87 protein-coding genes are annotated in these 93,572 nt (G+C 60.5%); 48 read left to right on the top strand and 39 right to left on the bottom strand.

Annotated features, from left to right (window positions below; all coding sequences use genetic code 11):
* Positions 1-1,170, top strand: a 1,170-nt coding sequence (locus F8N21_RS11865; RefSeq protein WP_150642318.1) for a malic enzyme-like NAD(P)-binding protein, incomplete at its 5' end; no start/stop codon positions are given.
* 261 nt (positions 1,171-1,431) lie between these two features.
* On the opposite strand, the gene F8N21_RS11870 is transcribed toward F8N21_RS11865, so the two are convergent.
* On the bottom strand, positions 1,432-3,876 hold the full coding sequence (locus F8N21_RS11870) for a penicillin-binding protein 1A (protein ID WP_412071636.1): 2,445 nt from the start codon (positions 3,874-3,876) through the stop codon (positions 1,432-1,434).
* Between the two features lie 221 nt (positions 3,877-4,097).
* Between F8N21_RS11870 and F8N21_RS11875 the strand changes: the two genes are divergently transcribed.
* From F8N21_RS11875 to F8N21_RS12000, 24 genes are all read left to right on the top strand, one after another.
* Positions 4,098-5,162 (top strand): pilus assembly protein PilM, encoded by a 1,065-nt coding sequence (locus tag F8N21_RS11875; RefSeq protein ID WP_150642320.1) that lies wholly within the window; start codon positions 4,098-4,100, stop codon positions 5,160-5,162.
* Positions 5,162-5,731, top strand: a complete 570-nt coding sequence (locus tag F8N21_RS11880; RefSeq protein WP_150642321.1) for a PilN domain-containing protein — start codon at positions 5,162-5,164, stop codon at positions 5,729-5,731. Before F8N21_RS11875 ends, F8N21_RS11880 begins: the two co-directional genes overlap by 1 nt.
* Positions 5,728-6,351, top strand: a complete 624-nt coding sequence (gene pilO, locus F8N21_RS11885) for a type 4a pilus biogenesis protein PilO (protein WP_150642322.1) — start codon at positions 5,728-5,730, stop codon at positions 6,349-6,351. The genes F8N21_RS11880 and pilO overlap by 4 nt, the downstream gene beginning before the upstream one ends.
* Positions 6,348-6,875 carry a pilus assembly protein PilP gene (locus F8N21_RS11890; protein WP_150642323.1) on the top strand — a complete coding sequence of 176 codons (528 nt, stop codon included), beginning with the start codon at positions 6,348-6,350 and terminating at the stop codon, positions 6,873-6,875. Before pilO ends, F8N21_RS11890 begins: the two co-directional genes overlap by 4 nt.
* Before the next feature lie 13 nt (positions 6,876-6,888).
* Positions 6,889-8,967, top strand: coding sequence for a type IV pilus secretin PilQ (gene pilQ, locus F8N21_RS11895; protein ID WP_150642324.1), 2,079 nt, complete (start codon positions 6,889-6,891; stop codon positions 8,965-8,967).
* A gap of 4 nt (positions 8,968-8,971) precedes the next feature.
* A complete protein-coding gene (gene aroK / locus F8N21_RS11900; RefSeq protein WP_150642325.1) occupies positions 8,972-9,490 on the top strand; it encodes a shikimate kinase AroK in 519 nt (172 codons plus the stop codon).
* Between the two features lie 149 nt (positions 9,491-9,639).
* Positions 9,640-10,740, top strand: coding sequence for a 3-dehydroquinate synthase (aroB, locus tag F8N21_RS11905; protein WP_150642326.1), 1,101 nt, complete (start codon positions 9,640-9,642; stop codon positions 10,738-10,740).
* A 10-nt stretch (positions 10,741-10,750) separates the two neighbouring features.
* Positions 10,751-12,337 carry an SPOR domain-containing protein gene (locus F8N21_RS11910; protein WP_150642327.1) on the top strand — a complete coding sequence of 529 codons (1,587 nt, stop codon included), beginning with the start codon at positions 10,751-10,753 and terminating at the stop codon, positions 12,335-12,337.
* A 350-nt stretch (positions 12,338-12,687) separates the two neighbouring features.
* Entirely contained in the window at positions 12,688-17,136 is a 4,449-nt protein-coding gene (gltB, locus tag F8N21_RS11920) for a glutamate synthase large subunit (protein ID WP_150642328.1), read from the top strand.
* 32 nt (positions 17,137-17,168) lie between these two features.
* The gene (locus tag F8N21_RS11925) at positions 17,169-18,587 is read left to right on the top strand and encodes an FAD-dependent oxidoreductase (RefSeq protein WP_150642329.1); all 1,419 of its coding nucleotides are present in this window, start codon (positions 17,169-17,171) and stop codon (positions 18,585-18,587) included.
* 278 nt (positions 18,588-18,865) lie between these two features.
* Entirely contained in the window at positions 18,866-19,933 is a 1,068-nt protein-coding gene (gene hemE, locus F8N21_RS11935) for a uroporphyrinogen decarboxylase (RefSeq protein ID WP_150642330.1), read from the top strand.
* 500 nt (positions 19,934-20,433) lie between these two features.
* Positions 20,434-21,894, top strand: coding sequence for an N-acetylglucosamine-binding protein GbpA (gene gbpA / locus F8N21_RS11940; protein WP_412071635.1), 1,461 nt, complete (start codon positions 20,434-20,436; stop codon positions 21,892-21,894).
* Positions 21,895-22,139: 245 nt separating this feature from the next.
* Entirely contained in the window at positions 22,140-22,631 is a 492-nt protein-coding gene (locus tag F8N21_RS11945; protein WP_224788206.1) for a type II secretion system protein N, read from the top strand.
* Positions 22,632-22,635: 4 nt separating this feature from the next.
* Positions 22,636-24,564, top strand: a complete 1,929-nt coding sequence (gene gspD / locus F8N21_RS11950) for a type II secretion system secretin GspD (RefSeq protein WP_150642331.1) — start codon at positions 22,636-22,638, stop codon at positions 24,562-24,564.
* Positions 24,561-26,042 carry a type II secretion system ATPase GspE gene (gene gspE / locus F8N21_RS11955; protein WP_150642332.1) on the top strand — a complete coding sequence of 494 codons (1,482 nt, stop codon included), beginning with the start codon at positions 24,561-24,563 and terminating at the stop codon, positions 26,040-26,042. Before gspD ends, gspE begins: the two co-directional genes overlap by 4 nt.
* Positions 26,043-26,045: 3 nt before the next feature.
* Positions 26,046-27,257, top strand: a complete 1,212-nt coding sequence (gspF, locus tag F8N21_RS11960) for a type II secretion system inner membrane protein GspF (RefSeq protein WP_150642333.1) — start codon at positions 26,046-26,048, stop codon at positions 27,255-27,257.
* Between the two features lie 3 nt (positions 27,258-27,260).
* Positions 27,261-27,716, top strand: coding sequence for a type II secretion system major pseudopilin GspG (gene gspG / locus F8N21_RS11965; RefSeq protein WP_150642334.1), 456 nt, complete (start codon positions 27,261-27,263; stop codon positions 27,714-27,716).
* A gap of 3 nt (positions 27,717-27,719) precedes the next feature.
* Positions 27,720-28,187, top strand: a complete 468-nt coding sequence (gspH, locus tag F8N21_RS11970) for a type II secretion system minor pseudopilin GspH (RefSeq protein ID WP_150642335.1) — start codon at positions 27,720-27,722, stop codon at positions 28,185-28,187.
* Entirely contained in the window at positions 28,180-28,587 is a 408-nt protein-coding gene (gspI, locus tag F8N21_RS11975; protein WP_150642336.1) for a type II secretion system minor pseudopilin GspI, read from the top strand. Before gspH ends, gspI begins: the two co-directional genes overlap by 8 nt.
* Positions 28,580-29,128, top strand: a complete 549-nt coding sequence (locus F8N21_RS11980; protein WP_150642337.1) for a type II secretion system protein GspJ — start codon at positions 28,580-28,582, stop codon at positions 29,126-29,128. Before gspI ends, F8N21_RS11980 begins: the two co-directional genes overlap by 8 nt.
* The gene (gene gspK, locus F8N21_RS11985) at positions 29,125-29,994 is read left to right on the top strand and encodes a type II secretion system minor pseudopilin GspK (protein WP_150642338.1); all 870 of its coding nucleotides are present in this window, start codon (positions 29,125-29,127) and stop codon (positions 29,992-29,994) included. Before F8N21_RS11980 ends, gspK begins: the two co-directional genes overlap by 4 nt.
* Positions 29,991-31,082, top strand: coding sequence for a type II secretion system protein GspL (gene gspL, locus F8N21_RS11990; RefSeq protein WP_150642339.1), 1,092 nt, complete (start codon positions 29,991-29,993; stop codon positions 31,080-31,082). The genes gspK and gspL overlap by 4 nt, the downstream gene beginning before the upstream one ends.
* The gene (gspM, locus tag F8N21_RS11995; protein WP_224788207.1) at positions 31,079-31,546 is read left to right on the top strand and encodes a type II secretion system protein GspM; all 468 of its coding nucleotides are present in this window, start codon (positions 31,079-31,081) and stop codon (positions 31,544-31,546) included. The genes gspL and gspM overlap by 4 nt, the downstream gene beginning before the upstream one ends.
* 94 nt (positions 31,547-31,640) lie before the next feature.
* Positions 31,641-31,988, top strand: coding sequence for a YgiW/YdeI family stress tolerance OB fold protein (locus F8N21_RS12000; protein ID WP_150642340.1), 348 nt, complete (start codon positions 31,641-31,643; stop codon positions 31,986-31,988).
* A gap of 24 nt (positions 31,989-32,012) precedes the next feature.
* Here F8N21_RS12000 and F8N21_RS12005 read toward each other — a convergent pair whose 3' ends face one another.
* Entirely contained in the window at positions 32,013-33,245 is a 1,233-nt protein-coding gene (locus F8N21_RS12005) for an MFS transporter (protein WP_224788208.1), read from the bottom strand.
* A gap of 152 nt (positions 33,246-33,397) precedes the next feature.
* Here F8N21_RS12005 and F8N21_RS12010 point away from each other — a divergent pair, with 152 nt between their 5' ends.
* Positions 33,398-34,297 (top strand): LysR family transcriptional regulator, encoded by a 900-nt coding sequence (locus F8N21_RS12010; RefSeq protein ID WP_150642342.1) that lies wholly within the window; start codon positions 33,398-33,400, stop codon positions 34,295-34,297.
* 445 nt (positions 34,298-34,742) lie between these two features.
* Here F8N21_RS12010 and F8N21_RS12015 read toward each other — a convergent pair whose 3' ends face one another.
* The 19 genes from F8N21_RS12015 to F8N21_RS12105 form a co-directional block, all read right to left on the bottom strand.
* Positions 34,743-35,969 carry a beta-ketoacyl-ACP synthase gene (locus F8N21_RS12015; RefSeq protein ID WP_150642343.1) on the bottom strand — a complete coding sequence of 409 codons (1,227 nt, stop codon included), beginning with the start codon at positions 35,967-35,969 and terminating at the stop codon, positions 34,743-34,745.
* On the bottom strand, positions 35,969-36,697 hold the full coding sequence (gene fabG, locus F8N21_RS12020) for a 3-oxoacyl-ACP reductase FabG (RefSeq protein ID WP_150642344.1): 729 nt from the start codon (positions 36,695-36,697) through the stop codon (positions 35,969-35,971). The genes F8N21_RS12015 and fabG overlap by 1 nt, the downstream gene beginning before the upstream one ends.
* Positions 36,690-37,154, bottom strand: coding sequence for a hotdog family protein (locus tag F8N21_RS12025; RefSeq protein ID WP_150642345.1), 465 nt, complete (start codon positions 37,152-37,154; stop codon positions 36,690-36,692). Before F8N21_RS12025 ends, fabG begins: the two co-directional genes overlap by 8 nt.
* Entirely contained in the window at positions 37,151-38,347 is a 1,197-nt protein-coding gene (locus tag F8N21_RS12030) for a beta-ketoacyl-[acyl-carrier-protein] synthase family protein (protein ID WP_150642346.1), read from the bottom strand. The genes F8N21_RS12025 and F8N21_RS12030 overlap by 4 nt, the downstream gene beginning before the upstream one ends.
* Complete coding sequence (locus F8N21_RS12035; RefSeq protein WP_150642347.1) at positions 38,344-38,829, bottom strand: DUF3261 domain-containing protein; 486 nt, start codon at positions 38,827-38,829, stop codon at positions 38,344-38,346. The genes F8N21_RS12030 and F8N21_RS12035 overlap by 4 nt, the downstream gene beginning before the upstream one ends.
* Positions 38,830-38,911: 82 nt before the next feature.
* Positions 38,912-40,159 (bottom strand): NAD(P)/FAD-dependent oxidoreductase, encoded by a 1,248-nt coding sequence (locus tag F8N21_RS12040; protein WP_150642348.1) that lies wholly within the window; start codon positions 40,157-40,159, stop codon positions 38,912-38,914.
* Positions 40,146-41,306, bottom strand: a complete 1,161-nt coding sequence (locus F8N21_RS12045; RefSeq protein WP_150642349.1) for a sodium:proton antiporter — start codon at positions 41,304-41,306, stop codon at positions 40,146-40,148. The genes F8N21_RS12040 and F8N21_RS12045 overlap by 14 nt, the downstream gene beginning before the upstream one ends.
* Positions 41,303-43,642, bottom strand: a complete 2,340-nt coding sequence (locus tag F8N21_RS12050; RefSeq protein ID WP_150642350.1) for an MMPL family transporter — start codon at positions 43,640-43,642, stop codon at positions 41,303-41,305. Before F8N21_RS12050 ends, F8N21_RS12045 begins: the two co-directional genes overlap by 4 nt.
* Complete coding sequence (locus F8N21_RS12055; protein WP_150642351.1) at positions 43,626-44,270, bottom strand: outer membrane lipoprotein carrier protein LolA; 645 nt, start codon at positions 44,268-44,270, stop codon at positions 43,626-43,628. Before F8N21_RS12055 ends, F8N21_RS12050 begins: the two co-directional genes overlap by 17 nt.
* A 101-nt stretch (positions 44,271-44,371) precedes the next feature.
* Positions 44,372-44,797 carry an acyl-CoA thioesterase gene (locus F8N21_RS12060; RefSeq protein ID WP_150642352.1) on the bottom strand — a complete coding sequence of 142 codons (426 nt, stop codon included), beginning with the start codon at positions 44,795-44,797 and terminating at the stop codon, positions 44,372-44,374.
* Positions 44,790-46,334, bottom strand: a complete 1,545-nt coding sequence (locus tag F8N21_RS12065; protein ID WP_150642353.1) for an HAL/PAL/TAL family ammonia-lyase — start codon at positions 46,332-46,334, stop codon at positions 44,790-44,792. The genes F8N21_RS12060 and F8N21_RS12065 overlap by 8 nt, the downstream gene beginning before the upstream one ends.
* Complete coding sequence (locus tag F8N21_RS12070; protein ID WP_150642354.1) at positions 46,315-47,259, bottom strand: glycosyl transferase; 945 nt, start codon at positions 47,257-47,259, stop codon at positions 46,315-46,317. Before F8N21_RS12070 ends, F8N21_RS12065 begins: the two co-directional genes overlap by 20 nt.
* On the bottom strand, positions 47,256-47,990 hold the full coding sequence (locus tag F8N21_RS12075; RefSeq protein ID WP_150642355.1) for a glycosyltransferase family 2 protein: 735 nt from the start codon (positions 47,988-47,990) through the stop codon (positions 47,256-47,258). Before F8N21_RS12075 ends, F8N21_RS12070 begins: the two co-directional genes overlap by 4 nt.
* A gap of 158 nt (positions 47,991-48,148) precedes the next feature.
* A complete protein-coding gene (locus F8N21_RS12080) occupies positions 48,149-49,828 on the bottom strand; it encodes an AMP-binding protein (protein WP_150642356.1) in 1,680 nt (559 codons plus the stop codon).
* Positions 49,825-50,370, bottom strand: coding sequence for a hypothetical protein (locus tag F8N21_RS12085; RefSeq protein ID WP_150642357.1), 546 nt, complete (start codon positions 50,368-50,370; stop codon positions 49,825-49,827). Before F8N21_RS12085 ends, F8N21_RS12080 begins: the two co-directional genes overlap by 4 nt.
* A complete protein-coding gene (locus F8N21_RS12090) occupies positions 50,367-50,621 on the bottom strand; it encodes an acyl carrier protein (protein WP_150642358.1) in 255 nt (84 codons plus the stop codon). The genes F8N21_RS12085 and F8N21_RS12090 overlap by 4 nt, the downstream gene beginning before the upstream one ends.
* Positions 50,622-50,630: 9 nt before the next feature.
* Positions 50,631-50,906: a phosphopantetheine-binding protein gene (locus F8N21_RS12095; protein ID WP_150642359.1), complete on the bottom strand. Its 276-nt coding sequence runs from the start codon at positions 50,904-50,906 to the stop codon at positions 50,631-50,633.
* On the bottom strand, positions 50,875-51,696 hold the full coding sequence (locus tag F8N21_RS12100) for a lysophospholipid acyltransferase family protein (protein ID WP_150642360.1): 822 nt from the start codon (positions 51,694-51,696) through the stop codon (positions 50,875-50,877). The genes F8N21_RS12095 and F8N21_RS12100 overlap by 32 nt, the downstream gene beginning before the upstream one ends.
* Complete coding sequence (locus tag F8N21_RS12105) at positions 51,672-52,400, bottom strand: beta-ketoacyl synthase chain length factor (RefSeq protein ID WP_150642361.1); 729 nt, start codon at positions 52,398-52,400, stop codon at positions 51,672-51,674. The genes F8N21_RS12100 and F8N21_RS12105 overlap by 25 nt, the downstream gene beginning before the upstream one ends.
* Before the next feature lie 329 nt (positions 52,401-52,729).
* On the opposite strand from F8N21_RS12105, the gene F8N21_RS12110 reads away from it, so the two are divergent.
* Entirely contained in the window at positions 52,730-53,500 is a 771-nt protein-coding gene (locus F8N21_RS12110; protein WP_150642362.1) for a ParA family protein, read from the top strand.
* A gap of 140 nt (positions 53,501-53,640) precedes the next feature.
* On the opposite strand, the gene trxC is transcribed toward F8N21_RS12110, so the two are convergent.
* Complete coding sequence (trxC, locus tag F8N21_RS12115) at positions 53,641-54,075, bottom strand: thioredoxin TrxC (protein WP_150642363.1); 435 nt, start codon at positions 54,073-54,075, stop codon at positions 53,641-53,643.
* Between the two features lie 305 nt (positions 54,076-54,380).
* On the opposite strand from trxC, the gene F8N21_RS12120 reads away from it, so the two are divergent.
* Together F8N21_RS12120 and F8N21_RS12125 are read left to right on the top strand one after the other, a co-directional pair.
* Positions 54,381-54,677 carry a type II toxin-antitoxin system HigB family toxin gene (locus F8N21_RS12120; protein ID WP_150642364.1) on the top strand — a complete coding sequence of 99 codons (297 nt, stop codon included), beginning with the start codon at positions 54,381-54,383 and terminating at the stop codon, positions 54,675-54,677.
* A complete protein-coding gene (locus F8N21_RS12125; RefSeq protein WP_150642365.1) occupies positions 54,674-55,075 on the top strand; it encodes a helix-turn-helix domain-containing protein in 402 nt (133 codons plus the stop codon). The genes F8N21_RS12120 and F8N21_RS12125 overlap by 4 nt, the downstream gene beginning before the upstream one ends.
* Positions 55,076-55,081: 6 nt before the next feature.
* On the opposite strand, the gene selO is transcribed toward F8N21_RS12125, so the two are convergent.
* Genes selO through F8N21_RS12140 form a run of 3 tightly spaced genes read right to left on the bottom strand, consistent with a single transcriptional unit; the run spans position 55,082 to position 61,721 of the window.
* Positions 55,082-56,545: a protein adenylyltransferase SelO gene (gene selO / locus F8N21_RS12130; protein ID WP_150642366.1), complete on the bottom strand. Its 1,464-nt coding sequence runs from the start codon at positions 56,543-56,545 to the stop codon at positions 55,082-55,084.
* Between the two features lie 48 nt (positions 56,546-56,593).
* The gene (mscK, locus tag F8N21_RS12135) at positions 56,594-59,944 is read right to left on the bottom strand and encodes a mechanosensitive channel MscK (protein ID WP_150642367.1); all 3,351 of its coding nucleotides are present in this window, start codon (positions 59,942-59,944) and stop codon (positions 56,594-56,596) included.
* Positions 59,945-59,978: 34 nt separating this feature from the next.
* A complete protein-coding gene (locus F8N21_RS12140) occupies positions 59,979-61,721 on the bottom strand; it encodes a potassium/proton antiporter (RefSeq protein WP_150642368.1) in 1,743 nt (580 codons plus the stop codon).
* Between the two features lie 398 nt (positions 61,722-62,119).
* On the opposite strand from F8N21_RS12140, the gene F8N21_RS12145 reads away from it, so the two are divergent.
* Together F8N21_RS12145 and F8N21_RS12150 are read left to right on the top strand one after the other, a co-directional pair.
* Positions 62,120-62,350, top strand: a complete 231-nt coding sequence (locus F8N21_RS12145; RefSeq protein WP_150642369.1) for a hypothetical protein — start codon at positions 62,120-62,122, stop codon at positions 62,348-62,350.
* A complete protein-coding gene (locus F8N21_RS12150; RefSeq protein WP_150642370.1) occupies positions 62,347-62,652 on the top strand; it encodes a cell division protein ZapA in 306 nt (101 codons plus the stop codon). The genes F8N21_RS12145 and F8N21_RS12150 overlap by 4 nt, the downstream gene beginning before the upstream one ends.
* 114 nt (positions 62,653-62,766) lie before the next feature.
* Here F8N21_RS12150 and F8N21_RS12155 read toward each other — a convergent pair whose 3' ends face one another.
* The 5 genes from F8N21_RS12155 to F8N21_RS12175 all read right to left on the bottom strand — a co-directional run bounded on the left by F8N21_RS12155 (position 62,767) and on the right by F8N21_RS12175 (position 65,958).
* Complete coding sequence (locus F8N21_RS12155; RefSeq protein WP_150642371.1) at positions 62,767-63,177, bottom strand: hypothetical protein; 411 nt, start codon at positions 63,175-63,177, stop codon at positions 62,767-62,769.
* Between the two features lie 322 nt (positions 63,178-63,499).
* Entirely contained in the window at positions 63,500-63,796 is a 297-nt protein-coding gene (locus tag F8N21_RS12160) for a DUF167 domain-containing protein (protein ID WP_150642372.1), read from the bottom strand.
* The gene (locus F8N21_RS12165; protein ID WP_150642373.1) at positions 63,796-64,383 is read right to left on the bottom strand and encodes a YggT family protein; all 588 of its coding nucleotides are present in this window, start codon (positions 64,381-64,383) and stop codon (positions 63,796-63,798) included. The genes F8N21_RS12160 and F8N21_RS12165 overlap by 1 nt, the downstream gene beginning before the upstream one ends.
* A gap of 24 nt (positions 64,384-64,407) precedes the next feature.
* On the bottom strand, positions 64,408-65,226 hold the full coding sequence (gene proC / locus F8N21_RS12170; protein WP_150642374.1) for a pyrroline-5-carboxylate reductase: 819 nt from the start codon (positions 65,224-65,226) through the stop codon (positions 64,408-64,410).
* A 33-nt stretch (positions 65,227-65,259) separates the two neighbouring features.
* Positions 65,260-65,958: a YggS family pyridoxal phosphate-dependent enzyme gene (locus F8N21_RS12175; RefSeq protein ID WP_150642375.1), complete on the bottom strand. Its 699-nt coding sequence runs from the start codon at positions 65,956-65,958 to the stop codon at positions 65,260-65,262.
* A gap of 210 nt (positions 65,959-66,168) precedes the next feature.
* Here F8N21_RS12175 and F8N21_RS12180 point away from each other — a divergent pair, with 210 nt between their 5' ends.
* Positions 66,169-67,203: a type IV pilus twitching motility protein PilT gene (locus F8N21_RS12180; protein WP_150642376.1), complete on the top strand. Its 1,035-nt coding sequence runs from the start codon at positions 66,169-66,171 to the stop codon at positions 67,201-67,203.
* Positions 67,204-67,379: 176 nt separating this feature from the next.
* Here the strand turns inward: F8N21_RS12180 and F8N21_RS12185 are convergent, their stop codons facing one another.
* Positions 67,380-67,994 carry a C40 family peptidase gene (locus F8N21_RS12185; RefSeq protein ID WP_150642377.1) on the bottom strand — a complete coding sequence of 205 codons (615 nt, stop codon included), beginning with the start codon at positions 67,992-67,994 and terminating at the stop codon, positions 67,380-67,382.
* A 250-nt stretch (positions 67,995-68,244) separates the two neighbouring features.
* Here F8N21_RS12185 and F8N21_RS12190 point away from each other — a divergent pair, with 250 nt between their 5' ends.
* A complete protein-coding gene (locus tag F8N21_RS12190) occupies positions 68,245-68,664 on the top strand; it encodes an NINE protein (RefSeq protein ID WP_150642378.1) in 420 nt (139 codons plus the stop codon).
* Positions 68,665-68,816: 152 nt separating this feature from the next.
* Here the strand turns inward: F8N21_RS12190 and F8N21_RS12195 are convergent, their stop codons facing one another.
* The 7 genes from F8N21_RS12195 to gshB all read right to left on the bottom strand — a co-directional run bounded on the left by F8N21_RS12195 (position 68,817) and on the right by gshB (position 74,842).
* Positions 68,817-70,088 carry a dihydroorotase gene (locus F8N21_RS12195; RefSeq protein ID WP_150642379.1) on the bottom strand — a complete coding sequence of 424 codons (1,272 nt, stop codon included), beginning with the start codon at positions 70,086-70,088 and terminating at the stop codon, positions 68,817-68,819.
* A complete protein-coding gene (locus F8N21_RS12200) occupies positions 70,085-71,089 on the bottom strand; it encodes an aspartate carbamoyltransferase catalytic subunit (protein ID WP_150642380.1) in 1,005 nt (334 codons plus the stop codon). The genes F8N21_RS12195 and F8N21_RS12200 overlap by 4 nt, the downstream gene beginning before the upstream one ends.
* 12 nt (positions 71,090-71,101) lie before the next feature.
* Positions 71,102-71,605, bottom strand: coding sequence for a bifunctional pyr operon transcriptional regulator/uracil phosphoribosyltransferase PyrR (gene pyrR, locus F8N21_RS12205; RefSeq protein ID WP_150642381.1), 504 nt, complete (start codon positions 71,603-71,605; stop codon positions 71,102-71,104).
* A 121-nt stretch (positions 71,606-71,726) separates the two neighbouring features.
* A complete protein-coding gene (ruvX, locus tag F8N21_RS12210) occupies positions 71,727-72,164 on the bottom strand; it encodes a Holliday junction resolvase RuvX (RefSeq protein ID WP_150642382.1) in 438 nt (145 codons plus the stop codon).
* The gene (locus F8N21_RS12215; protein ID WP_150642383.1) at positions 72,164-72,733 is read right to left on the bottom strand and encodes a YqgE/AlgH family protein; all 570 of its coding nucleotides are present in this window, start codon (positions 72,731-72,733) and stop codon (positions 72,164-72,166) included. Before F8N21_RS12215 ends, ruvX begins: the two co-directional genes overlap by 1 nt.
* Positions 72,734-72,911: 178 nt before the next feature.
* The gene (locus tag F8N21_RS12220; protein ID WP_150642384.1) at positions 72,912-73,811 is read right to left on the bottom strand and encodes an energy transducer TonB; all 900 of its coding nucleotides are present in this window, start codon (positions 73,809-73,811) and stop codon (positions 72,912-72,914) included.
* Between the two features lie 77 nt (positions 73,812-73,888).
* On the bottom strand, positions 73,889-74,842 hold the full coding sequence (gshB, locus tag F8N21_RS12225; protein WP_150642385.1) for a glutathione synthase: 954 nt from the start codon (positions 74,840-74,842) through the stop codon (positions 73,889-73,891).
* 226 nt (positions 74,843-75,068) lie between these two features.
* On the opposite strand from gshB, the gene pilG reads away from it, so the two are divergent.
* The 15 genes from pilG to madM all read left to right on the top strand — a co-directional run bounded on the left by pilG (position 75,069) and on the right by madM (position 92,643).
* Positions 75,069-75,476 (top strand): twitching motility response regulator PilG, encoded by a 408-nt coding sequence (pilG, locus tag F8N21_RS12230; protein ID WP_150642386.1) that lies wholly within the window; start codon positions 75,069-75,071, stop codon positions 75,474-75,476.
* Between the two features lie 43 nt (positions 75,477-75,519).
* Positions 75,520-75,885 (top strand): twitching motility response regulator PilH, encoded by a 366-nt coding sequence (gene pilH, locus F8N21_RS12235; RefSeq protein ID WP_150642387.1) that lies wholly within the window; start codon positions 75,520-75,522, stop codon positions 75,883-75,885.
* Positions 75,886-75,895: 10 nt separating this feature from the next.
* Positions 75,896-76,435 (top strand): chemotaxis protein CheW, encoded by a 540-nt coding sequence (locus F8N21_RS12240; protein WP_150642388.1) that lies wholly within the window; start codon positions 75,896-75,898, stop codon positions 76,433-76,435.
* Positions 76,436-76,591: 156 nt separating this feature from the next.
* A complete protein-coding gene (locus F8N21_RS12245; RefSeq protein WP_150642389.1) occupies positions 76,592-78,652 on the top strand; it encodes a methyl-accepting chemotaxis protein in 2,061 nt (686 codons plus the stop codon).
* Between the two features lie 38 nt (positions 78,653-78,690).
* On the top strand, positions 78,691-84,630 hold the full coding sequence (locus tag F8N21_RS12250) for an Hpt domain-containing protein (RefSeq protein ID WP_150642390.1): 5,940 nt from the start codon (positions 78,691-78,693) through the stop codon (positions 84,628-84,630).
* Complete coding sequence (locus F8N21_RS12255) at positions 84,623-85,084, top strand: chemotaxis protein CheW (protein ID WP_150642391.1); 462 nt, start codon at positions 84,623-84,625, stop codon at positions 85,082-85,084. The genes F8N21_RS12250 and F8N21_RS12255 overlap by 8 nt, the downstream gene beginning before the upstream one ends.
* A gap of 262 nt (positions 85,085-85,346) precedes the next feature.
* Positions 85,347-87,017 (top strand): malonate decarboxylase subunit alpha, encoded by a 1,671-nt coding sequence (mdcA, locus tag F8N21_RS12260; protein ID WP_150642392.1) that lies wholly within the window; start codon positions 85,347-85,349, stop codon positions 87,015-87,017.
* Complete coding sequence (locus F8N21_RS12265) at positions 87,017-87,892, top strand: triphosphoribosyl-dephospho-CoA synthase (RefSeq protein ID WP_150642393.1); 876 nt, start codon at positions 87,017-87,019, stop codon at positions 87,890-87,892. Before mdcA ends, F8N21_RS12265 begins: the two co-directional genes overlap by 1 nt.
* Positions 87,892-88,191 (top strand): malonate decarboxylase subunit delta, encoded by a 300-nt coding sequence (locus F8N21_RS12270; RefSeq protein WP_150642394.1) that lies wholly within the window; start codon positions 87,892-87,894, stop codon positions 88,189-88,191. The genes F8N21_RS12265 and F8N21_RS12270 overlap by 1 nt, the downstream gene beginning before the upstream one ends.
* Positions 88,184-89,047 (top strand): biotin-independent malonate decarboxylase subunit beta, encoded by an 864-nt coding sequence (locus F8N21_RS12275; RefSeq protein ID WP_150642395.1) that lies wholly within the window; start codon positions 88,184-88,186, stop codon positions 89,045-89,047. The genes F8N21_RS12270 and F8N21_RS12275 overlap by 8 nt, the downstream gene beginning before the upstream one ends.
* Positions 89,044-89,847, top strand: a complete 804-nt coding sequence (mdcE, locus tag F8N21_RS12280; RefSeq protein WP_150642396.1) for a biotin-independent malonate decarboxylase subunit gamma — start codon at positions 89,044-89,046, stop codon at positions 89,845-89,847. Before F8N21_RS12275 ends, mdcE begins: the two co-directional genes overlap by 4 nt.
* 5 nt (positions 89,848-89,852) lie before the next feature.
* On the top strand, positions 89,853-90,470 hold the full coding sequence (locus F8N21_RS12285; protein ID WP_150642397.1) for a malonate decarboxylase holo-ACP synthase: 618 nt from the start codon (positions 89,853-89,855) through the stop codon (positions 90,468-90,470).
* Positions 90,467-91,402 carry a malonate decarboxylase subunit epsilon gene (gene mdcH / locus F8N21_RS12290; RefSeq protein ID WP_150642398.1) on the top strand — a complete coding sequence of 312 codons (936 nt, stop codon included), beginning with the start codon at positions 90,467-90,469 and terminating at the stop codon, positions 91,400-91,402. The genes F8N21_RS12285 and mdcH overlap by 4 nt, the downstream gene beginning before the upstream one ends.
* Positions 91,403-91,460: 58 nt before the next feature.
* The gene (gene madL / locus F8N21_RS12295; RefSeq protein ID WP_150642399.1) at positions 91,461-91,877 is read left to right on the top strand and encodes a malonate transporter subunit MadL; all 417 of its coding nucleotides are present in this window, start codon (positions 91,461-91,463) and stop codon (positions 91,875-91,877) included.
* Position 91,878: 1 nt separating this feature from the next.
* Positions 91,879-92,643, top strand: coding sequence for a malonate transporter subunit MadM (madM, locus tag F8N21_RS12300; protein WP_150642400.1), 765 nt, complete (start codon positions 91,879-91,881; stop codon positions 92,641-92,643).
* A 141-nt stretch (positions 92,644-92,784) separates the two neighbouring features.
* Here madM and F8N21_RS12305 read toward each other — a convergent pair.
* A partial coding sequence (locus F8N21_RS12305; protein WP_150642401.1) for a LysR substrate-binding domain-containing protein occupies positions 92,785-93,572 on the bottom strand: 788 nt, incomplete at its 5' end.

The raw sequence follows: 93,572 nt of genomic DNA on the forward strand, positions 1-93,572 counted from the left end.
CTGTCGCTGGCCTACAGCCCCGGTGTAGCCGAACCAGTCCGCGAAATTGCCCGCGACCCTGAACTCGCCTACAAGTACACCGGCAAGGGCAATCTGGTTGCAGTGATTTCCGATGGCACCGCGATTCTCGGCCTGGGTAACCTCGGTCCATTGGCTTCCAAGCCGGTCATGGAAGGTAAGGGCGTGCTGTTCAAGCGCTTCGCCGGTATCGACGTGTTCGACATCGAAGTCGACTCCGAAAGCCCGCAAGCCTTCATCGATACCGTCAAGCGCATCTCGATCACCTTCGGTGGCATCAACCTGGAAGACATCAAGGCGCCAGAGTGCTTTGAAATCGAACGCGCTCTGATCGAGCAGTGCGATATTCCGGTGTTCCACGATGACCAGCATGGCACCGCGATCGTGACCGCTGCCGGCATGATCAATGCCCTGGAAATCGCTGGCAAAACCCTGCCAGAAGCCAAGATCGTCTGCCTGGGTGCTGGTGCTGCCGCTATCTCCTGCATGAAGTTGCTGGTGAGCATGGGCGCGAAGATCGAAAACATCTTCATGGTTGACCGTACCGGGGTGATCCACTCCGGCCGTGACGACCTGAACCAGTACAAGGCTGTCTTCGCTCACGCCACCGACAAGCGCACCTTGTCCGATGCGCTGCAAGGCGCTGACGTGTTCGTCGGCCTGTCCGGCCCGAACCTGCTGAGCGCAGAAAACCTGTTGCTGATGGCAGCCAACCCGATCGTCTTCGCTTGCTCGAACCCGGATCCGGAAATCGCCCCGGAACTGGCTCACGCTACCCGCAACGACGTGATCATGGCCACCGGCCGTTCGGACTACCCGAACCAGGTCAACAACGTACTGGGCTTCCCGTTCATCTTCCGTGGTGCCCTGGACGTTCGCGCCAAGCGCATCAACGAAGAAATGAAAGTGGCTGCCGCCAACGCCCTGCGCGAACTGGCCAAGCTGCCTGTGCCTCAGGAAGTCTGTGACGCCTACGGTGGTATCCAGCTGGAATTCGGTCGTGAGTACATCATTCCGAAGCCAATGGATGCACGCCTGATCACCGTGATCTCCGACGCCGTGGCCAAGGCCGCGATCGAGAGCGGCGTGGCAACCCTGCCGTATCCGAAGAATTACCCGCTGAAAAGCGTGGATGATGTGTTCAACGGCTAAGCCGTTGTAGCGTCAAACAAAAAGCCCCGGCTCGTGAGAGTCGGGGCTTTTTGCGTTATGGCGGTTGTGGAATGCACCTTGTGGCGAGGGAGCTTGCTGTGGCGAGGGGGCTTGTCGGAACGCCGCATCGCCCCGTTCGGCTGCGCAGCAGTCGTAAGTCGGTTGACGCATTCAGCCAGACACGGCGAGGCTAGATATTTTAGGACTGCTGCGCAGTCCAGCGGGGGCAAGCCCCCTCGCCACAATTGCCCGCAGTGGCAGCTAGAACAAATCGATCGGCGCCGCTTCATCCGCTGGCAGCGGGCTGCCTGGTGCGTTGCCGTTGCCCAGTTCGTTGGCTGAGGGCGGGGTGTCTTCGTTCTTGAACAGCTCGAAGTAAGCGTTAGGCGTGCCTGGGGTGGCTGCGCGGCCGCTGATCGGATCGACCCGCAGGCTCAGAATGCCTTCCGGTTCGTTCTGAGTGTGAGCCGGTTTGTCCTTGAGGGCGGCGGCCATGTAAGTCATCCAGATCGGCAGCGCGACGGTGCCGCCGTATTCGCGGCGACCGAGGCTTTCCGGTTGGTCGAAACCGGCCCAGACGGTAGTCACGTAATCGGCATTGTAGCCAGAGAACCAGGCGTCCTTGGACTCGTTGGTAGTCCCGGTCTTGCCCGCCAGGTCGGTGCGGCCCAGAGCCATGGCGCGGCGCCCGGTGCCGAGCTTGATTACGTCCTGCAGCATGCTGTTGAGGATGAAGGTGGTCCGGCCATCGATGATGCGTTCAGCCACTGCTGGCGTTTGTGCGGCTGGCGCTGGCGCCGGTGCTTCGCCTGGCGTCGAGCTGACGGTGAAGGCGTTGGCGTTGGCGACTGGCGCGGCAATTGCGTCGCTGACGCTGTCGGCGGTCGGCACGCTGGGCGGGTTGGCGGTGAACAGGTTGTCACCGTTGCGGCTTTCGATTTTGTCGATGATGTACGGGGTGACCTTGTAGCCGCCATTGGCAAAGGTGCTCCAGCCAGTAGCGATTTCCATTGGCGTCAGGGTGGCCGTGCCCAGTGCCAGCGACAGGTTGCGCGGCAGGTCCTGCTTGTTGAAGCCGAACTTGCTGATGTAGTCGATCGTGCGGTCGACGCCCATGCTTTGCAGCAGGCGGATCGACACCAGGTTGCGCGATTTGTAGAGCGCTTCGCGCATGCGGATCGGACCGAGGAAGGTATTGGTGTCGTTCTTCGGACGCCAGACCTTGTCCAGGTACTCATCGACGAACACGATTGGTGCGTCGTTCACCAGGCTGGAGGCAGTGTATCCGCTGTCCAGCGCTGCGCTGTAGACGAACGGCTTGAAGCTGGAACCGGGTTGGCGCTTGGCCTGTAGCGCCCGATTGTAGTTGCTTTGCTCGAACGCGAAGCCGCCGACCAGTGAGCGGATTGCGCCGTTCTGCGGGTCCAGCGAGACCAGCGCGCCCTGGGCGACCGGGATCTGGCTGAACTTCAGCGAGTTGTCCGCCTGGCGTTGCACGCGGATCAGGTCGCCGACCTGGGCAACGTCTGCAGGCTGCTTGGGATTGGGTCCCATGCTGTTGGTGTTGAGGAATGGCCGGGCCCATTTCATGCTGTCCCAGCCGAGATGTTCTTCGCCGGTGCGGGTCAGTACCTGTACGCCGTTCTTGTCGACCTGAGTGACGATGGCCGGTTCAAGCCCGCTGATCGTGCGCTGCTTGGTCAGTTCCTGGGCCCAGGCTTCGCGGGTCTTGCCCGGCAGGCGTGATTCCGGGCCCCGGTAGCCGTGGCGCTGATCGTAGGTCATCAGGCCTTCATGGACGGCGGTGTTCGCCATCTCCTGCAGATTGCTCGGCACAGTCGTGGTGACGCGGAAGCCTTCGGTGTAGGCGTCGCTGCCATAGCGGCCGACCATTTCGGCGCGGGCCATTTCGGCAATGTACGGGGCATTCACTTCGGGTGTCGGCACGTGGTAGCTGGCGTTGAGCGGCTCGGTCACAGCCGCCTGATAGGCCGCTTCGTCGATTTTTCCGAGCTTGTACATGCGCCCCAGGATCCAGTCGCGACGCTCCTTGCTGCGTGTCGGGTTGGCCAGTGGATTAAAGCGCGAAGGCGCCTTCGGCAGCCCGGCGATCATGGCCATCTGTGCCAGGGTGATGTCACGAATCGACTTGCCGTAATAAACTTGTGCCGCCGCCTCGATCCCGTAAGCCCGGTTGCCGAGGTAGATCTTGTTGACGTAGAGCTCCAGGATCTCGTCCTTGGTCAGCTGACGTTCTATCTGCAGGGCCAGGAGAATTTCCGTAGTCTTGCGCGAGAAGCTGCGTTCGCTGGTGAGGAAGAAGTTCTTGGCCACCTGCATGGTGATGGTGCTGCCGCCGGACTGAATGTGTCCGCTTTTTACCAGTTGAGTGGCGGCACGCATCAGACTGCCGGGGTCCACGCCATAGTGATGGGCGAAGTTGTCGTCTTCGGCAGAAAGCAGTGCGTTGATGAAATTGGGCGGAATGTCGGCGAAACGGATCGGAGTTCGACGCATTTCGCCAAACTCTGCAATCAATTTATTATCGCTGCTGTATACCCGCAAAGGAATCTGCAACTGAATGCTTCTCAGTGCCTCTACGGAGGGCAGCCCGGGGCTAAGATAGAGAAATGCGCCACTCAGACCGAGGAGCAGTCCGCAGAAAACAGCGACGATAGACCACCCGAAAAACTTCAGCAGACGAATCAAGGCTTTTGGATTTCCAGAGAAAAGAATGAATTAGGCGTCAGGCGATTCAGGGTATACAAGATCAGCCCACGCTTGAGTTAAATGCGGAAAAAAAGCGCTGGGCATTATAAGCACTTTTCTGCAGAGCGCGTCATTTGCGCTTCTGTCAAGACGAAGGGTATTGAACGCATCGAATAATCGAGAGTCCGTAACTCACGGAAAGTCATAGGGAATGGGTAGTGCTAGGACTCTTCAACAAGAAAGCCAACACGCTGTTGGGCATCGACATCAGTTCCACCTCGGTCAAGCTTCTCGAGCTCAGTCGCACCGGCAACCGCTTTAGAGTGGAGGCCTACGCGGTTGAGCCGCTGCCGGTCAACGCCGTGGTCGAGAAGAATATTGCCGAGCTGGAAGGGGTAGGGCAAGCCTTGTCCAGATTATTGCTCAAGGCCGGAACCGGGGTCAGAAACGTCGCCGTGGCGGTTGCCGGATCAGCGGTCATCACCAAAACCATCGAGATGGATGCCGGGCTTTCCGACGAGGAGATGGAAAACCAGCTGAAGATCGAAGCCGATCAGTACATCCCCTATCCGATCGAAGAAGTTGCCATCGATTTTGAAGTCCAGGGCTATTCGGCGCGCAATCCTGAACGTGTCGAAGTGCTGCTGGCGGCTTGCCGCAAGGAAAACGTCGAGGTCCGTGAAGCGGCTCTGGCTATGGCCGGCCTGACTGCCCGGGTGGTCGATATCGAGGCTTATGCCCTGGAGCGTTCGTTCGGTCTGCTCCAGGCGCAACTGGGGAGCCCCCAGGAGCCTTCGACGGTGGCGGTGGTCGACATCGGTGCAACCATGACTACCCTGAGCGTGCTGCATAACGGGCGGATCATCTATACCCGCGAGCAGTTGTTCGGTGGGCGCCAACTGACCGAAGAAATCCAGCGCCGCTACGGGTTGTCGAAGGAAGAGGCGGGGCTGGCAAAAAAACACGGCGGTTTGCCGGATGACTACCTCAACGAGGTTCTGCAACCGTTCAAGGATGCACTGGTGCAGCAGGTCTCGCGCTCCTTGCAGTTTTTCTTCGCCTCCGGGCAGCACAACCGCGTCGACTACATCCTCCTCGCGGGCGGCACCGCCTCGCTCGGTGGCCTGGACCGACTGATCGAACAGCGCCTCGGTACATCGACCCGAGTGGCCAATCCTTTCGCCGATATGACCCTCGGCAGCAAGGTCAACGCCGGTGCCTTGGCCAGTGATGCACCGGCCATGATGATTGCCTGTGGTCTGGCTCTGCGGAGTTTTGCCTGATGGCGCGGATCAACCTTCTGCCCTGGCGCGAAGAGCTGCGCGAAATGCGCCGCAAACGATTTTTGCTGGCCCTGGCGGGCGTTCTATTGGCAGCGGTAGGTGCAGTCCTCATGGTCGACCAATACATTGCTGGCGAGATTGATCGGCAAGAGGCCCGCAATCACCATCTCAGCCAGCAAATTGCACTGCTCGACGATCGGATCAAGCAGATCAGTGAATTGAAAACCCGTCGGCAGCAGCTCGTGGAGCGGATGAGGATCATTCAGGACTTGCAGGGTAACCGTCCGGTTAGTGGACGAATCTTTGATCAATTGGCCCGCACTCTTCCGGACGGGGTGTATTTCACCGAAGTGAAAATGACCGACAACATGCTTTCCATTCGCGGTGCGGCGGATTCGAACAACCGAGTTTCTGATTTGATGCGCAACCTGGATGGGTCCGACTGGTTCGACGCACCGAGCCTGACCGAGGTCAAGACCAATACCGCCGGTGCGCAGGACCAGGCCAACGTCTTCCAGCTGACGGTTCGCCAGGCTCGACCGACAACAGCTCCGGGGGCCGCGAAATGAATCTGTCCGAGTGGTTCCAGGGGCTGCGCAAGATCGATCTGAACGATCTGGACATGAGCAACATGGGTGCTTGGCCTGCGGCCGTCAAAGCCATGGTCGGCGCCTTGTTGATGGTCCTGGTGCTGGCGCTGGGATACAAGGTTTTCCTCGAGGATCTTCAGGGTCGGCTCGACCAGCAACGTGCCGATGAAGTCGACTTGAAGCTCAATTTCGCGAACAAGGCCCATCTGGCGGCGAATCTGGAGCGGTATGCCGAGCAGATGAAGGACATGGAAAACTCTTTCGGCGTCCTGCTGCGCCAGCTTCCCGGTGATACCGAGGTTCCCGGCCTGCTGGAAGATATCACTCGTACGGGGTTGGGCAGTGGCCTGGAGTTCGAGGAGATAAAGCTGTTGCCAGAGGAGGCTCAGCAGTTCTACATCGAGCTGCCGATCCAGATCACCGTCACCGGTGCCTACCATGACCTGGCGACCTTTGTCAGCGGCGTGGCCGGCTTGCCGCGAATCGTCACCCTGCATGATTTCGAGATCAAACCGGTCACACCGGATATTGGCTCGAAACTGCGCATGAGCATCCAGGCCAAGACCTATCGCTACAACGATAAGGGGTTGCAGAAATGAAGGCGACCCACTGGATACTGATGGTTGTGGTGCTGATGGGGTTGTCCGGCTGCGGCAGCGATAACGATTTCAGCGATCTGGACGCCTTTATGAACGAGGTGCGCCTGCGCCCTCCCGGCAAAATTGAACCTACACCGACCTTCAACTCCTACCAGGCATTTACCTATAACGCCGCATCCTTGCGCAGCCCGTTTCTACCGCCGGTCAGGGTTGATCTGGCGGGGCGTCAGCACGGATCGCGCAACGTGAAGCCCGACCCGAATCGGCTGAAGCAGTATCTCGAAGGTTTCAATATCGAGCAGTTCGAGATGGTTGGCACTATCTCCAATGCCTCTGGCTCCTTCGCCCTGCTACGTGGCGCCAGTGGTGTGCACAGGTTGAAAGTCGGGGATTACCTGGGGCGTAATGATGGCCGGGTCGTGGCCGTCAGTGACTCGCAAGTCGATGTGGTTGAAATCGTTTCCGATGGCGAGGGTGCCTGGCTGGAGCGACCGCGGACCATTCCAATGAAAGCCCGCCAATAGTGGAACTTGAATAATGAGCAGGACTATTTCATCCCTCGGTATTGCGCTATGGATAGCGCTGCTGTCGCCGATGGTACTGGCGGCCAACCTCAAAACGCTGGAGGTCGCCGCGTTGCCGGGGGACCGTGTCGAGTTGCAGCTGACATTCGACGGCCCGCCTCCCGCGCCCGCTGGCTATACCACCGATCAGCCCGCGCGAATTGCTCTCGACTTGCCGGGGGTCACCGTTGGGCTGGCGAACAAGAATCGAGATCTGGGTGGTGGCAATGCGCGCAGCGTGACGGTGGTCGAGGCCAAGGGCCGCACGCGGCTGATTGTCAGTCTGACGACCCTGGCGCCCTATACCACGCGCGTCCAGGGCAACAAGCTGTTCGTAGTGATCGGTCAGGGCGGGGCGGTTGCACAGAAGCCCGCGTCGAGCGCGCCGCGAGCGGCCGCCCCAGTACCCTTAAGGGCATCTGCGCCAGCGGGTAAAGCCATCCGCGGCGTGGATTTCCAGCGCGGAGAACTGGGCGAGGGCAACGTGGTCATCGAGTTGTCGGACCCAAGCATCAGTCCGGATATCCAGGAAAACAATGGCAAGATCATCCTGAACTTCGCTAAAACCCAATTGCCCGAACCGCTGCGAGTCCGCCTGGACGTCAAGGATTTCGCCACGCCCGTGCAGTTCGTCAGCGCCAGTGCTGCCGCCGATAAGACCAGCATCATCATCGAGCCCAGTGGTGCCTTCGACTATTCGACTTATCAGACCGACAACAAGCTGACGGTCAGTGTCCGGCCCATGACCGTCGACGACCTGCAAAAGCGCAACGCCGATCGCGTCGCCTACAGCGGTGAAAAGCTGTCGCTGAATTTTCAGGACATCGATGTGCGCTCGGTGCTGCAACTGATCGCCGACTTCACCAATCTCAATCTGGTTGCCAGTGACACGGTGCAGGGTGGCATCACCTTGCGTTTGCAGAATGTGCCATGGGATCAGGCCCTGGACCTGGTGCTGAAAACCAAGGGCCTCGACAAGCGCAAGATCGGTAACGTCCTGCTGGTCGCCCCAGCCGATGAAATTGCCGCCCGCGAGCGTCAGGAGCTGGAATCGCAAAAGCAGATCGCCGAACTGGCACCTCTGCGACGTGAGCTGTTGCAGGTCAACTACGCCAAGGCGAAGGACATCGCCGAGCTGTTCAAGTCAGTGACCAACAAGCAGTCGGAAACGGACGAGCGGGGCTCGATTACCGTGGATGAGCGGACTAACAACATCATTGCCTACCAGACCCAGGACCGCCTCGACGAATTAAGGCGCATCGTCGCCCAGCTGGATATCCCGGTGCGCCAGGTGATGATCGAAGCGCGGATCGTCGAAGCCAATGTCGATTATGACAAAAGCCTTGGCGTGCGCTGGGGTGGCTCGCTGCAGAACAAGGGCAACTGGAACACCTCGGGCGTCAGCAACAGCAACGATACGTCGGGCACTATCGGCACGCCGGGCGGCACCAATACCAACTCGCCATTCGTCGATATGGGCACGGTCGGTAACACCTCGGGTCTGGGCATCGCCTTTATCACCGATAACGTGCTGCTGGACCTGGAACTGACGGCTATGGAGAAGACCGGGAACGGGGAAATTGTCTCCCAGCCGAAAGTGGTCACCTCGGACAAGGAAACCGCGAAAATCCTCAAAGGCACTGAAATTCCCTACCAGGAAGCCAGTTCCAGCGGCGCAACCTCGGTGTCTTTCAAGGAGGCCTCGCTGTCGCTGGAGGTGACGCCGCAGATCACCCCGGACAACCGCATTATCATGGAGGTCAAGGTCACCAAGGATGAGCCGGATTACCTGAACAAGCTCAACGATGTCCCGCCTATCAAGAAAAATGAAGTCAACGCCAAGGTACTGGTCAATGATGGAGAAACCATCGTTATCGGTGGGGTTTTCTCAAATACTCAAAGCAAGGTGGTAGATAAGGTGCCATTTCTTGGTGATGTGCCGTATCTTGGCCGCCTTTTCCGAAGGGATGTTGTTTCGGAGAAAAAATCCGAGCTGCTGGTATTCCTGACTCCGCGTATCATGAATAACCAGGCGATTGCTGTGAGTCATTGATTCTGTGCGAAATTTGATTCTTGTTGGGCCAATGGGTGCTGGTAAAAGCACCATTGGCCGCTTGCTGGCCAAAGAGCTGCGCCTGCCATTCAAAGATTCCGATAAGGAAATTGAATTGCGCACGGGTGCCAATATCCCGTGGATCTTCGATAAAGAAGGCGAACCGGGTTTTCGTGATCGCGAGCAGGCAATGATTGCCGAGCTCTGCGCAGCCGACGGCGTGGTGCTGGCAACCGGCGGTGGCGCGGTCATGCGCGATGCCAATCGCAAGGCGCTGCATGCCGGTGGCCGTGTGGTGTACCTGCATGCTTCGGTGGAGCAGCAGGTCGGTCGCACCGCCCGTGATCGCAATCGGCCGCTGTTGCGTACCGCTGATCCGGCAAAAACCCTCAGGGATTTGCTGGCGATCCGCGATCCGCTTTATCGGGAAATCGCCGATCTGGTGGTGGAAACCGATGAGCGGCCGCCACGAATGGTCGTTCTGGATATTCTGGATCGCTTGCAGCACCTTCCTCCCCGTTAATGCGCAAGGCGAAATGCGCTATCCTCAGCCTCCAGTCTTGAGCGCTTCAACTCATGGCCCGGGACTATCGGGTGACGTCAAAAAAAACTGGCGTTGCCGGCCGCTGATGCGTTGCCGGCCGCCAGCTTCATTTTTCACTGTGGGGACACATGCAGACACTTAAGGTCGATTTAGGCGAGCGTAGCTACCCGATTCATATTGGCGAAGGTTTGCTGGGGCAACCCGAACTCCTGGCGCCGCATATCGCCGGGCGGCAAGTGGCAATCATCTCCAACGAGACCGTTGCACCGCTTTATCTCGAGCGTCTGACCCGCAGCCTCGCGCAGTTTTCGGTCATTTCCGTGGTGCTGCCAGATGGCGAGGTCTTCAAGACCTGGGAAACTCTGCAGACTATTTTCGACGGTTTGCTCACCGCCCGGCATGACCGCCGCACCACTGTCATCGCTCTCGGTGGCGGCGTTATCGGTGACATGGCCGGTTTTGCCGCTGCCTGCTACCAGCGCGGCGTCGATTTCATCCAGGTGCCGACCACGCTGCTGTCGCAAGTCGACTCGTCGGTGGGCGGCAAAACCGGGATCAACCATCCGCTGGGCAAGAACATGGTCGGCGCCTTCTATCAGCCCAAGGTGGTGCTGATCGATACCTCGACCCTCAATACCCTGCCTCCCCGCGAATTGTCCGCAGGCCTGGCGGAAGTCATCAAGTATGGCCTGATCTGCGACGAACCCTTCCTCACCTGGCTCGAAGAAAACGTCGATCGGCTGCGGGCACTGGACCAGACGGCGCTGACCGTCGCCATCGAACGCTCCTGCGCGGCCAAGGCTGCAGTGGTGGGTGCTGACGAGCGAGAGTCCGGAGTACGCGCTACGCTCAATCTGGGGCATACCTTCGGCCACGCCATCGAAACCCATATGGGCTATGGTGTCTGGCTGCATGGTGAGGCGGTCGCCGCCGGAACCGTGATGGCCCTGGAAATGTCCACGCGCCTGGGCTGGATCACCGAGCAAGAGCGTGATCGCGGGATTCGCCTGTTCCAGAGGGCCGGGTTGCCGGTCATCCCGCCCGAGGAGATGACCGAGGCCGATTTTCTCGAACACATGGCAATCGACAAGAAAGTAATCGACGGTCGTTTGCGTCTGGTGCTGTTGCGCCGCATGGGCGAAGCCGTAGTGACCGACGATTATCCGAAAGAGGTTTTACAGGCCACGCTGGGAGCGGATTACCGCGCTCTGGCTCAGCTTAAAGGTTGATTAGATCCCGATGACTAGTTTGCATGCCGACGAGGCTTTCCTCGGCCATTACCAGTTGAGTCACGACCCTTTCGCTCCACGGGTGCCTGGCTTCAAATTCTTCCCCGCCCAGCGCAAGCCGGTATTGGGGCAATTGCACCATCTGGCCCGTTACAGCCAGCTGCTGCTGGTCGTGACCGGGCCGCACGGCAGCGGCAAGACCCTGTTGCGTCAGGCGCTGGTTGCCAGTACCAACCGGCAGTCCGTGCAAAGCGTGGTGGTTTCCGCCCGTGACGCCGGCGATGCGACAGGTGTATTGCGTCAGGTGGCTCAGGCGCTGAACGTGGCCCAGGCCGAAATCGGCGCGATTCTGTCCCAGGTGGTGCAGCTGGCACTGACTGGCCAGGAAGTCTATTTGCTGGTCGATGATGCCGAGCAACTCGACGAGTCCGCGCTCGAGGTGCTGCTGGCGCTGGCCGCGGGTGCTCCGGAAGGTCGCCCGCACGTGTTCCTGTTCGGTGAGTCGTCGCTGATCGCCGGTCTCGAGCAGTTGAGCACCGAGGAAGAGCGCTTCCACGTCATCGAGTTGCAGCCCTACACCGAAGAAGAAACCCGCGATTACCTGGCTCAACGTCTCGAAGGTGCTGGGCGGGGAATCGAACTTTTCACCGCGGATCAGATCTCTGATATTCATGAAAACTCCGATGGCTGGCCGGGCACGATCAATCAGGTCGCTCGCGATGCAATGATCGAAGCCATGATTGCCAGCCGCTCAGCGGTCAAGCGTCCAAGTATGGGGTTCAATATGCCGAAGAAACACGTATTGGCGATATCTGCCGTCGTCGTGGTGGCGGTGGCAGCAGCCTGGATGATGCCGGGTCGTAGCAAGGCACCGACCACCGGCACTCCAGCCACTGAACAGGCGCAATTGCCCTCGGGGCAAGAGACGCCACAACCGAACACCGGCGGCAATCCGGCTGTCGAGTTCGCCGGGTCTTCGCAGCCGATGCCACTGCCGCTGGTCGGGCAGTCGCAACCGGTCATGCGCGGTCCCTTGGCTGAAGCCGCTGGCGGCATCACCGAAGGCGACGACGGCGTGCCAGTCGAGGGTTCCAGCGCTACGCCGCCGACCGTGACCACTACCGCGCCGCCAGCAGGTCTTGCGGCCGGTCCGGCAGCCACCCCGGCGGCACGCCCGACACCGGCTCCAACCCAGGTTGCCAGCGCCAAGCCAGCACCTGTGACCAAGCCTGTTGCGGCTCCCGTGGCCAAGCCAGCACCGGTCGCCAAGCCTGTCGAGAAACCGCTCAATATTGCCAAGGCCGCTACTGGCGGTAGCTGGTACGCCGGGCAAGCGCCGGGCAACTATGTGGTGCAGATCCTCGGCACCAGCTCCGAAGCCTCTGCGCAAAACTTTGTCAAAGAGCAGGGTGGCGAGTACCGTTATTTCAAGAAAGTGCTGCAAGGCAAGCCACTGTATGTGATCACTTACGGAAACTTTGCCAGCCGCGACGCCGCTGTCACCGCTATCAAGGCCTTGCCAGCGAAGGTTCAGGCTGGTAAACCTTGGCCTCGCACTGTCGCCAGCGTCCAACAGGAACTGGCAACAGCTCGCTGACGATTCGGCGGCCTTACCCAGGCCGCCTCTCCCGGCACCTCAAAATTTCCGCAGGCGCATGCCGCTCCCAGAGCCGCGTGCCTTGTGGTGTCTGCGTCCTCGTAGCTTTTGAGTCGTAGCGGTCAAAATTAAAAAAAGTTTTGACTAGCACAGCAGATCGTTTTAAACCTTTCATAAATGCGACATAGATTTGCGACATTTCGTCGCCAAATTTGTGAGCGTCTGTGTCGGTGTGTACAATGACCTCCCTTTTGCCCCCGCAAAGCTGGCGTACGTTCGGCGTGGATGGTAAGTGGTTGAATTGAAAAGAAATTTGTCTCGATAAGAGGCAGCCTGGTGAGAAAGCGTCTATGAAAGCAGGTCTGTACCAACCAGATGAATTCAAGGATAACTGCGGTTTCGGCCTGATTGCGCATATGCAGGGCGAGCCCAGTCATACCCTGTTGCAAACGGCCATCGAGGCCCTGACCTGCATGACCCACCGCGGTGGGATCAACGCCGACGGCAAGACCGGTGACGGTTGCGGTCTGCTGATGCAAAAGCCGGATGTGTTCCTGCGCGCCATCGCCCAGGAAACCTTCGGCATCGATCTGCCTAAACAATATGCAGTGGGCATGGTGTTCTTCAATCAGGACCCGGTCCGCGCGCAAGCGGCTCGCGAGAACATGAACCGCGAGATCCTGGCCGCCGGTCTGCAGCTCGTCGGCTGGCGCAAGGTGCCAATCGATACCAGCGTACTCGGCCGTCTGGCCCTGGAGCGCTTGCCGCTGATCGAACAAGTCTTCGTCGGTGGTGAAGGCCTGAGCGATCAGGACATGGCCATCAAGCTGTTCAGTTCCCGTCGTCGTTCGTCCGTGGCCAACGCCGCAGACACCGATCACTACATCTGCAGCTTTTCCCACAAGACCATCATTTACAAAGGCCTGATGATGCCGGCGGATTTGACCGCCTTCTATCCAGACCTCAGTGACCAGCGCCTGCAAACCGCGATCTGCGTGTTCCACCAGCGCTTCTCCACCAACACCCTGCCGAAATGGCCGCTGGCTCAGCCGTTCCGCTTCCTCGCGCACAACGGCGAGATCAACACCATCACCGGCAACCGCAACTGGGCTGTGGCCCGGCGCACCAAGTTCGCCAACGATTTGATGCCCGATCTGGAAGAGCTCGGCCCGCTGGTCAACCGTGTCGGTTCCGACTCCTCGAGCATGGACAACATGCTCGAGCTGATGGTCACCGGCGGCATCGACCTGTTCCGTGGTGTGCGGATGATCATTCCGCCAGCGTGGCAGAACGTCGAAACCATGGACGCCGATCTGCGCGCGTTCTACGAATACAACTCCATGCACATGGAGCCGTGGGACGGCCCGGCTGGCGTAGTAATGACCGACGGTCGCTACGCGGTCTGCCTGCTCGACCGTAACGGCTTGCGCCCGGCGCGCTGGGTCACTACGAAGAACGGTTTCATCACCCTGGCTTCGGAAATCGGCGTCTGGAACTACCAGCCTGAAGACGTGATTGCCAAGGGCCGTGTGGGGCCTGGGCAAATTTTCGCGGTAGACACCGAGACCGGTCAGATCCTCGACACCGACTCCATCGACAACCGTCTGAAGTCGCGCCATCCGTACAAGCAATGGTTGCGCAAGAATGCCCTGCGCATTCAGGCGACCATGGAAGACAACGACCACGGTTCGGCTTTCTACGACGTCGACCAGCTCAAGCAGTACATGAAAATGTACCAGGTCACCTTCGAAGAGCGCGACCAAGTGCTGCGCCCATTGGGTGAGCAAGGCTACGAAGCAGTCGGTTCCATGGGCGATGACACGCCGATGGCCGTGCTGTCCCAGCGTGTCCGCACGCCGTACGATTATTTCCGTCAGCAGTTCGCGCAGGTCACCAACCCGCCGATCGACCCGCTGCGCGAAGCCATCGTCATGTCGCTGGAGATCTGCCTCGGTGCTGAGCGCAACATCTTCCAGGAGTCGCCGGAACACGCTTCGCGCGTGATCCTCAGCTCGCCGGTCATCTCTCCGGCCAAATGGCGTTCGCTGATGAACCTGGATCTGCCGGGCTTCGAGCGTCAGATCATCGACCTGAACTACGACGAGAGCATCGGCCTGGAAGCTGCGGTGCGCAATATCGCCGACCAGGCTGAAGAAGCCGTGCGTGCCGGTCGCACCCAGATCGTGCTGACCGATCGTCATATCGCTCCAGGCAAACTGCCGGTGCACGCCTCGCTGGCAACCGGCGCGGTACACCACCGCCTGACCGAAAAAGGCCTGCGTTGCGACAGCAACATCTTGGTCGAGACCGCCACCGCGCGCGATCCGCATCATTTCGCGGTGCTGATTGGCTTCGGTGCTTCGGCGGTCTATCCGTTCCTGGCCTATGAAGTGCTGGGCGACCTGATCCGTACCGGTGAAGTGCTGGGCGACCTCTATGAGGTGTTCAAGAACTACCGCAAAGGCATCACCAAAGGCCTGCTCAAGATCCTCTCGAAAATGGGCATCTCGACCATCGCTTCGTACCGCGGTGCGCAGCTGTTCGAAGCCATCGGCCTGTCCGAAGAGATTTGCGAGCTGAGCTTCCGTGGCGTACCGAGCCGCATCAAGGGTGCGCGCTTCGTCGACCTCGAAGCCGAGCAGAAAGCCCTGGCTGCCGAAGCCTGGAGTCCGCGCAAGCCGATCCAGCAGGGTGGTTTGCTGAAGTTCGTCCACGGTGGCGAATACCACGCCTACAACCCGGACGTAGTCAGCACCTTGCAGGCCGCTGTGCAACAAGGCGACTACAGCAAGTTCAAGGAATACACCGCGCTGGTGGATAACCGTCCGATCTCGATGATTCGCGACATGTTCAAGGTCAAAACCCTTGAGCAGCCGCTGGATATCAGCGAAATCGAACCGCTGGAATCGGTTCTCAAACGTTTCGACTCCGCCGGGATCTCCCTCGGCGCCCTGTCGCCGGAAGCCCACGAAGCCCTGGCCGAAGCCATGAACCGCCTGGGTGCGCGTTCCAACTCTGGTGAAGGCGGCGAAGACCCGGCGCGTTACGGCACCAATAAAAGCTCGAAAATCAAACAAGTGGCCACTGGCCGTTTCGGCGTGACCCCGGAATACCTGGTCAACGCCGAAGTGCTGCAGATCAAGGTAGCCCAAGGCGCCAAGCCCGGCGAAGGTGGTCAGCTGCCGGGTGGCAAGGTCAACGGTTTGATCGCCAAACTGCGTTATGCCGTACCTGGCGTGACCCTGATTTCGCCGCCGCCGCACCACGACATCTATTCCATCGAAGACTTGTCGCAGCTGATCTTTGATCTCAAGCAGGTCAATCCGAAGGCGCTGGTCTCGGTGAAGCTGGTAGCGGAAGCGGGCGTTGGCACCATCGCCGCCGGCGTGGCCAAGGCCTATGCGGACTTGATCACCATCTCCGGCTACGACGGCGGCACCGGTGCTTCGCCGCTGACCTCGATCAAATACGCCGGTGCGCCATGGGAACTCGGCCTGGCCGAAACCCACCAGACCCTGCGCGGCAACGACCTGCGCGGCAAGGTCCGGGTGCAGACCGATGGTGGCTTGAAAACCGGCCTCGACGTGATCAAGGCGGCAATCCTCGGCGCCGAGAGCTTCGGCTTCGGCACCGCGCCAATGATCGCACTGGGCTGCAAATACCTGCGTATCTGCCACCTGAACAACTGCGCCACCGGCGTAGCGACTCAGAACGACAAGCTGCGCAAGGATCACTACATCGGTACCGTCGACATGGTGGTGAACTTCTTCACCTACGTCGCCGAAGAAACCCGTGAGTGGCTGGCGAAGCTGGGCGTGCGCACCCTCGAAGAGCTGATCGGGCGTACCGACCTGCTGGAAATCCTCGAAGGTCAGACCCCCAAGCAGAACTATCTGGACCTGACCCCGTTGCTGGGCAGCGATCACATCCCGGCGGACAAACCACAGTTCTGCCAGGTGGAACGCAACCCGCCGTTCGATAAAGGCTTGCTGGCCGAGAAAATGGTCCAGATGGCCACTTCGGCGATCAACGATATGAGCGGCGCTGACTTCTCGCTGGATATCTGCAACTGCGACCGTTCCATCGGCGCGCGGATTTCCGGTGAAATTGCCCGTGCTCATGGCAACCAGGGCATGGCCAAGGCGCCGATCACGTTCCGCTTCAAAGGCACTGCCGGGCAGAGCTTCGGGGTGTGGAACGCCGGCGGTCTGAACATGTACCTGGAAGGCGACGCCAACGACTACGTCGGCAAAGGCATGACCGGCGGCAAACTGGTCATCGTTCCGCCGATCGGCAGCGCCTACAAAAGCCAGGACAGTGCGATTATCGGCAACACCTACCTGTACGGCGCCACTGGCGGCAAGCTGTTTGCTGCCGGCACCGCGGGCGAGCGTTTCGCCGTGCGTAACTCCGGCGCGCACACCGTGGTCGAAGGCACTGGCGATCACTGCTGCGAGTACATGACCGGCGGTTTCGTCTGCGTACTGGGCAAGACCGGCTACAACTTCGGCTCGGGCATGACCGGTGGTTTCGCCTACGTGCTGGACCAGGACAACAGCTTCGTTGACCGGGTCAACCACGAATTGGTGGAAATCCAGCGGATCAGCGGCGAAGCGATGGAAGCCTACCGCAGCCACCTGCAACGCGTGCTGAACGAATACGTCGAGGAAACCAACAGCGAGTGGGGTCGTAACCTCGCCGAAAACCTCGATGACTATCTGCGTCGGTTCTGGTTGGTCAAGCCCAAGGCTGCCAGCTTGAAATCGTTGCTTTCCAGCACCCGTGCCAACCCGCAGTGATATGCGCCTGAAGAGTTTGATGAGGTTTTAACATGGCTGAACGTCTGAATAATGACTTCCAGTTCATCGAGGTCGGGCGCAAGGATCCGAAGAAGAAACTGTTGCGTCAACGCAAGAAAGAGTTCGTGGAAATCTACGAACCCTTCAAACCCCAGCAGTCGGCCGATCAGGCCCACCGCTGCCTGGGTTGCGGTAACCCGTACTGCGAATGGAAGTGCCCGGTGCACAACTTCATTCCCAACTGGCTGAAACTGGTGGCCGAGGGCAACATCCTCGCCGCCGCCGAGCTGTCGCACCAGACCAACACCCTGCCGGAAGTCTGCGGCCGGGTGTGCCCGCAGGATCGTCTGTGCGAGGGTGCCTGCACCCTCAACGACGGCTTCGGCGCGGTGACCATCGGTTCGGTGGAGAAGTACATCACCGACACCGCCTTCGCCATGGGCTGGCGTCCGGACATGTCCAAGGTCGTACCGAATGGCAAACGTGTCGCGGTGATCGGTGCGGGCCCGGCGGGCCTGGGCTGTGCCGATGTGCTGGTACGCGGCGGCGTGACCCCGGTGGTGTTTGACAAGAACCCGGAAATCGGTGGTCTGCTGACCTTCGGTATCCCCGAGTTCAAGCTGGAAAAGACCGTGCTGAGCAATCGTCGCGAAGTCTTCACCGGCATGGGCATCGAGTTCCGCCTCAACACTGAAATCGGCAAGGACGTGTCCATCGAGCAACTGCTCGAAGAGTACGATGCTGTGTTCATGGGCATGGGCACCTACACCTACATGAAGGGCGGCTTTGCCGGTGAGGATCTGCCGGGCGTTTACGACGCCCTGGACTTCCTGATCGCCAACGTCAACCGCAACCTGGGCTTTGAAAAGTCGCCGGAAGACTTCATCGACTTGAAAGGCAAGAAGGTCGTGGTCCTCGGTGGCGGCGACACAGCGATGGATTGCAACCGCACCTCGATCCGCCAGGGTTCCAAGTCGGTGACCTGCGCTTATCGGCGTGACGAAGCGAACATGCCGGGCTCGCGCAAAGAGGTGAAGAACGCCAAGGAAGAAGGCGTGAAGTTCCTCTACAACCGCCAGCCGATCGCCATCGTCGGTGAAGACCGGGTCGAAGGCGTGAAGGTGGTCGAGACCCGTCTCGGCGAACCGGATGCCCGTGGCCGCCGCAGCCCTGAGCCAATTCCGGGTTCCGAAGAGATCATCCCGGCCGATGCCGTGGTCATTGCTTTCGGCTTCCGTCCAAGCCCGGCGTCGTGGTTCGAGCAGTTCGATATCCAGACCGACAGCCAGGGCCGCGTCGTGGCCCCGGAGCAAGCCCAGTACAAGCACCAGACCAGCAACCCGAAAATCTTCGCCGGTGGCGACATGGTGCGCGGTTCTGACTTGGTGGTGACGGCCATCTTCGAAGGCCGTAATGCCGCTGAAGGGATCCTGGATTACCTGGGCGTCTGACCGGCCGCCGACCTGAATTGAGGACTGCTGAGTTCTTGATTTGAAATGGAATCAACTGTGGGAGCGAGCTTGCTCGCGATAGCGGTGGATCAGTCGACAGAGATGTTGATTGTGAAGCCGCCATCGCGAGCAAGCTCGCTCCCACATTGGTTTCTGGTTGTCCGGAAGACTGCATTCCCCCGCGACAAATTGACCCGATAGACAAAAGGCACACCTCTTACCGTGCCTTTTGCGTCCCGCTCTGAGAAAATGCCCGCACTTTTTTTCCGGATGCCGACATGACTGCCCTGAAGAACGACCGTTTCCTTCGTGCCCTGCTCAAGCAACCCGTAGACGTCACCCCCGTGTGGATGATGCGTCAGGCCGGTCGCTACCTGCCTGAGTACCGCGCCAGCCGCGCCAAGGCCGGTGATTTCATGAGCCTGTGCATGAATCCGGAGTTCGCCTGCGAAGTCACTATGCAGCCGCTAGACCGTTATCCACAGCTGGATGCGGCGATCCTCTTCTCCGACATCCTGACCATCCCCGATGCCATGGGCCTGGGCCTGTACTTTGAAACCGGCGAAGGCCCGCGCTTCAAGAAAGTCATCAGCACCCTGGCCGACATCGAAGCCTTGCCGATCCCTGATCCGCACAAGGACCTCGGCTACGTCATGGACGCAGTCAGCACCATCCGCCGCGAGCTGAACGGCCGCGTGCCGCTGATCGGCTTCTCGGGCAGCCCGTGGACCCTGGCTACCTACATGGTCGAAGGCGGCTCGTCGAAAGACTTCCGCAAGACCAAGGCCATGCTCTACGACAACCCGCAGGCCATGCACCTGCTGCTGGACAAGCTGGCACAGTCGGTGACCTCCTACCTCAACGGCCAGATCATGGCCGGCGCCCAGGCTGTGCAGATCTTCGACACCTGGGGCGGCAACCTCTCGGCGGCGGCGTACCAGGAATTCTCCCTGGCCTACATGCGCAAAATCGTCAGCGGCCTGATCCGCGAACACGAAGGCCGCAAAGTGCCGGTGATCCTCTTCACCAAAAACGGCGGCCTGTGGCTGGAAAGCATCGCCGACGCCGGCGCCGATGCCCTCGGCCTGGACTGGACCTGCGACATCGGCGAAGCCCGTCGGCGGGTCGGCAGCAAAGTTGCGCTGCAAGGCAACATGGACCCGACCGTGCTCTACGCCAAACCAGAAGCCATCCGCGCCGAAGTCGGGCGAATCCTCGCCAGCTACGGTAAAGGCAGCGGTCACGTGTTCAACCTCGGCCACGGCATCACCCCGGAAGTCGACCCTGAGCACGCTGGCGCCTTCATGCGTGCGGTGCATGAGCTTTCTGCGCAGTATCACGAGTAACAGCGCTGCAATGATAAAAAAACGCCTGGCATAAGCCGGGCGTTTTAATATTGCAAAAATCAAAAGATCGCAGCCTGCGGCAGCTCCTACAGGGGTCTTGCATATATACGCGAATTCACGGGTGTATGTGATTGGCGTAGGAGCTGCCGCAGGCTGCGATCTTTGCTGTTCGTGCATAAGTATTTTTGTAAGAGACATTGCCTTTCCTGTCCGATTTTTCGGCTGCTGATAATTCCTTCGTTAGTGCAGGAGAAGTCCTACATAAAAGAAAAATTATCTCTGTACTATATCGCTATATCCAACTTCAAGATTAATGCCTCGCGTACATGTCAGTAAGTCCGACGGCTTTATTGTTGTTTGCTGTCTGGCTTTTGGGTGTCTTTAGTTGTATGGAATTTTATCAAGTAGTGATCTCGCTTCCTGTTTTTTATGCGAGGTAATACGAATGGAAGAGCGGCTTGAATCGCTGTCGAAACAATAATCGGCCTGGGACTAACAAAGTGAAAGAAATTATTTCTAAAATGCGCGCACTAACGGGATGTGCTTCTTCGCTGACCCTGTTGGCGGCAGTATTGGCATCACAGAATGTTGCCGCACATGGTTATTTGAATGACCCACCGTCCCGCGCATTTCTCTGCCAGAAAGGTCTCAATAAAGACTGTGGCGGCGCGCAGTACGAGCCGCAAAGTGTGGGTGAAACCTTCAAAGGGTTTCCTGCTGGTGTGGGTGGCGCTCCTCTTCAGGGGCCGATTGATGGCCAGATCGCCAGTGGTAGCGCGCGTTTCTCGGCACTGGATGCTCAGTCTTCCACTCGTTGGCATTTGACTGAGATCATGGATCGAGCTATCGATTTCAGCTGGAGCTACCCAGCCCCCCACAAAACGACCAAGCATGAATACTTCATCACCCAATCCGGTTGGAATCCCAACCAGCCGCTCACGCGGGCTTCTTTTGACAGCACTCCGTTTTGCGTCGTAGACGGCGGAGGAGTTTTGCCGGTGAACGGTGCGAAGCAAGCCTGCATCATTCCTGACGATAAAAACGGTCACCACGTGATTTTGGGGTTGTGGACCGTTGCTGACACAGATGCGGCGTTTCATAACGTGGTCGATGTGAATATTCTGGCCGAAGCTCCCGTGCCGGGTGGGTGGAATCCCGTCGGTAGCATTACCCCGGTGACAAATCTGCTGGTTGGCGACAAAGCCAAGGCACGAGCCTTTACCGCCGAGGGTGAAAGCCCGTCGCACAGCGTCGAAATTTCCATTGATAACGCAGAAGAAGGCAAGCCGGAAAACTGGTCGTTCAAACTGGCCGAGCAAATCAACAAGACTCAGAAACTGGTTCGCGCCGGCATTCGCGGCGAGAACGACGCCATTGAACCGGTGAAAGGCACGAACAAGCTGTACGCTCAGAAAGAGAGTGGTGTCATCCGTTACGAAGTGACACTGGATATGCCGGGAGATACCGACGCCAGGATGGTGATTTCGGCCTTGGCTGAAGAGTTCAAACTCGAAAACGGCAGCGGCAAAGTGTCCTTCCCGATCCTCACCAACCGCAAACTGAACGTTGAAGCGACGATCTATAACGACAAGCACAAAGCGGTCGGGACCACCACCCAAGTGATCGACACCAACAGTGCATGGCTGAATGTCGACGTGCGAACTTTGCCGGGCACTCATCAGGTGAAGCTGATAGGCACCACTGCGGATGGCCGGACCACGCTTCAGGATCTGAAAACGACTGAAATGACCGGTGAGGGGGGCGTGGAGTTCGACTTCCAGTTCCCGGATGGTATTGAGCAATACACCGCAGGTACTAAAGTGTTGCAGCCAAAAGACGGATTGGTCTATGAGTGCAAGCCATTTTCGGAGTCTGGCTACTGCAAGCAATACAGTCCATCGGCTAATGGGTTTGAACCCGGTGTTGGTGGTCACTGGCATATGGCCTGGGATCAAAAATAACGGGGTCTGGTAACGCTCCAGGCAGTCATTAATACGTGACTGCCTGGCGTCTCTGCTGACGCAAGAGAGGCTGGCATTTGTACATGTGTCGCTCACCCCCCCTGCATGTGCCGGTTTTTATGAAGTCTTGAACGTATGACTTTGTGGGTCTCGACTGGCCAGAAAAACTTGATTGATGCGAGCCGAGATTGAAACTTTCTGCAATAGCAGTATCCGGTCATTGGCCTGCCTTGCTCAGGATCGTATTGCTGGTTGTACCGCTGGGTTACGCAGCGTTCTTGAGCTGGAGTGAGTGGGGTTTGCGCGAGGCCATGACGGTGCAGCGTGAACGCCCGGCCTTGCCTGCAGCGGTGGTTGATTCGCGGGCTCCGCTCAACTCCACCGCCATTGCGACAGTACTGGGGCTGGCCACGGAAAATGCGCTGCTGCGCAGTGCCGAACCGCTGACGCTGCGTGCGAGCTTTGTGTCCACTACCGGCGAGTCCCGGGCATTGCTGGCGGGCTCCGACGGAGAGCGTATTTACCGGGTCGGTGAAAGCTTGCCGGGCGGCAGTGTCCTGCGTCGTGTCGAAATTTCGCAGGTGGTGCTCTGGCGCAAGGGCCGTGAAGAGTTGCTGCCACTGCAGTTGACGGGTGGGCACGCTCTGCTGGTGGCCAAAGGGAAAGAGCGCAGCCCCGTTTCCCAGCCATCTGCGCTTTTTCTTCGACCTGCTACCGACCTGCGTCAGAGTGATTGATTGAATGAACAGTTTCATCAGGTGCGGCGTAGTGCGCCCAACGTTGCGCGTTATGGCATTGGCGATATTACTGTTTCAAGGCTCGGTGCTGGCCGAGGAGCAGCAATGGCAACTGGCCATGAATCAGGCCGAACTGCGGGACATCGTGGAGGAAATGTCGTCGATTCTCGGCACGACAGTCATCCTTGATCCGCGGGTCCAGGGACGTATTACCGTGATGTCGAAACAGGCGCTGGACCGCGAAGGGGTTCGCCGACTGTTCTATTCGGTGCTCGATGCCCACAACTTCACGGTGATCGATCAAGGCGATCGGATATTGATCACACCGGTGACGGAGGCCAAGACGCGAGCCGGTAACGGTGATGTCCAGACCTCGCCAGCGGCGCAGTTCGTCACCGAGGTCATCGAGCTCAATTCCAGCGGTGCTGCTGACCTTGCGGGTCTGGTGCGACCGCTGGTATCGACCAACGGCTATGTCGGGCCGTCGGTTTCGGCCAATGCCTTGGTGGTCACTGACACCGCGAGCAATGTCAGGCGGATCGGGCAGGTCGTCCGAAAACTGGACGCCGGAGGGAAAAACGTTCATGTCGTCGTGGAGTTGCGCCATGGCCTGGCCACCGATATTGCCAAGGTCATGGAGTTGTCTCTCGGCAAATCAGGGACGGAGACGGGAAGCCAGGTGATTGCCGATTCACGTGCTAACCGCCTGGTGATTATCGGTACGCAAGCCGTGCGTCAACGCCTGACCAGACTGGCCCGCTCCCTGGATATCCCGGCGACTGCCAAGCTCGATAATGCCCGGGTAATCCGCCTGCGGCACAGTGATGCCAAGCAGTTGGCCGAGGTGCTGGACGCCATGGGGCAGGGGCTTAAGGAGGAGGCCCGACTCGGCGGTTCAAAAGATTCCACTGCGAGCACGCAGGTCATGGTCAAGGCCGATGAGAGTCAGAATGCTCTGGTGTTGATTGCAGAGCCGGCCCAGGTCCGGACACTCGAGAACATCATCCGACAGTTGGATCAGCCTCGTGCCCAAGTCTTGATCCACGCCGCTATTGTGGAAATTTCCGGCGATATCGTCGAGGCGCTGGGGGTTCAATGGGGCGTCAGCACTGGAGATGCCAAAGGTCTGATCAACTTTCCCGGAACGGGCATTCCGATTCCCGGAGGGTTGAAGTTTGATGAAAAAAATCCCGCTCCCGAAGGCGCGCTGCTCGGCTTGGGTGGCGACCGTTTCGGCGCCTTGATTTCCGCCTTGGCCAGCAACAGTCGCAGTAATTTGCTGTCCACCCCGAGCCTGCTGACCCTGGACAACCAGGAAGCGGAAATCATCGTGGGGCAGAACGTACCGTTCAAGACCGGTTCCTATGCCACCAATAGCAATGGTGCGGATAACCCGTTCACCACGGTAGAACGCAAGGATGTCGGGATCAGCCTGAAAATCAAGCCGCACATCAATGATGGCAACACCCTGCGCCTTGAGGTCGAACAGGAGGTTTCGGACATCGCACCCTCGGTGTCGGGGGTGGACTCCTCGGATTTGATTACCAACAAACGTGCGTTGAAAAGCACGATTCTTGCCAGCGATGGCGAAATCATCGTCATCGGCGGCCTGATCAAGGACAGCGTTCGCACCCAGGAAAGTGGCGTCCCGTTTCTACGCAGTATTCCTTATCTCGGCGCACTGTTCCGCTGGACCAAGGACACCCAGATCAAAAGCAACCTGATGGTCTTTCTGCGTCCGACGATTGTGCGCAGCAAAGAGGATCTCGCCGAGGTCAGCCAGGATCGGTACAACGCCTTACGTGATCTCAGTCAGCCAACGGCCCGCCAGAACAATTCGCTGCTACTGCCCCGCGACCCACACCAACTGTTCGATGGACCCACTGACACGCCATCCATCGACCTGCGCAAGCCGCAATCGGCTGCGCCATGACTTGGCAGGGGACGTTTTGCGAGCAGCTGCCATTTGGCTTCGCCCGGCGTTTCGGGGTGTTGCTGGAAGGGGCGGGCGACACATTGAGTCTGTCGGTTCGTGGCGATACGTCTTTAAGCGCCCTGGCGGAAGCCCGGCGTCTGAGCGGACGTGACTTGCCCGTTCAGGTACTGGATCCGGCAGTGTTCGCGACGCGGCTGGCGAGTTGCTACAGCGAAGGCCAGAGTGCGGCCGAACAAGTCGCCCAAGGGCTGGATGATGAGCTCGATCTGCTCAGTCTGGCTGACCAGGTTCCGCAGACTGCGGACCTGCTTGAGCAGGAAGGCGATGCGCCGATTATCCGGCTGATCAACGCACTGCTCAGCGAGGCCGTGCGAGAGAAGGCCTCGGATGTTCACCTGGAAACCTTCGAACAGTATCTATCGGTACGCATGCGGGTCGACGGCCAGTTGCGTGAAGTACTCAGGCCCAGACGCGAGTTGGCCAACTTGCTGGTGTCGCGGATCAAGGTCATGGCGCGCCTGGATATCGCCGAGAAACGGGTTCCGCAGGATGGGCGGATCGCCTTGCGGCTGGCAGGGCATGAGGTCGATGTACGGGTCTCGACCTTGCCTTCGGCTCACGGTGAACGGGTGGTTCTGCGACTGCTCGACAAACAGGCCGGGCGCCTCGATTTGCAACGCTTGGGCATGCCTGCCGATACCCTGGCGCGCTTCCAGCAGATTCTCGGCAAGCCCCACGGGATCCTGCTGGTGACGGGGCCGACCGGTTCAGGCAAAACCACCAGCCTGTATGCGGCGCTGACCAGCCTCAACGATCAGACCCGGAACATCCTCACCGTCGAAGATCCCATCGAATATCACTTGCCGGGCATCGGCCAGACACCGGTCAACCCGAAGGTCGAGATGACCTTCGCCAGAGGTCTGCGGGCCATTCTGCGGCAGGACCCGGACGTGGTGATGGTGGGCGAAATTCGCGACCGGGAAACCGCGGAAATCGCGGTACAGGCTTCGTTGACCGGGCATTTGGTGTTGTCGACCCTGCATACCAATAGCGCGGTCGGCGCGGTTACCCGGCTGGTGGACATGGGCGTTGATACTTATCTTTTGGCCTCATCTCTGGTCGGGGTGCTGGCTCAGCGTCTGCTGCGTACCCTTTGCCCGGGATGCAAGATTCCCTATGCCGCCGACGCTGCTGCCTGCCAGCGACTGGGGCTCGACAGCGCAGCAACTGCGCGCTTGTTCAAGGCCCAGGGATGTGACCAATGCCAGCAAGGCTATCGCGGGCGGATCGGGATTTACGAGTTGGTCAACGTCACGCCAGCCTTGTCCACGCTGATTCACCAGGGTGTCAGTGAGCAGGAACTCGCCCGAGAGGCTCGGGTGGTATCACGCAGTCTGTTTCAGGATGGTCAGCGGCTGGTGCTGGCAGGCCTGACCAGCCTCGACGAGTTGCTGCGAGTCACCCAGGAGGACTAGGACATGCCGGCATTCGAATATCAGGCCCAGGACCGCAATGGTGGTCGTTGTCGGGGAGTGCAGGAAGCTGACAGCCCACGGCATGCTCGCCAGTTATTGCGTGAGCGGGGATTGTTGCCGACCGAATTGCGGGCGGCGAAAAACCAGAGGCTTCAGGGGGCGGCTTTCGCAAACATGACAAGGCTGAGTGCCAGCGAACTGGCTTTGCTGACCTTGCAATTGTCCACCTTGATTCAGGCCGGGCTGCCGCTCGAGGAAGCCTTGCGGGCGGTTGCGGCGCAAAGCGAGAAGCGCAGGGTCAGCAGCCTGCTGTCGGCGGTCAGGGCACGGGTGATGGAGGGCCATGCGCTGGCGGCGGCGCTGGCTGGTTTTCCTCGGGCCTTTCCTGAATTGTTTTGCGCCACCATTGCAGCGGGCGAGCGTTCCGGCCACCTGGGCTATGTACTCGAGCAGTTGGCGGCTTACACCGAGGCTCGTCAGTTGTCTCGCCAGCGGATCCAGCTGGCGTTGGTGTATCCGATGATTCTGCTATTCGCGTCGTTGGCAATCGTCGGTTTCCTGCTCGGTTATGTGGTGCCGGACGTGGTGAAGATCTTCGTCGACAGCGGTCAGCCGTTACCGCTGCTGACCCAGGCAATGATCGCCCTGAGCAACGGACTGCGTAGCCACGGTCTGGTGTTGCTGGCGCTGCTATCGGGTATTGCCGTGACGGTGCGTTGGGCGCTGCAGCAACCATCGTTGCGATTGCGTTGGCATGCATGGGTGTTGAAAACGCCGCTGTTGGGTGGAGTGTTTCGGGCCATGGAGGCGGCGCGGTTTGCCAGCACCCTGGCGATCCTCGGCAAGAGCGCGGTGCCGCTGGTCGACGCCCTGGAAATCGCCGCTGCGGTGGTCGGCAACCTGACTATCCGCGCGCGCATGCACGTCGTCGCGCGCTCGGTGCGTGAGGGCGGGACCCTGACCCGGGGGCTCGAACTGAGCGGCGATATCCCCCCAATGATGCTGCACATGATCGCCAGCGGTGAGCGCGCGGGCGAGCTCGACAGCATGCTCGCGCGGGCTGCCGAGCAGCAGGAGAAGTCCCTCGCGGCGCGCATTGCACTGGTCGTGAGTTTGTTCGAACCGATGATGCTGGTGCTGATGGGCGGCGTTGTGCTGTTGATCGTCATGGCCATCTTGTTGCCGATTCTTAGCCTTAACCAACTGGTGAGTTAAACCATGAACCCTGTCCAGAACAAAACAGCCAAGACCCAGCGCGGCTTTACCCTGATCGAAATCATGGTCGTCGTGGTCATCATCGGGGTGCTCGGCGCCATTGTCGTCCCGCAGTTCATGAGCCGTCCCGATCAGGCCAAGGTTACGGCGGCAAAGGCCGATATCCAGGCGATTTCCACCAGCCTGGAAATATATCGCCTCGACAACTTTCACTACCCCTCGACCCAGCAAGGGCTCGAGGCGCTGATCAAGCGTCCGCTGGGCACGCCGGTACCGAAGAACTGGAACGCCCAGGGTTATCTGAAAAGCCTGCCGATTGATCCATGGGGTATGCCATATCAGTACCTCAATCCCGGTGTGAACTCCATGGATGGCGGCTACGACCTGTTCTCTTTTGGTTCCGATGGTGTGCCCGGGGGGGAGGGCCATGCGGCCGATATCGGCAACTGGCAGGGCTGATTCGTGCGTAAGCGTGCGCAAGGTTTCACTCTGTTGGAGCTGATGGTGGTCATCCTGTTGATAGGCATTCTGCTCGGCATGGTGAGCTTCGCGACCGGCAACAATCCGGCGCGCCAGGCACGGCAGGAAGCCAGCGGCTTGATTCAACTTTTGCACAAGCTCCGAGAGCAGGCCGTGCTTGAAGGGCGCGAGTATGGCGTGCGGTTTGAGACTGATGGCTACCAGGTGTTCAAGCTCGATGGCCGGCCGTGGCGCGCGGCCGGACCGGTCTATCGCTTGTCTGTCGGGTTGCAACTGCGACTGGAGCAGGAAGGGCAAGCGCTGAAGCTCGGGGATCGCCCCGGACAGCCCCATGTGTTGCTGCTCAGCAACGATGAAACCAGTGCCTTCACGCTGCACCTCGAATCGGATGAGCAGCGTTGGTCAAGCATCTCCAGTGACGGACTAGGCGAGCCAACGATTGATGAATAGCAAACCCAAGACATGCCGAAGGCCGCGTAAATCCAGGGCGATTCACCGAGGCTTCACCCTGCTGGAAATCATGATCGCTCTGGTTATTTTCGCGACACTGGCGGCTGCCGTGATGGCCGCCAGCCAATATGCCTTGAAGCAGAATGCCCGTCTGGAGGAGCAGCTCTACGGCGCCTGGTTGGCCGACAATCAGCTGAGTGAGTTACAACTGCAGACAGCGCCCTCCCATGGTCGCCAGCAACTGACCCGACACTTCGATCGACGTGACTGGATCCTGAACCAGACCATCGGGCCGGCGGCAGACCCGCGTTTGCTCAAGGTCGAACTCAGCGTCACTCGTTCAGGCAGTAATCGGGTCGTGCATCGCACCACCGGTTGGCTACAGGCTCGCAATGAATAGGCAGGAAGGCTTTACCTTGCTCGAGTTGGTAATCGCCATGGCGATCTTCGCGCTGCTGGGGCTCGCCTGCTGGAGGCTGTTCGACGGCGTGGTTCGCGCCGAACGCAGTACCGCGGTCCATGAGCGAGAACTGAGAAGTCTGCAGCGCGCGCTCGCCGTGATCGAACGTGACGTCTTGCAGGTGAGCACGCAACCCATCGCGCTCAAGCAGACGCTGTTGCAGTTGCAGCGCGGTAACTGGCGTAACCCGCTGGACCAGCCGCGCAGCGAATTGCAGAACGTCAGCTATCGGCTCGACCAGGGCATACTCTGGCGCGAAAGCAGCAGTGCCGAGCAGCCGTTGCGCCAACGACAAAAACTCCTTACCGACGTCAGTGCCTTGAGTTGGCGGTTGTTCGATAGCCAGACGGGATGGCGCAACGATTGGCCGGTCAGCCGGGCCAAACCTGCACCTGCGCCCAAAGCACTGGAGGTGACGCTGTCGACGAGGCGCTCCGAGCAGATTCGCCGCGTGCTGCTGTTACCGGGCAGTGCCTCATGATTATTCGCCAACGAGGCGTGGCGCTGATCAGCGTGCTGTTGATCATGAGCCTGGCGCTGCTGGTCACCGCCGGGATGCTGCGCAGCCATCGTCTGGTCCTGCAGATCAGTGCTCAACAACTCCATCAGATGCACGTGCGGCAGTTGGGATTTTCCGCAGAAGCCTGGGCCTTGCAGCTATTGCGCAACCCCGAGCTGGACGAACAGAAAACCGTCAATCTGGCGCAGGAATGGGCCAGGTCCAAGCCGCCGTTCGAGGCGCAAAACGGCGACATTCAGGTCAGCATCGAAGACCTGGCCGGACGCTTCAATCTCAATACCTTGTTCAACAACGGGCAGATCGATCAGGTCACTCTGGAACGTTGGTCGCGGTTGCTGGCACAGCTGAAAATCCCTCCACTGGATCTGCAGGCCATGCAAACCTCGAGCCCTGCGGGCGGTTTGAGCGAACTTAGCCAACTGCGTTTGCTGCCGGGAGTCGATGGCGAGGTACTCCGGCGGCTGCAACCATGGATCGCGCTGCTGCCCAGGGACGCCAGTCTGAATATCAACACCGCGCCGGCTTTGTTGCTGATGACGCTGGAGGGCATGACGCCGTCCATCGCCGAAGTCTTTGTCAGCCAGCGACCCGCCCAAGGTTATCGCTCTGCTCAAGCGTTTACCCAAGACCCGTTGCTCTCCGGGCTGGGTCTGAGCAGTCATGGCCTGGGCGTCAGCAGCCGCTGGTTTCGCATCACGGTGCAAGTCGCCCTGGGACAAAGTCACTTGCGGCTGGTCACCGATGTTGAACGTGATCTCAAAAGCCGTCAGTTGACCATCGTGCAACGACGCCTCCTGGCCCCGCTTGAAAGTGATATTTCCCGATGAAAACCTGGCTTTACCTGACCGCTGAAGGTCTGGCCGATCCGTCGCCGGACTGGCCGAGTTGTATAGTGCGAGCGTCTGGCGAGCGGCAATACATTACCCTGGCCCAAGCCGCGGAGGAGCTGGGCGCAGAGGTGATTCGACTGCTGCTACCGGTGGAAATGTGTAGCTGGTTTCGTACCGAAAAGTGGCCTTCGAGGCGCCGGCCGAGTGTTCAGGCAATCGCCTTTGCCATCGAAGATCAACTGGGGGAAGAGCTCGAAATGCTCCACCTGAGTGCCGGGGAGCGCGATCAGGAGGGGCGTTATCCGGTTCTGGTTACCCACAAGACTCGCTTCAAGGCCCTGTTGGACCTGCTCGCCGAACTGGGCATTGAGATCTCAGCCATCCACGTCGACGCGGATCTGTTGCCCGACGATCAGGCTTATGCCGCGTGGTGGTTCGGACGATGGGTTCTCGGAGGTGCGCTGGGTGCTCGTCTGGCTGTACCGGCAGAGGCCGTGGTAACCCTCGAGGCGCTTCTCCCCGAGAATCTTTGTTGGCTGGAGGACGGCCATGACCACCTGTTGCCGGGGAACACAGGTCAGGCCATCAATCTGTTGCAGGGTGAGTTCCGTCAGGTTCGAGGCCGCTGGCCATGGCCGACAGCCATGCTGGCTGGCGCGGTGCTATTTGCCTTGTCATCAGGCTTCACCGAGGTCCGCAGCCAGCATTTCGAACGCGAGGCTCAGCGCCTGTATACCCAGAGTGTGCAACGCTTCAAAACCTTGTATCCGGACCAGACCCGCATTGTTGACCTGGCTGCGCAACTCAAGTCCTTGCAAAGCCAAGGCAGGGTCAATCAGAGCACACAGATCGCCCGCCTGGTGAACCTGACCGAACAGGTCATCGGTGGCAGCAGTGTCGAGGTGCAGCGCATCGAGTTTCGGGCCGGTGAGGGCTGGAAAATACAACTGACCGCCAGCAGCTTCACGGAGCTGGAACAACTGCGCGAGCGTGGGCAAAAGAGCGGCATGCCGATCAAACTGGGCAGCGCCAGCAAGGAGCAAAACCGGGTACAGGCACTGCTGATTTTCGAGGAGCAATCATGATGGGCAAATCCCTGAAGTTACCGACGGCGGTGATTGAAACCTGGAGTCGCCTGTCGCGGCGTGATCGCCAGTGGTTGAGCGGGCTTGGGGTGTTTCTGCTGGCAGTGCTGGCTTTCAGCGCCGTCTGGCAACCGGCTCGGCAGCGGTTGCTGGTGGCCGAGCGGCAGTACCAACAACAGCGTGCCCTGGCTATGGAAATCCAACGCGTGCAGCCGTCCGATGGGCGAGCCGCCACGACTCAGCCTCTGTCTACTCAAGTCAGTGAGAGTGCCGTCGCGGCCGGGCTTGAACTGCAACAGTTCGACGTGGAGGGCGACAGGCTGCGGCTGACGGTCAGCGGCGACGCGCTGGTCTTGTTGGCCTGGCTGGACACGACCGAGCAAGGAGGTGCGGCACTGCAATCGCTGACCCTGGAAAAACGCGGCAAGCTATTGGAGGCGCGGATGGTGTTGTTCCAGATATAACAACATCCGGCTTACGCCGGGCGCTTTATATTAAGTTTTAATTCAGCCTGGCGGCTTATGCTGAGCCCATCAAAAGCGAAAATGGATCACTGTCATGAAAACCCGTTACTTCGTTCTGCTGCTGGCCCCGCTGTTCAGTACCGCTGCCTTGGCGACCGCCGGTTATACCGGTCCCGGCGCCCAATCGGTGGTCACCGTCGCTGCCGCGCAAGCCGCCCCCGACGATACCCCGGTGGTGCTGCAAGGCCATGTGATCCAGAAGTTGAAGGGCGAGAAGTACGAATTCAAGGACGCCACCGGCACCATCACGGTCGAGATCGACGATGAGGATCTGCCGCCGGTGGGCTTCAATGAGAATACCCAGGTCAAGCTGACCGGCGAGGTCGACAAGGGTTTGATGAGCCGCGAAGTCGATGTCGACCTGGTGGAAGTCATCAACTGATCGCAGTCGTTACAACAGGGCCACCTAGCGACCCTGTTCGCTTTTTACCGGCAACTTGCTCAGGTGCAGCGCTACCAATAGCGCCGCCACCAGCAGACTGCCGATAAACAGCCCGATACCATTCCAGCCCGCCAGGTGCCAGAACACGCCGCCGACGGTCCCCGCAATGCTCGACCCCGCGTAGTAGCTGAACAGGTAAAGCGACGACGCCTGGCCCCTGGCCTTGGTCGCGCGGCGGCCGATCCAGCTGCTGGCCACCGAGTGCGCGCCGAAGAAGCCGAAGGTGAACAGCAGCATGCCGATGAGTACCAGCGATAACGGCGTGAACAGGGTCAAGGCAATCCCCGCCAGCATCAGCACTATGGTGCCCCAGAGCATTTTGCGGCGACCGAAGGTGTCAGCCAGCGCGCCGACTTTTGCCGAGCTGTAGATCCCTGACAGGTACACCACCGAGAGCAGGCCGACGAATGCCTGGTCCATGTGGTACGGCTCGGCCAGCAGGCGATAGCCGATGTAGTTGAACAGGGTCACGAAGGCGCCCATCAGCAGGAAGGCTTCGAGGAATAGCCATGGCAGACCGGCGTCGCGAAAGTGCATGGTGAAGCCGTCAAGCAGGCTGCGTGGGTGCAACGAGCGTGAACGGAAGTTGCGTGACTGTGGCAGGATCCTCCAGAACACCGCCGCCGCTATCAGCGCCAGACCGCCGATCACCAGCAGCGCGGTGTGCCAGCTGACAAAGTCGATCAACACACCGGTGATCAAGCGTCCGCACATACCTCCAATCGCGTTGCCACCGATGTACAAACCCATCGCCAGGCCGATGTGCTGTGGGTGGATCTCTTCACTCAGGTAAGTCATGGCCACCGCCGCCAGCCCGCTCAGGGACAGCCCGGTCAGCGCGCGCATCACCAGCACTCCTTGCCAGCTCGGCATCATTGCACTGGCGATGGTGCACAGCGCCGCGGCGAACAGGGCCGCGACCATTACCGGTTTACGGCCGATGCGATCGGAAATCGGGCCGGTGATCAGCAGGCCGATGGCGAGCATCCCGGTGGCAACCGAAAGGATCAAGCTGCTCTGCGCGGCGTTGATGGAAAACTCCTGGGACAGCAGCGGCATCATCGGCTGCACGCAATAGAGCAGGGCGAAGGTCGCGAAGCCACCGCAGAACAGCGCCAGCACCGTGCGCATGAATGACGGCGTGCCTTTTTCGATGTAAGTGTCATTCAGTTCGGCGACCGGTGCAGCAGGCGGCATTTCGTGGGCTAGTGGGGCGACAGCAGTTTTCACGGGGGACCTCGGTGGGGCGCAGGCGGTCAGGCAATGAAAAAAGCATATAGCTAGCTAATGATTCTATCCAATATATTGTTCGACCTGTTTGATAGGTTTTACGACCTAATGGAGTTTTCATGGAATTGCGTCACCTGCGCTACTTCATCGCGGTCGCCGAAGAACTGCACTTTGGCCGCGCTGCCCAGGTGCTGGGCATCTCCCAGCCACCCTTGAGTCAGCAGATTCAAGCCCTGGAGCAGGAGGTCGGTGCACGATTGTTCGAGCGGACCAATCGTCGGGTCGAGCTGAGTGAAGCCGGTCGACTGTTTCTTGAGGAGGCGCGGCTGGTGCTGGCGCAGGTCGACAAAGCCGCCGACGTGGCCAGGCGCGCGCAACTCGGCGAGCTGGGAGAACTGAAGATCGGCTTCACCTCGTCAGCGCCGTTCAACTCGAACATCCCACAAGCGATTTTCGCCTTTCGTCAGAGCTTCCCGGCGGTGCACCTGAACCTGCGGGAAATGAGCAGCACCCAGGTGGCCGATGCGCTGGTGGATCAGTCGATCCAGGTCGGCCTCATGCGCCCCTTGCCACTGCCGGATTCGTTGAGCGTGGTCGAGTTGATGCGCGAGCCCCTGGTGGCGGTGCTCAGCTCCAAGCATCCACTGGTGGTCGGCAGTGAGGAAGGTCTGTACCTGTCGGCGCTGGCCCCTGAGTCTTTTGTGTTTTTCCCGCGCAGCTATGGCAGCGGCTTGTATACCCAGCTGCTCAGCCTGGCGCGGGAGGCCGGGTTCAGCCCGCACTTCGCTCAAGAGGCCGGCGAGGCAATGACCATTATCGGACTGGTGGCCGCGGGATTGGGAGTGTCGGTACTGCCAGCCTCTTACCGGCAAATGCGCATCGAGGGCGTGGTCTATCGACCCCTGCTCGACCCGCTAGCGATCTCCGCGGTATGGCTGGTGCAGAGAAAGGACCAAAGCTCACCGATGGCCAAGGCGTTTGTCGAGTTGTTGACCCGCAAGGCCGAGTCCATCGGTTGAAGCGTTCGGTTATGGCCCGGTGCGTGGCCACAGGTGTTCGATGGACTGGTCGATCATGGCTTTGGCGATTTGCTGGCCATAAAAGATCGCAGCCTTCGGCAGCTCCTACAGGGGGTTTGCATACACCAGTGATGCCGCAGGTGAATACGGTCGGCGTAGGAGCTGCCGAAGGCTGCGATCTTTTGATCTTTAACAAGATGAGTGGAGATATCGGGTCACGGATCGGGATCGGGATTAGTGATTTTGAAGAGATCGGCAAGGATGGGCAGCGAGAGTTTCTCCAGGTGCCCATCACCCTTTACGACTCAAGATCCTTCGCGAGCAAGCTCGCTCCTACACTGCGTCGGATACAGATCCCATGCACACCGAAGATCCAATGTGGGAGCGACGGTGCGGCGATCCGACTTGCTCGCGATTGCACCAGCTCAGGCGCCACAAATGCCAGTTACTGCCAACGCCGAAAGACCAGCGAGGTGTTGACCCCACCAAAGGCAAAGTTGTTGTTCATCACATACTGGTTGCTCATTTGCCGGAACTCGCCACGCAGGTAGTCCAGTTCGCCGCAACGTGGGTCGATGTCATCGAGATTGAAGGTGTGCGCGTATAGGTCGCGGTTCATCATTTCGATGCTGAACCATGACTCCAGCGCCCCACAGGCACCGAGGGTATGGCCGAGGAAACTCTTCTGCGAACTGATCGGCATGCGGCTGCCGAACAGGCTGCTGGTGGCCTGGGTTTCGGCGATGTCGCCCTGCTCTGTGGCGGTGCCGTGCCCGTTGACGTAGCCGATGTCGGCAGGCGTGATTCCGGCGTCTTCCAGGGCCAGCTCCATGGCCCGGCGCATGGTGGTTTGCTCCGGTCGGGTAGCGTGCTGGCCGTCGGCATTGCTGCCGAAACCAACGATTTCCGCATGAATATGCGCACCGCGGGCGAGGGCGTGTTCGAGCTCTTCAAGCACCAGCATGCCGCCGCCTTCACCGATCACCAAACCATCGCGGCCGATGTCGTAAGGGCGCGGGCTGGTCTGTGGTGCGTCGTTTTTCAGGCTGGTGGCATAGAGCGCATCGAAGACCATGGCTTCGGTCGGGCACAGTTCTTCGGCGCCGCCGGCGAGCATCAGCGGCAGGCGGCCGAACTTGATCGCTTCATAGGCATAGCCGATGCCCTGGCTGCCGCTGGTACAGGCGCTGGACGTCGGGATCAACCGCCCGGTGAGACCGAAGAAGATGCTGATATTCGCCGCTGTGGTGTGCGGCATCATGCGCACGTAAGAGTTGGCATTCAGACCTTCGGCAACCGAGTTCAGCAGCATCTGGCCGAAGGCTTTGATTTCGTCAGTGCTGCCGGTGGACGAGCCACAGGACACGCCCATGCGCCCATCCTTGATCGATTCATCACCCAGCAACCCGGCGTCAGCCAAGGCTCGTTCAGCCGCGGCGACCGCCAGCCGTGAAACCCGGCCCATGCTGCGCAGTTGTTTGCGAGTCCAGTGGGCGGGCACCTTGAAGTCATCGATCGGCCCGGCCAGCCGGGTGTTCAATTCAGTGAAGCGGTCCCACTCATCCATGCGCCGGATGCCGCTGCGGTTGGCGCGGAAGTTGGCGGCGATGGTTTCCCAGTCGCTGCCCAGTGAGGTGATGCCGGCCATGCCGGTGACGACGACGCGCTTCATCAACACAGGCCTCCGTTGACGGCCAGAACCTGCCGGGTGATATAGGACGCTTCGGCAGACATCAGGAAGTTCACCGCACTGGCGACTTCTTCCGGGGTGCCCATGCGTTGTGCGGGGATCATTTTCATCAGCTCTTCGACCGGCACGTTTTCGTCGAGCATCGCCGTGTCGATCAAGCCCGGTGCGACACAGTTGACGGTGATTTTGCGTTTGCCCAGTTCGATGGCCAGCGCCTTGGCAGCACCGATCAGTCCAGCCTTGGAGGCGCTGTAGTTGACCTGCCCGCGATTGCCGATCAGCCCCGACACCGAGGTGATGCAGACAATTCGTCCGGCGGCGCGGCGCCGGATCATGGGCATCATCACCGGGTGCAGCACGTTGTAGAAACCGTCCAGGTTGGTGCGCATCACCACGTCCCAGTCGTCCTCGCTGAGCGCCGGGAAGGCACCGTCGCGGGTCAGCCCGGCATTCAGGACCACGCCGTAATAGGCACCATGGGTGTCGACGTCGGCTTCGAGAATGGCTTTGCAGCTGGCCCGCTCCGACACGTCGAATTGCAGAATACGCGCGCTACGGCCCAGGGCCTGGACTTCGGCCTGCACGGCTTCGGCGTCGCTACGACCATTGCGGCAGTGCAGCACCAGGTCGAAACCTGCCTGGGCCAAACGCAAGGCAATGGCGCGGCCGATGCCACGGCTGGAGCCGGTGACCAGTACGGATTCAGTCATGACTGGACTCCTGGGGTTCGTCAAGGTAGAGAGTTGGCTGCGGCGGGCAGAACACGTTCAGGCGTGCAGTGGCATGGATGCCAGGGCCGTAGATATGACATTCGAAGATGCCCATTCCGCTGGCGTCTTCCAGGGAGCGCAGGGCATGCAGGGTCAGCTCGGTGCCAGCAGGGAAGTATTCCACGTTGCATTCAAATTTACGCGTACCGAGCAGAAATCCCAACTCCACCGGATTGCCCAGCAGGCGCGCGCGACAACCGGCATAGGCGGCGACGCTCTGGGCCATCAGCTCGACGCCAATCCAGGCTGGCAGGCTGCCGTCGGGACGGCTGAACACGCCGCCGGGCTTGACCGTGAGGCGGGTGTGGATTTGTTCTTCGTCGAACGACAGCACCTGGTCGATGAGGATCATGTCGCCAGCGTGGGGAATCAGCTCGGCGAGCGGCCAATCAATCATGGGGCGTCTCCGATAATCAGGCTGACGTTGTTGCCACCGAAGGCAAAGGAGTTGCTCATCAGACAGCGCGGTGCGCTTTGGTCGAGGCGATCGGCTGAAGTAACCCATTTTAACTCGGGCAACTGAGGATCGGCCTGGCCATCCCAGATGTGCGGCGGCAACGCGTGTTCGCTGTTGTCGGCAGCCAGGCTCAGCCAGCAGAAGGCCGCCTCCAGTGCTCCGGCTGCACCGAGGGTGTGGCCGGTCATGGGCTTGGTCGATGAGCAGGCCACGCCGCCGGGGAACAGCGTCGCGACCGCCAGGCTTTCCATGGCGTCGTTATGCTGCGTCGCGGTGCCGTGAAGGTTCAGGTAGCCAATCTGCTCAGGCTGCAAGTGCGCGCGGCTCAAAGCTTTATTCATGGCCTGCAGCGCGCCGCGGCCACTCGGCTCGGGCGCGGAGATATGGTGGGCATCGGAACTGGCGCCGCCGCCCAGCAAGGCAATCGGCTGCTTGCCGTTGGCGCTTTTGCTCATCAAAAACAGCACTGCCGCTTCGCCGATATTGATGCCGTTGCGATTGACCGAAAACGGATTGCAGCGTTGCTCGGAAACCGCTTCCAGCGCCGAGAAACCATTGAGCGTCAACTTGCACAGGCTGTCGACGCCGCCACACAGCACCGCGTCGCACAGGCCCAGGTTCAGCAGCCTTTGCGCACTCATCAACGCCCGGGCGCTGGAGGTGCAGGCGGTGGAGATTACATAGGCCGGGCCGGTCAGTTGCAACCAGTCGGCGAGAAAGTTCGCCGGGGCGCCGAGTTCCTGTTGCTGATAGTCGTAACCGGCGGGGAACTGGCCGTCGCGCAGGTAGCTGGCAATCCCTTGGCTGGCCTCATCGATGCCCGAGGTACTGGTGCCGAGGACGATACCGATACGACCGCGGCCATAGCGCTGAATCGCCTGGTCGATGTCATCCCGAATCTGCAGTGCAGCTTCCAGCAATAGCTGGTTATTGCGGCTGCGTTGCTCGGCGAGTTCGGCGGGAATCGCCGCGAGGTCGCCTTTTACGGCGGCCACGGGTAACACGCGATCAGGCACCCAGCCGCTCTCGAGACGCATGCCGGAGCAGTCTCCGGCAAACAGCTTGCGCGCAACTTCCTGCTTGCCGCGGCCTAAACCGCAGATCAGCCCCAGGGCATTCAAATAAGCCGTCATGACGCGGTCTCGGCAGTCAGTGGAGTGATGTGATAGCGCAAGCCTTGAGGCAGGTTCAACTCAAAGATCCGTGGGTGTTGATAGCGAATCTGCCAGCGGGGGCCAAGGGAGCGCTGCGAGCCCTGTTGCTGCGCCGTTGGATAGTTGCCGAGCAGTTCGCCTTCAGGCGTCAAGGCAAACAACAGCGCGGCAAACAGCTCGCGAGCTTCCGGATTAGGCGGTAACAAGCCGTCGGCCTGCCACTGGCCTTCGACCAGACGCTGACGGGCCAGCGGGATTCCCAGCGGGTCCATCAGCGACCAGCGAATGCTTTGCCCTTCACTTTGGATCACCAGCAACCAATCCTGACGTTGCCCTGCCTGCTGACGTTCGATGTGCAATTGCAGCGGCAGCGCCAGGCTCGGGTTTCTCTCTGGCAGCGGTGCCTGGCTGGCGCAGGCGCTCAGCAGTAGGGCACAGCTCAAGAGCAGCGCGCGGATCATCAGATTTTACCTTCCAGAGGGCTGCGCGGGACCACCTTGACTAAGGTTTTTACGCCGCAGCTGTCACTCGGATACTGACGGGTCATGGCGTATCACTCGCGCAAATTTCCGAGAGCATCCGCAGGCGACGCCTGGATTCGCTGACAAACGGGTTGCGCTCATCCCAGGCGTAACCGGCGAGGATCGCACTGATCATGCCGCGAATCTCCGGTGCACCGCCCGAATGGTAAATCACATCCTGGAAAGTCCCGGCGTACCAGCCTTCGACGTAGCAGCGGAAGGTATCCACGCCACGTTTCAAGGGCGCGGCGAACTCGCTCTGCCAGTCGACACTTTCACCTTGCAGTTGGCGATGCAGCACGCCGGCGGCCATGCTCGCCGAACGCATGGCGATGGTCACGCCGGAGGAAAACACCGGGTCGAGGAATTCCGCGGCATTGCCGAGCAAGGCGAAGCCCGGCCCATGCAGGGTTTTGACGTTGGCCGAGTAACCGCCGATGGCTCGCGCCGGGGTGTCCCATACGGCGTTATTCAGCACGCCTGAAAGGCTTGGGGTTTCATCGATAAAGCTGCGCAGGCACTCATCCAGATCGCCAGGGCGACCTTCAAAGTGTTCCTTTGCGGCGACCACGCCCACCGAGCAGCGGCCGTTGCTGAACGGGATGGTCCAGAACCAGATATCGCGATGGATCGGGTGAGTGGTAATGAGGATTTTCTCCCGCTCGAAACGCGGGCTGTCGATATGGTCTTCAACATGGGTGAACACCGCCTGGCGCACCGGGAAATTCGACGGTGCTTCAAGGTCCAGCAAGCGGGGCAGCACGCGGCCATAACCACTGGCGTCGAGCACGAAGTCGGCTTCGATGCGGTACTCGCTGCCGTCTTCGCGACGGGCGCTCAACTGCGGTTTCGGCAGGTCGAAGTCGACGCTGATGATTTCTTCGCCATAGCGGATATCCACTCCCTGCAACTCGGCCTGATCGGCCAGCAGTTTGTCGAAATCGGCACGCAGCACCTGGAAGGTAGTCGGCTTGCCGTTGCTGAAGGTGTCACCGAAATCGAAGGCGCTGTAGCGTTCGCCCCAGGCGAAGGCCGCACCGTTTTTCAGCTGGAAACCGGCGGCATTGACGGCGTCGAGCATGCCGGCCTCTTCGACGAAATCCAGGCAGTGGGACAGCAGGCTTTCACCAATGGAGAAGCGGGGGAAATGCTGGCGCTCGATGATCAGCACATCGTGGCCTTTGCGCTTGAGCAGCGCCGCGGCGATGGCACCGGAAGGGCCGGCGCCGATGATCACAACCTGACGACGTTCCATTTCAATTGTGGGCACTGGAGTTCCTTGCCGGGACGGCGATCTGGGAGGGGGTACGGTGGATACCGGCAACGGCCGGCAACAAGGTCGCGATCAAGCCCATCAACATCAGCGCAAAATACAGCGCCGGGCTGATCAGCTGTTGTTGCAGCAGCAGATTGAGGAAGACGATCTCGCTCAAGCCACGAATGTTCAGCAGCAGGCTTTCCCGCCAGCGGCTGGCGCCGGCAAAGGACGCGCCGGCCCAGCCGAGGCCGAGCCAGTTACCCAGCAGTTTGCTGAGGATCGGCAGGACCAACAGAGCGCCGAGCTGGAACCAGCTGAGGCTGTCCATGGCGCTGTGTACATTGATCTGCACGATGCCGAAGGTCAGGATCAGCGGGATCGCGATATAGGTCTGTAAAGGGTTCATCCAGCTGGCCTTGAACGGAAGTACCAGTGGCAGCTTGAGGACGGCCATCCACAGCAGATAACCGATACCCAGAATCAGTGCATTGAGCTTGTAGTGTTCGGCGGCCACCAGCAGTCCGAAAAAAACCAGGCTGTAGAGCAGCGGTTGACGCAGGCCGAGCACCCGTAGCAGCAATGGCAGGCAGGTGCCGGCCAGCGGCAGCAGCAGGCTGCTCAGGTGCAGGCTGCCCTGGGCGATGGCGAACAGGCTCCAGCAGGTCAGGTCGATGACGATCGCGGTCTGCACCAGCCGGCGGGTGGCCGCCAGCGGATAGCCGATGTGCAGCAGGTATAGGTAGAGCACCGGAATCGCGGTGATCGCGAACAGCAGACCCACCGCCAGCGAACTCAGCCACGGCTGGCTTGGCAGCAACCAGAGGGCCGTGGCCAGCCCGCAGGCGAACGGAATGCAGAAACTCGGCAGGGCAATTTTCAGGCTCTGACGATCCAGCCGCAGTTCGATCACGTCACTCAGGATGTGCCCCAGCAATAGGGCAAAACCCAGGCTGTAGAGGTTTTTCAGCCAGCCTGGAGACACCAGCTCGGCACCGCTCAGCTGCCAGTGCGGTTCGATCCACAACAGCATCAACAGCGGCAGGCCAAAGGTCGCCAGCATCAACTGGCTGACAATCGGGATCAAACCGAAACGCCGCCCGACCCAGGTCGCCACCGCGAACAGCACCAGGGCCAGCAGCCAGAACAGTGCGATCATCATATCGTCGACCCCACTGCCGGCACGGCGTGGGCCCGAGGTCTGGCCCAGGGTGCGAAGATAAAGCTGTAGGCCAGTCCCAGGCTCACCGATAAACCGAAATTGCTCACCGCCGGGGTGCTGGAAATCGCCAACAGACCAAACGACAGCCAGGTGGTCACGGCCGCCAGCAGGGTGCCGAGCAGGCTCACCGCCGCGCCGCCGATTTGCTCACGCATGAGGATCGCATAGTCGACGCTGATGGCGGTCACTAGCAGCAGTCCGAACAGGCTGAACAGGGTCAGCGGTTGTCCCAGCCAGCCAAGGCTGGCCAGACTGCACAACGCCGCCAGCAACGGCAGGGCGACAATTCGCAACGCGCCACCGAAGCCAAACGGCAGGATCAGCAGCAGCACGATCAGCACGCAGGACAACAGTTTCAATTCAGCGGCGCTGACCTGGGTCGCGGCAAAGATAGTGTTCAGATCCCCCAGCCGATCAACCAACTGCACGCCGGGCAAGTCCAGCGCCTGAACCCGCAGCAACGCCGGGTTGTTCAGACCTTGCAGGCTGACCATGCCGGCCACCCCATCGCTGGTGGAGCCCAGCCACAATGGGCGCCACGGCTCGGCGAGCGGCCCGATCAAGGCCGCGTCGATATCCTGGATGGGCAGCGCCCGCAACTGCGTCAGCTCGGTTTGCAGTGCGCTGGGCGGTACGCCGAGGTCGAGCAACGGCTGCCAGAATTGCGGCAATTTATTCAGTGCCTCGCGAACTCGTTGTTGTTCGCTGGGCGGGCTGACTAATTGATTCAGGGCCAGGTAGCCCTGGAGTTTATCCAGGTTGACCAATTGATCCAGACGTTGGCTCAGGGCGGTCGAACGTTCAAGCAGTTGCTGCTGATCGGCAGCGCGCACCAGGAAGAACTGACTGGTGGGCTGATAGCCGGTGATTCGCGCAATCGTCTGGGCTTCGTTCATCAGCTGGGGTGGTGCGCTGATCCATTGGCGGATGTCGTTCCTGGTGGTGAGTTGCCACAAGCCGCCGGCGCAGAACACCACTAGCAACGCCAGCAGACCCGGGCTGGGGATCCGACGCAGCAGCGCTGCACGCAGGTCCAGCAACCATTGGGCAACACTGAGCGGCCACTGCGCCGGGCGCAGATCGATGCCCTTGAGCAGTGCCGGCAACAGGCACACAGCGGCCAGGTAAGCACCCAGCAAACCGGCGGCGGAAAACACGGCAATCTGGGTCAATGCCGGGAACGGCGTCCAGGCCAGTGCCAGGTAGCCGATGCAGCTGGTGGCCAGGCTCAAGGTCAGCCCCGGCAAGGTCAGGCGCAGCGCCGGCCAGCTGTGCCAGGGTTTCAGGCTCCAACTCTTGGACAGGTAATGCAGTGGGTAGTCGACCGCTACGCCGATCAGGCTCGAACCCAGCACCAGTGTCATCACGTGCATATGACTGAACAGCGCCACGCAAGCCACTGCGCCAAACAGCATGCCCACCAGTACCGGAACAAAGGCCAGCAACACCCGAAAGCGGCGGAAGGCCAACAGCAGCAACAACAGAATGCCGACGGTGGCACCACCACCGACCCAGGTGATCTCGCGACTCGCCTGCTGCTGACCGTTGGCGGCGTACAGCAGGCCGCTGGCAGCGAGCAATTGCACGTCGGCCTGCGCCGCGTGTTCGCGACTCTGTTTCAGCAGCTCGGCCACTTGCAGCGGCAGGTGCAGGTCGAAGGCGTTGCCCTGAGTCCGGGCCCGCAGCAGTACCCAGCTCTTGCCGTCGGCATCGGCGATCAACGCACCGCTGCCGATGTCCAGCTGCACCGAGCCGCGTTGCGGCTGGCTATTCTGGATGCGTCCGGTCAGGCCGAGCCAATCGTCCTGGCTCGGCACCAGACTGAACCCGCCGAAGGGATCGAACAGTGCTTGCACGCGCCGCTGGATAAACGCCTGGGGCTGCTCGATCAGTTGCTGGCGATCCTCTTGCGCGAGCATTGCCAGCCGCCCTTGCAGCAACTGGGTGCGCAACGCCGGCAGGTCCGCTTGCAGGTTCCACTGGACCTTCTCGAACAAACCGCTGGCCTTCCATTGATCGCCAAGTTGCTCGGCCATGGCAATGGCCTGCTGGCGATCGGCATGGCCGACCAATACCAGCACTTCGCTGTTCAGCGGCTCTTGTATGCGCTGTTCGGCGCGCAGTTCCAGTGCATCCGGCGCGCTGCCGGGTACCAGTTCCATCAGGTTGGCGGACAGCGGCGCAGCGCCACGCCACTGCCAGCCGGCCAGTGCCAATACGGCCACCAGCAGGATCAGGAACAGGCGCGGCAACCAGCGTTCACTCGGCAAAGTCATGTTGCTCCGCATCGCTCAAAGGTTGGCTGCCGGTGGTGTCCTGCATGCGCAGCAGGGTGCTGTCGCCCTGGGTTTCCAGCAACTCGATGCGTTGCACCAGCTCGCCGCCGTCGATGTTGATTTGGGTGAAGACTTGCTTGAGCAGCATGGAGCGCGGCGTCAGGGTCAGCTTCCACTGTTGGGCATCGCCCTCCAGATGCAGATCGAAGTCCCGTTGCAGACCGCTGCTATCACCTTGCAGTACAGCGAGGAACAAACGGTTCTGCTCGGCGCCGGCGCTCTTGTTCGGGAGCATTTGCCAGCCGTTGCCCTCACGTCGGGCAATGCCCTCGGCGCTGATGCGGTAGTCCTGTGGCAGCGGGGTTTTCAGCAGCCAGAGCAGCCCGTGGTTTTTCGCCAGGACGAAGGTACCTTTGCTGGTCAGCGGCTGTGGCAGGGCGCGCAGGTGTTTTTCCTGGATGAAACTGCCATGGATCACCTCTGGTTTGGCGAGTTGATCACTGAGCTGTTGCAGGTCGAAGGCGTTGGCCAGCGATGACAGACCGAGCAGCAGAATCAAACTCAGAGTTTTTCCGTAGCAGCTGGCGAAGCCTGCGTTCGGCCGCGAAGCGGTCGCAATTCGGCGCATCGGATTTTCCTGAAAGACCGCGGACTCGGATTTTACGACCGCTTCGCGGCCGGACGCAGCCTGGCGGCAGCTGCTACGAGGGGGGGTGTGCCAGAAAAATCTCATGGCAACACCTTCTCGACGGCGTCGATAAACACCTTGGGCGATGCCAGTTGCATTTCGCGGCTGGCCAGATCCACCGCGACCTGCACGGAGCTGGCGCGGGTCAGGCGTTCGGCGCTTTCCAGGTCACTGATCAGATAGCTGATCTTCAAGCGGTTTTCCCACTCCACCAGGCTTGCGCGGACGTTGAGCTTCTGGCCAAAGGTAGCCCCGCGAACGTAGCGCAGTTGCAGGTCAATCACTGGCCAGGCGTAACCGGAATCTTTCATCTGCGTGTAGTTGTGGCCGATCTTGTCCAGCAAGGCGCAGCGAGCGACTTCCAGGTATTTGACGTAATGGCCGTGCCAGACCACGTCCATCGTGTCGATGTCGAAGAACGGCACGAGGATTTCCGTATCGGCGTGAATCACTCCCTTGCTACGCATGCAGCCTCCAGTGTTGCTCGGCGATACGCTGCAGGCACAGGCGCAGCTCGGCTTCCAGCGCACGGTCTTCGATAACCGGCGGGAAGTCCTTGGCCAACTCGGCGTGCATCTCGGCCAGGGCCGGCGGCAATGGCCGCGCGTCTTCGGCCTGGCTGCGCAGCCAGACGCCTTGGTTGGCCGCCAGCAAGGTGGCGGCGGCGACCTGCTCGGTCAGCTCCAGTACGCGGATCGCATCCCGGGCGGCGATGGTGCCCATGCTGACCTTGTCCTGGTTATGGCATTCGGTGGAGCGCGAGAAGACGCTGGCCGGCATGGTGTTTTTCAGGGCTTCGGCGGTCCAGGCGCTGGCGCCGATCTGCACTGCTTTGAAGCCGTGGTTGAGCATCGCCCGCTCGGCGCTGGCGCCGGACAGGTTGCTCGGCAGGCCATGGTTGTAGCGCACGTCCACCAGCAGCGCGAGCTGCCGATCGAGCAGGTCGGCGACGTTGGCTACCAGGGTTTTCAGGCTGTCCATGGCGAACGCGATATGCCCACCGTAGAAATGCCCACCGTGCAGCACACGTTCGGCTTCGGCGTCGATGATCGGGTTGTCATTGGCGCTGTTGAGCTCGATTTCAATGAACGAACGCAACCAGTTCAGACTGTCGGCCAGCACACCGAGCACGTGGGGCGCGCAGCGTAGCGAGTAGCGGTCCTGCAGGCGATGCAGTGGCGCGGTCGGCGCGTCGATCGCCAGATCCTTGCGCAGCCATGCGGCGACCTGCATTTGACCCGGATGCGGCTTGGTGGCGAACAGACGCTCGTCGAAGTGCTCGGGGTTGCCTTGCAGCGCAACCACGTTCAGCGCGGTGATGCGCGTGGCCAGTTGCAGCAGGTAATCGGCGCGGGCGAAGGCCAGGCAGGCAATACCGGTCATGACGGCGGTGCCGTTCATCAGCGCCAGGGCTTCTTTGGGGCGTAGTATCAGCGGGGTCCAGCCGAGTTCCTGGTGCACATCGGCGGCTTGTCGACGTTCACCGCGGAACATCACTTCACGCTCGCCGGACAAGGTCGCGGCCACGTAAGACAGCGGCGTCAGATCACCGCTGGCGCCCACCGAACCCTCTTCGGGAATCAGCGGCAGAATGTCCAGGTCGATAAAGGCTTGCAGACGCTCCAGCAGCTCAACGCGAACCCCGGACACGCCCTGGCATAGCGACTGCAAACGCGCCGCCAGCACAGCACGGGTGGCCTGGGCATCGAGCATTTTGCCCAGACCGCAGCCGTGAAAAGTGTACAGATGACGGGGCAGGGCCTCGACGTGGTGCAGCGGCACCGCGACTACGCAGGAATCGCCGTAGCCGGTGGTGACGCCATAGATCACGCCTTCCTTGTCGAGCAAGGAATCAAGAAACTGCGCGCCTTTGGCGATGCGCTGGCGGAACTCAGGGTCGCTTTGCAGTTGTGTCGGCACCTGACGGTTGGCCAGGGCCAGCACGTCTTCAATGCTCAATGGGAGTTCGCCGAAGATTACCGGCTCAAGCGGATGCGTGGTCATCGGTCTTCCAGTAGGGGTAAAAGTTGAACCATTGTTGGGGCGCTTCGAGACAATATTTCCCCAGACGTTCGGCGTAGCGTGCAGTCCACTGAGCGATAACTTGCTCGCGGTCGCTGCGTTTCCAGAGTATGGCGTCGGCGAAAGGCTCGAGAGTGACCCGATAGCGCCCATTGTGCTTCAGACAAAACAACAGGTTGACCGGGCACTTCAGCAGCCCGGCCAGTAGCCAGGGGCCTTGCGCAAAGGCAGCCGGATGCCCGAGAAAATCGACTTGCACAGTGCGTCCGCCGTGCAGCGGCACGCGGTCGCCGGCAATCGCCAGCCACTCACCGCGATCCAGCCGCTGGTTGAGTTGCAGCATGATCACCGGGTCCAGTTCGCTGACCTGAATCAGTCGCAGGTGGGTCGCCCCGGCTTCGCCGAGCAGGCGGTTGAAGCGTTCGGCGTGCTTGGTGTGCACCAGCACGTTCATCGTCACCTTTTCGCCCAGTTCGGCCAGGGCACGACAGACCTCCAGGTTGCCCAGATGCGCGCCCACCAGCATTTGTCCGCGCTCGCCGCGCAACCGTTGGCGCAGCAGCGCCGGGTCGACGATTTCGATGTGCTCGATGCCCAGCTTGCCGTTCCAGACGTCGAGCTTGTCGAGCATGGAGTCGGCAAATGCCATGAACTGGCCGAACACCCGTCGCTGGGTGGGGCGCAGCTCCGTGCGCCCGCTCCAGTCGGCGAGGTATTGCTGGTATTGCCAGGCGCTCTGCCGCGCGCTGCGACCGAACAGGTAAAAGTACAGGACGATAGCGTGCAGCACCGGGCTCAACACTCTACGCCCGAGCATTTTGACGCCGAACGCCATGAGTTTCATCAGCCAGAAACTGCCGCGTTCCTTGTGCTCGGCCCAGTGCTCCTTGTCAGTGTTGATGCTCATGTCCGCCACCGGCGCCAAAGAATCATCGGCGCGCGCAGCAACATGCCGAAGAACAGCCGGGTGTGCATGCTCGAAATCAGCACGTTGTCGTGGAACATTCGAAAGTGTGAGATACCATCCTGCGGGTAATGGACCTTGGTGTGCAGCCAGTGCATCGGCTGGTTGCGCCAGGCCAGGCGGACGATGATGTCCGAGTCGAAGTCCATGCGTTTGCCGATCTGCACCGAGTTGATGAGTGCCAGGGTTGGCGGCAATGGATAGACACGAAAGCCGCACATGGAGTCAATAATCTGCAGCGACAGGGTGTTGATCCAGACCAGGACGTGAGTCAGATAACGTGCATATAAACGGCCTTTCGGTACGCTGGCGTCATATTTCGGGTGTCCGCAGATCAGCGCTTGCGGATGAATGCGTGAAGTTTCGATGAAGGTCTTGATGTCGCTCAGGTCATGCTGACCATCGGCGTCCACTTGCAGGGCATGACTGAAGCCCAGGCGCGCCGCTTCGCGAAAACCGTCCATGACCGCCGCGCCTTTGCCTTGGTTGACCGCGTGCTTGACCAGGTAGATGTGTTCAGCCTCGGCCAACTGCTCAAGCACGGCTGCACAGGACGGGCTACTGGCGTCGTCCACCAGGATGCAGGGCAGACCGTTGGCGCGCACTGCCTCGACCACGGCCGGGATGGTGGTTTCGTGGTTGTAGACCGGGATGATGGCGCAGGGGTTATGCATGATCAGCGACCTCCGCATCCCTATTGTGGCGAGGGAGCTTGCTCCCGCTCGAGCGCGCAGCGGTCGCAATGCAGCTAACGGGTTGTGCCAGAAAAATCGCAATTGCAGGTTTTGGGGCTGCTTCGCAGCCCAGCGGGAGCAAGCTCCCTCGCCACAGATTAAACATGCACCGCCTCCAGCACTATCCGCCCGCTGGAGCAAGTCGCGGTGTCGTTGCGATAGGTGAAGTACAGTTTGCCGCGCTCCGGATCGAAGCGCAGATGCAGCTGGACGTGATCGCCGGGGCGCACCAGTTGCTGGAACTTCAACACCTCCATCCCGACGAACTTGCCAGGCAAATCGAGCAACTGCCGACCCAGGCTCAACGCCCAATCGACTTGCACCACGCCAGGCAATACCGGGGTTTTCGGGAAGTGGCCACTGAAGCAGGCCAGGTCCGGTGGTACCGCCAGTTGCAGGCTCCACTCGCCATTGGCTTCGAGCTGTTCTAGCACTTGTGGCGCTTGCGGACGCGGAGCCAGCAGCAGGGCTTCGACCTCGGCTTGCGGCAGCTTGCCTTGGGCGTTCAACGGCATTTGGGGCAGCAAGCGCCAGCGCCGCGGCAACGCCAATGTCTCGCAATGCTGGCTGAGGTGTTGGCGCAGTTCCTCGGTCAGGGCGCGTCGACCTTGGTTGCGCAAGGCATGCAGGCCCTGTTCGCTCAACACCAGCAAGGCACCCAGGGACGCACGGTTTTCCTGGACCACGCCCAGGCGCGCTTCGGCGACCCAGTTGTGGTTGACCAGTGCCTGTTCGAGCATTGGCAACGAGATACGTTTCTCTTCCAGTTTGACGATCCGGTCCAACCGTCCCAGCAGCTCGAAGCGCCCGTCAGCGGTTATTCGTGCGGCATCGGCAGTCTGTTCGACGTGACCGGCTGGCAAGTACGGCGAAGCAATGCGCAGCGCGCCGTCACTGTCCTGGCTCAATTGTACATCAGCGAACGGCTGCCACAGGCTGTCGCCCTGGCGCCAGGCGATGCCGCCGGTTTCCGAGCTGCCGAGAATTTCCGTGGGCCATTGCTGCAAGCGTTGCCGCAAGCTCTTCGCGGCCTCGGCAGGCAAGGCGCCGCCGGAAGAAAACACCCGTCGCACCGCACTCAGTGCCGGCCAGTCGAGGTTGTCGCCCATGCGCTTGAGCAACGCCGGGCTGGCGACCCAGGCAAAGGCCGGGTGTTCACGGCTGGCGCGCTGCAAGTCTTCGGGGAATGGCAGTTGTTTGCGCACGAACGGGCGCCCCGCACACAGCGGCCAGAGTACGCGGAACAGCAAACCATAGATGTGCTGGGTGGCGACGCTGCCGATGATGCAGGCCTCGCCCAGATCCGCACCCCAGAGCTGCTCCAGGGCTTCAACTTCGTTGGCCAGTTGCCGCAGGCTTTTTTCGATGCGCTTGGGTTCGCCGCTGGAGCCGGAGGTGCACAGGCTCAGGTGGCAGTGGTCCAGATCCAGTTCGGCTGGAGGCAGCGGGGCTTGAAACAGATCGCTGAGCGCGGCGTCGCCCGCCTGATCGGTCAGCCACAGGTCCACCTCGTTCGACCAGCGTTGCCGGGTCTGGGCTTGCAGGTCGGCGGGCAACAACACGCTGACGCCGGCGCGCCAGGCACCGAGCAGGGCGATTGCCAGGTCAGCGGCGTCGTCCAGGTACACGGCAATGCGTTGTACACCCCGGGCCTGCAGGCCGGCAGCGAGACTTGACGCCTGGGTGCATAGCTCAACGTGGTTCAGTGCCGGGTCAGCCGTCACGGCGCGCCCTGGCTGAGCCTTGAGCAACAGGTGCTCAAGTTTTATCCAATTCATGCGCGGCCTCGTACGCGTTGTCGCAATAACCATTCAATGGCAAACAGCAAACCGATCAACCCGTAGGAGATCAGGCCGGTGTACAACGCCCACCAACTCAGCGGCGCCCAGAGGGTCAGGGCGGCTGCGAGCAAACCGTTACAGAGAAAAAACACACTCCAGGCAATCGTTACCTGGCGGGTATAGCGAATCGCCCTTTCCGGTAGTTCCGGCTCGCTCAAGCGCGCCAGACGTTCAATCATCGGCGGTCCGTATTTCAGGCTCAGGCCAAACAGCGCCAGCATGAAACTGCTGATCAGCACCGGGTACCAGCGCAACAACAGCGGGCTATCGAACAGCGCCAGCAGCAGGCAAAAAGCAATCGCAGCGATTGCCATCCACAGGCTGCCGGGACGCCGCGCGCTGGTCAGCGCACGCGCCAGCCACAGGCTGCCCAGCAGCAGGCCGAACTGCCACGGGGCGAAATGCTCCATGCCGTAATACACCGCAAAGGGGTACAGCAGGCCCGCCAGCAGCAGACCAAGGCCAATCAGACGGCTCATGCGGCCGGTTGAACCAGACGGTAGACCGCCTCGACCACATCGCTGACGGTGCGCACCGCCTTGAACTCTTCGGCGGCGATTTTTTTGCCGGTCTGGCGCTTGATATGGTCAATCAGGTCAACCGCGTCGATGCTGTCGATTTCCAGGTCCTGATACAGGTTGGACTCAAGGGTGACGCGTTCGGGTTCCAGCTCGAAGAGTTCGACCAGGGCATCGCGCAGGGTGTTGAAAATGTCGTCACGAGTTTGCATGGTCCGGTCTCAAGCTGCCTGTTTTTTTGCAGTGACGAAAGCCGCAAGGCTGGCCACATTGGTGAAGTGATTGCGGGTGTCCTTGGCGTCGGCATCGATCTTGATACCGTACTTTTTCTGGATCGCCAGGCCGAGTTCGAGTGCGTCCACCGAGTCCAGGCCCAGGCCTTCACCGAAAAGTATCTGCTCGTCGCCGATGTCTTGTGCGCTGATGTCTTCGAGGCCCAGGGCGTCGATGATCAACAGTTTGATTTCATGCAGCAGGTCGTGTTGTAGATCGCTCATCTTCGGCGAGCTCCTTGATAAAGTAGTGGTGCAGGTAATCGTTGAGCTTGCGCGAGGCCTGGGGAGGCGGGCCAAGCTCGACAAAGGCCTGTGGGTCTATATCGGCGCCGACACGCAAACTGAAGTGCGCGCGACGAGATGGGATGCGATACCAGGGTTGGGCTTTGGTCAGGGTGGTCGGACTGACCGTGATAATCACCGGGGTCACGATTTTCGCACCACGCAGGGCGATTGCCGCAGCGCCCCGATGAAAGGCCGGCGGTTGGCCAGGCCGGGTGCGGGTGCCCTCGGGGAAGATAATCAGCGTCTGTCCATTTTGCAGAGCCTGCGCGGCGGCATCCAGCATGTCCATACTGCCATCATTGCTGATGTATTGGGTGGAACGCAGCGGCCCGCGAGTGAAGGGATTTTTCCAGAGACTCTGTTTGACCACGCAGTTGGCGTTGCGCACCAGGCCGATCAGGAACACCACATCGATCAGCGACGGGTGATTGGCGATGATCAGCTGTCCCGGACGACCGAGGTTTTCCGCGCCTTCGACCTTGTAGGTCAACACGCCTGTGCGAGCCATGAAGCGGATGAAAAACCAGAACAATCGACCGATGGTGCGCCGCGCCCGTTGCCGATGCAGCTGGGCATCGCCCGGCAGGCAGCTGAGCAGCGGGAAGATCACCAGCCGCAGGCATAGTCCGCCCGCGCCGAATAGCGCAAAGCTTGCGGCGGTGGCCAGCAGGCGCCAGTAATAGGCGTCACGGCGCTTATCCTTCAAGGGTTGCGTTGCCAGGTCCATACACGATTCTTCCAGGCATGTTGGCAGTGGGTCTGCTCGTTGAGCAGGGTACGCAACAGATTCAGGGCATGGGGCCAGTCGGCTTTGGCCGGCTCGGCGGTGGCGCTGCTCAGTGACAGCTGCCAATCATCGCCCCGGGTCAATAACAAGCCGACGGCGTACGCAAAGGGCACGTCATCGATCCAGGTGGCGTATGCCTCGGGCGGCTGCTCTTCGGTGACCACCAGCAACACCGCCGGTGCCCCTTCGTCGAGCAGTGTGGCAGCCTCTAACATACCGTGTTCAAGGCCGTCGCCAGCTGCCGCGAGAGCGGTCATTTCACTGGTTTCGCCGCGCATGATCGACCACAGTCCAATCACTGCGTTGTGGACCGACAGGCTGAACTGAGTCGGCGACAAGGGTTGATCGGCGGCCAGTTCGCAGAGGATGTTGAAAGTCCGCGGGGTTTCACCGTGGCGGGAAATAAAGACCAGCGGTAGCTGCTCATGGCCTTCGGCCAATGGCCAGCCGACACTGAAGGCCATCCGCGCCAGGCGACTGAGACGTCGGCGTTGCATGGCGGGGAGAAATGAGACATCGGGGGCAGCATCGCTGCTGTCGAGTACGACCGGTTGTCGACTCCAGGTCAGCCAATCGTCCACGCTTTCGAGCCCTGGAGCCCAGGCGCGCCATTGGGCGATATTGAAATTGATCACTGAATTCATCCCGCCCCTGCGGGCTTCCTTGATACGGCGAGTCGTTTTGACGGGCGGCCAGCCGTACATGGCGCGATGGCCGAGTGGCGCGCATTATCCCGGCACAGCTGGCTTGTAGCAAACGGTGGTTACATTTTGCTCAATAGAGTTGACCGATTTTTCAGAAAAAAGTGCTGTTGGGTCATTGTCCGGTTTTTTTGCAGCCGCCTCTGCTGGGGCCATTCGCATTATTGGGAAATAAATGGAAACTGACTGCGTAGTCCCTTTCCTGACGTGCTAGCTAAGCGCAGCTGTGGACTACTACACTCGGTCATTCTTTGATGCACGGAGGTTTTGACATGCGGCGCGTGGTGTTCAATCAAAAAGGTGGCGTCGGCAAATCCAGCATTGCCTGCAATCTGGCAGCGGTCAGCGCCCATGAAGGCTATCGGACGCTGCTGGTCGATCTCGATGCTCAGGCCAACTCCACTCAATACCTCACCGGGCTTACCGGTAGCGATATTCCGATGGGTATCGCCGATTTCTTCAAGCAGACTCTGTCATCCGGACCGTTCTCGAAGAAAAACCAGGTGGATATCTACGAAACGCCGTTCGACAACCTGCATGTGGTCACCGCCACCGCGGAACTCGCCGACTTGCAGCCCAAGCTCGAGGCGAAACACAAGATTAACAAACTGCGCAAACTGCTGGATGGATTGGCCGAGGATTACGACCGAATTTACCTCGATACCCCACCAGCCCTGAATTTCTACGCGATATCCGCGCTGATCGCCGCCGATCGCGTACTAATCCCTTTCGATTGCGACAGTTTTTCCCGCCAGGCGCTCTACGGTCTGCTGGCGGAAATCGAAGAGCTCAAGGAAGACCACAACGAAGACCTGCAAGTCGAAGGCATTGTGGTCAACCAGTTTCAGGCCCGAGCGACTCTGCCGCAGCAAATGCTCGATGAGCTGATCGGCGAAGGTCTGCCGGTACTGCCGGTATACCTGGGCAGCTCAGTGCGCATGCGCGAATCCCACCAGGCCAACATGCCGCTGATTCACCTCGACCCACGGCACAAACTGACCCAGCAATTTGTCGAGCTGCACGCCCTGCTGGAGAACGCCTGACCTTCAGCGCGGGCAAGATCGCCAAGATCGCAGCCTGCGGCAGCTCCTACGCCGAGTTGGTACGACCGAAAATTATCAGCTGTATGCAAATAACCGTAGGAGCTGCCGAAGGCTGCGATCTTTTGGGGGCACCCAGTGCTTCAGATGCCTTGACTGCGCAACCAGCTCAGCAACTGTGGTAGCGGGAAAGCGCCGCTCTGGCGCGCGACTTCCTGGCCGTTCTTGAACAGAATCAGGCTGGGAATCGAGCGAATGCCCAATTGTGCCGACAACGGCTGATTGGCCTCACTGTCCAGCTTGGCAAGTCGACACTTGCCCGCCAACTGCGCTGCCGCCTGCTCAAATACGGGCGCAAATGACTTGCAGGGCCCGCACCAGTCCGCCCAGACATCCACCAGCAACGGCAGATCGCCCTTGATCTGGCTGGCGTAATCGCCCTGCTTCAATTCGAAAGGCTTGCTCAGCAACACCTCGGCTTTGCAGCGGCCGCACTTGGGCTGATCGCCCAGGCGTTCGGCGGGGATACGGTTGAGGCCGTTGCAGTGAGGGCAGGGGATTAGCAGTGGATCGGGCACGGGCGGCTCCAGTGAGTGGGTGATCCATCTGATCTGGAGCCGCAGACGTGATTTATCAAGGCCTCGGTGTCAGGCACCAGGACCTGGCGACACCCAGTGGTTACTGGCGGCCAGAATGCGTTTGGTTATTGATGAGAGATGGTTCGTCGCATGTCCTCACATTTTCAATCGTCCAAGGAGACGCGGCGACTCTAGGCTGGGATCAAGCCTGAGGGATTTACCGTCGGTCTGCCGAGCTGTATAGCAAGTTGCGATATTTCGCTTCTATGTTTAATCTCCATAGCAATATGCGATAAGGATGTTGCATGCATGTGATTGCTGAAAAACGAATTTGGGAAGCCAAGGAAAAATGGCCACACTCCGCCAGCGCGCTGGATGCATGGTATCGAGTGGTCAAGTCCAATAGCCCTGGCGACTTTGCAGCAATGAAGAGGATGTTTCCTGCGACGGATAAGGTAGGGTCGTTACATGTGTTTGATATCGGCGGGAACAAGCTGCGATTGATCGCGGTAGTCCATTACCGGGCGCAACGGCTCTATATCAAGCACGTGCTGGATCATCGCGACTATGACAAGGGAAAGTGGAAGGAGGAACGTCGATGAGCGTTCTGATCAAACAAGCCGCCGAGCACTGGCACTTCGTGTCACCGCTGCTGCGTAAACCAAAGAACGAAGCGGATTACGATCTGCTGGTCGCTTCTCTGGATGAGTTATTGGAGCTGATCGGCGACGACGAGTCGAACCCGTTGGCCAGTCTGGCGACTATTCTGGGAGACCTGTTAGAGGCCTATGACCGTGAGCACCGACCGATGCCGGTGGCCAGTGGCGTCGATGTTCTTCGCTACCTGATGCGCGAACATGGATTGAGCCAGAGCGACCTGCCAGGGGTGGGCGCTCAATCGGTCGTCTCGGAAATCCTGAGTGGCAAGCGCAAGCTCAACCTGCGACAGATTCGCTGGTTGGCCGAGCGCTTCAGTGTGAAGGCGGATGTGTTTTTCTAACCGGCTTCACGACGAACAGCTGATCTCCAGATGTTTGCCCCACTCGGGTGGGCGTTCGGCATAGCTTTCCATTCCCGGTTGTTCTTCGAATGGATTGCTCAGTACCGCCTGCAGGCGACGAACTTCCTGGTAATCGCCGCTCTCGGCCGCATCGATGGCTTTCTGCGCCAGATAGTTGCGCAGGATGTAGAGCGGATTGACCGCGTGCATGCGGCTGCGGCGCTGCTCCTGGTTATCGGAACCCTCGCGGGCGACGCGGGCGGTGTAGCGCTCGGCCCAGGCATCGAAGCCTTGGAGATCGACGAAGTCGTCACGCAGGCGGGCGACGGCCAGTTTGGCGGACTCATTACCCAGACGGCGGAAGAACAGGCTGTAGTCGACGCCGCTGTTCTGCATCAATTGCAGCAAGCCTTCGACCAGTTTCTGATCCTCGTCCTCAGCAGTAGTGAAGCCCAGGCGGCGGCGCATCAGATCCAGGTAATGGGCCTGGTACAGCGGGAAGTACAAGCCGAGGGTTTCGCGCAGGGCCAGGGCGCTGATGAATGGTGTCAGGGCCTGGGCCAGGGCGCTGAGGTTCCACTGGCCGATGGGCACCTGGTTGCTGAAGGAATAGCGGCCCTGGTCATCGGAGTGGTTGCAGATGAACTGGGCGTCGAAGTCATCGAGGAAGGCGAACGGGCCGAAGTCGAACGTAATGCCTAGGATCGACATGTTGTCAGTGTTCATCACACCGTGGCAGAAGCCGTAGGCTTGCCATTTGGCAATCAGCTCGGCGTTGCGCTCGACGATCTCGCGAAACATCGCCAGATACGGTTCGGGTTGTTCCAGGCACTCCGGAAAATGCATCGCCAGCACGTGCTCGCCGAGCTGCTTCTGTTGCTCGGGCCTCTTGGTGTAGTAGAAATATTCGAAATGTCCGAAGCGCACATGGCTTGGTGACAGGCGCAGCAGCATCGCCCCGCGTTCCTGCTTCTCGCGCCAGACCGGGGTACTCGAGCCAATCACGCAGAGCGCGCGGGTAGTGGGAATGCCCAGCGCGTGCAGTGCTTCAGAGGCGAGAAACTCGCGGATCGACGAGCGCAGCACCGCCCGACCATCGCCCATGCGCGAATAGGGCGTTTGCCCGGCGCCCTTGAGGTGCAGGTCCCAATGCTCGCCAGCCTCGTTGTAGACCTCGGCCAGCAGCAGCCCGCGACCGTCCCCCAGTTGTGGGTTGTAGGAGCCGAACTGATGCCCGGAATAAACCATCGCCCGCGGTTCGGCCTCGGCCCAGAGCTTGTGGCCACTGAACAGCTCGGCGAACTCCTGAGTCTCGGCAATCGCCGGGTCGAGGTCGAGCAGGGCCATGGCGGTGGGGCTGGCTACCACCAGCCGCGGATCGGCGATCGGTTCAGGCAGCACATGGGTTGAAAACGCGTCGCCCAGGCGGGCAAAACGGTTGTCGAAGGTCAGTTCGTCGAGGGCTTTCAACGGCCATCTCCAGCAGAATGTCCGAGCATTCTGCTAGGGATAGCGTGGTTAGTCGAGTTTGGTCGGCGGTGGCTCTTGCGTCGATTCGCCGACGGGCGCGGGCACGATGGTTTTGTTTTCCGATTCGATGGGCACCATCTTGTACTCCTGGCCCTGAAGATTTTTCAGGTAGACCTCCATCTGCCGGAACGAGATGTTGATCTTCTGTTTCTTGAACTCGCGGTTGATGAAGCGGTTGACCTCATCGAGCACCGGGTTGCGGTCGCCCAGGTCTCGCACGTGCATACGCAGTTCGTGGTCCAGGGTGCTTTCGCCGAAATTCAGGAAGTACACATGGGGCGCCGGGTCTTTGAGGACTCGCGGATTGTCCTGGGCGGCCTTGAGCAGCAGCTCCTTGACCAGGTCGAGATCGGAGCCGTAGTCGACCCCGAGCTTGAGGGTGACCCGAGTGATGGTGTCGGTCAGCGACCAGTTGATCAGTTGCCCGGTAATGAACGTCTTGTTCGGGACAATGATGTCCTTGCGGTCGAAGTCGGTGATAGTCGTCGCGCGGATGCGGATCTTGCTTACCGTGCCGGACAGGTTGCCGATGGTGATGGTGTCGCCGATCCGGACCGGGCGCTCGAAGAGGATCATGATCCCCGAGATGAAGTTGGCGAAGATTTCCTGCATGCCGAAACCCAGACCTACTGACAGCGCCGCCACCAGCCATTGCAATTTGTCCCAGCTCACGCCGAGGGTGGACAACGTGGAGACGAAACCGACCCCGGCGATCACATAGGACAGCAGCGTGGTGGTGGCGTAGGCGCTGCCTTGGGCCAGATCGAGCTTGGACAGCACCAGCACTTCCAGCAGACCGGGCAGGTTGCGCGCCAGGGCGAAGGTAATGCCGATGATGATCAGCGCCCCGAGCAAGTCGCCGATGCTGATTGGCACCATGCTGACGTTGGCGCCGCTGCCGCTGGTGTATTCGTAGAGGGTGACGTTGTCCAGGTACGAGAAGACCGTGATCAGGTCCGACCAGACCCAATACAGCGCGGCAATGAAACCACCGAGCAGTGCCAGACGGATCAGGCGCATGGACTGTTCATTGACCTGCTCGATGTCCAGCGTCGGCTCTTCAACCACTGCTTCGCCATCCCCGGCTTCCTTGGCCGCCTGGCGCTTGCTCAGTGCCCGCTGGTAGGCCAGACGTCGCGCAGCGACACCCAGGCCGCGAGCGAAGGTGGCTTCGATCACCAGCCAGAACATCAGCAGGTAAAGGGTGTTGATCAATCGGTCGCTGAGTTTCAGTGCGGTGTAGTAATAGCCGAAGCACACCGCGATGAACAAGGCGATCGGCAGGGCGGTGAACAAAACCCCGACGGCTTTGCGAAACAGTGAAGCGTTGCGGTGCGTCGGGCTGCTGATCAGCAGCCGGCTGAGCAGCCAGGTCATCAAGGCGTAGCAGGTCAGGACTACCGGCATCCCGAGGACGTCATCGGCCAATGCCGCGGGTTGCAGCTCGGCGACGGCAACCACCGCCACCAGCGCCAACACCACCAGCCCGAGTCGACGGATCCAGCCCTGGAGAAATTCGACCTGGCGCTTTTCCCAACGGAAATGCAGTTCGGCCACGCCACCCGGCGCGAGGGTCCGGTAGGCGGTGTAGAACACCAGCCAGGCCTGGGAAATCTGCAGCAGCGCCGCACCCAGGTTGGTGTTCTGTCCCCGGGCATCGATCTGCAAGGCATACCCGCACAGGGCCAGCGCCAGGGAAACCGGCATCGCCAGCAGGATATTGATCAGAATTGCCTGGGGCGTATGCCACTGGCTGTCGCGCTTGAAATGGCCGATGTCCTGGTGAACCTTGTTCAGCTGGGCATAGAGGTTTTTGCGTCGCCATAGCAAGGCGCCGATCAGCAATGCCAGTGGCAGGAACAGCAGCGGGCGCTGGGTCAGGCCGTCGGCCAGCTCGCTCAGGCTTGAAGCCCATGGCAGGGTGGTGATCTGTCGTTCCAGTCGCTCAGGGACTGCGCGCATCCACTCGAGGTCCAGTGGCTTGTTGCTGGGAATCCAGAACATCTGTTCATCAAGGGTCGCGCGCAGGCTTTGTGCCGTGGCGAGCAGCTGCTTCTGGTTCAGTTGCAGGGTGATGGATTCGTTGAGTACGGCGCTCAGCTCGCGGTTCAGTCGTTCCAGCAGATCGGCGCGGGTGGTTGCCAGCTCGAGCAGGGTCTTGCGCAACTGTGGAGTGACCTGCTCCGGCGTTTGGGTCGCCAGCAGGGTGTCAACGTAGGCACTCGGATTACTGAGCAGCTCTCGTTGCTGGCTGACCTCGAACTGGTACAGGCGAATATCGGCGATCTGATCGGCCAGATCGCGGTCGAGCTTGAGGTGGGGCAGCGCCTGTTTTTGCTTATAAAGAATCTTCGACAGCAGCAGGCTACCCTTGAGCACGCTGATCTGCTCTTCCAGGGCTGAATCGCTTTGGGTGACGCTGTCCAGCTGCTGCTTGGTCTGCAGGTTCTGCTGGGTTACCACGTTGAGGCGGTCGGTGCTTTTGAGCAGGTAATCGGAGAGTTTCAGATTGGCCGCGCTTTCACTGGCGAGCAGGCTGCTGCCGCCGGATTTCTGCGCTTCGATCGACTGTTGGGTCACCGTCTCCTGGGACTGGGCCAGGCGCTTCTGGTTGATCAGGGTTTGCAGGTCCTGGATTTCCCGCTCCAGGCGCGCGGTCTTTTCTTCCAGCAGATCATGTTGACTGTTGCCCAGGTCTTGCAGCTGGTTATTGCCAGCCAGTTCCTGGCGGCGCAGCGGAATCAATGCATCGAGCGCGGCCTGTTCGGCAGCGAGCAGATTGCGTTGGTCGGCACTCAGCGGCTTGCCGTTGTCCTTGCCACTTTTCAGAATGTTGTTGATCGCCTGGATGCGCGTCTGGCTGCTGCTGATCTCCGCCTGAGCCCGCTCCGGGCGAGTCTGGGAGGTGATGATCAGGCTATTGGCATCGGCCAGGGCTTTTTGCAGTTGGCCTTGCTGGCTAGTGCGCTCGGTCAGCAACTGCTCCAGCTGCGGGACTGGCAGGTTGGCGTAACGTTGCGCCGTAGGCACCACCTTGGTCGCCTTGAGGCGTGTCAGTTCCTTCTGGTTTTCACTGTTCTGGCGCGGCGCGGTGCTCAGTTGCTGGTTGAGGGCGGCCAGTTTTTTTTCGTAATCCTGCTTGTTGGCCAAGTGGGTCAACGTTTGTTGCAGAATTCCTTGCAGGGCTTTTTGGTCAGCTTCGGGTAGTTTTCGATCAGCAATTTTGTCCAGGCTCTGCTGGACTGCCTCGGTGCTGGGCAGGTCTGCCGCGTAAAGCGTACCGACGGAAAGACTCAGGCCAAGCAGGACAATAGCGAGATAAGTGCGCAGGGTTGACATAAATACCGGTCAAACTGGATAGAGAGTGGGCAGTTTAGAGGAAGAGTCCGGGCCCCGGGCGACTTCCTTCGGGGAATCTGACGCCCACTTTGCCAATCTTGTTCCCCTCCATCACTGCAACGGTCCAAATGGTGTTGTTCCACTCCACCTGGTCACCGACTACTGGCGCACCGCCCACTTTCTGGGTAATGAAGCGGCTTAATGGCATGTCCGGGTCGAGCCCTTCGAGCTTGAGTCCATACAGCGCTGAAACCGCGCCCAGCCGGGCGTCGCCCTCGAGTATGAAATCGCCGAAGAAGCGTAAATCCAGCCCTCGTTGCGGTGCCTGGCTGAACAGTTTTCCGAGGGCCGGAAGGTTCTGTTCATGGCCAATTACGCAAAGCAAATCATCGACTTCCAGGGTGGTACTACCCGACGGATGGAGCAGTTGCTGGCCACGAAACAGGGCCGCGATGCGGGTGCCCTCGGGCATTTTCAGCTCACGAAGGGCCGCACCGATGCACCACTTTTCTGCGCCGAGGCGATAGACGAACAATTCCCACTCACTGGTGACATGCACTTCGAGCGCCGCCCGGGAGATTGGCGCGGGCTCTGGCGGAACCGTGACTTTCAGCAGTTTGGCGACCCATGGCAGGCTGGTGCCTTGCACTAGCAGCGAGACCAGGACGATAAAGAACGCGAGGTTGAAGTAGAGTTGGGCGTCGGGCAGCCCGGCCATCAGCGGGAACACCGCGAGAATGATCGGTACCGCGCCGCGCAGCCCGACCCAGGCGATAAACGCCTTCTCGCGTCCATGGAAGGCCTTGAACGGCAGCAGCCCGACGATCACCGAAAGTGGCCGGGCAAACAGGATCATCCACAACGCCAGACCCAGGGCGGGCAGGGCAATCGGTAGCAAATCGTGGGGAGTGACCAGCAGGCCCAGCACCAGGAACATGCCGATTTGCGCCAGCCACGCCATGCCGTCGAGCATGTGCAGAATACCGTGACGGCTGCGCACCGGACGGTTGCCGATAACCAGGCCACACAGATAGACCGCGAGGAAGCCGCTGCCGTGCAGGGCGTTGGTCAGGGCGAAGACCACCAGACCGCCACTGATCACCAGAATCGGGTAGAGGCCGGAAGCCAGCTTGATCCGGTTGACCAATTGCAGCATCACCCAGCCGCCGCCCAGCCCGATGATGGCGCCGATACCGAACTCACGAATCAGATGGGCCAGCAGGTTCCAGTGCAGGCCGGTCTCGCCGCTGGCGAGCATGTCGATCAGGGTCACTGTGAGGAACACTGCCATCGGATCGTTGCTGCCGGATTCGATTTCCAGGCTGGCGCTCACCCGTTCGTTGAGGCCCTTGCCGCCCAACAGCGAGAACACTGCTGCGGCGTCGGTTGAGCCGACGATGGCACCGATCAACAGGCCTTGAATGAGGTTCAGGTCGAACAGCCAGGCCGCCGCCATGCCGGTCAGGCCGGTGGTGATCAACACGCCGATCGTCGCCAGCGACAGCGCCGGCCATAACGCCACGCGAAAACTCGCCACCCGGGTGCGCAGGCCGCCGTCGAGCAGGATCACTGCCAGGGCGAGGTTGCCGACCAGATAAGCGGTAGGGTAGTTGTCGAAAATAATGCCGCCGCCGTCGACCCCGGCGGCCATGCCCACGGCCAGGATGATCACCAGAATCGGGATACCGAGGCGGGACGAAAGAGAACTCACCAGAATGCTCGCACCTACCAGCAACGCGCCGATCAAGAACAGGCTGTTGATGGTCGTCGCATTCAAAGGCGGTACTCCAGAAGCAGAAAGGCGGGCACAAACTGACCATGCAGTCTGCGTGCCAGCGATTCTAACCTGTTGAAATGCAGAGCTGTCAAAAAGCTTTTCAAGATCAAAAGATCGCAGCCTGCGGCAGCTCCTACGCAGATTGCCCGCGACCCAAACCGAATGTGAACCACGCCCCCCGTAGGAGCTGCCGCAGGCTGCGATCTTTTCGGCCGTGGCGCAGAACCCAATCGCAGTACGACGAAGTGCCAGGAACCTGACGAATTAATCGTAGTCTTTAACACTCGCGAGCAAGGTCACCGCCAGGAAAATCAGGGGCTTGCGAGCCGGATAACCCTGGCATCCGTGGTGACTTTTCTTTATCGTAAGTACCCTTTTAAAATGCCCGAGAAATCAAAATGTTGGAAGCATCCCTAAGCCAATTGGAACAACTGGTCAGCGAGCTGGTGCAGCAGAACCAGGAGCTGCTCGGCACGAACCAGACCCTGAGTGCGGAACTGGCCCAGGTCAAAGACGAAAACGAAAGCCTGCAACTGAGCCTGATGGAACAGGAAGAAAAGCAGGGTGCCACCGCCGCACGTATTCAAGCCCTGGTTGAGCGCGTCAGCGCCGGCCCTGTCACCGCATGAAACATGGCGCCGAAGGGGTAAAAGTCGTCTCGATTCTCGGAGAAGACTATTCAATCAAGGCGCCGGCCGGGGAAGAGCAGACCCTGCTGGACGCCGCATTAATGTTAAAAGCCGCCCTGGCTGACACCAAGCGCAAGTACCCGACCCTGATCGGTGACAGGCTGCTGGTGCTGGCCGCGATGAATCTGTGCTCCCAGCAGATCGACATGCAGAAACGGCACAAGCAGGAACTCGACCGTTACCAAGAGCAAGTCAGCGCCACGGTTCAGGTGATTTCACAGGCGATAGGGCAAAGTAATTAAAACGTTTCCTGGCTGCATTACTCAAACGCGCGCTTGGCAATCCGCAAGCGCGCTTTTGGGTGACGGGGGCTCGATAGAGTCAGGCATTTGTCAGGTAAAGAGATCGTCTGTGGTTCAAGCGTAGTAAATGCCTATTTTCAACCTGCCACCTGACATTTCCCGAAAGTACTTGCCTGTTACTTTCCCGCGGTTTCCCGACTTATCGGTGTAGTCGTCACCTACGGCAATGGTCAAGTGGAACTCATAGGTATCCGTCGTGGGGTTCGGCAGCTCCGGCAGGACGAATACTTCGTTGCGTCCTTCGTTGAGACTTGCGATTCCTTGCGCGGCGCCTTTGACCGGTTCAGCATCCACTTCAATGTTGTAATCGTTGTTTTCAAATGTGATGTAACGTTTGTCTGTTACCAGAAATTCACCAACAGACGTGAACCATGTGTCGCCGCGTCTTGTGTAAATGTCTTCGGGGTATTCCCCCACGTAATGGCCAGTGGAAACAGTGTTTCTGCGGGTTCGTTCAAGCTTCATTTTGCGTTCTCTGAATGAACTGTTGGTGCGGGCATATGCCCGCCGTTTTCCCGAAACACGGCAAAACTACGATTCAGGTCCGGAGAGTTTAGGCTTCAGGTATAAGCCTGACACCTGTCAAAGTTGACAGGTATGGACGAAAGATTGTCCTCAGGATGCGGAGGTCGATTGCGCAATAAGTGACCAGCGAGACAATTGGCCAGGCCTGGTCGTCTTTGTGCGGGCCGACGACCTGGCGCGGCAGATGGGCAAGTTTCGGTTGAGATAGATAATGGGTCGGCAAATTGCCGACCCATTATCTACGGGACCTGGCCTTGAGTCGTTACCCAGGGCGTGGCGTTAACCCCGGTAAATCCGGCAGCTTCTTCGGCGAGCTCACCCGAACCCGTTTTTGCCGATTCAGCTCACCGCTCATCAGGCTCACCTGGCTCCTGGAAACCCCAAACGCCTTGGCCAGAAACGCCATCAGATACGCATTGGCCTTGCCTTCAACCGGCGGCGCTGTCAGGCGGATCTTCAGACGGTCACCATGCAGCCCACAGAAATCATCGCTGCGGGCCGCAGGTTGCAGGTGACACTCCAGAATCAGGTCGTCACCGTCCCAGCGAAAATAGCTCATCAGATCAGCCCGAGCAGCCCCTGCGGCATGAGGGCATAGTACGCAATACGTGGGATCAGCCAGCTTTGCAGCAACTGGATCACGATAAACGCGAAGATCGGCGAGATGTCGAGGCCGCCCAGGTTCGGCACGATACGGCGGAACGGGGCGAGTACCGGTTCAGTAATCTGAGCGACCAGCTCTGCGCCCGGATTGTGACTCCCCGGGGCGACCCAGGACAGAATCACACTGATGATCATCGCGTAGAACAGAATACTCAAAAACAGCGAGAAGATAGCGATCAGTGCCCAAGGCACCAACAGCAGCAAGTCGACCGGGAAGCCTTTGAGCAGCAGAATGACCGCTATCAGCACCATCTGCACGATCAGCGCCAGTACAAGCGACGACATGTCCAGCCCGAACATGCTCGGGATTACCCGGCGTAGAGGCTTGAGCAGCGGTTGAGTGGCTTTCACGATGAACTGGCAGAGCGGGTTGTAAAAATTCGCCCGAACCAATTGCAGGATGAAGCGCAACAGCACGATCAGTAGGTACAGGCTGCCTAAGGTTTTGATTACGAAAATGGCAGCATCATTGAGTCCTAGCATTATTGATTCCTTTGTAAGAGCTGATTAGCGACCAAGCTGTTCGGCCATCTCGGCCGAGCGATGTGCGGCGGCACCCAGGGCTTTTTCTACCAGGGCTTCGAAACCATCGGCCTGGAACGACTTGATGGCGGCTTCGGTGGTACCTGCAGGTGAGGTCACGCGGCGCCGCAGTTCAGCTGCGTCGACATCACTGGCCACGGCCATGTGCGCGGCGCCCAAGGCGGTTTGCAGGGTCAGTCGAGCGGCGGTTTCCCGTGGCAGGCCAAGCTTCTCGCCGGCGGCGGTCATGGCTTCAATCAGCAGGAAGAAATACGCCGGGCCGCTGCCGGAGACCGCGGTGACGGCATCCAGTTGCTGTTCCTGGTCCAGCCACAGGGCGATGCCGACGGCCGACAGCAGGTCTTCGGCTTGCTGACGCTGTTGGGCAGAGACTTCGGCCGTGGCGTACAGGCCGCTCACGCCCTGGCGCAGCAGTGCCGGGGTGTTGGGCATGCAACGCACGATCGGATGGGCGCCGAGCCAGTTGTTCATGCTGGCGCAGGTGATACCAGCGGCGATGGACACCACCAATTGATTCGACTTGAGGCTTGGGCGCAGGGCCTGGCAAACGGCTTTCATCATCTGGGGTTTGACCGCCAGTACGACGACGTCGGCGCCTTCGATGGCTTGGGCGTTGTCGGCGAACAGTTCGATGCCGTGTTCGGCGTGAACCCTGGCGCGGGTTTCGGCGCCTGGATCACTGGCGCGGATCTGCGCCGCTTCCAGCCCCTTGGCGCGCAGGCCGCCGATCAGGCTGGCGGCCATGTTGCCGGCACCGATAAAGGCAATACGAGTCTTGCTCATGAGAGGTCCTTATAGAGAGGTGAGTCAGCCACGTCAGGATTGGACGTAGTCGCGAGCGCCGAACAGCGCGGTACCTATTCGTACCCAGGTGGCGCCGTGGGCAATGGCTGCTTCGAGATCGTGGCTCATGCCCATGGAAAGTGTATCGAGTGGCAGATTCAGGCTGGCTTGCAGGCTCTTGTTCAAGTCCTGCACGGCAGCAAAGGCGGCGTCCTGGGCAGTGCGATCTTCAGTCGGCTCGGGGATCGCCATCAACCCACGCAGTTTCAAGCGCGGCAAGGCGCTGATGGCGCTGGCCAGGGCGGGCAAATCGGCCGGGGTGCAGCCGGACTTGCTGGCTTCACCGCTGACGTTGACCTGAATGCAGATATTCAGGGGGGGCAGTGCGGTGGGGCGTTGTTCGGACAAGCGTTGGGCGATTTTCAAGCGATCCACTGAGTGCACCCAGGCGAAGTTCTCGGCAATAGCGCGAGTCTTGTTCGACTGAATGGGGCCGATAAAGTGCCAACTCAAGGACAGGTCGGCCAATTCGAGCTGTTTGCTCAGTGCTTCCTGCAGATAGTTCTCGCCGAAGTCGCGGATCCCGGCGGCGTAGGCTTCGCGCAATGCCTCGGCGGGCTTGGTCTTGCTCACTGCCAACAGATGAACGCTGTTGGCGTCACGTTGTGCGGCGAGTGCCGCCGCGTGGATCCGCGTCTGAACCAGAGCTACGTTGTCTGCTATCGTGGACATTCGATCCTGCCTCAAAAGTGCCTGCGCTCGATCATGCTGCGTTAAAAGCCGACTCGGAATGCTCATTGACTGGCGTCAAGTCGTGTGCGACCCCAGCCGTTCCTCGCCGACTTTTGCCTTGCCTGATCATCGCTCGGCGACTTTTCAGGCTGGATCTAGTGCGCCAGCGGGTCTGAGGTTCGCGGCATTCTACTGGAATTGGGGAGCTCTATGGATATCACTGAACTGCTGGCCTTCAGCGCCAAACAGGGGGCGTCCGACTTGCACCTCTCCGCGGGCTTGCCGCCGATGATCCGGGTCGATGGTGATGTGCGACGGATCAGCTTGCCAGCGCTGGACCACCAGCAGGTTCATGAGCTGATCTACGCCATCATGAACGACAGGCAACGGGTGGACTTCGAGGCGCAGCTGGAACTCGATTTTTCCTTCGACGTGCCCGGTGTGGCGCGATTCCGGGTCAATGCGTTCAACCACAATCGCGGCGTTGGCGCGGTGTTCCGGACTATTCCGTCGAAGGTCATGAGCCTGGACGAGCTCGGCATGGGTGAAGTGTTTCGCAAGATTACCGAGGTGCCACGGGGTCTGGTGCTGGTCACCGGGCCGACCGGTTCGGGCAAGTCGACCACCCTGGCAGCGATGATCGATTACCTGAACAACAACCGGCATCACCATATCCTCACCATCGAAGACCCCATCGAGTTCGTCCACGAATCGAAGAAATGCCTGATCAATCAGCGTGAGGTGCATCGCGACACCCATAGTTTTTCTTCGGCGCTACGCTCGGCGCTGCGCGAGGACCCGGATGTAATCCTGGTGGGCGAGATGCGCGACCTGGAGACCATCCGCCTGGCGCTGACCGCGGCGGAGACCGGGCATCTGGTGTTCGGCACGCTGCACACCACCTCTGCGGCGAAGACCATCGACAGGGTGGTGGACGTGTTTCCGGCGGATGAGAAGTCGATGGTTCGTTCGATGCTGTCCGAGTCTTTGCAAGCGGTGGTTTCGCAGAGCTTGATCAAAAAGATTGGCGGCGGCAGGATCGCGGCTCACGAAATCATGATTGGTACCTCGGCGATCCGGAATCTGATTCGCGAAGACAAGGTCGCGCAGATGTACTCCTCGATCCAGACCGGGAGTTCGGTGGGGATGCAAACCCTGGATATGTGCTTGAAGGAGCTGGTGGCGAAGGGCTTGATCAGCCGCGAGCACGCCCGGGAGAAGGCCAGGATGCCGGATGGGATTTGAGGGGGAACATGGCCGCTGCGGTCGTGGTGTGGGCCAAAAAGATCGCAGCCTATCGGCAGCTCCTACAGGGGCGGTGTGTATCCCGGGAATCAAGGTGTGCGCGGTCCCGTAGGAGCTGCCGCAGGCTGCGATCTTTTGGATGTTGAGCAAGCCTGCCTATTTATGCAGGCCTCAAATCAACGCTGAGCCATACGCAAGGTGGTCGGCTCTTTTGGCAGCACCCGTTTGGCGACCACGTAGTGGCTTTGCCAGTAAGGCTTCTTCAGCGTATCGATGGACACCGATTTGCCACGACGTGGAGCATGGATAAACCGGTCGTTGCCCAGGTAGATGGCAACGTGATTGACCCGGCGGCTCTTGATGTTGAAGAAAATCAGATCGCCAGGCTTGAGGTCCTTACGGTCGACTTTCTGCCCATGACCGCTGGCCATGGCATTCGATGTGCGCGGCAAATCGACGGCGGCGACATCGGTGAAAGCGTATTTCACCAGACCGCTGCAGTCGAAACCTTTACTTGGGCTACTGCCGCCCCAACGATAAGGTGTGCCCAGCACGTTTACGGCGCGGGCCAGCACATTACTGCTTTGCTTGGCCGGCATGGGTGGGACCAATATGTTGTCGGCTTTGCTCAGGTAGGTTGAGCGTTTGATGGCTTGTTTGGTGGCAGACGATGTATGGGACTTTGCGGTGTAACCATTAACGTTTGGAAGACGTTGCTCACGATTGGTGGCGTGGGCGGCCAGAGGCAATAATAGGCAAATGGTTAGCCATGTCTTGAAAAATGAACGCATTAGGCAAGGCTCTTTGTAGTTGGCGCGCAACTTTATAACAGCTTTTTGGTCCCTTTCGAGGCCGCTGGTCGATTCAGTCTGGGGGTCAAGTTCGGCAAATGTGTGGCAAATTGGCGCAATTGTCTGACACAAGTCAGGCCCTATAAGGCTTTGCGCCATCTTTAGGGTTTAGACGCCACACGTCGGCTCGACACAAAAAAGTCACAGAAAAACTGAAAAAATTTATCTATCGCGTTGAAAGAGGGAACCCATGAACAGCTATCAACAGGACTTTTCACCGCAGGATACCCACAGCAAGGTGATCGGTTACCTGCTGTGGATTTTCGGTTTTACCGGTGCTCACCGCTTCTATTATGGCAAACCGGTGACCGGAACTATCTGGTTTTTCACCTTGGGTTTGCTCGGGATTGGCTGGCTGATCGACATATTCCTGATTCCGGCGATGGACCGCGAAGCTGACCTGCGATTCACCGCAGGTCCGATCGAATACAACATCGCCTGGATTCTGCTGGCATTCCTGGGGGTATTCGGCGTGCATCGCATGTATCAGGGTAAATGGATCAGCGGATTCCTTTATCTGCTGACCGGCGGATTTTTCCTGCTTGGGGTGTTGTATGACTTCTGGACGCTGAATGACCAGATTTCCATTCGCAATGCCGAGCGCCGTTGATTAACGCATTTGCAGGCGATGGTCTGGTTGGACGCGAAAGATCGCAGCCTGCGGCAGCTCCTGCGGGGAATTGCGTACGCCCATGATTTCAAAGGTGTACGCGGTCCCGTAGGAGCTGCCGCAGGCTGCGATCTTTTGGAGGCGCTAGTCATTCAACGCTGGTAGCTGATCCGCCCATCCACCAGCGTGTAACGCACGGTCGCCGGCAGACTATGGCCGAGGAACGGGCAGTTTTCGCCTTTGGACAGCCAGGTCTCACCGGCAACCGTCGAGGCGGTTGGATCGAACAGCACCAAGTCAGCCGCCCCACCCACCGCGAGTTTGCCGACCGGCAGGCGCAGTGCTGCGGCTGGCCCGGCGCTGAGGCGTGCCAGCAGCGTCGGCAAGTCGAGCAAACCGTCTTCCACCAGGGTCATGGCTAATGGCAACAGCAGTTCGACGCTGCTGATTCCCGGTTCGGTAGCACCGAACGGCGCCAGCTTGGCGTCCCGTTCATGGGGCTGGTGATGGCTGGAAATGGCCTGGACCACACCAGACTTCACTGCCTCGCGCAGGCCATCGCGGTCGGCGAGGGTGCGCAGCGGTGGTTGCACGTGGTACAGACTGTTGAAGTCGATCAGTGCTTTGTCGGTGAGAATTAGCTGATACAGCGCCACATCGGCGGTTACCGGCAACCCGCGAGCCTGGGCCTGAGCGATCAGGGCCACGCCGCGGGCGCTGGTCAGCTGGCTGAAGTGCGCGCGCACGCCGCTTTGCTCGACCAACAGCAGATCCCGGGCCAGGGCCACGGTTTCCGCGGTTTCCGGGATCCCTGGCAAACCGAGGAAGCTGGCGGTCGGGCCTTCATGGGCCAGGCCACCTTCCGCCAAGTCATGATCCTGCGAGTGGAAGATTACCGTCAGGTCGAAAGTCGCCGCATATTCCAGCGCCCGGCACAGGGTGCGGGTGTTGCGGAAATTATCCAGGCCGTTGCCGAACGCGACACAGCCGGCATCGCGCAAGGCAATCAGTTCTGCCAGCTGTTCGCCTTCCAGACCCTTGCTTAACGCGCCGATCGGGAACACTTTGCAATTGCCGGCTTCGCGAGCGCGATCGAGGATCAGTTCGGCCACTGCCGAGGTGTCCAGCACCGGTTTGGTCCGGGGCGGGCAGCACAGGCTGGTGACGCCTCCAGCCGCTGCAGCCTGGGTTTCGCTGGCAATCGTGCCTTTGCGGCTGTAACCCGGTTCGCGCAGGGCGACGCTCAGATCGACCAGTCCGGGGGCGGCGATCAGCCCTTTGGCGTCGATAGTGTCGACGGCGACGAAACCGCTCGGAGCGGCGCCAATGGCGACGATCTTGCAAGCTTCAACGTGGATATCGGTAACTTGATCCAGGCCCGTGCCTGGATCGATGACGCGGGCGCCGAGGATGCTGAGCTTCACTGGGCGTTCTCCTGCTCGAATTGACGCTGGGCAGTTTGCCCGCTCATGGCCATGGACAGCACGGCCATACGTATCGCGATACCGTAGGTCACCTGGTTGAGGATCACCGAGTGCGGACCGTCGGCCACCGCCGACTCAATCTCCACCCCGCGGTTGATCGGCCCCGGGTGCATGACGATGGCATCCGGCTTGGCGCCGGCCAGGCGCGCGGTGGTCAGGCCGAACAGGCGGTAGAACTCGCCCTCGCTCGGCAGCAGACCACCTGTCATGCGTTCGCGTTGCAGGCGCAGCATGATCACCACGTCGACGTCTTTCAGGCCTTCGGTCATGTCGGTGTAGACCTTCACACCGTATTGCTCGACGCCGATCGGCAGCAGGGTTTTCGGGGCGATCACGCGGATGTCCGGGCAACCCAGGGTTTTCAGCGCCAGCATGTTCGAGCGTGCGACCCGCGAGTGCAGGATGTCGCCGACGATGGCCACCGAGAGGTTTTCGAAGCCGCCCTTGTGCCGACGGATGGTCAGCATGTCGAGCATGCCTTGGGTCGGGTGGGCGTGCCGGCCGTCGCCGCCGTTGATGATCGCCACTTGCGGGCACACGTGTTCGGCGATGAAGTGCGCGGCACCGGAGTCACCGTGACGCACGACGAACATATCGGCGGCCATGGCTTCAAGATTGCGCAGGGTGTCGAGCAGGGTTTCGCCCTTGCTCGCCGAGGAGGTCGACACGTTCAACGTGATGACATCCGCCGACAGCCGCTGGGCCGCCAGTTCGAAGGTAGTACGGGTGCGGGTGGAGTTCTCGAAAAACACGTTGCACACGGTCTTGCCGCGCAGCAACGGGACTTTCTTCACCGCCCGGGCGCCGACTTCAAGAAAGGAGTCGGCGGTGTCGAGAATTTCCGTCAGCAACTCACGGCGCAAACCGTCGAGCGAGAGGAAGTGGCGCAGCTGGCCCTGATCATTGAGCTGCAGCGGGCGCTTGGTATCGAGAGGCGTCATCGCAATGGACTCTTAAAGGGCGAGGTCTTGGATTTCTAGCTGGAGCTCAGGGCCGGACAGTTTTACCCGCTCGTTGGCGGCCAGCGATAGCGTGGCACCGAGCACATTCGGTCGGATCGGCAGTTCTGCGGCGTCCAGATCCAGCAGGCAGACCAGGGTCACGCTGGCCGGCCGGCCGTAATCGAAGAGTTCGTTGAGTGCGGCGCGGATGGTCCGCCCACTCATCAACACATCGTCGATCAGCACCAGGTGCTGGCCTTCGATCTCGAATGGCAGCTCTGAGGGGCGCACTTGGGGGTGCAGGCCATTCTGGCTGAAGTCGTCGCGGTAGAAAGAGACGTCCAGCGTGCCCAGTGGCGAATCGCTGCCCAGGGCTTCCAGTAAGGCTTGGGCAACCCAGATGCCACCGGTGCGGATGCCGATGTAACGCGGTTCGCTGATGCCGCGTTGGGCCAGATGGGCCTTGAGATCGACGGCCATCTGGCTGATCAGTTCGATGGGATTGGGCAGGCTCATGGTTGCTCCTTCATGGTCCCGAGCCGGGTTCTGCACAGTGAGGCTCGGGTTGTAGGCAGGTTCGGGTGTGGCCAGCAGACACGTGGCCGATGACAGCCGCGCACCTTCAGGATTCGGTTTTTCAGGATTCGAACAGCGCTGAGTTTTCGTCGAGCCAGCCTTGCAGCAGCAGGGCTGCGGCGATGGCGTCGACCGGGTTGTCGCGGTAGCTGCCCTTTTGGCCGCCCCGGGCCAGGCGTTCGCCCTTGGCCTCGAAGGTGGTCAGGCGTTCATCGTGGGTATAGAAGGGCAGGTTGTAACGGCCATTCAGGCGCCGGGCAAACTTCTCGGCGCGCGCGCACATGTCGCTGGGCGTGCCGTCCATATTCAGCGGCAGACCGACCACCACGGCGTCGGGCTTCCATTCCTTGATCAGCGCTTCGACCTGATTCCAGTCGGGAATGCCGTTCTGCGCCTTCAGGGTGCAGAGCTCGCGGGCCTGGCCGGTAATCACCTGACCGACGGCAACGCCGATCTGTTTGGTGCCGAAGTCAAAACCCAGCAGTAAGCGTAAGGCCATCAGGCGTGTCCCGCCTGGCTGGTCAGCAGGCTCAGGTTGATGCCCAGACGTTTGGCGGCGGCTTCCAGACGCAGTTCGCTGCTGGTGTTGAACAGAATGTCAGCGTCAAACGGGCAGGTCAGCCAGGCGTTCTCGGCCAGCTCGGCCTCCAGTTGTCCGGCTTCCCAACCGGCATAGCCGAGGGCAATCAGGCTTTTTGGCGGGCCAACCCCATCGGCGATGGCAAACAGGACGTCCTGGGAGGTCGACAGCGCCAGGCCATCGAGCTCGACCGTGGCCTGGTAGGTCGAACCGATGGGATGCAGGACAAAGCCGCGGTCGGTCTGCACCGGGCCGCCGATAAAGATCGGCACATGCTGGCAAAGCGGTGGCGGCTCGATATCGGGGCGCAATTGTTCGAGGATGTCCGCCAGATTCAGGTCCTGTGGACGATTGACCACCAAGCCCATGGCACCGTTGGCAGTGTGCTCGACGATGTAGGTCAAGGTATGCGCAAAGTTCGGGTCGACCATATGCGGCATGGCGATCAGGAATTGATGCTTGAGATAGCTGGGGCTGACATTCTTCATGTGCGCTAGTGTGGCGTTGGCGGGGCGAGCTGACAAGCCGGTGATGTGTAGGAAATGGTGAATCTGTGAGTTATGTGTCGGATGTCAGATTGCCAAGATCGCAGCCTTCGGCAGCTCCTACATTGGAATGTGTGCACTTGTAGGAGCTGCCGAAGGCTGCGATCTTTTGATCTTCCGGCTAATTGCTGGACAACCGGTCCCCACGGGCAAACTTCCAGGTGCGGATGATTTCCAGCCGGTCGATATCCGACAGGTCGCCGCTGAACGGTGCAAAGGGCGCCGCCAGCCGGACGATTCGCTGCGCCGCCTGGTCCAGCAGCGGTTGCCCGGAAGACTCCAGTACCAGCACCTCAAACAGCGAGCCATCGCGGTTGATCGAGACCATCAGCCGCAAATTGCCGTAGATCTGTTTGCGCCGGGCTTCGTCGGGGTAGTTGAGGTTGCCGATGCGCTCGACTTTCTTGCGCCATTCGTCCTTATACCAGGCGCCTTTGTCGCGCATGGTCGAGGCGGCGCTCAGGCGGTGGATGCGCGGACGCTTGGCATACAGCTGCTGCTCATTGGCCAGTTCGGCTTCCAGGCTGGAGATTTCGCTGGACAGCTGCGAGCTGTCGAAAGTCGGTGTGGCGGTCTTGGGTTTGGGCTCGGTCTTGACCTCTTCACGCTGGGTGACGGTCTTCTTTGGCTTCGGCGCGGTGGTGGCGACTGCGGCTTTGGGCGAAGCCACTTTGACCTCGGGTGGCGCCGAGGGCGGTGGTGTGACTTTTTTCACCGTGTTGTCCTGGAACGGCGCAACTTCGGTGGTCTTCGGGATCGCCTTTTTGTCCAGGGTGCCGCTGCCCTGCTGGTTTTCCTGGGCGAGAAAGTCGGCCTTTTTCGGCTGGGTTTCGCTTTTGAAGGTGGCGAGGGTGATTTCCAGGGTTCGGCTGATCTGCTTGGGTTCGACGAAGGTAAAGCCCACGCCGAGGATCAGCGCCAGGTGAATCAACGCCGCGAGAAACAGGGTAAAACCGAGACGATCGGCCGGGCGCACGCCGCTATGGGCAAGTTCGGGGGGCAGATCGGCGGGGAGTGTCATGTCAACAAAACCAACATCGCGTGTTCTACAGGCGGGGCATCATAACGCAATGTTGGTTTCACCTTGGGAGTTCTGGATCAACGAGCCTTCAGCTTCAGATCGATGGCGTCCATCAACATGCCGCCGATGTTGGTGCCAAAGGCGTTGTCGATCTCGCGAATACAGGTCGGACTGGTGACGTTGATTTCCGTCAGATGCTCGCCAATCACGTCGAGGCCGACGAACAGCAGGCCTTTTTCACGCAGGGTCGGACCGACCTGAGCGGCGATCCAGCGGTCTTTCTCGGTCAGTGGTCGCGCTTCGCCACGGCCACCGGCCGCGAGGTTGCCACGGGTTTCACCGGCCGCCGGGATGCGCGCCAGGCAATACGGTACCGGTTCGCCATCGATCATCAGGATGCGTTTATCGCCGTCCTTGATCGCCGGCAGGTAGCCCTGGGCCATGATTTGTTGCTTGCCGTGCAGGGTCAGGGTTTCGAGGATCACCGAGAGGTTCGGGTGACCGGCGGTGTGACGGAAGATCGATGCGCCGCCCATGCCGTCCAGCGGCTTGAGAATCACATCGCCGTGATGGTCGGCGAATTCGCGCAGGATGTCCGGGCGACGGCTGACCACGGTTGGCGGCGTGCACTGCGGGAATAGCGTGGCGAACAGCTTTTCATTGCAGTCACGCAGGCTCTGCGGCTTGTTCACCACCAGCACGCCGGCACGTTCGGCCTGTTCCAGCAGGTAGGTGGAATACACGAACTCCATGTCGAACGGCGGATCCTTGCGCATCAGGATCACGTCCAGCTCGCTCAGGGCCGTGTCGGTTTCCGCTTCCAGTTCGAACCATTTCTGCGGGTTGGCAAAGACTTTCAGCGGACGCATCCGCGCCCGCGCTTCACCGGCGGCCTGATACAGGTCGCGCTGCTCCATATAGAACAGCGTCCAGCCGCGCTCCTGGGCGGCAAGCAGCATGGCCAGCGAGCTATCCTTTTTGTAGGAGATGCTGGCAATGGGGTCCATGACAATCCCGACGCGAACGCTCATGGGGTGATTCCTCTGGCAAATAGGGTGCTGAAAAGTGGCGTCAGAGTGGCGCCCGGCTTGTTCCCGGTCAAGGAAAAACCACCTTGCGGGTCGGCCGATAGATTGAACCCTGCGACTGTGCTAAAAAGGCTCCCATGCGGCGCCGAGCCCTTGAACATCAAGGGGTTCGAGCTCTGGTACCCGTGCATGGATAAAAACGATTCGCTGTGGCGATGGTAGAGCAGATATGGAACAGCATTCCAGCGCCTTGAAAGTCATGGTGATCGACGATTCGAAGACGATTCGCCGCACCGCCGAAACGCTGTTGAAAAACGTGGGTTGTGAAGTGATCACGGCGGTCGATGGTTTCGATGCCCTGGCCAAGATTGCCGACCATCATCCCGGGATCATCTTTGTCGACATTATGATGCCGCGTCTGGATGGCTATCAGACCTGCGCATTGATCAAGAACAACAGCGCGTTCAAGTCGACACCGGTGATTATGCTGTCCTCCAAGGATGGTCTGTTCGACAAGGCCAAGGGGCGGATCGTCGGCTCCGACCAGTTTTTGACCAAGCCTTTCAGCAAGGAAGAACTGCTGAGCGCGATCAAGGCCCATGTGCCGGGTTTCGCCGCAGTAGAACAAGCACATTGACGTCCGGCCAGCGGGCCGCACGCCTACTCGAATGGGGAAGACCATGGCACGTATCCTGATCGTCGATGACTCGCCGACTGAAATGTACAAACTGACGGGCATGCTGGAAAAGCACGGCCATGAAGTATTGAAGGCTGAAAACGGCGCCGACGGCGTGGCCCTGGCGCGCCAGGAAAAACCCGATGCAGTGCTGATGGACATCGTCATGCCTGGCCTCAATGGTTTTCAGGCGACTCGCCAGCTGACCAAAGACCCGGATACCGGGCACATCCCGGTGATCATCATCACCACCAAGGACCAGGAGACCGACAAGGTCTGGGGCACCCGTCAGGGCGCCAAGGACTACCTGACGAAACCTGTGGATGAAGAAACCCTGATTAAAACCTTGAATGCGGTCCTGGCCGGCTGACGGCGGTCCCATGACCGAGTCGCAAACGGCTTTCGAGCTGCTCCTGGAGATCGACCACCGCTGTCGCCTGCTGGCGGCGGATCTGCCGTCCCAGGAAACCCGCCAGCAGAGCTGGAGCGGGATCGGTTTTCGTATCGGCGAATACTGGTACGTCGCGCCCATGGGCGAAGTCAGTGAGGTTCTGCATGAGCCGCGTTGTACGGTGCTGCCCGGGGTAAAACCCTGGGTCAAAGGTGTGGCCAATCTGCGCGGAAGGTTGTTGCCGATCATGGACCTGTGCGGTTTCTTCGGCCACGAGCTGTCTACAGTGCGCAAACAGCGGCGGGTGCTGGTGGTCGAGCACCAGGAGGTATTTGCCGGTCTGTTGGTGGATGAAGTGTACGGCCTGCAGCATTTTGCGCAGGACCGTCTGGAGTCGGCGGCGACCCAGGCGCTGGAAGACGCGATTGCACCGTTCGTGAAGGGGCAGTTTCAGCGTGAGCAACTCTGGCGAGTCTTCAGTCCGTTCGCCCTGGCGCAGTCGCCCGGGTTTATGGATGTAGCCCTGTAGAAAAGAGGTCTTATCCTGGCTTTCGGCGCGTTCGGCATCGCCAGGATCGCAGCCTGCGGCAGCTCCTGCACGCCGTACGCAATACCTGTAGGAGCTGCCGCAGGCTGCGATCTTTTAAGGCGGCCACAGAGAATTTAGCTGTTTAGGCGAATACCGATGATAAAAGCAAAAACAGGCAAGCCAATGGAAGGGTCGCGCAGCCGTTCACAGATCATCGTGCTGTTCATGGCACTGATCGTGTTCATCATGGCGCTGTTCGCCAATTTCGCCTACCTCAACACCCAGGCCACTTATGACAAGCAGTACATCGGCCACGCCGGTGAGCTGCGGGTGCTGTCCCAGCGTATCGCCAAGAACGCCACCGAAGCGGCTGCCGGCAAGGCTGCCGCGTTCAAATTGCTGAGCGACGCGCGCAACGATTTTGCGCGACGCTGGGGTTACCTTAAAAAAGGCGACCCGGCCACCGGCCTGCCTCGGGCGCCACGGGAAGTGCGTCCGGAAATGCGTGCGGTCCAGCTGGATTGGGAGCACTTACTGAAGAACACCGACGCGATTCTGTCCAGCGAGCAGACCGTGCTGTCCTTGCACCAGGTCGCGGCGACGCTGGCCGAGACCGTGCCGCAATTGCAGGTCGAATACGAAAAAGTCGTGGAGATTCTGCTGCAACGCGGGGCTCCCGCCAGCCAGGTAGCCGTAGCCCAGCGGCAGACGCTATTGGCCGAGCGCATTCTCGGTGCGGTGAACACGGTGCTGGCCGGTGACGACACGGCAGTGCAGGCCGCCGATGCCTTTGGCCGTGATGCGGCGCGCTTTGGTCAGGTGCTCAATGGCATGCTGCAGGGCAATCCCGCATTGAAGATCAGCCAGGTCGAGGACCGTGATGCCCGTTCCCGGCTGATAGAAATTGCCGAGCTATTCGAATTCGTCTCGGGCTCGGTGGATGAAATTCTCGAAACTTCACCCGAACTGTTCAAGGTCCGGGAGTCGGCGAGCAGCATTTTCAGCCTCTCGCAAACCTTGCTCGATGAAGCCTCGCTGCTGGCCACCGGCTTCGAGAACCTCGCGTCCGGGCGCACTACCCATACCATCGGCGGTTACATGCTGGGTCTGGCGGCGCTGACCTCGATCATTCTGATTGGGCTGATAATGGTGCGTGAAACCAATCGCCAGCTACGCGAGACCGCCGAGAAGAATGAACGCAACCAGAACGCGATCATGCGTCTGCTCGACGAAATCGAAGACCTGGCCGACGGTGACCTGACGGTGACTGCCTCGGTGACGGAAGACTTCACTGGCACCATCGCCGACTCGATCAACTACTCGGTCGATCAATTGCGCGACCTGGTGGCAACCATCAACCTCACCGCCGGTCAGGTCGCGGCCGCCGTGCAGGAAACCCAGGCCACGGCGATGCACCTGGCGCAAGCTTCCGAGCATCAGGCGCAGCAGATCAGCGAGGCATCGGCGGCGATCAACGACATGGCTGAGTCCATCGATCAAGTGTCGGCCAACGCCGCAGAGTCGTCGGCAGTGGCCGAACGTTCGGTGGAAATCGCCAACAAGGGCAACGAGGTGGTGCACAACACCATCCACGGCATGGACAACATCCGCGAGCAGATTCAGGACACGGCAAAACGCATCAAGCGTCTGGGTGAGTCTTCCCAGGAAATTGGCGACATAGTCAGCCTGATCGACGACATTGCCGATCAAACCAATATTCTCGCACTCAACGCGGCGATTCAGGCCTCCATGGCCGGTGACGCCGGGCGCGGCTTCGCGGTGGTCGCCGATGAAGTGCAGCGGTTGGCGGAGCGCTCGTCGGCGGCGACCCGACAGATCGAAACACTGGTGCGGGCGATCCAGGCCGATACCAACGAAGCGGTGATTTCCATGGAGCAGACCACCACCGAAGTGGTGCGCGGCGCGCGTCTGGCTCAAGATGCCGGAGTCGCTCTGGAAGAAATCGAAGGCGTGTCGAAAACCCTCGCAGCCTTGATCCAGAGCATTTCCAACGCGGCGCAGCAGCAGACGTCCTCGGCGGGTCAGATCTCCTTGACGATGAACGTGATCCAGCAGATCACCACGCAAACCTCGTCTGGCTCGACCGCCACCGCCGAGAGCATCGGCAACCTGGCGAAAATGGCCAGCCAGCTGCGGCGTTCGGTGTCCGGGTTCACCTTGCCGGCGCTATCTGCGCAGGACACGGATAAAGTGTGAGCCGTGCATGCCAGGTATGAAATCAAAGTGGAGTGATTATGGGTGATCGCCACGACTATGTAGCCCTTGAATGGGTCAAAGGCGAAATTGCCGAAACGCTGAAGCAGGCCAGCCGGACACTCGACAGGCTGGTTGCCGACTCGCAGGCGGCGCATGCGCTCAGCCAGTGCCTGGCGTACATCCATCAGGTCCACGGCAGTTTGCAGATGGTCGAGTTCTACGGCGCGGCCCTGCTTGCCGAAGAAATGGAAGAGCTGGCGCTGGCCCTGGAGCAGAAGCGGGTCAGTCATCGCGACGAAGCGATTCGGCTGTTGCAGCAAGCGCTTGGCCAGTTACCGATCTACCTCGACCTTATACACAGCGCCCGCCACGATCTGCCACTGGTGGTATTACCGCTGCTTAACGATCTGCGCAGTGCTCGCGGTGAAAGCCTGTTGTCGGAAACCAGTCTGTTCAGCCCGCAGCTACCGGACTTGCCGGCGTTGAGCGAGGAGGCCCTGGCCCTGCTTGAACCGGCGGACCTGCCAAGTGTGTTGCGCAAGTTGCGACAGATGCTGCAAGCGGCGTTAGTCGGGTTGCTGCGTGAACAGGATGATCGAACCAATCTGGGTTATCTGGCCAAGGTCTTCGAACGTCTTGAAGGACTTTGTCGCAACGCCCCCCTGAGCCCGCTGTGGCAGGTCGCTTCAGCGCTGGTGGAAGGCATGCTCGCGGGCAGCATTGCCAACAGTCCGGCCTTGCGCAGCCTGCTCAAAGACACCGACAAGGAACTCAAACGCTTGCTCGAGCAAGGAATGGCCGGGATCAATCAGCCGGTCCCGCAAGAATTGCTCAAGAGCCTATTGTTCTATATAGCCAAAGCCGAATACCCCACCGGGCAGATGCAGACCATGAAAGAAAGTTACGGACTCGATGACGCGCTACCCAACAGCGCGCTGGTCGATGAAGAGCGCGCCCGCCTGGCCGGCCCGGACCGGGATGCCATGCGTTCGGTACTGGCCGCGTTGTGCGAAGAACTGGTGCGGGTCAAGGAACGCCTGGATCTGTTCGTGCGCAGCGATCGCCAGCATGCCTCCGACCTCGACAGCTTGCTCGCACCGCTGCGGCAAATTGCCGACACCTTGGCAGTGCTGGGTTTCGGTCAGCCGCGCAAGGTGATTATCGATCAACTGGCAGTGGTCCTGAGTCTGGCCCAGGGGCAGCGCGAACCCAATGACGCGATCCTCATGGACGTGGCCGGGGCCTTGCTGTACGTCGAGGCGACCCTGGCCGGGATGGTCGGCACCGTCGAGCCGGAAAGCCGGGAAGAAAGCCGGCTGCCGACCACCGACCTGACGCAGATCCACCAGCTGGTGATCAAGGAAGCGCGGATCTGTATGCAGCAAGCCAAGGACACCATCGTCGACTACATCGACGCCGGCTGGGACCGTCAGCATCTGCAACCGTTGCCGGAGTTGCTGACCCAGGTTCGCGGTGCATTGGCGATGATTCCGTTGAGCCGGGCGGCAAGTCTGCTGGAGGCCTGTAACGGCTACGTTCGCGAGCATTTGCTGGTCAATAAGGTTCAGCCCGATTGGCAGCAGCTGGACAATCTGGCCGAAGTCATTACCAGCGTCGAGTACTACCTCGAACGCTTGAGCGAGGATGCTCAGGCGCCCGGCGAACAGGTGCTGGACGTCGCCGAAGAGAGCCTGGCCGCCTTGGGGTATTTCCCGACCCCGCTGCAGGTACCGCTGCTCAACGAAGTGCTCAGCCCGAGCGAAGCGCTGGCGCTGCGGGACCAGCAGGCGCTGGACAATCCTGAAGTGGTGCAGTCTCTGGCCGAGGTGCTGGCCAACCCGGTTTCCGTCCTCAACCCGCCCGCCCTGCATACGCCGGGCAGCCTGCTGCCCCCTCCGGTCGATGAGACACCGGTGGATGACGAATTGCGGGAAGTCTTTCTCGAAGAGACCGACGAGGTCCTCGACGTATTGCGTGAGTATCTGCCGCAATGGGTGGCCAACCCCGACAACAAGACCGCATTGAGCGAATTGCGTCGTGGCTTCCATACCTTGAAAGGGAGCGGGCGCATGGTTCGCGCCCTGGTGGTGGGAGAGCTGTCCTGGGCGGTGGAAAACCTGCTCAACCGGGTTCTGGAGCGCAACGTCGAGCCAGGGCCACAGGTGCAGCAACTGCTGGGCGAAGTGCTGCGGCTATTGCCCGAACTGATCAGCGAGTTCGCCGCCAACACCCAGCGCCAGCGCGATGATGTCGACCAGCTGGCCGCCCGTGCCCATGGACTGACCAAGGGCGATGAGCCGGTGCCGGACGCTGTCGTGCAAGCTCCGGAGGCTCTCGATCCACAGTTGCTGGAGATCTTCCACAACGAAGCTGAAACCCATCTCGACAGCCTCAACCATTTTCTTGATCAGGCCGCCAAACAGCTGCCGCTGCAGGCCAGTGATGAATTGCAGCGTGCGCTGCACACCCTCAAAGGCAGCGCCTACATGGCCGGTGTATTACCGATCGCCGAGCTGGTGAAACCGCTGGACCAGCTGACTCGTGAATACAAGGCGCATCAGATTGCCCTGGATCTGGATGAAATCGAACTGCTGCTTGACGCTGAAGGGTTGTTGCGCGGCAGTTTGAAGCAGCTCAAGGCCGATCCACTGGCCGCGATCAGCGGCGCGCAGTCGTTGATCGAACGGACCCGGAAGCGACTGGCCGAACGCCTGGAAGCCCTGCTCAGCTCGCCGAATACGGGCCTGCGGATCAAGCGCGATCCACAACTGATCAGCAATTTCCTCGCCCAGGGCATGGACATCCTGCTCGATGCTGAAAACCTTTTGCGCCGCTGGCAGCAACATCCCGGAGAGCGCCAGGAACTCAGTGCGCTGCTCGATGAGCTGACCACCCTGGGCGAAGGCGCGCATCTGGCCGACCTGCATCCGGTCGATGACCTGTGCGAAGCCTTGCTCGACCTGTATGGCGCAGTGGAAGAGAGCAGCCTGGCGGTCAGCGAGCGGTTTTTCCATGAGGCCGACAGCGCCCACGAAGCCTTGATCAGCATGCTTGATCAACTGGCCGCCGGCCAGGAAGTCGGCCCCCGGCCGGATCGGGTGCAAGCCCTGCGTGATTTGCTCGATCAAGGCCTCGACCCATCGGCCATGGGTCTGATCAGGAGCGATGGAAGCCGTACGCTGAGCATCACCGAGCTGAGCGCCGCCACCAGCGAGATGGAGCAGGCGCCGGTGGCGCTGGAGCTGGACGATGAAATCGTCTCGATCTTTCTCGAAGAAGCGGCGGATATCCTCGAAAGCGCCGGGCAAGCCCTGCAGCGTTGGCTGGACGACCCAGACAACGCCGCGCCGTTGCTGTCATTGCAGCGCGACCTGCACACCCTCAAGGGCGGTGCGCGGATGGCCGAAGTCGGGCCGGTCGGTGACCTGGCCCATGAACTGGAAAGCCTTTATGAAGGCTTGGTCGACCGCCGCTACAACCATTCCAGTGAACTGGCGCAACTGCTGCAGCAGAGCCATGACCGTTTGGCCGTGTTGCTTGAGCAACTGCACAGGCAGCAACCGCTGAGCGACCCCGGTGAGCTGATCGCGGCGATTCGCGAGTTCCGTCAGGGCAGCGGCGCGAGCGCCGAGGCGGCAGAGCCCGCGCCCCAGACTGATTTGGCGAGCCACGACCCCGAGTTGCTGGAAATCTTCCTCGAGGAAGGTTTCGACATCATCGACAGTTCCGGCGCGGCGCTGTCGCGCTGGCAGGCCGAGCCGCAAAACCGCCTGGAGGTGGAAACCCTGCTGCGCGACCTGCATACCCTCAAGGGAGGCGCGCGGATGGTCGAGATCGGGCCGATCGGCGACCTGGCCCATGAACTGGAATTTCTTTACGAAGGTTTGTCGGCAGGCCTGCTGCAACCGACGGAGCCGTTGTTCATGCTGTTGCAACGCAGCCATGACCAGCTTGCGCAGATGCTGGACGCGGCACGGGCGGGCAAGCCGGTTTTACCAGCCCAGGCCTTGATCGAGACGATCGTCGCCTTCACCCATCCTGCTGTCGGCGATCTACAGCCGCAGCCGCTCCCCTGCGAAGTCATACCGCAGGTTCAGGCCAAAACCGAATCGCCGGCGCTACAGCCCGAAGCCGGCACGACCGGCGACATGGTCAAGGTCTCGGCCGAGCTGCTTGATGATCTGGTCAATCTGGCCGGTGAAACCTCGATTTTCCGTGGCCGTATCGAGCAACAAGTCAACGATGCCCGGGTGACCCTGAGCGAGATGGAAACCACCATTGAGCGCATGCGCGACCAGTTGCGGCGCCTGGACACCGAAACCCAGGGGCGGATTCTCAGCCGTCAGCAAGTCGAGGCCGAACGCCTGGGCTACGAAGAATTCGACCCGCTGGAAATGGACCGGCATTCGCAATTGCAGCAGCTGTCACGGGCTTTGTTCGAGTCGGCGTCGGACCTGCTTGACCTCAAGGAAACCCTCGATCGTCGCAACCAGGAGGCGGAAAGCCTGCTGCAGCAGCAGGGACGGATCAACACCGATTTGCAGGAAGGTCTGATGCGTACGCGCATGGTGCCGTTTGAGCGCATGTTGCCGCGCCTGAAGCGTATCGTCCGGCAGGTCGCCAGTGAGTTGGGCAAGGACGTTGAATTCATTGTCGGCAATGCCCAGAGCGAGATGGACCGCAACGTGCTCGAACGCATGCTCGCGCCACTGGAGCATATGCTACGCAATGCTGTCGACCACGGTCTGGAATCTGCCGAGGTGCGGCTCGCCGCCGGCAAGCCTGCCCAGGGCAGGATCACCCTGGACCTGGCTCACGAAGGCGGCGACATCATTTTCGACATCCGCGATGACGGTGCCGGAATACCCCTCGATGCAGTGCGGCGCAAGGCGATCAAGCGTGGGCTGCTCGCTCCTGATCTGGAAATCAGCGACCGCGATGTGTTGCAGTTCATCCTGCAGCCGGGATTCTCCACCGCTGAAAAAATTACCCAGATCTCCGGGCGCGGGGTCGGCATGGACGTGGTCCATGAAGAAGTCCGGCAACTGGGCGGCAGCATGAGCATTGACTCGACGCCGGGGCAGGGCGTGCACTTTCGCATTCGCCTGCCATTCACCGTATCGGTCAACCGTGCGTTGATGGTGCAGTGCGCCGAGGACCAGTACGCGATCCCGCTGAACACCATCGAAGGCATCGTTCGGGTTTTGCCCAACGAGCTCGACGGTTACCACCAGCTTGAGCCACCGATCTACGAATACGCCGGGCAACGCTACGAACTCTGCTACCTCGGCGAGTTGCTGCATACCGCAGCCAAGCCCAAGCTGCTGGGTCAGAGCCTGCCGCTGCCGGTGCTGTTGGTGCAGTGCAATGAGCGGCGGATTGCGGTGCAAGTCGATGCCATGGCTGGCACCCGGGAAATCGTGGTGAAAAGCCTCGGCCCGCAGTTTGCCGCAGTGCAGGGATTGTCCGGTGCGACCATCCTGGGCGATGGCCGGGTGGTGCTGATTCTCGACCTGCTGGCGCACATCCGCGCGATGCAGACACGCTTGCCGCAATCGCGTCCGGTCAAGGGCAGTGAGCCTGCGGTCGACGCCGAGCCACATCGGCCGCTGCTGGTCATGGTGGTCGATGATTCGGTCACTGTACGCAAGGTCACCAGTCGCCTGCTCGAACGCCACGGCATGAACGTGTTGACTGCCAAGGACGGGATCGACGCCATGGCGCTGCTGGAGGAACACACGCCGGACCTGATGCTGCTGGACATCGAAATGCCGCGCATGGACGGTTTCGAAGTGGCGATGCAGGTGCGCAGCGATCCGCGACTGCAACACCTGCCGATCATCATGATCACCTCGCGCACCGGCCAGAAACATCGCGACCGCGCCATGGCCATCGGCGTCAATGACTACCTCGGCAAGCCGTACCAGGAATCGGTCCTGCTGGAGAGCATCGCCTTGTGGAGCAAAACCCATGCTTGATCATCGCACCAGCAACCTCACCGGGCTGCTGCTGCCCTTGGCCGATCGCAACTTGATCCTGCCCAACGTCGCCATCGCCGAACTGATCGATTACCAGCCCGGCGCCTTCGATATCGACACACCGCCCTGGTACCTGGGCCTGGTGACCTGGCGCGACCGGCAAATCCCGCTGCTCAGCTTCGAATCCGCCTGTGGCAGCAAAACTGTGCTCGGCGACCGCGCGCGCATCGTCGTACTCAACGCCCTGGGCGGCCGCCCGCAACTCAAATTCATCGCCTTGCTGGTGCAGGGTATTCCGCGCTCCTGCAAACTCGACAGCCAGTTGAGTTATGTCGATGTGCCGCTGTGTCCACTGGAAAAAGCCGCCGTGCAAATCGCCGATCAAATAGCCAAAGTGCCGGACTTGCTAGGGCTGGAAGAGTTGTTGGTGGGCGCGGGGTTGGTTCAGGGGTGATCTCAAAATCGCGAGCAATCGTCGCACCACCGCTCCCACATTGGATTCTCGGCGTACACATAAATAGCGTCTGAACCCGGTTTAATGTGGGAGCGAGCTTGCTCGCGATGACGGCCGAGCAGCCAACATAAATCTTTAGTCGGGCCACTCAATTGTGGTCAATTCATTACCCTGACCGTAACAATCCGTCTCTCTGCTTGATTGATGCCGTTCTCCATTCGCTCCTAAGGTAGCTCCACGACAGCGAACCCGTGGAGTGAGCATGACAACAATAATATCCCCCAACTCGCGCTGGACGCGGCGGCGTAGCGAGAAGCAGCGTCGCCTCGAACAAGTGCGGGGTCTCGCCGATGGTGTGGTGTTGCCGACCGACAAGATTGTCGCGGCGCTGGAGGCGTTGATTATGCCCGGCGACCGGGTGGTGCTCGAAGGCAACAACCAGAAGCAGGCGGACTTCCTTTCCCGCTCCCTGGCCAAGGCCGATCCGGCAAAGCTGCATGACTTGCACATGATCATGCCCAGCGTCGGCCGGTCCGAGCATCTGGACCTGTTCGAGCGCGGTATCGCCCGCAAGCTGGACTTCTCCTTTGCCGGCACCCAAAGCCTGCGCATCAGCCAGTTGCTCGAAGACGGTCTGCTGGAAATCGGCGCGATCCACACCTACATCGAACTCTATGCCCGACTGGTGGTGGACCTGATTCCCAACGTGGTGCTGTCGGCCGGATTCATGGCCGACCGCGCGGGCAATATCTACACCGGGCCAAGCACCGAAGACACCCCGGCGCTGATCGAACCCGCAGCCTTCAGCGACGGTATCGTGATTGTCCAGGTCAACCAGTTGGTGGACGACGTCAGCGAGTTGCCCCGCGTGGACATTCCCGCCTCCTGGGTGGACTTCGTGGTGGTGGCCGACAAGCCGTTCTACATCGAACCGCTGTTTACCCGTGACCCACGGCACATCAAACCGGTGCATGTGTTGATGGCGATGATGGCGATCCGCGGCATCTACGAAAAACACAACGTCCAGTCGCTCAACCATGGCATCGGCTTCAACACCGCCGCCATCGAGCTGATCCTGCCGACCTACGGCGAATCCCTCGGGCTCAAGGGCAAGATCTGCCGCAACTGGACCCTCAACCCCCATCCCACCCTGATTCCGGCCATCGAAAGTGGTTGGGTCGAGAGCGTGCATTGCTTCGGCACCGAGTTGGGGATGGAGAACTACATCGCCGCGCGGCCGGACGTGTTCTTCACCGGGCGCGACGGCTCACTGCGCTCGAACCGGATGTTCTGCCAACTGGCCGGGCAGTACGCGGTAGACCTGTTTATCGGCGCGACCTTGCAGGTGGATGGCGACGGACATTCCTCGACCGTCACCCGTGGACGCCTGGCGGGTTTCGGCGGTGCGCCGAACATGGGCCATGACCCCCGCGGTCGCCGTCACGGCACGCCGGCCTGGCTGGATATGCGCCATGGCGATGCCCCCGAAGCGTTGCTCGAGCGCGGCAAGAAGCTTGTGGTGCAGATGGTCGAGACTTTTCAGGAGGGCGGAAAACCGACCTTCGTCGAGACTCTGGACGCGGTCGAGGTGGCGAAGAAAAGCGGCATGCCGCTGGCGCCGATCATGATCTACGGCGACGACGTTACCCACCTGCTCACCGAAGAAGGCATCGCCTACCTGTACAAGGCCCGCTCCCTGGAAGAGCGCCAGGCAATGATCGCCGCAGTCGCCGGGGTGACCGTCATCGGCTTGCGGCATAACCCGAAAGACACTGCCCGCATGCGCCGCGAAGGTTTGATCGCGCTACCGGAAGACCTCGGCATCCGTCGCACCGACGCTACCCGCGAATTGCTCGCGGCGAAAAGTGTCGCCGATCTGGTGGAGTGGTCGGGTGGCTTGTACAACCCGCCCGCCAAATTCAGGAGCTGGTAATGCACGCATTCAACCTGCAACCGAAAACCCTCTCCCAGGCCGAGCGCCTGGCGGATCTGGCGGTAGACGCGCTGATCGACGAAGCCGACCTGTCGCCGAAACCGGCGCTGGTCGATCGCCGAAGCAATGGCGCTCATACCGACTTGCACCTTGGACTGATGCACGCTTCGGCACTGTCCTTGTGGCCGGCATTCAAGGAGATGGCTGAAGCCGCCATCGAGTTCGGCGAAATCGGATTTCCATTGCGCGAAGCCCTTGGGCGAATTGGCCGCGAAGGTGAGCAAGCGATGCTTGCCACCACCAATGGTGTGAACACCCATCGCGGGGCAATCTGGGCCTTGGGCCTGCTGGTGGCCGCTGCGGCACTGGAACCTGAGTCCACTGGTGCTGGCTCCGTGACCTTGCGTGCCGCGCGGCTGGCCTTGCTCGACGACCGCTACGCCCCGCGTCCCCTCAGCCACGGCGCTCAAGTCGCGCAACGCTACGGCGCCCGCGGAGCTCGGGAAGAAGCGCAACTCGGCTTCCCGGCGGTGATTCAGCGCGCTTTGCCGCAACTCAAGCGCAGCCGTGCCGAGGGCCATGGTGAACAGAACGCCCGGCTCGACGCCTTGCTGGCGATCATGACCACTTTGGCCGATACCTGCGTGCTCTATCGCGCTGGCCCGGCCGGCCTGCAAACCATGCAACACGGCGCGCAAGCAGTGCTCGACGCTGGCGGCAGCGCGAGCCTTGGCGGGCGCCGTCGTCTTTATGAGCTGGACCAACAACTATTGGCGTTGAACGCCTCGCCCGGCGGCGCTGCGGATTTGCTCGCGGCGTGCCTGTTGATCGATCGTATCGAGGCTGGCGACGGCTTCATCCAGGGAGCATTTTGATGGAAACCTTATCCTTTGAATTCCCCGCCGGGCAGCCGGCCAAGGGCAGGGCGCTGGTGGGCTGTGTCGGTTCCGGTGATCTGGAAGTGCTGCTGGAGCCGGGTCAGGCCGGCAAGCTGACGATTCAGGTGCAGACTTCGGTCAATGGCAGCGCGCAACGTTGGCAGCATCTGTTCGAACGGATATTCGACGAATCGACGCCACCGGCGCTGATGATCGATATTCATGATTTCGGTGCCACGCCGGGTGTGGTGCGTTTGCGTCTGGAACAAGGCTTCGAGGAGATCGGTCATGACTGACAGTGCAGCCTTGCTGAAACTACACCTTGAAAGACGCAGCTTCGTCGAACTCGGCGCTCGTCAGCGGGCCAAGGCCTTGCTCGACGCCGGTAGTTTTCGCGAATTGCTCGATCCATTCCAACGACTGATGTCGCCGTGGTTGGCGCGCCAAGGTGTGGTCCCGCAAGCCGATGACGGCGTGGTGATCGCCAAGGGCAGCATTGGCGGTTTGCCGGTGGTGATCGCGGCCATCGAAGGCGCTTTCCAGGGCGGCAGCCTGGGTGAAGTCGGCGGGGCGAAGATCGCCGGTGCGCTGGAACTGGCGGCCGAGGACAACCGCAACGGCATCGCCACCCGCGCCGTGTTGCTGCTGGAAACCGGCGGCGTGCGCTTGCAGGAGGCCAACCTCGGCCTGGCGGCGATTGCCGATATCCATGCAGCCATTGTTGACCTTCGCCAATACCAGCCAGTGATTGGCGTGGTGGCCGGCAGTGTCGGTTGCTTTGGCGGCATGTCGATTGCCGCCGGGTTGTGCAGTTATCTAGGGGTGACCCGGGAAGCACGTCTGGGCCTCAACGGCCCGCAGGTGATCGAGCAGGAAGCCGGGCTTGAAGAATATGACTCCCGCGACCGGCCCTTCATCTGGAGCCTGACCGGCGGTGAACAGCGGTTTGCCAGTGGCCTGGTGGACCGTTATGTGGCCGACGACGTGGCGCAGATTCAGCAGCAGGTCAGTGAATTGCTTCAGCAGGGTTTGCCAACTGAGCAACGCAGCCGTCAGGCCGAACTGTTCTTGCAACGTCTGGCCCGTCTGGATGCCGAACCGCAAATCGATCCGGCGACGGTTCGCGAACTGTACCAGGGAGCGCGCTCATGAGTACTTTTTCCCTGAGGGGTTTGCAGTGGTTCCAGGCCTTGAGTGGTGGCGCTACAGCTGTGAGCGGATTGCCCGCTTCGTTGAAAGTCGCCGACGGTCTTCTGGGGGAACAACCGGTGCGTTTTCTCGCCGTGGTGGCGGACCCGGAAAACCGCTTTGTTCGCGCCCGCAACGGTGAGGTCGGTCTGCTGGAAGGCTGGGGCCTGGCCAAGGCGATTGATGAAGTCATCGAGGCGGATCGCAACCAGTCGCACAAACGCGCCTTGATCGCCATCGTCGATGTGCCGAGTCAGGCCTATGGCCGGCGCGAGGAAGCGCTGGGCATTCATCAGGCATTGGCGGGCGCCGTGGACAGTTATGCCCGGGCGCGGCTGGCCGGACATGCGGTGATTGGTCTGTTGGTGGGCAAGGCGATGTCCGGGGCGTTCCTCGCCCATGGTTATCAAGCCAATCGGCTGATCGCCCTGCGCGATCCCGGTGTGATGGTGCATGCCATGGGCAAGGCCTCGGCAGCGCGAGTGACTTTGCGCAGCGTCGAAGAGCTCGAAGCCCTGGCCGCCAGCGTGCCGCCGATGGCCTATGACATCGACAGCTTCGCCAGCCTGGGTTTGCTCTGGGAGACTCTGGAAGTCAGCCAGATCGAGCAGCCAACGGCCAGTGATCTGGCACAGGTGAATGCGTGTCTGGCTCAGGCGATTCGCGATGTGGAAGCCAGCGGCCATGATCTGAGCAGCCGCCTGGGTGCCAGCAATCGAGCAGCGTCGAGCAAGGTTCGGCAGCTGTTGCGTAAGCAGTGGTGAGCGAGATGACCGGGATATTTGCCCATGATCTGCTCTGGGGACTGACGCTAGAACAGTTGCCTGCGGATGCGCCGGCCTGGGCCGTTGAGGCCATGAGCGCCGGTCAGCCGGTTGTGGTGCGGCGCGCGCTGGTTGCAGCCGACCAGATCGCCGTCGGCGTGCGTGGGCGTTTGCGTGAGCAGCGTTACGCCACGTTGATGACGGTCGCGGCAATCCAGCGGCGAGTGCGACCGGAGGAGCTTTGTCATGTCGAGACGGATCGTCACTGGCCGGCGTTGCAGGCCTTGGCTCAACTGCGTCCATTGCTCGACGCAGGTGGTTTGAACTGGGGCGTCAGCGGCAGTGCCGGGTTCGAGTTGGCCAGCGGTGTTGTGGCCCTGCATCAACACAGCGATCTCGACTTGATCCTGCGTACCCCGCAGCCGCTTGATCGTGTTCAGGCACTGGAGTTACTCAAGCTGCTGGACTGCGCCGTGTGCCCGGTGGACCTGCAATTGCAAACCCCCAACGGTGCCGTCGCTTTGCGCGAATGGGCCGGTTCAGCGCCGCGGGTGCTGCTTAAAAGTGCCAGCGGTGCGCGGTTGGTGCTGGATCCGTGGCAGGCATTGGAGCAGGCAGCGTGAGCAGCCTGCTGGTGTTTCCGGGCCAGGGCGCGCAGCAGCCGGGCATGCTCCATCGTCTGCCACAAAATCCAGTGGTTGAAGGGTGTTTGAAAGACGCGAGCGAGGTGCTGGGTGAGGACGTTCTGCTGTTGGACTCAGCCCAGGCTCTGGCCTCGACCCGTGCGGTTCAGCTGTGTCTGCTGATCGCTGGAGTCGCGGGTTCGCGTTTGCTGTTGCAGCAAGCACCGGCACCGGACTACGTGGCGGGGCTGTCCATCGGCGCCTATCCGGCAGCGGTAATTTCCGGTGCGTTGGCTTTCGGTGATGCGCTGCGTCTAGTCAACCTGCGTGGTGAGTTGATGCAGCAGGCTTATCCACAAGGCTATGGCATGACCGCGATTATCGGCCTGGATCTGGCGGCGGTGGAAGCGTTGCTGGCGCAGGTTCATGGCCCGCAGACACCGGTCTATCTGGCCAATATCAATGCCGATAACCAGGTGGTCATCGCCGGTAGTGACGACGGGATGAAAGCAGTTGCCGAGCTGGCTCGCAGTTGTGGTGCCGGTTTGGCCAAGCGGTTGGCGGTCAGCGTGCCGTCTCATTGTCCGCTGCTGGAACAACCTGCAGCAGTCCTGGCGCAAGCCTTTGCTCAGGTGCCGCTGCAGGTTCCGAGGTTGGGATACCTGAGCGGCAGCCGCGCCCGGCCGATTCGTACGGTCGAACTGCTGCGCGACGATCTGGCTTTCAACATGTGCCGGGTTGTCGACTGGCGCGGCACCGTGCAAAGCGCTTACGAGCGTGGCGTGCGGCTGCAGATTGAACTGCCGCCGGGTGCGGTGCTCACCGGGCTGGCGCGCCGGGTGTTCGAACAAGGCACGGCCATTGCTTTCGACGGTGCGCGCCTGGACACCTTGCAAGCACTGTTGCGAGAGGAGGGAAGCCGCCAACCTTAGTCAGGCTTTCGAAGGACAAAAACAACAACTTCGACGATGCACTTTGAGGATGACAACAATGATTATTTACGGTGTGGCGCTGTTGGCAATCTGTACGCTGGCAGGGGTGATTCTGGGTGACATGCTCGGTGTATTGCTGGGAGTGAAGTCGAACGTCGGCGGTGTGGGTATCGCCATGATCCTGTTGATCTGTGCGCGTTTATGGACGCACCGCCAAGGCGGGATGACCAAGGAGTGCGAGCTGGGCGTCGGCTTCTGGGGTGCCATGTACATTCCAGTGGTGGTAGCCATGGCGGCGCAACAAAACGTGGTAACCGCGCTGCACGGCGGCCCGGTGGCGGTATTGGCAGCGATCGGTTCAGTGGTGATTTGCGGATTCACCATTGCCTTGATCAGCCGGACTCACAAAGGCGAACCATTGCCGGATGAGCCGGACGATATCGCGCAGTCTGCCGTTACCGCAGGGGGACGTTGATATGTGGGATCTCATTGAAAAGGGGCTGGAACATAACGGTCTGGTCACGGCGTTTGCGTTTGTCGGTGTGATCATGTGGGTCTCGGTGGTGCTGTCCAAGCGCCTGACTTTCGGGCGGATCCATGGCTCGGCGATTGCCATCGTCATCGGACTGGTGCTGGCCTGGGTCGGCGGGACTATTACTGGTGGGCAGAAGGGCCTGGCGGATCTGGCGCTGTTTTCCGGCATCGGGCTGATGGGCGGCGCCATGCTGCGGGACTTCGCGATCGTCGCCACGGCGTTCGAGGTGCAGGCCACGGAAGCGCGCAAGGCCGGAATGATCGGCGCGATCGCGCTGGTGCTGGGCACGGTGCTGCCGTTTATCGTTGGTGCGAGTATTGCCTGGGTATTCGGTTACCGTGATGCGGTGAGCATGACCACCATCGGTGCCGGTGCGGTGACTTACATCGTCGGCCCGGTGACCGGCGCGGCGATTGGGGCGAGTTCCGATGTGGTGGCGCTGTCGATTGCCACGGGGCTGATCAAGGCGATCCTGGTGATGGTTGGCACACCGATGGCAGCGCGCTGGATGGGCCTGGATAACCCGCGCTCGGCGATGGTCTTCGGCGGTCTGGCCGGGACGGTCAGCGGTGTGACGGCGGGTCTGGCGGCGACTGATCGACGGCTGGTGCCTTATGGCGCGCTGACGGCGACCTTCCATACCGGGCTGGGGTGTCTGTTGGGGCCGTCGTTGTTGTATTTCATTGTGCGGGGGATTGTGGGGTAGGTTCGGGATTTGTGTTGAATGTTCCATCGTCATCGCGAGCAAGCTCGCTCCCACACTGGATCTGCGGTGAACGCAGTATTTGTGACCACTGCAGATCAAATGTGGGAGCGAGCTTGCTCGCGATGCAGGCGACGCGGTTTATCAAGAGGCATGCCGATGGGCATACATCCGACACTCCGCCAACAGCGCCAATAAATTCGGATCGCGCTCCTTGGCCTTGAGGAACACCACGCCAATATGCTGTTGCAGGCGATAGCGCGCCTGCAATGGAATCAGCTTCACCCGGTTCTCATACACCGCCGCAATCCGCCCCGGCAGCAAGGCATAACCGACCCCGGAACTGACCATGCTCAGCAGGGTGAAGATGTCGTTGACCTGCATCGCCACCTTCGGCTCGAAGCCTGCCTGCTGGAACACCCGATTACCGTCCTGGTGAGTGGCAAAGCCCTGGGTCAGGGTGATGAAGGTCTCGTTGCGCACATCGCTGAGATCGACTTCCGCTTGTTGCGCGAAGGGTGAATCGGCCGGTGTGGCGAGGAAGATATCGTCGGAGAACAGCGGGATCTGCTCGCAGTCCGGATCGTTCATGCTGTCGTCGAGGGACACCAGGATCGCGTCGACTTCCATGTTCTTGAGCTTGTACAGCAGATCGATATTCGAGCCGAGGATCAGGTCGATATTCAGTTCGCTGCGGCGGATTTTCAGACCCATAATCAGTTGCGGCACGGTCTTGACCGTCAGTGAATACAACGAGCCCAGTTTGAAACGCTCTGCGGAGAATCCAGCGGCTTCGCGGGTCAGACGCACGCTTTCGATCACGTCCTGGATCAGCTTCTGGGCGCGCTCTTCCAGCACATAGGCGCTTTCCAGTGGCGTCAGGTTGCGCCCCTCATGTTTGAACAGCGGGCAACGCAGGGCGCTTTCCAGGG

The organism is Pseudomonas fluorescens, assembly GCF_902497895.1.
GTDB lineage: Bacteria > Pseudomonadota > Gammaproteobacteria > Pseudomonadales > Pseudomonadaceae > Aquipseudomonas > Aquipseudomonas fluorescens_BP.

Bases quoted from the DNA above. Each gene is read 5' to 3' on its own strand.
- F8N21_RS11880 (WP_150642321.1), top strand. From the start codon at position 5,162: ATGGCGCGGATCAACCTTCTGCCCTGGCGCGAAGAGCTGCGCGAAATG.
- pilO (WP_150642322.1), top strand. From the start codon at position 5,728: ATGAATCTGTCCGAGTGGTTCCAGGGGCTGCGCAAGATCGATCTGAAC.
- F8N21_RS11890 (WP_150642323.1), top strand. From the start codon at position 6,348: ATGAAGGCGACCCACTGGATACTGATGGTTGTGGTGCTGATGGGGTTG.
- pilQ (WP_150642324.1), top strand. From the start codon at position 6,889: ATGAGCAGGACTATTTCATCCCTCGGTATTGCGCTATGGATAGCGCTG.
- aroB (WP_150642326.1), top strand. From the start codon at position 9,640: ATGCAGACACTTAAGGTCGATTTAGGCGAGCGTAGCTACCCGATTCAT.
- F8N21_RS11910 (WP_150642327.1), top strand. From the start codon at position 10,751: ATGACTAGTTTGCATGCCGACGAGGCTTTCCTCGGCCATTACCAGTTG.
- gltB (WP_150642328.1), top strand. From the start codon at position 12,688: ATGAAAGCAGGTCTGTACCAACCAGATGAATTCAAGGATAACTGCGGT.
- F8N21_RS11925 (WP_150642329.1), top strand. From the start codon at position 17,169: ATGGCTGAACGTCTGAATAATGACTTCCAGTTCATCGAGGTCGGGCGC.
- hemE (WP_150642330.1), top strand. From the start codon at position 18,866: ATGACTGCCCTGAAGAACGACCGTTTCCTTCGTGCCCTGCTCAAGCAA.
- gspD (WP_150642331.1), top strand. From the start codon at position 22,636: ATGAACAGTTTCATCAGGTGCGGCGTAGTGCGCCCAACGTTGCGCGTT.
- gspE (WP_150642332.1), top strand. From the start codon at position 24,561: ATGACTTGGCAGGGGACGTTTTGCGAGCAGCTGCCATTTGGCTTCGCC.
- gspF (WP_150642333.1), top strand. From the start codon at position 26,046: ATGCCGGCATTCGAATATCAGGCCCAGGACCGCAATGGTGGTCGTTGT.
- gspG (WP_150642334.1), top strand. From the start codon at position 27,261: ATGAACCCTGTCCAGAACAAAACAGCCAAGACCCAGCGCGGCTTTACC.
- gspI (WP_150642336.1), top strand. From the start codon at position 28,180: ATGAATAGCAAACCCAAGACATGCCGAAGGCCGCGTAAATCCAGGGCG.
- F8N21_RS11980 (WP_150642337.1), top strand. From the start codon at position 28,580: ATGAATAGGCAGGAAGGCTTTACCTTGCTCGAGTTGGTAATCGCCATG.
- gspK (WP_150642338.1), top strand. From the start codon at position 29,125: ATGATTATTCGCCAACGAGGCGTGGCGCTGATCAGCGTGCTGTTGATC.
- gspL (WP_150642339.1), top strand. From the start codon at position 29,991: ATGAAAACCTGGCTTTACCTGACCGCTGAAGGTCTGGCCGATCCGTCG.
- gspM (WP_224788207.1), top strand. From the start codon at position 31,079: ATGATGGGCAAATCCCTGAAGTTACCGACGGCGGTGATTGAAACCTGG.
- F8N21_RS12000 (WP_150642340.1), top strand. From the start codon at position 31,641: ATGAAAACCCGTTACTTCGTTCTGCTGCTGGCCCCGCTGTTCAGTACC.
- F8N21_RS12005 (WP_224788208.1), bottom strand. From the start codon at position 33,245: ATGCCGCCTGCTGCACCGGTCGCCGAACTGAATGACACTTACATCGAA.
- F8N21_RS12010 (WP_150642342.1), top strand. From the start codon at position 33,398: ATGGAATTGCGTCACCTGCGCTACTTCATCGCGGTCGCCGAAGAACTG.
- F8N21_RS12015 (WP_150642343.1), bottom strand. From the start codon at position 35,969: ATGAAGCGCGTCGTCGTCACCGGCATGGCCGGCATCACCTCACTGGGC.
- fabG (WP_150642344.1), bottom strand. From the start codon at position 36,697: ATGACTGAATCCGTACTGGTCACCGGCTCCAGCCGTGGCATCGGCCGC.
- F8N21_RS12025 (WP_150642345.1), bottom strand. From the start codon at position 37,154: ATGATTGATTGGCCGCTCGCCGAGCTGATTCCCCACGCTGGCGACATG.
- F8N21_RS12030 (WP_150642346.1), bottom strand. From the start codon at position 38,347: ATGACGGCTTATTTGAATGCCCTGGGGCTGATCTGCGGTTTAGGCCGC.
- F8N21_RS12035 (WP_150642347.1), bottom strand. From the start codon at position 38,829: ATGATCCGCGCGCTGCTCTTGAGCTGTGCCCTACTGCTGAGCGCCTGC.
- F8N21_RS12045 (WP_150642349.1), bottom strand. From the start codon at position 41,306: ATGATGATCGCACTGTTCTGGCTGCTGGCCCTGGTGCTGTTCGCGGTG.
- F8N21_RS12050 (WP_150642350.1), bottom strand. From the start codon at position 43,642: ATGACTTTGCCGAGTGAACGCTGGTTGCCGCGCCTGTTCCTGATCCTG.
- F8N21_RS12055 (WP_150642351.1), bottom strand. From the start codon at position 44,270: ATGCGCCGAATTGCGACCGCTTCGCGGCCGAACGCAGGCTTCGCCAGC.
- F8N21_RS12060 (WP_150642352.1), bottom strand. From the start codon at position 44,797: ATGCGTAGCAAGGGAGTGATTCACGCCGATACGGAAATCCTCGTGCCG.
- F8N21_RS12065 (WP_150642353.1), bottom strand. From the start codon at position 46,334: ATGACCACGCATCCGCTTGAGCCGGTAATCTTCGGCGAACTCCCATTG.
- F8N21_RS12070 (WP_150642354.1), bottom strand. From the start codon at position 47,259: ATGAGCATCAACACTGACAAGGAGCACTGGGCCGAGCACAAGGAACGC.
- F8N21_RS12075 (WP_150642355.1), bottom strand. From the start codon at position 47,990: ATGCATAACCCCTGCGCCATCATCCCGGTCTACAACCACGAAACCACC.
- F8N21_RS12080 (WP_150642356.1), bottom strand. From the start codon at position 49,828: ATGAATTGGATAAAACTTGAGCACCTGTTGCTCAAGGCTCAGCCAGGG.
- F8N21_RS12085 (WP_150642357.1), bottom strand. From the start codon at position 50,370: ATGAGCCGTCTGATTGGCCTTGGTCTGCTGCTGGCGGGCCTGCTGTAC.
- F8N21_RS12090 (WP_150642358.1), bottom strand. From the start codon at position 50,621: ATGCAAACTCGTGACGACATTTTCAACACCCTGCGCGATGCCCTGGTC.
- F8N21_RS12095 (WP_150642359.1), bottom strand. From the start codon at position 50,906: ATGAGCGATCTACAACACGACCTGCTGCATGAAATCAAACTGTTGATC.
- F8N21_RS12100 (WP_150642360.1), bottom strand. From the start codon at position 51,696: ATGGACCTGGCAACGCAACCCTTGAAGGATAAGCGCCGTGACGCCTAT.
- F8N21_RS12105 (WP_150642361.1), bottom strand. From the start codon at position 52,400: ATGAATTCAGTGATCAATTTCAATATCGCCCAATGGCGCGCCTGGGCT.
- F8N21_RS12110 (WP_150642362.1), top strand. From the start codon at position 52,730: ATGCGGCGCGTGGTGTTCAATCAAAAAGGTGGCGTCGGCAAATCCAGC.
- F8N21_RS12120 (WP_150642364.1), top strand. From the start codon at position 54,381: ATGCATGTGATTGCTGAAAAACGAATTTGGGAAGCCAAGGAAAAATGG.
- F8N21_RS12125 (WP_150642365.1), top strand. From the start codon at position 54,674: ATGAGCGTTCTGATCAAACAAGCCGCCGAGCACTGGCACTTCGTGTCA.
- mscK (WP_150642367.1), bottom strand. From the start codon at position 59,944: ATGTCAACCCTGCGCACTTATCTCGCTATTGTCCTGCTTGGCCTGAGT.
- F8N21_RS12145 (WP_150642369.1), top strand. From the start codon at position 62,120: ATGTTGGAAGCATCCCTAAGCCAATTGGAACAACTGGTCAGCGAGCTG.
- F8N21_RS12150 (WP_150642370.1), top strand. From the start codon at position 62,347: ATGAAACATGGCGCCGAAGGGGTAAAAGTCGTCTCGATTCTCGGAGAA.
- F8N21_RS12155 (WP_150642371.1), bottom strand. From the start codon at position 63,177: ATGAAGCTTGAACGAACCCGCAGAAACACTGTTTCCACTGGCCATTAC.
- F8N21_RS12160 (WP_150642372.1), bottom strand. From the start codon at position 63,796: ATGAGCTATTTTCGCTGGGACGGTGACGACCTGATTCTGGAGTGTCAC.
- F8N21_RS12165 (WP_150642373.1), bottom strand. From the start codon at position 64,383: ATGCTAGGACTCAATGATGCTGCCATTTTCGTAATCAAAACCTTAGGC.
- proC (WP_150642374.1), bottom strand. From the start codon at position 65,226: ATGAGCAAGACTCGTATTGCCTTTATCGGTGCCGGCAACATGGCCGCC.
- F8N21_RS12175 (WP_150642375.1), bottom strand. From the start codon at position 65,958: ATGTCCACGATAGCAGACAACGTAGCTCTGGTTCAGACGCGGATCCAC.
- F8N21_RS12180 (WP_150642376.1), top strand. From the start codon at position 66,169: ATGGATATCACTGAACTGCTGGCCTTCAGCGCCAAACAGGGGGCGTCC.
- F8N21_RS12185 (WP_150642377.1), bottom strand. From the start codon at position 67,994: ATGCGTTCATTTTTCAAGACATGGCTAACCATTTGCCTATTATTGCCT.
- F8N21_RS12190 (WP_150642378.1), top strand. From the start codon at position 68,245: ATGAACAGCTATCAACAGGACTTTTCACCGCAGGATACCCACAGCAAG.
- F8N21_RS12200 (WP_150642380.1), bottom strand. From the start codon at position 71,089: ATGACGCCTCTCGATACCAAGCGCCCGCTGCAGCTCAATGATCAGGGC.
- pyrR (WP_150642381.1), bottom strand. From the start codon at position 71,605: ATGAGCCTGCCCAATCCCATCGAACTGATCAGCCAGATGGCCGTCGAT.
- ruvX (WP_150642382.1), bottom strand. From the start codon at position 72,164: ATGGCCTTACGCTTACTGCTGGGTTTTGACTTCGGCACCAAACAGATC.
- F8N21_RS12215 (WP_150642383.1), bottom strand. From the start codon at position 72,733: ATGAAGAATGTCAGCCCCAGCTATCTCAAGCATCAATTCCTGATCGCC.
- F8N21_RS12220 (WP_150642384.1), bottom strand. From the start codon at position 73,811: ATGACACTCCCCGCCGATCTGCCCCCCGAACTTGCCCATAGCGGCGTG.
- gshB (WP_150642385.1), bottom strand. From the start codon at position 74,842: ATGAGCGTTCGCGTCGGGATTGTCATGGACCCCATTGCCAGCATCTCC.
- pilG (WP_150642386.1), top strand. From the start codon at position 75,069: ATGGAACAGCATTCCAGCGCCTTGAAAGTCATGGTGATCGACGATTCG.
- pilH (WP_150642387.1), top strand. From the start codon at position 75,520: ATGGCACGTATCCTGATCGTCGATGACTCGCCGACTGAAATGTACAAA.
- F8N21_RS12240 (WP_150642388.1), top strand. From the start codon at position 75,896: ATGACCGAGTCGCAAACGGCTTTCGAGCTGCTCCTGGAGATCGACCAC.
- F8N21_RS12245 (WP_150642389.1), top strand. From the start codon at position 76,592: ATGATAAAAGCAAAAACAGGCAAGCCAATGGAAGGGTCGCGCAGCCGT.
- F8N21_RS12250 (WP_150642390.1), top strand. From the start codon at position 78,691: ATGGGTGATCGCCACGACTATGTAGCCCTTGAATGGGTCAAAGGCGAA.
- F8N21_RS12255 (WP_150642391.1), top strand. From the start codon at position 84,623: ATGCTTGATCATCGCACCAGCAACCTCACCGGGCTGCTGCTGCCCTTG.
- mdcA (WP_150642392.1), top strand. From the start codon at position 85,347: ATGACAACAATAATATCCCCCAACTCGCGCTGGACGCGGCGGCGTAGC.
- F8N21_RS12265 (WP_150642393.1), top strand. From the start codon at position 87,017: ATGCACGCATTCAACCTGCAACCGAAAACCCTCTCCCAGGCCGAGCGC.
- F8N21_RS12270 (WP_150642394.1), top strand. From the start codon at position 87,892: ATGGAAACCTTATCCTTTGAATTCCCCGCCGGGCAGCCGGCCAAGGGC.
- F8N21_RS12275 (WP_150642395.1), top strand. From the start codon at position 88,184: ATGACTGACAGTGCAGCCTTGCTGAAACTACACCTTGAAAGACGCAGC.
- mdcE (WP_150642396.1), top strand. From the start codon at position 89,044: ATGAGTACTTTTTCCCTGAGGGGTTTGCAGTGGTTCCAGGCCTTGAGT.
- F8N21_RS12285 (WP_150642397.1), top strand. From the start codon at position 89,853: ATGACCGGGATATTTGCCCATGATCTGCTCTGGGGACTGACGCTAGAA.
- madL (WP_150642399.1), top strand. From the start codon at position 91,461: ATGATTATTTACGGTGTGGCGCTGTTGGCAATCTGTACGCTGGCAGGG.
- madM (WP_150642400.1), top strand. From the start codon at position 91,879: ATGTGGGATCTCATTGAAAAGGGGCTGGAACATAACGGTCTGGTCACG.